The 114,748-nt window shown below is 60.1% G+C and carries 111 protein-coding genes (2 of these 111 running past the window's edge); 47 read left to right on the top strand and 64 right to left on the bottom strand.

Annotated elements, in window-relative coordinates; all coding sequences use genetic code 11:
- The 4 genes from ACPFL9_RS10035 to ACPFL9_RS10020 form a co-directional block, all read left to right on the top strand.
- A protein-coding gene (locus ACPFL9_RS10035) for a helix-turn-helix transcriptional regulator (RefSeq protein WP_426007527.1) crosses the window boundary here: on the top strand, positions 1-699 show its 3' portion. 141 nt of this gene lie to the left of the window's left edge; 699 of the gene's 840 nt are visible here — the last part of the coding sequence; its start codon lies beyond the left edge, outside the window; it ends in the stop codon at positions 697-699.
- A 293-nt stretch (positions 700-992) separates the two neighbouring features.
- On the top strand, positions 993-1,436 hold the full coding sequence (locus tag ACPFL9_RS10030) for a DUF4192 family protein (RefSeq protein ID WP_426007368.1): 444 nt from the start codon (positions 993-995) through the stop codon (positions 1,434-1,436).
- 637 nt (positions 1,437-2,073) lie between these two features.
- Positions 2,074-2,655 carry a hypothetical protein gene (locus tag ACPFL9_RS10025; RefSeq protein WP_426007367.1) on the top strand — a complete coding sequence of 194 codons (582 nt, stop codon included), beginning with the start codon at positions 2,074-2,076 and terminating at the stop codon, positions 2,653-2,655.
- Between the two features lies 1 nt (position 2,656).
- Positions 2,657-2,854 carry a hypothetical protein gene (locus ACPFL9_RS10020; protein WP_426007366.1) on the top strand — a complete coding sequence of 66 codons (198 nt, stop codon included), beginning with the start codon at positions 2,657-2,659 and terminating at the stop codon, positions 2,852-2,854.
- A gap of 590 nt (positions 2,855-3,444) precedes the next feature.
- Here the strand turns inward: ACPFL9_RS10020 and ACPFL9_RS10015 are convergent.
- The 13 genes from ACPFL9_RS10015 to ACPFL9_RS09955 all read right to left on the bottom strand — a co-directional run bounded on the left by ACPFL9_RS10015 (position 3,445) and on the right by ACPFL9_RS09955 (position 16,247).
- A complete protein-coding gene (locus tag ACPFL9_RS10015; protein ID WP_091466920.1) occupies positions 3,445-4,410 on the bottom strand; it encodes a quinone oxidoreductase family protein in 966 nt (321 codons plus the stop codon).
- 19 nt (positions 4,411-4,429) lie between these two features.
- A complete protein-coding gene (gene dmpG / locus ACPFL9_RS10010) occupies positions 4,430-5,464 on the bottom strand; it encodes a 4-hydroxy-2-oxovalerate aldolase (protein ID WP_091466919.1) in 1,035 nt (344 codons plus the stop codon).
- The gene (locus ACPFL9_RS10005; protein ID WP_091466917.1) at positions 5,461-6,417 is read right to left on the bottom strand and encodes an acetaldehyde dehydrogenase (acetylating); all 957 of its coding nucleotides are present in this window, start codon (positions 6,415-6,417) and stop codon (positions 5,461-5,463) included. Before ACPFL9_RS10005 ends, dmpG begins: the two co-directional genes overlap by 4 nt.
- Positions 6,418-6,456: 39 nt before the next feature.
- A complete protein-coding gene (locus ACPFL9_RS10000) occupies positions 6,457-7,266 on the bottom strand; it encodes a 2-keto-4-pentenoate hydratase (RefSeq protein WP_091466915.1) in 810 nt (269 codons plus the stop codon).
- Positions 7,267-7,349: 83 nt separating this feature from the next.
- The gene (locus tag ACPFL9_RS09995) at positions 7,350-8,966 is read right to left on the bottom strand and encodes an ATP-dependent acyl-CoA ligase (protein WP_426007365.1); all 1,617 of its coding nucleotides are present in this window, start codon (positions 8,964-8,966) and stop codon (positions 7,350-7,352) included.
- Positions 8,967-8,973: 7 nt separating this feature from the next.
- Entirely contained in the window at positions 8,974-9,279 is a 306-nt protein-coding gene (locus ACPFL9_RS09990; RefSeq protein ID WP_426004417.1) for a hypothetical protein, read from the bottom strand.
- Complete coding sequence (locus ACPFL9_RS09985) at positions 9,276-10,418, bottom strand: thiolase family protein (RefSeq protein ID WP_426004418.1); 1,143 nt, start codon at positions 10,416-10,418, stop codon at positions 9,276-9,278. The genes ACPFL9_RS09990 and ACPFL9_RS09985 overlap by 4 nt, the downstream gene beginning before the upstream one ends.
- Before the next feature lie 48 nt (positions 10,419-10,466).
- Positions 10,467-11,816, bottom strand: a complete 1,350-nt coding sequence (locus tag ACPFL9_RS09980) for an MFS transporter (RefSeq protein ID WP_426007364.1) — start codon at positions 11,814-11,816, stop codon at positions 10,467-10,469.
- A 72-nt stretch (positions 11,817-11,888) separates the two neighbouring features.
- A complete protein-coding gene (locus ACPFL9_RS09975) occupies positions 11,889-12,944 on the bottom strand; it encodes an amidohydrolase family protein (protein WP_091466908.1) in 1,056 nt (351 codons plus the stop codon).
- A 39-nt stretch (positions 12,945-12,983) separates the two neighbouring features.
- Complete coding sequence (locus ACPFL9_RS09970) at positions 12,984-13,529, bottom strand: 3-hydroxyanthranilate 3,4-dioxygenase (RefSeq protein ID WP_091466906.1); 546 nt, start codon at positions 13,527-13,529, stop codon at positions 12,984-12,986.
- Complete coding sequence (locus ACPFL9_RS09965) at positions 13,526-13,987, bottom strand: RidA family protein (protein ID WP_091466904.1); 462 nt, start codon at positions 13,985-13,987, stop codon at positions 13,526-13,528. The genes ACPFL9_RS09970 and ACPFL9_RS09965 overlap by 4 nt, the downstream gene beginning before the upstream one ends.
- Positions 13,984-14,676, bottom strand: a complete 693-nt coding sequence (locus ACPFL9_RS09960) for a 2-keto-4-pentenoate hydratase (protein WP_337340649.1) — start codon at positions 14,674-14,676, stop codon at positions 13,984-13,986. Before ACPFL9_RS09960 ends, ACPFL9_RS09965 begins: the two co-directional genes overlap by 4 nt.
- A gap of 92 nt (positions 14,677-14,768) precedes the next feature.
- Positions 14,769-16,247: a 2-hydroxymuconic semialdehyde dehydrogenase gene (locus ACPFL9_RS09955; protein WP_426007362.1), complete on the bottom strand. Its 1,479-nt coding sequence runs from the start codon at positions 16,245-16,247 to the stop codon at positions 14,769-14,771.
- A gap of 121 nt (positions 16,248-16,368) precedes the next feature.
- On the opposite strand from ACPFL9_RS09955, the gene ACPFL9_RS09950 reads away from it, so the two are divergent.
- From ACPFL9_RS09950 to ACPFL9_RS09935, 4 genes are all read left to right on the top strand, one after another.
- Positions 16,369-17,310, top strand: coding sequence for a LysR substrate-binding domain-containing protein (locus ACPFL9_RS09950; protein WP_166660246.1), 942 nt, complete (start codon positions 16,369-16,371; stop codon positions 17,308-17,310).
- Positions 17,311-17,441: 131 nt separating this feature from the next.
- Complete coding sequence (locus ACPFL9_RS09945; protein ID WP_139025158.1) at positions 17,442-19,088, top strand: thiamine pyrophosphate-binding protein; 1,647 nt, start codon at positions 17,442-17,444, stop codon at positions 19,086-19,088.
- Positions 19,089-19,144: 56 nt separating this feature from the next.
- The gene (locus ACPFL9_RS09940) at positions 19,145-19,984 is read left to right on the top strand and encodes a cyclase family protein (protein ID WP_091467656.1); all 840 of its coding nucleotides are present in this window, start codon (positions 19,145-19,147) and stop codon (positions 19,982-19,984) included.
- Between the two features lie 395 nt (positions 19,985-20,379).
- Positions 20,380-21,159, top strand: coding sequence for an isocitrate lyase/PEP mutase family protein (locus tag ACPFL9_RS09935; RefSeq protein ID WP_091466898.1), 780 nt, complete (start codon positions 20,380-20,382; stop codon positions 21,157-21,159).
- A gap of 390 nt (positions 21,160-21,549) precedes the next feature.
- Here the strand turns inward: ACPFL9_RS09935 and ACPFL9_RS09930 are convergent, their stop codons facing one another.
- Complete coding sequence (locus ACPFL9_RS09930; RefSeq protein WP_091467654.1) at positions 21,550-21,927, bottom strand: MerR family transcriptional regulator; 378 nt, start codon at positions 21,925-21,927, stop codon at positions 21,550-21,552.
- A gap of 291 nt (positions 21,928-22,218) precedes the next feature.
- Here ACPFL9_RS09930 and ACPFL9_RS09925 point away from each other — a divergent pair, with 291 nt between their 5' ends.
- The gene (locus ACPFL9_RS09925; protein WP_091466897.1) at positions 22,219-23,160 is read left to right on the top strand and encodes an aromatic alcohol reductase; all 942 of its coding nucleotides are present in this window, start codon (positions 22,219-22,221) and stop codon (positions 23,158-23,160) included.
- Between the two features lie 442 nt (positions 23,161-23,602).
- Here the strand turns inward: ACPFL9_RS09925 and ACPFL9_RS09920 are convergent, their stop codons facing one another.
- Complete coding sequence (locus tag ACPFL9_RS09920) at positions 23,603-24,685, bottom strand: Ldh family oxidoreductase (protein WP_306840845.1); 1,083 nt, start codon at positions 24,683-24,685, stop codon at positions 23,603-23,605.
- A gap of 108 nt (positions 24,686-24,793) precedes the next feature.
- Between ACPFL9_RS09920 and ACPFL9_RS09915 the strand changes: the two genes are divergently transcribed.
- The gene (locus tag ACPFL9_RS09915) at positions 24,794-25,111 is read left to right on the top strand and encodes a putative quinol monooxygenase (RefSeq protein WP_091466894.1); all 318 of its coding nucleotides are present in this window, start codon (positions 24,794-24,796) and stop codon (positions 25,109-25,111) included.
- Positions 25,112-25,114: 3 nt separating this feature from the next.
- Here ACPFL9_RS09915 and ACPFL9_RS09910 read toward each other — a convergent pair whose 3' ends face one another.
- Positions 25,115-25,828: a GntR family transcriptional regulator gene (locus ACPFL9_RS09910; RefSeq protein WP_091466893.1), complete on the bottom strand. Its 714-nt coding sequence runs from the start codon at positions 25,826-25,828 to the stop codon at positions 25,115-25,117.
- Positions 25,829-25,957: 129 nt separating this feature from the next.
- On the opposite strand from ACPFL9_RS09910, the gene ACPFL9_RS09905 reads away from it, so the two are divergent.
- The 4 genes from ACPFL9_RS09905 to ACPFL9_RS09890 are packed head-to-tail and all read left to right on the top strand — an operon-like array spanning position 25,958 to position 29,584.
- On the top strand, positions 25,958-27,403 hold the full coding sequence (locus ACPFL9_RS09905) for a CitMHS family transporter (protein WP_091466891.1): 1,446 nt from the start codon (positions 25,958-25,960) through the stop codon (positions 27,401-27,403).
- Between the two features lie 29 nt (positions 27,404-27,432).
- On the top strand, positions 27,433-28,809 hold the full coding sequence (locus ACPFL9_RS09900; RefSeq protein ID WP_091466889.1) for an NAD-dependent succinate-semialdehyde dehydrogenase: 1,377 nt from the start codon (positions 27,433-27,435) through the stop codon (positions 28,807-28,809).
- An 8-nt stretch (positions 28,810-28,817) separates the two neighbouring features.
- Complete coding sequence (locus tag ACPFL9_RS09895; RefSeq protein WP_091466888.1) at positions 28,818-29,288, top strand: cupin domain-containing protein; 471 nt, start codon at positions 28,818-28,820, stop codon at positions 29,286-29,288.
- Positions 29,285-29,584, top strand: a complete 300-nt coding sequence (locus tag ACPFL9_RS09890; RefSeq protein ID WP_091466886.1) for an antibiotic biosynthesis monooxygenase family protein — start codon at positions 29,285-29,287, stop codon at positions 29,582-29,584. Before ACPFL9_RS09895 ends, ACPFL9_RS09890 begins: the two co-directional genes overlap by 4 nt.
- A gap of 1,380 nt (positions 29,585-30,964) precedes the next feature.
- Here the strand turns inward: ACPFL9_RS09890 and ACPFL9_RS09885 are convergent.
- The gene (locus ACPFL9_RS09885) at positions 30,965-31,405 is read right to left on the bottom strand and encodes a hypothetical protein (RefSeq protein WP_426007361.1); all 441 of its coding nucleotides are present in this window, start codon (positions 31,403-31,405) and stop codon (positions 30,965-30,967) included.
- A gap of 95 nt (positions 31,406-31,500) precedes the next feature.
- A complete protein-coding gene (locus tag ACPFL9_RS09880) occupies positions 31,501-31,689 on the bottom strand; it encodes a hypothetical protein (protein WP_426007360.1) in 189 nt (62 codons plus the stop codon).
- Between the two features lie 136 nt (positions 31,690-31,825).
- Here ACPFL9_RS09880 and ACPFL9_RS09875 point away from each other — a divergent pair, with 136 nt between their 5' ends.
- Positions 31,826-32,248: a pyridoxamine 5'-phosphate oxidase family protein gene (locus tag ACPFL9_RS09875; protein WP_426007359.1), complete on the top strand. Its 423-nt coding sequence runs from the start codon at positions 31,826-31,828 to the stop codon at positions 32,246-32,248.
- A 45-nt stretch (positions 32,249-32,293) separates the two neighbouring features.
- Positions 32,294-33,151, top strand: coding sequence for a diacylglycerol/lipid kinase family protein (locus ACPFL9_RS09870; protein ID WP_426007358.1), 858 nt, complete (start codon positions 32,294-32,296; stop codon positions 33,149-33,151).
- A gap of 368 nt (positions 33,152-33,519) precedes the next feature.
- Here the strand turns inward: ACPFL9_RS09870 and ACPFL9_RS09865 are convergent, their stop codons facing one another.
- Positions 33,520-33,744 (bottom strand): LapA family protein, encoded by a 225-nt coding sequence (locus ACPFL9_RS09865; RefSeq protein ID WP_308292716.1) that lies wholly within the window; start codon positions 33,742-33,744, stop codon positions 33,520-33,522.
- A 219-nt stretch (positions 33,745-33,963) separates the two neighbouring features.
- A complete protein-coding gene (locus tag ACPFL9_RS09860) occupies positions 33,964-34,974 on the bottom strand; it encodes a fatty acid desaturase family protein (RefSeq protein WP_426007357.1) in 1,011 nt (336 codons plus the stop codon).
- 1,044 nt (positions 34,975-36,018) lie between these two features.
- Between ACPFL9_RS09860 and ACPFL9_RS09855 the strand changes: the two genes are divergently transcribed.
- From ACPFL9_RS09855 to ACPFL9_RS09845, 3 genes are all read left to right on the top strand, one after another.
- Positions 36,019-36,744, top strand: a complete 726-nt coding sequence (locus tag ACPFL9_RS09855) for a GAF and ANTAR domain-containing protein (protein ID WP_426007526.1) — start codon at positions 36,019-36,021, stop codon at positions 36,742-36,744.
- Between the two features lie 310 nt (positions 36,745-37,054).
- Positions 37,055-38,071, top strand: coding sequence for a magnesium and cobalt transport protein CorA (locus ACPFL9_RS09850; protein ID WP_426007356.1), 1,017 nt, complete (start codon positions 37,055-37,057; stop codon positions 38,069-38,071).
- Positions 38,072-38,846: 775 nt separating this feature from the next.
- Positions 38,847-39,227, top strand: coding sequence for a hypothetical protein (locus tag ACPFL9_RS09845; RefSeq protein ID WP_426007355.1), 381 nt, complete (start codon positions 38,847-38,849; stop codon positions 39,225-39,227).
- Between the two features lie 35 nt (positions 39,228-39,262).
- On the opposite strand, the gene ACPFL9_RS09840 is transcribed toward ACPFL9_RS09845, so the two are convergent.
- A complete protein-coding gene (locus tag ACPFL9_RS09840) occupies positions 39,263-40,000 on the bottom strand; it encodes a GAF and ANTAR domain-containing protein (RefSeq protein WP_254455018.1) in 738 nt (245 codons plus the stop codon).
- Positions 40,001-40,163: 163 nt separating this feature from the next.
- On the opposite strand from ACPFL9_RS09840, the gene ACPFL9_RS09835 reads away from it, so the two are divergent.
- Positions 40,164-40,367 (top strand): hypothetical protein, encoded by a 204-nt coding sequence (locus tag ACPFL9_RS09835; RefSeq protein ID WP_426007354.1) that lies wholly within the window; start codon positions 40,164-40,166, stop codon positions 40,365-40,367.
- A gap of 80 nt (positions 40,368-40,447) precedes the next feature.
- Here ACPFL9_RS09835 and ACPFL9_RS09830 read toward each other — a convergent pair whose 3' ends face one another.
- Entirely contained in the window at positions 40,448-40,909 is a 462-nt protein-coding gene (locus ACPFL9_RS09830; protein WP_426007352.1) for a winged helix-turn-helix domain-containing protein, read from the bottom strand.
- Positions 40,893-41,105: a hypothetical protein gene (locus ACPFL9_RS09825; protein WP_426007351.1), complete on the bottom strand. Its 213-nt coding sequence runs from the start codon at positions 41,103-41,105 to the stop codon at positions 40,893-40,895. Before ACPFL9_RS09825 ends, ACPFL9_RS09830 begins: the two co-directional genes overlap by 17 nt.
- Positions 41,106-41,847: 742 nt before the next feature.
- Here ACPFL9_RS09825 and ACPFL9_RS09820 point away from each other — a divergent pair.
- From ACPFL9_RS09820 to ACPFL9_RS09810, 3 genes are all read left to right on the top strand, one after another.
- Positions 41,848-42,102: a hypothetical protein gene (locus ACPFL9_RS09820; RefSeq protein WP_128397277.1), complete on the top strand. Its 255-nt coding sequence runs from the start codon at positions 41,848-41,850 to the stop codon at positions 42,100-42,102.
- A gap of 311 nt (positions 42,103-42,413) precedes the next feature.
- Positions 42,414-42,674 carry a hypothetical protein gene (locus ACPFL9_RS09815; RefSeq protein ID WP_062096436.1) on the top strand — a complete coding sequence of 87 codons (261 nt, stop codon included), beginning with the start codon at positions 42,414-42,416 and terminating at the stop codon, positions 42,672-42,674.
- A gap of 820 nt (positions 42,675-43,494) precedes the next feature.
- Positions 43,495-43,698 carry a GGDEF domain-containing protein gene (locus ACPFL9_RS09810; RefSeq protein ID WP_426007350.1) on the top strand — a complete coding sequence of 68 codons (204 nt, stop codon included), beginning with the start codon at positions 43,495-43,497 and terminating at the stop codon, positions 43,696-43,698.
- Positions 43,699-45,464: 1,766 nt separating this feature from the next.
- Here ACPFL9_RS09810 and ACPFL9_RS09805 read toward each other — a convergent pair.
- Together ACPFL9_RS09805 and ACPFL9_RS09800 are read right to left on the bottom strand one after the other, a co-directional pair.
- Positions 45,465-45,959 carry a hypothetical protein gene (locus tag ACPFL9_RS09805; RefSeq protein WP_426007349.1) on the bottom strand — a complete coding sequence of 165 codons (495 nt, stop codon included), beginning with the start codon at positions 45,957-45,959 and terminating at the stop codon, positions 45,465-45,467.
- Entirely contained in the window at positions 45,949-46,446 is a 498-nt protein-coding gene (locus ACPFL9_RS09800; RefSeq protein ID WP_426007348.1) for a hypothetical protein, read from the bottom strand. The genes ACPFL9_RS09805 and ACPFL9_RS09800 overlap by 11 nt, the downstream gene beginning before the upstream one ends.
- A 567-nt stretch (positions 46,447-47,013) precedes the next feature.
- Here ACPFL9_RS09800 and ACPFL9_RS09795 point away from each other — a divergent pair.
- Positions 47,014-48,045: a DUF4192 domain-containing protein gene (locus tag ACPFL9_RS09795; protein WP_426007347.1), complete on the top strand. Its 1,032-nt coding sequence runs from the start codon at positions 47,014-47,016 to the stop codon at positions 48,043-48,045.
- Positions 48,046-48,259: 214 nt separating this feature from the next.
- Here ACPFL9_RS09795 and ACPFL9_RS09790 read toward each other — a convergent pair whose 3' ends face one another.
- The 8 genes from ACPFL9_RS09790 to ACPFL9_RS09755 form a co-directional block, all read right to left on the bottom strand.
- Positions 48,260-49,621, bottom strand: a complete 1,362-nt coding sequence (locus tag ACPFL9_RS09790; RefSeq protein WP_426007346.1) for an MFS transporter — start codon at positions 49,619-49,621, stop codon at positions 48,260-48,262.
- A gap of 40 nt (positions 49,622-49,661) precedes the next feature.
- Complete coding sequence (locus ACPFL9_RS09785) at positions 49,662-50,771, bottom strand: zinc-binding dehydrogenase (protein ID WP_426007344.1); 1,110 nt, start codon at positions 50,769-50,771, stop codon at positions 49,662-49,664.
- A 69-nt stretch (positions 50,772-50,840) separates the two neighbouring features.
- Entirely contained in the window at positions 50,841-52,223 is a 1,383-nt protein-coding gene (locus ACPFL9_RS09780; protein ID WP_426007343.1) for an MFS transporter, read from the bottom strand.
- A gap of 161 nt (positions 52,224-52,384) precedes the next feature.
- On the bottom strand, positions 52,385-53,263 hold the full coding sequence (locus ACPFL9_RS09775) for an alpha/beta fold hydrolase (protein ID WP_426007341.1): 879 nt from the start codon (positions 53,261-53,263) through the stop codon (positions 52,385-52,387).
- A 4-nt stretch (positions 53,264-53,267) separates the two neighbouring features.
- A complete protein-coding gene (locus ACPFL9_RS09770) occupies positions 53,268-53,642 on the bottom strand; it encodes a hypothetical protein (RefSeq protein WP_426007339.1) in 375 nt (124 codons plus the stop codon).
- On the bottom strand, positions 53,635-54,540 hold the full coding sequence (locus tag ACPFL9_RS09765) for an NAD(P)-dependent oxidoreductase (protein ID WP_426007338.1): 906 nt from the start codon (positions 54,538-54,540) through the stop codon (positions 53,635-53,637). The genes ACPFL9_RS09770 and ACPFL9_RS09765 overlap by 8 nt, the downstream gene beginning before the upstream one ends.
- A complete protein-coding gene (gene pcaC, locus ACPFL9_RS09760) occupies positions 54,537-54,935 on the bottom strand; it encodes a 4-carboxymuconolactone decarboxylase (protein ID WP_426007337.1) in 399 nt (132 codons plus the stop codon). Before pcaC ends, ACPFL9_RS09765 begins: the two co-directional genes overlap by 4 nt.
- Positions 54,932-56,356: an NAD-dependent succinate-semialdehyde dehydrogenase gene (locus tag ACPFL9_RS09755; RefSeq protein ID WP_426007336.1), complete on the bottom strand. Its 1,425-nt coding sequence runs from the start codon at positions 56,354-56,356 to the stop codon at positions 54,932-54,934. Before ACPFL9_RS09755 ends, pcaC begins: the two co-directional genes overlap by 4 nt.
- A 241-nt stretch (positions 56,357-56,597) precedes the next feature.
- Here ACPFL9_RS09755 and ACPFL9_RS09750 point away from each other — a divergent pair, with 241 nt between their 5' ends.
- A complete protein-coding gene (locus ACPFL9_RS09750) occupies positions 56,598-57,491 on the top strand; it encodes a LysR substrate-binding domain-containing protein (protein ID WP_426007335.1) in 894 nt (297 codons plus the stop codon).
- A gap of 593 nt (positions 57,492-58,084) precedes the next feature.
- Here the strand turns inward: ACPFL9_RS09750 and ACPFL9_RS09745 are convergent.
- From ACPFL9_RS09745 to ACPFL9_RS09730, 4 genes are read right to left on the bottom strand one after another with little or no spacing between them, the layout of a single operon-like run.
- Entirely contained in the window at positions 58,085-58,900 is an 816-nt protein-coding gene (locus tag ACPFL9_RS09745) for an SDR family NAD(P)-dependent oxidoreductase (protein ID WP_426007334.1), read from the bottom strand.
- On the bottom strand, positions 58,897-60,129 hold the full coding sequence (locus ACPFL9_RS09740) for a glycoside hydrolase family 1 protein (RefSeq protein WP_426007332.1): 1,233 nt from the start codon (positions 60,127-60,129) through the stop codon (positions 58,897-58,899). Before ACPFL9_RS09740 ends, ACPFL9_RS09745 begins: the two co-directional genes overlap by 4 nt.
- A gap of 44 nt (positions 60,130-60,173) precedes the next feature.
- Positions 60,174-62,861, bottom strand: a complete 2,688-nt coding sequence (locus ACPFL9_RS09735) for a family 78 glycoside hydrolase catalytic domain (protein WP_426007331.1) — start codon at positions 62,859-62,861, stop codon at positions 60,174-60,176.
- Positions 62,858-64,210 carry an MFS transporter gene (locus tag ACPFL9_RS09730; RefSeq protein ID WP_426007330.1) on the bottom strand — a complete coding sequence of 451 codons (1,353 nt, stop codon included), beginning with the start codon at positions 64,208-64,210 and terminating at the stop codon, positions 62,858-62,860. Before ACPFL9_RS09730 ends, ACPFL9_RS09735 begins: the two co-directional genes overlap by 4 nt.
- A 177-nt stretch (positions 64,211-64,387) precedes the next feature.
- Between ACPFL9_RS09730 and ACPFL9_RS09725 the strand changes: the two genes are divergently transcribed.
- Positions 64,388-65,014 (top strand): TetR/AcrR family transcriptional regulator, encoded by a 627-nt coding sequence (locus ACPFL9_RS09725; protein ID WP_426007329.1) that lies wholly within the window; start codon positions 64,388-64,390, stop codon positions 65,012-65,014.
- 63 nt (positions 65,015-65,077) lie between these two features.
- Here ACPFL9_RS09725 and ACPFL9_RS09720 read toward each other — a convergent pair whose 3' ends face one another.
- Positions 65,078-65,428: a hypothetical protein gene (locus ACPFL9_RS09720; RefSeq protein ID WP_426007328.1), complete on the bottom strand. Its 351-nt coding sequence runs from the start codon at positions 65,426-65,428 to the stop codon at positions 65,078-65,080.
- A gap of 1,032 nt (positions 65,429-66,460) precedes the next feature.
- On the opposite strand from ACPFL9_RS09720, the gene ACPFL9_RS09715 reads away from it, so the two are divergent.
- Positions 66,461-67,330, top strand: coding sequence for an NAD-dependent epimerase/dehydratase family protein (locus ACPFL9_RS09715; RefSeq protein ID WP_426007524.1), 870 nt, complete (start codon positions 66,461-66,463; stop codon positions 67,328-67,330).
- An 809-nt stretch (positions 67,331-68,139) separates the two neighbouring features.
- Here the strand turns inward: ACPFL9_RS09715 and ACPFL9_RS09710 are convergent.
- The 9 genes from ACPFL9_RS09710 to ACPFL9_RS09670 all read right to left on the bottom strand — a co-directional run bounded on the left by ACPFL9_RS09710 (position 68,140) and on the right by ACPFL9_RS09670 (position 78,750).
- Complete coding sequence (locus ACPFL9_RS09710) at positions 68,140-69,006, bottom strand: NAD-dependent epimerase/dehydratase family protein (protein WP_426007327.1); 867 nt, start codon at positions 69,004-69,006, stop codon at positions 68,140-68,142.
- 361 nt (positions 69,007-69,367) lie between these two features.
- Complete coding sequence (locus ACPFL9_RS09705) at positions 69,368-70,462, bottom strand: Gfo/Idh/MocA family protein (RefSeq protein WP_426007326.1); 1,095 nt, start codon at positions 70,460-70,462, stop codon at positions 69,368-69,370.
- Positions 70,463-70,466: 4 nt separating this feature from the next.
- Positions 70,467-71,054 (bottom strand): peroxidase-related enzyme, encoded by a 588-nt coding sequence (locus ACPFL9_RS09700; RefSeq protein ID WP_426007325.1) that lies wholly within the window; start codon positions 71,052-71,054, stop codon positions 70,467-70,469.
- Complete coding sequence (locus tag ACPFL9_RS09695) at positions 71,055-71,531, bottom strand: CMD domain-containing protein (protein WP_426007323.1); 477 nt, start codon at positions 71,529-71,531, stop codon at positions 71,055-71,057.
- 8 nt (positions 71,532-71,539) lie between these two features.
- Positions 71,540-72,376, bottom strand: a complete 837-nt coding sequence (locus ACPFL9_RS09690; RefSeq protein WP_426007322.1) for an ABC transporter ATP-binding protein — start codon at positions 72,374-72,376, stop codon at positions 71,540-71,542.
- Positions 72,373-74,103 (bottom strand): dipeptide/oligopeptide/nickel ABC transporter permease/ATP-binding protein, encoded by a 1,731-nt coding sequence (locus ACPFL9_RS09685; RefSeq protein ID WP_426007321.1) that lies wholly within the window; start codon positions 74,101-74,103, stop codon positions 72,373-72,375. The genes ACPFL9_RS09690 and ACPFL9_RS09685 overlap by 4 nt, the downstream gene beginning before the upstream one ends.
- Positions 74,100-75,041 (bottom strand): ABC transporter permease, encoded by a 942-nt coding sequence (locus ACPFL9_RS09680; protein WP_426007320.1) that lies wholly within the window; start codon positions 75,039-75,041, stop codon positions 74,100-74,102. Before ACPFL9_RS09680 ends, ACPFL9_RS09685 begins: the two co-directional genes overlap by 4 nt.
- Positions 75,042-75,161: 120 nt before the next feature.
- Positions 75,162-76,571 carry an ABC transporter substrate-binding protein gene (locus ACPFL9_RS09675; protein WP_426007319.1) on the bottom strand — a complete coding sequence of 470 codons (1,410 nt, stop codon included), beginning with the start codon at positions 76,569-76,571 and terminating at the stop codon, positions 75,162-75,164.
- 142 nt (positions 76,572-76,713) lie between these two features.
- Positions 76,714-78,750: an FAD/NAD(P)-binding protein gene (locus ACPFL9_RS09670; protein WP_426007318.1), complete on the bottom strand. Its 2,037-nt coding sequence runs from the start codon at positions 78,748-78,750 to the stop codon at positions 76,714-76,716.
- Positions 78,751-78,931: 181 nt separating this feature from the next.
- Here ACPFL9_RS09670 and ACPFL9_RS09665 point away from each other — a divergent pair, with 181 nt between their 5' ends.
- The gene (locus ACPFL9_RS09665) at positions 78,932-79,969 is read left to right on the top strand and encodes a LacI family DNA-binding transcriptional regulator (RefSeq protein ID WP_426007317.1); all 1,038 of its coding nucleotides are present in this window, start codon (positions 78,932-78,934) and stop codon (positions 79,967-79,969) included.
- Here ACPFL9_RS09665 and ACPFL9_RS09660 read toward each other — a convergent pair.
- From ACPFL9_RS09660 to ACPFL9_RS09615, 10 genes are all read right to left on the bottom strand, one after another.
- The gene (locus ACPFL9_RS09660; RefSeq protein ID WP_426007315.1) at positions 79,964-80,542 is read right to left on the bottom strand and encodes a sugar O-acetyltransferase; all 579 of its coding nucleotides are present in this window, start codon (positions 80,540-80,542) and stop codon (positions 79,964-79,966) included. The two genes, ACPFL9_RS09665 and ACPFL9_RS09660, sit on opposite strands and share 6 nt — an antisense overlap.
- 192 nt (positions 80,543-80,734) lie before the next feature.
- The gene (locus ACPFL9_RS09655) at positions 80,735-81,760 is read right to left on the bottom strand and encodes a Gfo/Idh/MocA family protein (RefSeq protein ID WP_426007523.1); all 1,026 of its coding nucleotides are present in this window, start codon (positions 81,758-81,760) and stop codon (positions 80,735-80,737) included.
- Positions 81,761-81,777: 17 nt separating this feature from the next.
- Positions 81,778-83,190: an MATE family efflux transporter gene (locus tag ACPFL9_RS09650; protein ID WP_426007314.1), complete on the bottom strand. Its 1,413-nt coding sequence runs from the start codon at positions 83,188-83,190 to the stop codon at positions 81,778-81,780.
- A gap of 183 nt (positions 83,191-83,373) precedes the next feature.
- The gene (locus tag ACPFL9_RS09645; RefSeq protein WP_426007313.1) at positions 83,374-84,465 is read right to left on the bottom strand and encodes a LacI family DNA-binding transcriptional regulator; all 1,092 of its coding nucleotides are present in this window, start codon (positions 84,463-84,465) and stop codon (positions 83,374-83,376) included.
- Positions 84,466-84,468: 3 nt separating this feature from the next.
- Entirely contained in the window at positions 84,469-85,248 is a 780-nt protein-coding gene (locus ACPFL9_RS09640; RefSeq protein ID WP_426007312.1) for an RraA family protein, read from the bottom strand.
- 76 nt (positions 85,249-85,324) lie between these two features.
- Positions 85,325-85,804, bottom strand: coding sequence for an RpiB/LacA/LacB family sugar-phosphate isomerase (locus tag ACPFL9_RS09635; protein ID WP_426007310.1), 480 nt, complete (start codon positions 85,802-85,804; stop codon positions 85,325-85,327).
- A gap of 1 nt (position 85,805) precedes the next feature.
- A complete protein-coding gene (locus ACPFL9_RS09630) occupies positions 85,806-86,609 on the bottom strand; it encodes a carbohydrate ABC transporter permease (RefSeq protein WP_426007309.1) in 804 nt (267 codons plus the stop codon).
- A gap of 98 nt (positions 86,610-86,707) precedes the next feature.
- Entirely contained in the window at positions 86,708-87,664 is a 957-nt protein-coding gene (locus tag ACPFL9_RS09625; RefSeq protein ID WP_426007308.1) for a carbohydrate ABC transporter permease, read from the bottom strand.
- A 6-nt stretch (positions 87,665-87,670) separates the two neighbouring features.
- Positions 87,671-88,966, bottom strand: a complete 1,296-nt coding sequence (locus ACPFL9_RS09620; protein ID WP_426007307.1) for an ABC transporter substrate-binding protein — start codon at positions 88,964-88,966, stop codon at positions 87,671-87,673.
- A gap of 101 nt (positions 88,967-89,067) precedes the next feature.
- Entirely contained in the window at positions 89,068-89,997 is a 930-nt protein-coding gene (locus ACPFL9_RS09615) for a ribokinase (RefSeq protein WP_426007306.1), read from the bottom strand.
- A gap of 325 nt (positions 89,998-90,322) precedes the next feature.
- On the opposite strand from ACPFL9_RS09615, the gene ACPFL9_RS09610 reads away from it, so the two are divergent.
- From ACPFL9_RS09610 to ACPFL9_RS09600, 3 genes are all read left to right on the top strand, one after another.
- Positions 90,323-91,291, top strand: a complete 969-nt coding sequence (locus ACPFL9_RS09610) for an aldo/keto reductase (protein ID WP_426007305.1) — start codon at positions 90,323-90,325, stop codon at positions 91,289-91,291.
- Between the two features lie 42 nt (positions 91,292-91,333).
- Positions 91,334-92,206, top strand: coding sequence for an NAD-dependent epimerase/dehydratase family protein (locus ACPFL9_RS09605; protein ID WP_426007304.1), 873 nt, complete (start codon positions 91,334-91,336; stop codon positions 92,204-92,206).
- Positions 92,207-92,324: 118 nt separating this feature from the next.
- A complete protein-coding gene (locus ACPFL9_RS09600; RefSeq protein WP_426007303.1) occupies positions 92,325-93,293 on the top strand; it encodes a LacI family DNA-binding transcriptional regulator in 969 nt (322 codons plus the stop codon).
- Between the two features lie 62 nt (positions 93,294-93,355).
- Here the strand turns inward: ACPFL9_RS09600 and ACPFL9_RS09595 are convergent, their stop codons facing one another.
- Together ACPFL9_RS09595 and ACPFL9_RS09590 are read right to left on the bottom strand one after the other, a co-directional pair.
- Complete coding sequence (locus ACPFL9_RS09595) at positions 93,356-94,102, bottom strand: haloacid dehalogenase type II (protein WP_426007302.1); 747 nt, start codon at positions 94,100-94,102, stop codon at positions 93,356-93,358.
- A gap of 201 nt (positions 94,103-94,303) precedes the next feature.
- Entirely contained in the window at positions 94,304-95,041 is a 738-nt protein-coding gene (locus tag ACPFL9_RS09590; protein WP_426007301.1) for a FadR/GntR family transcriptional regulator, read from the bottom strand.
- A gap of 184 nt (positions 95,042-95,225) precedes the next feature.
- Between ACPFL9_RS09590 and ACPFL9_RS09585 the strand changes: the two genes are divergently transcribed.
- From ACPFL9_RS09585 to ACPFL9_RS09560, 6 genes are read left to right on the top strand one after another with little or no spacing between them, the layout of a single operon-like run.
- Positions 95,226-96,983: a dihydroxyacetone kinase family protein gene (locus ACPFL9_RS09585; RefSeq protein WP_426007299.1), complete on the top strand. Its 1,758-nt coding sequence runs from the start codon at positions 95,226-95,228 to the stop codon at positions 96,981-96,983.
- Positions 96,980-97,450: a ribose-5-phosphate isomerase gene (locus tag ACPFL9_RS09580; protein ID WP_426007240.1), complete on the top strand. Its 471-nt coding sequence runs from the start codon at positions 96,980-96,982 to the stop codon at positions 97,448-97,450. Before ACPFL9_RS09585 ends, ACPFL9_RS09580 begins: the two co-directional genes overlap by 4 nt.
- Positions 97,434-98,243, top strand: a complete 810-nt coding sequence (locus ACPFL9_RS09575) for a triose-phosphate isomerase family protein (protein ID WP_426007298.1) — start codon at positions 97,434-97,436, stop codon at positions 98,241-98,243. Before ACPFL9_RS09580 ends, ACPFL9_RS09575 begins: the two co-directional genes overlap by 17 nt.
- Positions 98,240-99,067: a sugar phosphate isomerase/epimerase family protein gene (locus tag ACPFL9_RS09570; RefSeq protein WP_426007297.1), complete on the top strand. Its 828-nt coding sequence runs from the start codon at positions 98,240-98,242 to the stop codon at positions 99,065-99,067. The genes ACPFL9_RS09575 and ACPFL9_RS09570 overlap by 4 nt, the downstream gene beginning before the upstream one ends.
- 1 nt (position 99,068) lies before the next feature.
- A complete protein-coding gene (locus tag ACPFL9_RS09565; RefSeq protein ID WP_426007296.1) occupies positions 99,069-99,929 on the top strand; it encodes a phosphogluconate dehydrogenase C-terminal domain-containing protein in 861 nt (286 codons plus the stop codon).
- A gap of 38 nt (positions 99,930-99,967) precedes the next feature.
- Positions 99,968-100,294, top strand: a complete 327-nt coding sequence (locus tag ACPFL9_RS09560; RefSeq protein ID WP_426007295.1) for a hypothetical protein — start codon at positions 99,968-99,970, stop codon at positions 100,292-100,294.
- A gap of 301 nt (positions 100,295-100,595) precedes the next feature.
- Here the strand turns inward: ACPFL9_RS09560 and ACPFL9_RS09555 are convergent, their stop codons facing one another.
- Both ACPFL9_RS09555 and ACPFL9_RS09550 read right to left on the bottom strand, forming a co-directional pair.
- Positions 100,596-101,042 carry a heme-degrading domain-containing protein gene (locus tag ACPFL9_RS09555; RefSeq protein ID WP_426007294.1) on the bottom strand — a complete coding sequence of 149 codons (447 nt, stop codon included), beginning with the start codon at positions 101,040-101,042 and terminating at the stop codon, positions 100,596-100,598.
- Between the two features lie 34 nt (positions 101,043-101,076).
- A complete protein-coding gene (locus ACPFL9_RS09550; protein ID WP_426007292.1) occupies positions 101,077-102,297 on the bottom strand; it encodes an ROK family transcriptional regulator in 1,221 nt (406 codons plus the stop codon).
- Between the two features lie 442 nt (positions 102,298-102,739).
- Here ACPFL9_RS09550 and ACPFL9_RS09545 point away from each other — a divergent pair, with 442 nt between their 5' ends.
- The 10 genes from ACPFL9_RS09545 (at position 102,740) to ACPFL9_RS09500 (ending at position 112,733) form a co-directional block, all read left to right on the top strand.
- Positions 102,740-103,906 (top strand): ABC transporter substrate-binding protein, encoded by a 1,167-nt coding sequence (locus ACPFL9_RS09545; RefSeq protein WP_426007291.1) that lies wholly within the window; start codon positions 102,740-102,742, stop codon positions 103,904-103,906.
- Positions 103,907-103,916: 10 nt separating this feature from the next.
- On the top strand, positions 103,917-104,879 hold the full coding sequence (locus tag ACPFL9_RS09540) for a carbohydrate ABC transporter permease (RefSeq protein WP_426007290.1): 963 nt from the start codon (positions 103,917-103,919) through the stop codon (positions 104,877-104,879).
- A complete protein-coding gene (locus ACPFL9_RS09535) occupies positions 104,879-105,766 on the top strand; it encodes a carbohydrate ABC transporter permease (RefSeq protein WP_426007288.1) in 888 nt (295 codons plus the stop codon). The genes ACPFL9_RS09540 and ACPFL9_RS09535 overlap by 1 nt, the downstream gene beginning before the upstream one ends.
- Positions 105,767-105,791: 25 nt before the next feature.
- Positions 105,792-106,538 carry a sugar phosphate isomerase/epimerase family protein gene (locus ACPFL9_RS09530; protein WP_426007286.1) on the top strand — a complete coding sequence of 249 codons (747 nt, stop codon included), beginning with the start codon at positions 105,792-105,794 and terminating at the stop codon, positions 106,536-106,538.
- Positions 106,535-107,656, top strand: coding sequence for a Gfo/Idh/MocA family protein (locus ACPFL9_RS09525; protein ID WP_426007285.1), 1,122 nt, complete (start codon positions 106,535-106,537; stop codon positions 107,654-107,656). Before ACPFL9_RS09530 ends, ACPFL9_RS09525 begins: the two co-directional genes overlap by 4 nt.
- A gap of 32 nt (positions 107,657-107,688) precedes the next feature.
- Positions 107,689-108,861, top strand: coding sequence for a Gfo/Idh/MocA family protein (locus tag ACPFL9_RS09520; RefSeq protein ID WP_426007283.1), 1,173 nt, complete (start codon positions 107,689-107,691; stop codon positions 108,859-108,861).
- Positions 108,862-108,930: 69 nt separating this feature from the next.
- Positions 108,931-109,929 carry a sugar phosphate isomerase/epimerase family protein gene (locus tag ACPFL9_RS09515; protein WP_426007281.1) on the top strand — a complete coding sequence of 333 codons (999 nt, stop codon included), beginning with the start codon at positions 108,931-108,933 and terminating at the stop codon, positions 109,927-109,929.
- Positions 109,930-109,932: 3 nt separating this feature from the next.
- Positions 109,933-110,829 (top strand): 3-keto-disaccharide hydrolase, encoded by an 897-nt coding sequence (locus ACPFL9_RS09510; protein ID WP_426007280.1) that lies wholly within the window; start codon positions 109,933-109,935, stop codon positions 110,827-110,829.
- Complete coding sequence (locus ACPFL9_RS09505) at positions 110,814-111,713, top strand: TolB family protein (RefSeq protein ID WP_426007279.1); 900 nt, start codon at positions 110,814-110,816, stop codon at positions 111,711-111,713. Before ACPFL9_RS09510 ends, ACPFL9_RS09505 begins: the two co-directional genes overlap by 16 nt.
- Before the next feature lie 9 nt (positions 111,714-111,722).
- Positions 111,723-112,733 (top strand): Gfo/Idh/MocA family protein, encoded by a 1,011-nt coding sequence (locus ACPFL9_RS09500; protein ID WP_426007277.1) that lies wholly within the window; start codon positions 111,723-111,725, stop codon positions 112,731-112,733.
- 93 nt (positions 112,734-112,826) lie between these two features.
- Here ACPFL9_RS09500 and ACPFL9_RS09495 read toward each other — a convergent pair whose 3' ends face one another.
- The 3 genes from ACPFL9_RS09495 to ACPFL9_RS09485 all read right to left on the bottom strand — a co-directional run.
- The gene (locus ACPFL9_RS09495; protein ID WP_426007275.1) at positions 112,827-113,504 is read right to left on the bottom strand and encodes a GntR family transcriptional regulator; all 678 of its coding nucleotides are present in this window, start codon (positions 113,502-113,504) and stop codon (positions 112,827-112,829) included.
- Between the two features lie 110 nt (positions 113,505-113,614).
- Entirely contained in the window at positions 113,615-114,508 is an 894-nt protein-coding gene (locus ACPFL9_RS09490) for an alpha/beta fold hydrolase (RefSeq protein ID WP_426007274.1), read from the bottom strand.
- Positions 114,509-114,578: 70 nt separating this feature from the next.
- Positions 114,579-114,748: the 3' end of a GntR family transcriptional regulator gene (locus ACPFL9_RS09485; RefSeq protein ID WP_426007272.1), read on the bottom strand. The gene runs 505 nt beyond the window's last position; 170 of the gene's 675 nt are visible here — the last part of the coding sequence; its start codon lies beyond the right edge, outside the window — the gene reads right to left on this strand; the stop codon is at positions 114,579-114,581.

The raw sequence follows: 114,748 nt of genomic DNA, 5'->3' as shown, positions 1-114,748 counted from the left end.
TCGACCGACTACTACGCCAGACTCGAACGCGGCCGCGGCCCGCAACCCTCCGAACAGATGATGGCAGCGATCGCCCTGGGTTTGCATCTCGGGCTCACCGAACGTGACCATTTGTTCCGGCTGGCTGGGCATTTGCCGCCGGTTCGGGGTGCATCGCGGGAGGAATACATTGCCCCGGGGTTGCTGCGAATCCTCGACCGCCTCGACGACACGCCGGCTGAGATCGTCACCGAGCTCGGTGAGACGCTGCGCCAAACACGGATGGGGGTTGCCCTCACCGGCGACCTGACCAGCTTCCGTGGCCCCGCCCGAAGCATGGGCTACCGATGGTTCACCGACCCATCCACCCCAGACCGGTACGCGCCAGACGACCATGACCAGCTCTCACGGGTGTTCGCCTCGGGGCTGCGTGAGATCGTCGCCAAGCGGGGTACCCGATCGCAAGCGGAACGCCTCGCAGGACTGCTGCTCAAGGAAAGCGAGCTGTTCCGCAAATACTGGGATCTGCAGGAAGTGGGGGTCCGGCCTTCGAAGGGGAAGCGCTTCCTTCATCCGGAGGTAGGACTGCTCGAACTGGAGTGCCAGACATTCCTTGACCCCGACGAATCCCACACCTTGCTCGTCTACACCGCAGAGCCCGGCGGCGACAGCTACGAGAAGCTCCAACTCCTCTCCATCATTGCGGGCTCCCTGCCCTGAGCCACACCAATGCGGTGGGGGTTAGCTTCCTTGGGCATCCTGCCGGGCTGTCCCGGCCCTTGAAGTCCAAACTGCTCCCAAGCGGCCCGTTGCTGTCATGCGCAGTCTCTGCGGCGACAGTCACCTGCCCGTCAGGCTGGTGGCGCTCCGGTGGGCGGGGTTCCACCCGATCCGCCGCCTGGTGGCATTCCCCCACTTGGGGGGCCGCCAGCGCTTGGGGTGGTGGCTGTATCTACGGGGGCGGTGAGTGCGACGTGGTAGCCGGAAGAGGTGTCGCCGGTAACCTGCGCGAGTTGCAGCGCACCCCCATCGTCGCCGAAGACGTTGTCCGAGGTCAGGAGATTCTGAAGCTCGTCGCGGACTTTCAATTCCCGCACATCCGCGATCAGCTCATGGCCGACTTCCCCGGCATCGACGAACCACCCGAACACGTGCACTTCGCCCTAACCAATACAGGACCAAGCTGGTCACGCATCGAATGGGCTAAACAACTACTCACCCATGCCTACACCCTGACGCGTCCGGAGCACGCTGCCCCCATTCTCACCGCCATCGGCTACATCAACTGGTGGGAAGGCCGAGGATCCAAAGCCCACCAATACCTCCAACTCACCCTCGTCACCGACCCCGGCTACCGCTTCGCACGCCTCACCGACCACATGCTCGGCGCCGGCATCATCGCAGGCTGGAACACCAACAAAAACACCGCATACAAAACCAACCTCAACATGCCGTGACACCTCGGCAAGGCGGCGTCAGCCGATCTTCCGTGCGTTCCTCTCCTGCGATCAGACGCTGTTCCGGTCCGACGCATCGTCCAGATGAAGCGGCTGTCGGCGGCCATCGGGACACCCCTGTCAAGACGGGCCGTCGAAGACATAGTGGGAACTTCGGCGGCCCACCGCACCGGCTAGAGCCGGACGGTGGACGACGCCTGATCGTAGATGTCCAGGGCCGCTTCGATTTCTTCGGCAGTGACGACGGCGGGTGGGCAGCAAATCACCGGACTCTGCCGGTTCCGCTCATTGTCCGGCGTTTGCGGGGAAGACCAGGACAGGGCGTTCAGGAGGCGGCTACGCCCCGGAAAAACCCCGCCAGCTAAAACGGATTGCGCTCGTCCGACCCGGCGCCGTTCTGCTCCGCTGCCGGGCGTCATGCCTGCTACGTCGGCGGGCTTCGTATTTCATCTCAGCCGTTAGCTCGTCTGCCCTCCTGACGTCTTCGACCGGAACCTTCGAGAACCACGCTCGTGAAGCGTCACGCCACGACACTTGACGGCACTAACAGGTAGCGAACTATCAAAGTTCGCCGCCAACGGCTCCGACGCCACTACGGCGGCGCTCCGGCACCTAAAACACACGGAATGAGGGAAAGATGCGGGGAACGAACTGTTTCAGCAAGAAGACGAATCGCAAGAAGGTGCTGTTGGCCGGCCTAGGGTTCGTGCTGGCTTTGGCGCTTATGACTCCAGTGCCGGCAACGGCTGCCACGCATGAGGCCACATCACCGGGGGAATCCCGAGCCAAGGCTTCCAACGAAGGCACCGCGTATCTCTCCTCCTCTATGGAGACGATCCAAGGCCAAAAAGTCATTCGATTGAGCGCCATCCGCGCGAAGTTCGACATAGCCTCAGACGGGACGCTGCTCGCAAGAGATGCCCGGGGCAATGTTCTGGAAAGGACCAGCGCTAAGGCTAGTGTGGCCGGCGTCGACTACACGTTGTCGTTCAAGCTCTCATCGAACCGGAAACAAGTAGATGTCTACTTTCAACCCGCCAATGGCGCATCCCCCGAAGTCCCAACGCTCAGGATTAATCAGGGATGTGCTTTCAATAACCTCCTCTGGGGGCTGGGTACTGGAGCCCTCACCGGGGCTGGCGCGGGAATCCCTGGGATGTTTATTGGCGGTTTGACCGGAGCAATCTTCTCTGGAATTCAAAGTGCAACAAGCTGTTGAGATGTCCGACCGCGACACGAACATGGCGAAACAGCGTGCGCTCTGGCTTGGTTTCGGGCTCCTCGTGGGATTAATAAGCCTCGGAATCCGATACTTGCTCGGGGACTCGCAGAACACGCTCAGCGCCACAATAACTGTGCTGATTCCCGTAGTCGCTGCGCTCTTCGCGTCGTTCATCGTGAGGAACACCGACCGCTAGAAGCGTTGCAACGGCCTCCAAACAAGAACAGTAAGCGGTGCCGCCCGGCTTGGGCCTCATGAGTTTTGGGGTCTCGCCAGCGGGCCATGAAGGACTGGGATCCGTCCTTTTTGGTTCGTGTGGAGATGCTGGCCATGCATAAACGCTACGCCGCAGAACACGCTTTAGGGGCTTGTCCCCAGTCAGGGGCCATATAGGCCCCTGACCTGCAACAACGTCGTGCCCGAGGTGGGACTCGAACGAGATTCCGGGCCCTGCAAACACTGGGAAGCGGCGGAAACATGCGGAATCCGGGCCGGTTCGGCGGCTGTACGGGCCAGTCCGAGGTGGAAAGTGTGGACAACGTCCACACTTTCTTTTTGGCTCGGTCGACACGCCTCCGAGGCATGACTCATTCCCGCAGGTAGAACAGATTGCACGCCGGCCGATCTCCATCTGCCCGAGCAAAGAACACCTCAACACACTGGGGCTTACAGGTTCCATATTGACGTGCGCTATCGATGGGCCTTGAAGCAAGGGATGCAAGGCCGGTGTATCGTTCAGAGGCTTTTCGGCGCACTGGAACTGCCGGTGTGGTCAAGGACCGATAGCTAGGGTATGAGAATGCCTTTCCCTTGGAGCCTGCCCTCTTCAAGTTCCTGATGCGCGCGGCAGGCGTCCGATAAGGGGTATTGAGTGCTTACAAGGACCTTGAGTGCATTGCTCCCAGCAGCAGTGAAGATCTCCGAGGAGCGCCAGCGCCGCTCGACGGGATTTTGTAAATACGATGCCATGGATGGCTGCATGAGGGTTATTGACTTAGCGGCTATCGTTCCTTGCAGATTGACGGGAGGGACAGGACCCGAGCGTTGGCCGAACGACACCAAGGCGCCGCGAACAGTGAGCGAGGCAATTGATTCAACAAAGGTGTCCCTACCGACGCAGTCGTACACGACATCGACCCCGCGTCCATCGGTAAGGTTGCGGACGTCCGTGTTGAAGTCGGCGCGACGGAAGTTTTGATCTGCTCCGGCTTGCAGAGCGAGGGCTTCCCTTTGGTCCGTCGGCGCAGTAGTTATGACCCGGGCGCCCTTCGCCTTGAGCAGTTGGATAAGGAGCAAGCCCATTTCGTCTCCGCCTGTGTTGACCAGTGCCGTGTGGTGGCCGCCGACAGCAAACGAGGAATTTATCAAGTAGTGGGCAGTCAGCCCTTGGAAAGTTAGTGCGGCCGCGGTGACATCGTCGACGTCATCAGGTATTGGCAGTGCTCTTTCCGCGTCGACCAGGACATATTCTGCGTAGCAGCCGACGCTTTCTGCCGTGGCTATGCGATCGCCTTCGCTAAATCCCTCAGACCCTTCCGCTGCTTGTACGACAGTTCCTGAGGCTTCCGTGCCGGGTATGTAAGGAAAAAGGGCCTTGCGCGTGCCTCTGCGTTCAAGGGTGTCTCTGAAGTTAATCCCAGCAGCGGCCACCCGCACCAGCAACTGCCCCCGCTGAGGAACAGGGCGTGGAACCGTTAGATAGTTCAATACTTCGGGCCCGCCGGCGCGGGTGGCAACGATTGCGTGTGGCATAGCGTCCTTGGTAGGGGTTTCAGTTGGTTTCGGCCGCCTGCAGGTTCAATGCCACGTCGACGATCATATCTTCCTGTCCTCCTACATAGCCGGCTTTGCCCACTTCCTGGAGGATCTGCCAGGCCGGCACCCCGTAGCGTTCTGCTGCCCGCTCTGCATGGATAAGGAATGAGGAATAGACCCCGGCGTAGCCTTGCATGATTGAAGCACGGTCCATGACGGGCATGCGGGTGATGATGGGTTTCACAATGTCTTCCGCTGCGGCCATCAGACCCTGGGTGTCTACGCCCGTCGAGATAGTGAGCCGATCGAATGCTGCAGCAAGTACTTCCGTGGGCGAATTGCCTGCCCCTGCTCCCAAGGCAACAAGAGTGCCGTCGATCTGCCGCGCACCGGCGCGTACAGCGAAGACCGAATTGGCGACGCCGAAGCTCAGGTTTTGGTGGCCATGGAACCCTACCTGCGCATCGGCACCGAGTTCGGTCACCACGGCCGCGACCCGATCGGAGACATCTTCAAGAATTAGGGCGCCGGCTGAGTCGACGACGTAAACGCACTGACATCCGGAATCCGCCATGATGCGGGCCTGCTTGGCGAGTTCCTCGGGACTGGCGCGATGGGAGAGCATGAGGAACCCTACGGTTTCCATGCCTAAATCCCGTGCGTGGGAGAAATGTTGAGTGGAGATGTCTGCTTCGGTGCAGTGGGTCGCGATCCGCGCAACTGTTGCGCCGACGTCGTATGCCTGGTTGAGGTCGTGAATGGTGCCCAGGCCCGGAAGCATGAGCACGGCGATCCTGGCGCGTTTGGCTTCATCGACAGCGGCCTTGATGAGTTGCAGTTCCGGCGTCAGGGAAAACCCGTAGTTGAAGGACGAGCCACCCAGGCCGTCTCCGTGGGTCACTTCGATCACTTCGACGTGGGCATCGTCGAGTGCCCGGACTACGCTTCGTACGTGCGCTTCGGTGAATCGGTGGCTCATGGCGTGGGAACCATCGCGCAGGGTGGTATCTGTCAGGCGGATGCTGGAACCGCTGTTTTCGGTAGGGCTCATGACTGGCTCCCGGTGTTCTCGGTGGAGGCGGTGACGAGCTCAGACTCGTCCATCTTCTCGGCAAGGAGGTCTGCCGTGCGGGTTGCAGCCGCAGTGATAATGTCCAAGTTGCCGGCATATTCGGGTAGGTAGTCCGCGGCACCTTTCACCTGGACCCACACGCCCACCCTGCCGGCACCATTCCAATCGTCGCGGGCGCTATCGAACTGTGGATCGATACGCAGTTCGTAACCAGGGACGAATTCGCGGGTTTTTTCGACAGCCTCGCCGATTGCAGCCCGGATCCGATCCTGGGTCGGGCCCGGTTCGGCCGCTTCTGCCGGTATGGCGCAGTAGATGGTGTTCCTCATGATCATGGGTGGCTCTACCGGGTTGATGATGATAATTGCTTTGCCTTGCTTGGCGCCACCGACAACCTGGAGCGCCTCTGCGGTAGTTTCCGTGAACTCATCGACGTTGGCCCGCGTGCCCGGGCCAGCAGACTTCGACGCTATGGATGCCACGATTTCCGCATAATCCACGGGGACTACCGACGAGATCGCGGCGACGATCGGCGTCGTCGCCTGGCCGGCGCAGGTAATCATGTTGACGTTCATAGTGTCGGTGATTGATTCCAAATTAACTACCGGGGCGACGTAAGGTCCCACCGCGGCAGGGGTAAGGTCGATGGCCCGGATGCCCGCCGCCCGGTACTTCGGGGCATTCGCCGCATGGGCTTTAGCGGACGTACATTCAAACACGAAGTCCGGTTTGTCCTCCTGCGCCAGCAGCCACTCGACTCCTTCTGAAGAGACTGTCACGCCGAGGCGGGCTGCACGGGCAAGGCCGTCAGAGTTGGGGTCGATGCCGATCATGTATTTGACTTCGACGTTTTTCGAGCGTCGCATGATCTTGAACATCAAGTCGGTCCCGATGTTGCCTGAACCGACAATTGCGGCGGTCTTCTTGGCCATGTGGGTTTCCTTTGATTGGTAGCCGTTGTTATGCATGGGCTAGGTGAAGTGGATTGTCAGGGATCCAAGGTCGCCGAAGTCGGCGGTCGCGCTGCTGTCAGCAACCACCGGAAGGGCCTTGGTGAATGATCCCGGGAGAACAAGGTGTCCGGCTTCCAAGGCAACGCCTTGTTCTCCCAAAATGTTGGCCAACCAAACCAGCGCCAGGATGGGGTCACCCATAACAGCCTGGCCAGTACCGGTTTCCACCGGATGGTCGTCAATGCGCAGGGTGCATTCAACCTGTTTGAGTTCGTCGACGCGGATATCCAGCGGCGTCCGGCCAACTGCGATGGCGCCGCAGGAAGCGTTATCCGCCACGGTGTCCACCAATCGGATATTCCAGTCAGCGATGCGTGAATCGATGATTTCGATCGCAGGGTAGACGGCTTCCACGGCATCAACTGCTTGCTGGTAGGTGACACCGGGGCCTTGGAGTGCCTCTTTGAGCAGGAAACCAAACTCTGGCTCAACTTTTGGAGAGATGAAACTGTCGCTGGGGATTTGTGCTCCGTCGTGATGGACCATGTCTTCGAAGAAGAAACCGAAGTCGGGCGAGTCGACGCCAAGTTGTGCTTGCATGGCTTGGGAGGTCAAGCCGACTTTCCTCCCGGCGAGAACCCGACCGGCTGCCCGGTGTTGCTTCAATTGGTCGGCCTGAACCTCGTACGCATCCTGGATGGTCATGGCGGCCAGCCGGTCACGCAAGGGTGGCACCGGGGCTCGGGTAACTGTGGCGGTAAGCAGCTCCTGGGCGAAGCCCTGCAGGACCTCTTCCCGCCGCTGCCCGGTCTTGATGGTTGTATGCATTGTTGTTCCTATCAGAGCGTGAAGACTTGCCGGCTTGTGGTTGTTGGGGCAGCTGGAGGATCCATGGACGGTCCTCGACTGGCTTATCTATGGCCCGTGGGGCTCAATGCCGGCGTGGATAGGTTGTGCTGCTGCGATTCCCTGTCCCATTGGGCTGCTGCAGTGCCCTCTTCTCTCAGCACGGTCTTCCGCACTTTGCCGTTTTCGGTTTTCGGGAGGTCCTGAACAATGCGTATGAAGCGCGGGATCGCGTACTTCGCAAGCCGAGGCTCGCAAAAGGCTTCGATGTCGCTGAACTCCAGGGATTCCTTGGTGACGATTGCAGCCATGACTTCGTCTTCACCGAGTTCGGAGTCAACGGCGTAGACTGCGGCTTCGCTGATCAAAGGGTGTTCGAGAAGGACGTGTTCTACTTCGGCTGAGGATATGTTCTCGCCCCTGCGGCGGATGACGTCCTTGATCCTGTCCACGAACCGCACCCAGCCGTCTGCTTCCACCACGACGCGGTCCCCCGTATGGAACCAGAGGTCCTTCCAGGCCGCGACGGTGGCTTCGGGCATCCGATAGTAGCCAGTGGCGAAGGCATGGGGTTGGTCGCTGCGCAGCAGCAGCTCACCTGGTTGTCCGGCGGGAACTTCCAACCCGTGCTCGTCGACGATGCGGGCACTGAAACCGGGCTGCACTCTTCCCATGTAGCCGGGCCTTTGCTCGCTCCGGCTGGAGGCCACGATTGAGTTGGTTTCGGTTGAACCGTAGCCGTCCATCAGGGTGATCCCGAACCGATCGCGGAAAGATGCCAACAACCCGGCAGGTGTTGCCGGCGCGAGCGCGGCGACCACTCCGTGCGCCCGGTCCAGTGGAGTAGGTGGTTTGCTGGCGAGGATGCTCACCATGGCACCGAGCAGATACGTGAATGTCGCGCCTGCGCTGTGAACATCCGACCAGAACCGCGAGGCCGAGAATCGGGGTCCCAGGACGTATTCGGCACCGCTGACCAATGCCTGGCTGAACGCGTTCAGGGCGTTTGTATGGAAAAGCGGCAAACAGGTGTACAGAACGTCTGCCTCTGTGATTTCAAGCTGACGAGAGACATTTACGCCCCACCAGTAAAACTGCCCATGCGGGCATTGAACACCTTTGGACACTCCGGTGGTACCGGAAGTGTAAAGGATCGCTGCCGTGTCCCCGGGTAGTACGGGCGCAGGCTCAACAGGGGAAGTTGCCTTGGGCAAGCCCGTGAAAGGGTAGCGACTGTCAAGGGCTGAAGCTGCTTCGTCAAACAGCCAGATCTGCCGCAATGCAGGAAGGTCCGAAAGCCTGTCCACATGTTCAAGCAGCGTCGACTCCGTAACAAGGAGTGATGACTCGGAATTGGCAAGGATGTGATGGAGCTGTTCTCCTCGTGCGGCCGTATTGATGGGAACAGCAATTGCTCCCACCCATGCGCACCCCAGGATGAGATCAAGAAGTTCGATGCGGTTGCTGGACATCAGAGCAACCCGGTCACCCGGACGAATGCCATGATTCAGCAGCACTCCTCCCGCGAGGGCGACGGCTTCCAGCATTTGCCGGCCATCCCGTCGGACTGAACCGCAGCGCATAAGCGGCGCGTTCGGGAGCTTCTCTGCCCGGTTCATCAACAGGCCAGGGACCGTCATCGAGGCGGCAACCGAACCTGCGGTGTAGGTATCTTCGGACATGGTTCTCCTAGGCTTTATTTCTCTGAAAAGGTACGTAGCCAACCAGGGCAGTTTCTTCGCTGGCAGTGTTGGTGAGGTCGATACTGTCGCCTGCTTTGACGGTCCCACCCAGAATCCGGGCAATGAATTGAACGTCTTCCGGGCAGACGACGGTAGCTGTCTGCTGCCCGCTCGAGAGCAAGGTGACCGCTTCGACCACTCCGGAGTCGACGTCGTCTTCAACAAAGGAAGTGTTGGAACATCTGGAGCAGATGAGCCGGAACGGGAAGTAGGCCTTGCGGCAATTGACGCATCTTTGAAAAACAGCACTCATTCCGAAGCCTCCAACACTGCCAGGTTTGCGCACGCACCGTAGCGGTACAGCACCATCCCATATCCGCTGACTGCAGCCAGTCTCGCTTGCACCTGCCGATCTCCTCCTTGTCCCAGCAACTGCCGCGTGGCCTCCACCAAGCCATGCATACCGCCGGCAGATCCTGCCTGGCCTGCGGAGAGTTGCCCTCCTGAGGTGTTAAGGGCCAGCTCCCTGGAGAGAATGCGTGCCCGGATGAATTCCGGGATGTCCGCGTTCTCTGCCACCGCTCCCATGTCTACGAGCTGGGCGACCACCATGGCCGGATAGTCGTCGTAGACACTGAGGACGTCCATATCCTCTGGAGAGACCCCCGCCCTCTCCCATGCCAAAGGTGCGCAATACCGCAAACCGGTGACCAGACCATCGCCCGCTTGGTTGTCCTGATTGTAGGAAGCGGTGGTCGAAAGAATCTTCGCCCTTCGCTGTCCGTTTGCCCTCTCATCCGCAACGACCACAACGGCGTCGGCACCTGTGACAGGCGGAACACAGTCAAAGCGGCCCAAGGGTTCGGCAACCAAAGGAGCGGCAAGGTACTCCTCAAGCGTCAAAGGTGTGCGGTACACGGCCCCTGGGTTCAGGCCCGCCCATTCCCGCTGGGCCACTGCAATGCGGCCATAGTCCTCCCGGGCCAAGCCAAGCTTCTCCATCTGGCGGGTTGTCAGCATGGCAAAGAGTGCGTTCGGGCCTGACATGGGCAAGGGGGTCAAGTGGTCAGCCGTTGCCCTGTTGTACTTGGCAACAAGGTTGGCGAAGGCGTCACCGTCCATAAGGTCGCCGGCTGCGAGTACAACTACCGAGGCATCGCCCGCTTCGATGGCGTGGACGGCGTGCTGCAGCATGTTACCGGCGCTGGCGCCACCGTTGGTGTCTTGCATGAGCCAGGTCAGCTTCAAACCCATCCTCCACGCGAGGTCGATGGCGTGGTCCGGATCCAGCGTGAAGCTGGATACTCCAAAGCCGTCTACATCGCTGGGAGAAAGTCCGGCGTCTTTGAGTGCACGGCCCACTGCATCGGCAATGGTGCCCGATGTAGTGGTCCCGGGTTGGGGATGCCGCGTATACGGGGACTCGCCGGTAGCAATGATGGATACTGCCATGGTTGGTTCTTTCCTGTTCAGTGGGGTGGAGTCGGCCGGGGCTGACGGCTATCGGGGTGCGACGTTGACTTCGTGCACGTCCACGTGGGCATCAGGAGCAGGTGTACGGTTTTGGCCCACGTTCTTGGAGAAGGCCAGCGCAATCAGGGTGATGGCCGCCAGGCCGAGGGCGTACAGGGCAACCGGCGTTGAGCTGTTGTAGGTCAGCAGGAGTGCGGTAGCGATGAATGGTGCCAGTCCGCCGGCAAAAACAGCTGCTACTTCGTGGCCCAGTGCCATTCCTGAATAGCGGACTTCGGGGCTGAACAGTTCGTGGAAGAAGGCGGGCTGGGCCCCGATCATCGCGGCGTGGCAAATTCCGTTTCCGATGAAGTAGGCGAGAACAATAAGGCCTGGCGAGTTCGAGTCGATGAGCCAGAAGAAGGGGAAGGCCATGAGTGCCAGTGCGGTGGCCCCAATTGCGTAGACTTTTCGGCGGCCGATCTTGTCGGATAGATGCCCAAAGAAAATGATGGTGCAGAACGCAAACAGCATCGAGAGCATGACGCCCAACAGCAGCGTTCCCCGTTCGACTCCCACATGCACACCGTAAACAAGGGAGAATGACAGCAGCAGATAGGAGCCACCGTTTTCTGCCATCCGGAGCCCCATGGCGACCAGGATTTCCTTGGGGTGTGTCCGCAGTGCCGCCAGTACCGGCAACGCCGCCCGTTCGCCGTCGTTCTTGACCTGTTCGAATTCTTTGGTCTCCGGCAAGCGGAACCGGATGTACATTCCCACGCCGAACAACAGGATGCTCAAGAGGAACGGCAAGCGCCAGCCCCACGCCAGGAATTGTTCCTCTGGAAGTAGCTGGGCGAGATAGAAAGCTGCCGAGGCGAGGACAAATCCGAGGGTAACGCCGCCCTGGCTGAAGGCCGAAAACAAGCCGCGGCGCTTATCCGATGAGTTTTCGCTGATGATCAGAACGCCGCCGCCCCACTCACCGCCGGCAGCGATGCCTTGGAGAACACGCAGAACGACCAGCAATATGGGGGCCCAGATGCCTACCTGCTGGTACGTGGGCAGCAGGCCCATCAGGAAGGTGGCTATACCCATGATGGTCAGGGTCAACACCAGGGCCGTTTTCCGGCTCACCCGGTCACCGATGTGACCGAAGAGAATCCCGCCAAAAGGACGGGCAGCGAACCCAACCGCGAAGCCTACGAAGGCTCCCAAAGTACCAACAAGCGGGTCAGTGCCGGCCGGGAAGAACAGTTTTCCGAATACGATGGCAGCCGCCGTCGCATAGAGGAAGAAGTCGTACCATTCGAGCGAATTCCCGATGAGGGATGCAACGATATAGCGCTTAATTCCATGGCTTTTGGCGTCGCTGGCGCCTGGGGCTTTTTGTGACATGAGCGTCTCCTGGGAAAAAGGGGGGGGTTAGGGGCGAAGATCCACGACAGCGGGGATCCTTCGGGTCAGCCATCAAGCACTGGCCGGTGTTTCGTTGAAGGTCCGGACGTCAGCGTCGACGTCCATCCCGAGAAATTTTTGTGCGTTACTGCTCAGGATTTGACTCTGTTGTTCTTGAGTCAAGAAGGCAGACTTTCTGATGAGGTTTCCCGCGGGCCTTTCGCCCAAGGGGTAGGGGAAATCGGATCCCAGCATGATGTGCTCGCTTCCCATGACGTCGGTAAGTAGCCGCAAGGAGGCGTCATTGAAAACTACTGAGTCCACGCTGAACCGGTTCAGGTAGTGAGATGGTGGGAACTCGGATGTGGCGATGAGGTCCGGACGCTGGTGCCAGGCATTGTCCATGCGCCCTACCCAGTAGGGAAAGGAGCCACCTCCATGTGCAAAGCACAGGCGTAGGTGGGCGGGGAGTCTGTCGAAGCCACCGCCGAGGATGAGCGACAGTATGGACAAGTGTGTTTCCCCGGGCATGCCCACTAACCAACGCGCCATCCATCGATCGAGCCGGGGTGAAGTGGGCATGTCCCAAGGGTGCACAAAAACGGCGGCGTTCCGGTCTGCGCAGTGTTGCAGGAAGGTGATGATGCCTTCATCGTCCAGGTCACGGTCGCCCACGTGGTTGCCGATTTCAACGCCTACGTGGCCGTTCTCCAGTGACCGGTCAAGTTCACGGCACGCAGCATCCGTGTCCTGCAGTGGCACCTGGCAGAAAGGGATGAGGCGTTGGGGTGCTGGATCACAGACCTCCAACGCCAGATCATTGAAGATCCGGCTCACTTTGACCGCTTCTTTTGGATCGCGGGCGTAGGAGAAGAACACTGGGGTGGGTGAGACAACCTGTACGTCCACACCGTCCGCATCCATGGCGGCGAGCCGCTCTTCTGCGGCCCAGGCATTCGAGCGGAGGGGCCGGAATTCAGCGGAGCCCAGCATGAGCATCGCTTCCCGTTCCGAATCGCTGCGAAGCCACGGCCAAGGCCCGTTTGCGCCAGTTTCCTGGGCAAGGTCGGGCCACCCGTTCGGCACGTAGTGGGTGTGGATGTCGATGGTTGGTGAAGGGTTGGTCACAGGGATCTTTTCCTTAGATGCGTTTTCAGGAGAGGTTGCTTAGCCCCGGCCGGGGTGGACAGCCCCGCAGTTCTTGCACGTGCGCGCGGAAACGTCGCTGGCGTAGAACTTCTCGAATACGGGCGGCAGGTCTTCCACGATGTCCCGGACCTGGAGTTCGACCTCGTGAATGAGGTCGGAACACTCAAGGCAGTACCACTGGAACTTCTCCGTGGTTCCTTCCTCCCGGATGCGCTCAATCACGATGCCGATGGACCCGGCTTCGGGTCGCTGGGGTGAGTGGGGGATGTTGCCCGAGAGCAGCCACATCTCGCCCTCCCGGACGTCTACCCGCTTGATGCCTTCGTCTGTGACGACGTTGACATGCATGTTGCCCTTTACTTGGTAGAACCACTCCTCGTAGGGATCGACGTGGAAATCGGTTCGCTGGTTCGGGCCGCCGACCACCTGGACGATGAAGTCATCGACCTGGGTCCACATTGCTTTGTTGTTTACCGGCGGCTTCAGTGAGGCCTCGTTTTCGGCCAGCCACTGCTGGAAGTTGAAAACGGGAAGGATGCTTGTTTTGTTGGTGCTTGTGGTCATTGTCCTGCTCCTTGTTGTTCCAGTTGTTGTGTTGATGTTGTCGGCGGTTGCCTCCTGTGGGCTATCGCCTGGATTTCGATGAGAAGGTGTGGATGTGGAAGTTGGTGGACGGCGACGGTGGTGCGGGCCGGCCCGTCCTCGTCGAAATACTGTCCGTACACTTCGTTGTAGCCGCCAAAGTCATTCATGTTGACGAGGAAAGCAGTGACTTGAACGACGTCGTCGAGAGAGGCGCCGACGCTCTGGAGAATGCGTCCAATGTTCTCGATGACCGCTTGGGTCTGCGCACGAATGTCGAGGTTCGTGGTGCCCAGTTCGTCTGCTTCAACACCAACGAAGGTGTTGTCCGGTCGTCTGCTGCTTGTCCCGGAAACGTAGATCACGTCACCGGCAGTCTTGACGTGGGGAAAGCGGCCACGGGGCTTTGCCATGTCCCCTACAAGTTTCGCCCCGCTCATGCGTCAGCTCCTGCCGTCTCCAGTTCAACGCTGCCAATACCGGCGACGATGGCCGTGATGGTGGACCCTGGTGAGAGTGGAACGGCAGCAGTTGCTGCGCCTGCCAGCAGTACTGCACCGGCCGGGAGCCCGGCTCCGTGGCGGCGGTACATCCGGGCAAACTCCCGCAGTGCGTTCAGGGGGTCACCGAGGATAGCCGAAGTGGTCCCTGTTTCGGTGATGGATCCGTCGACAAGCAGTGTTACCGTCCGGCCGGCAAGATCGTCCGTAAAGGTAACCCACTCGCCCAGGACGTAGCGACTAGCCGAGGTATTGTCAGCAACGACGTCAGCGAGACTGAACGAGAAGTTGAGATAGCGCGAATCGATGATCTCAAGCGCGGGTGCCACTGCGTCCACGCTTGCAATGATCTGCTCCTCCGATGCATCTGGCGGGACGGCCTGGCCGAAGCGGAAGGCGACTTCGGGTTCAACGCGTGGGTGAACGGACCCGTCAAGCCGAAGCCGGTCGCCGTTGTGCACTTCCATGGTCGAGGTGAGGAATCCAACGATTACTTCCTTCACGCCCATCTGCGCCATCTTCGCCTCGCTGGTGAACCCCAGCTTCGCGCCCGTAAGGTGCTCTCCCCGCGCCAAGCGAAGGTCCCGCAATTCGGCCTGTACCTCATAGGCAGCGTCAAGCGACAGCACGTCGCCGAATTGATTTATGGCGATACCTTTACGTTCGGCCTGATCGAGTCTGCGCGCTATCTCGCTGATTGGTGGGGCTGGGTGGGTTGCGGTCATCGTGTTGCCTCGCTCAGGTTTACGCACACGTTGGTGGGTTGGGTATAAAAGTGGAGTGAGTGGGTACCGCCTTCGCGGCCGATACCGGACAGACCGGCCCCGCCGAAGGGTGAGCGCAGGTCGCGAAGGAACCAGGTGTTGACCCATGTAATTCCGGTGTTCATGCGGCCAGCAACCCGGTGTCCTCTCTCCAGATTGGTGGTCCAAACAGAAGCAGCCAGGCCGTACTTGGTGTCATTGGCCAGTCGTACGGCCTCTTCCTCGTTGTCGAAGGGAATCAGGCCCGCGACGGGGCCGAAGACTTCTTCGCGCATCACGGGTGCGTCGTGACTGAGCCCGGTCCAGAGTGTCGGTTCAATCCAAGCGCCACCACTGAGTTCGTGGCCCAGATTGGGGATCCCACCGCCCACAATCGCCTCACCGCCTAGCTGCTTAGCGCGTTCGAGGTATGAGAGAACTTTTTGCCTGTGAGTAAGGGAGATCAGTGGTCCGGTGGTGGTCCGGGGATCCATGGGCTGACCGAGCGTCAGGCCTCTGGCGCGCTCAGAAAGTCCAGCTACGACATCGTCAAAGATGGGACGCTGGATGTAGACACGCTCGGTGCAGAGGCAGACTTGCCCGGTGTTGGTGAAGATGGATTTCGTGAGGCCGTCCACCGCAGCCTCTACATCGGCGTCTGCGAAAACGAGGGCGGCATTCTTTCCACCGAGCTCAAAGGAAACCGGGCGAACGTGGGCCGCTGCAGCGTGCATGATGGCTGAACCGGTGGAGGATTCCCCCGTGAAGGTGATTCCGTCGATGCCTTCATGCGTGGTCAGGAATTCGCCGGCCGAACCGGGGCCGAAACCATGGACCAGGTTGAACACCCCGTCGGGCACGCCCGCCTCGGCCATGATCTCAGCCAGCAACGTCGCAGACGACGGCGTTTCCTCCGAGGGCTTGACGATCACCACGTTGCCGCAGGCGATTGCCGGAGCCACTTTCCAGGTCAGCAGCAACAGGGGGAGGTTCCACGGCACTACTACGGCAACAACTCCCAGGGGCCGGCGCAAAGCGTAATTCAGGGCCCGCCGACCGTCGGGAAGCTCGGTGAGGAAGGAGTCCAGGCCTTCGGCGGCAATGATGTCGGCAAATGCGCGGAAATTTGCTGCTGCGCGGGCTACGTCGAGGTCCCTCGCAAGTTGTTCCGGCTTGCCCGTGTCCGCGATTTCGGCAGCGAGCAGGTCATCGAAACGCGCCTCGATGCGATCGGCGATACGACGCAGCAGCGCTGCCCGTTCGTTGACTGTGGAATTCCCCCAACGTCCTTGGAGTGCGCTGCGTCCGGCCTTCACCGCCATGTCGATAGTGCCCCGATCGGCCTCGGCAACGTAGGCGATCACGCTGCCATCGACAGGGCTGATCTTTTCAAATGTCTTGTCGGCGGCGTCAAGGAAGGCTCCGCCAACGAAGTTACGCAGAGTAGGAATCGCCATGATGGGTGCTTCTCCCGGTTCGTCGGTGTGGGTTGTATCACCAGTCTGCTAGACGCAAACCATGTCCGTCGAATGCCTTTTCGGGTGCAAGCCATGTCCATATGGGCATATCATCATCGGCATGGACATCAGAACCTTACTGAATGGCCCCCTGAAGATCCGTCATCTGGTCTTGGTCTTAGCTATCGCCGATCACGGGACAATCGTGAGTGCGGCCAGGCACCTGTACATCACGCAGCCCGCGGTCAGCAGGGGTTTGCGCGAAGTTGAGGATGCCCTCGGGGCGCCTCTTTTCGAAAGGGGCGCCCGCGGGGTCCGCCCCACACCATTTGCCGAAGTCTTCATCAGTCACGCACGGGCAGTGGTCGGCCACCTCCAGCAAGCGACCCAGCACATAGCAGAGCTGGCGGACGCCAGCGCCGGCTCAGTGACCATCGGCACGTATGTCGCAGGAGGCAACCTGCTGCTGCCCAAAGCGATTGCGCGGCTAAAGCAACAAAGGCCACATGTCAGCGTCCACGTCCACGAAGCAACTCCTGATCGATTGACCAACGGACTGGTCGCGGGAGAAATCGACATAGTCGTTGGGCGCCTTACCCCGCATCCTGACGTTCCTGAATTGCAGCAGGCGGCGCTGTACCATGAGCCCTTCGAGGTCGTGGCACGACATGGTCATCCTGTTTTTGAGCGGGGCGAGACCGCCTTGAACCAATTACGGAACTACCCGTGGGTCATGCCGGTAGCGCAGACGGCACTGCGCGGGGAACTCGAGAGCGCCTTTGCCCGTGAACGCCTGGAACTTCCCGAACAACAGGTAGATTGCTCCTCTACCATGACGCTTCGTGCCATCGTCGCCGAAACGGACTTTCTTGCGCTCCAGCCGCGCACTATCGGCACCGCCGATCCCCTGCTTCGCATTGTCGGAGCGAGAATCAAAGGCATCAGTCAGACGGTTGGCGTGACCACTTTGCAGGACAGGCTGCCGAGCCCGGCAGTGGTGTTGATGCTGCGCTGTTTTGAACAAGTAGCTGTCGAAATCCGGAAGACCCTTTCGGCTTCCTGATGGCGTGACCTCATCCGCAGCTATGCCTTATTCAGGCTCCCTGACTGAAATAGGCATTAGCCAGACGAGCCCGTCGCAGGCAGCATTTTCGTATAGAGCTTCCAGCAACCAGAACCAGAGGTACCAATCAGATGCGTGTTTTTGAAAAAGTGGCCGAAACGCTGATAGGGCTTGGCGTCCGCCAAGTCTTTGGTGTTGTCGGCAGCGGCAACTATGACGTGACCAAGGCCCTCATTGCCGGCGGCGCCACGTACGTGGCGGCGCGTCACGAGGGTGGAGCCGCGTCTATGGCGGACGCCTTTGGACGAGTAGGCAGCTCAGTCCCTGTAATCTCCTTGCACCAGGGATGCGGGCTGACAAATGCCATTACCGGCATCGCGGAAGCCGCGAAATCCGGCACACCAATGCTGATTCTCGCCGCCGAAGTTGCGTCGTCGGCTATTCATTCCAATTTCCGCATCGAGCAGAGCCATCTGGTTGAATCCGTTGGAGCCGCCAGCTTCCGTATCTCCGGGGAGACTGCCGCCCGGGACGTTGCCCTTGCCTACAGGACGGCAGTAACGCGCCGCATTCCTGTGCTGATCAATCTCCCTTTGGACATCCAAAACTCCGAAACCACCGAAGAGTATGCTGCCTCAGTTGCCAGCGGGGCCTCCCTTTCAACGGTGGCCGCACCAGTTGCCGAAGACATCAGCCACCTGGCCGACCTCATCGAGCGGTCGAATCGTCCCGTCATCATCGCCGGCCGCGGAGGGCGCGGTGCCGGACCTCAGCTCCGCGATCTTGCGGAGGTTTCGGGAGCTCTTTTGGCAACCTCGGCGGTCGCACGCGGGCTGTTCAATGACGATCCGTTCTATCTGGACATTTCCGGTGGCTTCAGTACACCGCTGGCGGCTCGCACCATCCAGGACTCCGACCTCATCATCTCCTTTGGTTCTGCATTGAACATGTGGACCATGCGGCACGGCGAACTCATTGGCCCGGCCACCACTGTGGTGCAGGTAGACGTTGATCCACTGGCACCCGGCAAGCACCGGCCCGTGGATTTCGGCGTCTTGGGCGACGCAGGGCTTACGGCAGCAGCAACAGCCAGCGAGCTCCGCAGCCGCGGTTTCTCCCGTGTTGGCTACCGAACCGAAGAGATCGCACAAGCCATCAAATCCGAAGGCCGATGGCAGGACGTCCCTTACGAGGACTTGGGCGATGGAGAGCGCATCGATCCCCGGACCCTCACCATCGCTTTGGACGGGATGCTCGACAAGGAAAGGGTGGTGGCCGTCGATTCGGGCAACTTCCTCGGATATCCCAGCGCCTTCCTTGATATTCCTGACGAGAACGGGCTCGTCTTCAGCCAGGCCTTCCAATGTGTGGGGCTGGGTCTGGCCAGTGCAATCGGGGCAGCATACGCACAGCCGGACAGGCTCCCGGTCCTCGGCACCGGAGACGGCGGCGCCCTGATGGCGGCAGCGGAGATGGAGTCCGTTGTGAGGCTGGGTATCCCGCTGGTGGTCATCGTCTACAACGACTCTGCTTACGGAGCGGAAGTACACCACTTCGGCGAGGACGATGACGCTCTGGGGCTTATTACTTTTCCCGACACCGACTTCGCAGCCATCGCGCGCGGTTACGGCTTTGCAGCTCAGACCGTGCGGAATCCCGAGGATTTGGAGCCGGTGCGTCAGTGGCTCGACGGAAGCCGTGACAAGCCGCTGCTCATCGATGCAAAGACCGTCAGCTTCGCGTCCTGGTGGCTTGAGGAAGCATTCAAGGGCCACTAATGCCGATTAAAGCCACTAAGGAAGGGCACCACATTGAGCACACAGGCATCACACATATGACCAACACAACACCAACGCCGGATGTGCTGGCCAACCTGATTGAAGGCCTTGCCCAGGGAAGCATCCGCGTCATCGACCTGACAACGCCCTTGACCCCTGAAACTCCGGCCCTGCGCTTGCCGGCACCTCTGTCCAACGTCATCGATCTCAGTCTCGAAGAGGTCGCGGCATACGACGAACGCGGACCGATGTGGGCGCACAACAACATTCACGTGGGCGAACATTTTGGCACTCACGTTGACGCGCCCATCCACTGGGTCAGTGGGAGGGAAGGACGGGACATTTCACAACTGCCACCCGAAAGACTCGTCGGCCCCGCCGTTGTGATCGATGCGACCGCTGAAGCCGCTGCAGACCCCGATTTCCTGCTTGAGGTCCGCCACATCAAGGCTTGGGAAGCCCGGTACGGCAAGTTGCCCAAGGGTGCATGGCTGCTTTACCGCACAGGATGGGATGCTTTCGGACACAACGAAGCTCTTTTCCTCAATGCTGACGAATCGGGTCCTCATACACCCGGCGTCTCTGCAGAGTGCGCGCATTGGCTCGCTGAGGAGACCGACATTGCCGGCTTTGGTGTCGAAACCGTTGGGATCGACGCCGGTGCAGGCATCAGCTTGGAGCCGCCTTTCCCCATGCATCATTTCCTTCTCGGAAACGACAAATACGGGGTCACATCCCTGAAAAACCTGCACCAGTTACCGGCCGCAGGCGCTTTCATCGTCGTCACTCCCCTACCCATCGTGGGCGGAACGGCGAGTCCGGCCCGTGTCCTGGCGTTCATTGAAGAGTCCAGGCACGGAGCAACTGCCAAGGACGGCCCAATCGAAGGAGAATGATCTCTTGATTCATGTGGAAGGCGCCGGCGGGCTTCATGCAAGGGCAATTCGATGATGCTATATCCCGCATCTGAGTGGCACCGCTTGGACGGGGTCCCCGTAGAGATAAGGCAGCGGGGAGCGTTGGTCCGCGCTGGAACGGTGGAAGCCGTAATGCCCGATTCAAGCATGATCTGGGTGGCAGCGGACGGGCCTTACGGGCGTGAATTGTTCCTGGCCGCGGACAACTACGAGGTTTGGCTCGAACCAGGCCAGCTCGTCGGCGAGCTTCGATACCGAATGACCGATGACAATCTTTATCCGCCCAGATGGCGAGATCGGCCCCAGCGGCGGGGCGCCATTGCGTCCGTGCTGACTTTGCCGAGTGATCCCAACCAAGACCACGGAGGACAATCATGACCGAACGCAATATCAACGCCCGGGCAGAGAAATTGAAGGCTCTGCATGAGGCACCGGAAATCCTGAGTGTGGTTAACGTGTGGGACGCCATCAGCGCCTCGACCATTGCAGCGGTGCCCGAAACCAAGGCCATTGCCACCGCCGGGCACTCGATTGCCGCCGCGTATGGTTACGCCGATGGAACCATACCGCTGGACGTCGCGCTGGATGGGGTGAAAAGGATCGTCAACGCGGTTGACCTTCCGGTCACCGCAGACCTCGACGACGGCTATGAAGACCCAGCCGAAACCATCCGCCGGGCGATTGGCATCGGCGTCGTGGGCGCCAACGTCGAAGACCGCCTGCGTCCTTTCGATGAAGCTGTCGCCCGGGTGAAGGCGATCGTCGACGCCGCGAACGGCGAAGGCATCCCGTTCCAGCTGAACGCGCGCACCGACGCCATTGCCAAGGGCGGCGACCGCCCGATCAAGGACAGCATTGAGGACGCCATTGCCCGTGGGCGCGCCTTCCTGGATGCAGGAGCAGCGATGGTGTTTGTCCCTCGTGCCCTTACACGCGACGTTATTGAGCCGCTCGTCGCAGGCCTCGGACACGGCAAATTGTCCGTGATCGGCGCACCAGGAGCGCTTACCGCAGCGGAACTCCAGGAACTCGGCGTTGCACGCGTTTCCTACGGCCCCTTTCCCCAGCGGGTCGCCTTGCGCGCCCTTCAAGATCTCGCCGCCGATCTCTACGGTTCCGGCGTCATCCCCCAAGACACCCCGGCCCTGAACTAAACCAAACCAACCGGTCCTGCATCACGGGCGGGACCGGTCAGGGGGTCGGATCGCATCTCGAAAGCTGCCGCCTCCTCATGCCGGGGACGGGCTTCTATTTACACGGAAAGCTAAATGGCCTTCATCTGTCTAAACGCCCCGCGGGCCATATCTCGCAACCCAATCCAGGACGTCCAGGATGCCCATCTTCAGCGTGGCTACTCCATACCAGGCGACATCGATCAGTTCCCGCCTGTGACTGTCAGTTCAGAATGGCGGATTTCCACCAGGCGGCTGGCGGCTTTGACTCCCGATTGAGCAACCCCTCACAAGACATGCTTCAGGACATTGAGCGTTCGAGGCGACGGATGGTTGTGATCTTAGAATTCACGAAGCAAGGGCACGAGGAAGTTAAGTCGATGTCAGTAAGTCTGCGTGATTTGTCCGCTGAAGGTAGTCGATGACAGCATCACGACTCTTTTCCAGGCACACGATTCTGTTCTCCACAACGCGTAGTTCTTGAGCAAGCTCCTCCGCCAGAGCCCGATTGCCCACTGTGGAATGACGTTGGGTTGCTGGAGTTTCGATATTCAGCACGATCTTGATCATCCTCGTCGACAGGCCGGCCGCTATAAGAGCCCGGACGTGACGGGCATGCTCGATCTGCTCTTCAGAGTACTCGCGGTACCCGTTGGTCGAACGGGATGCCTGGATGAGCCCCTGTTGCTCGTAGTAGCGGAGCATTCGAGTTTGGACACCCAGTTCCCTGGCGACATCACCAATCTTCAACGTGAACACCTCTTCGCTTCGACCACAGACTTGACCTTGACACTAATGTCAAAGTTTACGCTAACTTTCATACCGCCCGCTGATCCGCTCTTACGCGGGTCTCATCGGTCACGGGAAGAGAGACAACCAGTCTCTCGCATGAAATGGAGGACAGGTGCACCGTCGCGCACGTCAGATGTGCGCAACGTGAGCGTTCGGGGTTTAGCGCTCGAACGCTGCATACGCGTGACGGCGTCCTCCACATGAGCAATGGCTGTACGAAGCGTGAATACAAGTAAGGACTCTGCGCTAATGACAAACGAAATTCCGTCCGCCCGCTCGCGGGACATCCTCATCATCGGAGCGGGAGAACTCGGCATGCCCGTCCTGCGCAATGTGGCACGCCGGGCACGGGACGTGGACGGCTCATCCGTCAGTGTGCTCCTGCGGGCGAGTGCTATCGAATCCGTTGCGACGGATAAGCAGCGCGATCTCGCCGAGCTCCGAAACCTGGGCGTAAGGATTGTCCAGGGCGACCTGGTCAAGAACACGGTCGATGAACTTGCGACGATCTTCGCAAACTACGACACCGTGATCGGTTGCACGGGCATCACTGCCGGACTTGAAACGCCTATGAAGGTTGCACAGGCCGCTCTTCAAGCGAAACTTCCGCGCTACTTCCCCTGGCAGTTCGGTGTTGATTTCGACGTGATCGGCCGGGGAAGTCCCCAGGACATCTTCGACTCGCAGCTGGACGTGCGGGATCTGCTCAGGTCCCAGAACGAGACCGAGTGGGTGATCATCTCCACCGGAATGTTCATGAACTACCTCTTCGAGCCAGGCTCCGGGATGGTCGACCTCCCTAACAACACTGTCAACGCCTTGGGCAGCGTTGACACAGCTGTCACCGTAACGACCCCCGAAGACATTGGCGTACTCACGGCCGAGATCCTCTTTGCTGAACCACGTATCCGCAACGAGATCGTCTACCTTGCCGGTGACACCATCACCTACGTTGACTTGGCGCGGACCCTTGAATCCGTGCTTGAGCGTCCGTTCCGGGTCGTGGAATGGACAGTGCCTTTCCTGCTGGACGAGCTGGCCAACGACCCGGACAATATGACACGAAAATACCGCGCCGTCTTTGCCCAGGGCCGAGGAGTGGCCTGGCCAAAGGACGACACCTTCAACGCGAGGCACTCAATTCCGGTCACCACCCTGACCGAGTGGATCAAGGACAACATCGCAGCCTGACAGCAAGACGGACTGGCAGATGCTGCCCCCTATTGCCCCGGGTCTGGGCTGCCTATTTGGGGCGGCCCAGACCCGGGGCAAACAGTTCGCACCAATTGGCTCAGTTTGCAGGGCCCGTGAAGTCCGAACTTCGGCTGGTTATCTGCTATCCGACTCGTGGAGCGAGTTGTCGCGGCCATCAACTGCACGACCTGAGCTATGTCGACGTGGTGGGATTTTTCATACCGATTCACCCGAAGCGACGTCGTGACCCTGCTGGGCGGGCCACTGAGCAAGCTCGACTTATCCAGCTTCCAGCGCTCAAGGCCGATGTACTTCAGCAGAGTTGGCTGCAGGGCAGTTCTGGACGTAGGGCCCCGACGGACGTTTTGGCGTCGACAATGTCCACGCCCCCCTTGGCCTTACTAGGCTCGCGATCAGTCAAGGCTCTGAGCTACAGCACTCATGGTCGATTCCCGAGCACCGAGATCGCATCCAGGCCGCATTGCTCGGCCAACATGTGAAGATCCGTAAGAGTCTGTTTCGGAAGGACCAATCCACCCTGCTCGCGGTGCAGGACGTCATTGCGGTCCTCTATTTCCCCGGGGTAGAAGATCTCTGAAGCGCCCTGGGCCAAAGGCGTGGCCTTGACGTCCTCGATCAGTTCGGCCACTTTGGCCTGGAAGTCTTCCGGGGATCCGAGCGTCGCGACATCGATGGCAATGAACATGTGCCCGCACCCGCTGGCCTTGTCCGCCATGTAGGGGCCATTGACCCCTTTGCCGACCTGGCTGCCCGTGAGGGCACCGGAGAGGATGTCCATCATGAAGGAGATGGCGTATCCCTTGTGGCCGGCCATCGGCAGGATGACTCCGTCCACGGCTGCGGCCGCGTCCGTTGTCCGGGCACCTTCCGGGGTGAGCGCCCAGCCGTCAGGGATAGTTTCGCCGCGCTGGCGGGCCAAGTAGATCTTGCCGCGTGCCACGGCGGTGTTGGCGATATCGACGGCGACGGCGGAATCACCGTAGGGTGCGGCAATCGACCAGGGGTTGGTGCCGATCAGCTTTTCCCGCCCACCCCAGGGTGCCATTGCCGGGGAGGCATTGGTGGTCAGGATTGCAACACACCCATCTGCGGCAGCCCGACGCGTGTAGTACATCGCCGTGCCGAAGTGGTTCGAGTTCCGGACTCCGACGGCACCGACGCCGTGGGCCTTGGCGCGGGCCACGGCTTCGGTGCGGGCGCGTTCGGTAAGGACCTGGCCAATGCCGTCTTTGCCGTCCAGAAGCAGCAGGGCTCCGGTGTCTACCAGGGTTTCGGGTGCTGTTACCGCTTTCATCGCGCCTTGGCGGATCCGCTCCACATACCAAGGGAGGCGGAGAACGCCATGGGATTGATGGCCCCAGAGGTCCGACTGCACCAGGCTGTCGGCGACAAGATTGGCGTCCTCCTGGGGAACTCCGTGGGCGCGGAGGATGTCGGCGGCAAGACCGACGATTTGCTGAGGGATCAAGTCCTGGCTGACCTTCGGTTGCGTAACCGGCATTGGTTTGTCCTTTCACGTGGCAGACGACCGCTCCATTGTCGACTCGTCTAGATGTACACATCTATGTATACAATAACACGAACAACCATCATGCAGAAGGAGAAATCCATGTTCAGTCTCTGGGTAACACTGGAAGTCACCCCCGGTGGGCGCGAGGAATTCCTGGCGGCGATCGCCGAGAATGCGCGTGCGTCAGTGCGGGATGAGGAGGGCTGTTGCCGGTTTGATGTCATCGAACTGGGAGACATCGGGTCTAACCGGTTCGCGTTCTACGAGGTGTATCGCGACAAGGATGCGTTTGACAACGAGCACAAGAGGGCGCCACATTATTTCGCCTACCGTGACGTATCAGCAAGGGTTGTTGTTCCGGGCAGCCAGGTCAATATTGGTGGCGGATTGCTGAATACCTTCACCTGGGTGGAATAGGCCCTAGGAGACCAAGTCAATGTCCCGGCCGCGGTTGTCACGCCCGGACAGCAACGCCTTGAAAATTGCCTCGTCCACGTGGACCAGATGAAGCCGCAGCGCGTCGGCAGCGGCGTCAGCGCCTCCGTCGACAATTGCCTGGCACATAGCACGATGCTCCGCGATGGCATCCAGCAGGCGGCCTCGATCCGCATGGGCGATGCGTCGCAGCCGCGCCGTGTGCGGCCTCAGCTCCCGGATGGCGCGGGAGAGATGCGCATTGGGTGTGCATTCAATGAGGGTCGTATCGAAAACCTCGGCCAGTTGCCGATACTCGGCAATGAAGGCATCAGTGGGTTCTTTGGTTGCCAGCTCCGCGAAGCGTGATTCAATCTCGGCAAATCGGGAGCCGATGGAAGGATTCTGCGAAGCTTCCTCGACGACCATGCGGATGGCCGCCGGTTCCAGCACGCGGCGATAGTCGAACAGCTCGCGGACGCTTCCCAACGAGATGCGCGCGACGGTGGCGCCCACGCGAGGGGCAATGTTGACCAAGCCCTCGGCAGCCAGACGGCGCAGCGCCTCACGGACCGGGGTTCGAGACGCTCCGGTGTGTTCCACCAGCATAAATTCCGTCAACGCCTGACCTGGCTCGAAGTCGCCGTTCTCGATCTCGGCTTTGAGTCGAAGGTAAACGGCCTCGGTCTTGCCCAGAGGCTTCGCATCAATTTGCACCATGCATCACAGTATAGATCCCACCCTGCGTACGCACTTGTGTACCGGATTGTATACATGTAATCTCGTGTGTGTGCCCAGTCACTTCCACCGCTCGGTGGGTCCCCCTTTTGAAGTTAGTAAGGAGCGATGATGCTCGTAGCACTCGGCTTTCTGATGATTGCCTTATTCATGTATCTGGTCATGGCAAAGAAGGCCACGCCCATTGCCACGCTGATCCTGGTGCCCCTCGCCTTCGGCCTGTTCGCAGGCGCCGGCCTGGGGATCGGGGACATGGTCATGGAATCCGTGGGAAAGCTCGCCCCCACGGCTGCGCTGTTGTTCTTCGCCATCATTTTCTTCGGAACGATGATCGACGTTGGGCTCTTTGACCCCCTGATCCGCGCGATCTTGAAATTTGCCGGCAACGACCCGATGAAGCTGGTCATCGGCACCGCTCTCCTGACTACCATCGTGTCCCTGGACGGTGACGGGTCAACGACGTTCATCATCGTCACATCCGCTTTCCTGCCGCTCTACCTGCGGCTGGGCATGAGCCCGGTGGTGCTGACCGTTGTCGCAGCAATGTCCAACGGTGTGCTGAATACTGTTCCTTGGGGCGGGTCAACTTCCCGTGCAGCTGCCGCCCTCGGCGTCTCCCCCATCGACATCTTCGTCCCGATGATCCCCTCCATCATCGCCGGCCTCGCAGCCGTACTGGTCCTCGCCTACCTGCTGGGCCGCAGCGAACGTAAGCGCATCGGCGAAGTGTTCCTCGATGACAACCGCGGCGTCCTCGGCACCCGCACCGTTGAACGCGAGAGCGTTCTGATAGCAGCCGACGGCGGAGAGTCACGCGGATCCCGCACGGAAGGTTCCACCCACGGCAGCCACGGAGACGAAGGATCCTCGGTCATCATTGCCAACGACTTCTCCGCGTCCTTTAGCGAGGACGGTAAGTTCATCGAACGGCCCAACGCCAAGCCCAAACTCCTCTGGGTGAACTTCATCCTCACCATCGCGGTCATGGTCACCCTCGTCATGGACATCCTCGCCCCGGCTCTGATCTTCATGGTCGCCGTCGGTATCGCCCTGGTGATCAACTTCCCCCGCGTGACCGAACAGTCCGCGCAGATCAAGGCCCACGCCTCCTCCGTCATCTCCGTGGTCGGCATGGTCTTCGCAGCCTCGGTCCTCACCGGCGTTATGAACGGCACCGGCATGGTCAAGGCCATGGCGGGCTGGCTCGTCCAAATCATCCCGGATTTCATGGGCCCATTCATGGCCGTCATCGCCGGCATCCTCAGCATCCCGCTGACGTTCATCATGACCAACGACGCCTTCTACTTCGGTGTCCTGCCGATCCTCTCCGAAACCGCCGGCCACTTCGGCATCGAACCAGTCGAAATGGCCCGGGCCTCCCTCGTCGGCCAGGCACTGCACCAGTCCAGCCCACTCGTTGCATCCTTCCTGCTCCTCATCGGACTGGCCAACGTCAACCTCGGTGATCACTTCAAGAAGGTCATCTGGCGCGGCCTCATCGTCGCCCTCATCATGCTCCTGGTCGGCGGCCTCCTCGGCGCCTACCCACTGTTCTAGAACACCTAACCAGAAGGAAAACCTAAACCATGATTGCCACCATCAATCCGGTGACCGGTGAAACCACGGCCACTTTCCCAGCCCACACAACCGAACAGGTTGATGCCGTTCTTACCGCGGCCGTGTCGGCGCAGAAGCAGTGGCGCCTCGTGCCCGTCGAGGACCGGGTGCAGGTGCTGCGGAACACCGCGAAGGTGTTGCGCGAACGCAAGGCCGACTACGCCCGGCTCATCACGTTGGAAATGGGGAAGCCCGTCAGCGAGGCTGAAGCGGAAATCGAAAAGTGTGCGCTCACGGCCGAGTACTACGCCGAAACCGCGCCCGCGCACCTGGCTCCCGAGCAGATCGCTTCCTCAGCCGCCTCCAGTGGAGTCGTCTTCGACCCTCTCGGTGTGGTGCTGGCGATCATGCCTTGGAATTACCCGTTCTGGCAATTCTTCCGCTTCGTCCTCCCGGCCGTCGCCGCCGGTAATGGCGCGATCCTCAAACACGCAAACAACGTCCCGCAGGCAGCCCTTGCCGTTCAGGACATCATGGAACAGGCCGGACTCCCCGAAAGGTTGTTCGCCACCGTGCTGATCGAATCCTCCGAAGTTGCGGCCCTGATCGCTGACGACCGCATAGCGGCTGTGACGCTGACTGGCTCCACCCAGGTCGGTTCCATCGTGGCCTCCCAGGCCGGTGCCGCCCTGAAAAAGCAGGTCCTGGAACTCGGCGGCTCGGACCCGTTCATTGTCCTGGCCGACGCCGACGTCAGAGCAGCAGCAAAAACGGCTGTCAAAGCCCGGTTCACGAACAACGGCCAGTCCTGCGTGAACGCCAAGCGGTTCATCGTCGACGAGAAAATCGCTGATGAATTCGTGGCTGAGTTCACCGCCAACACAAAGGCCTTGGTCGTGGGGGATCCCACAGACCCGGCGACAACCATAGGCCCGATGGCAAGAGAAAATCTGCGCACCGAACTCCACGACCAGGTCACCCGCACCTTGGCCGGCGGTGGCCAGCTCGTGCTGGGCGGGAACGTCGTGGACGGACCCGGTTACTACTACGAGCCGACCATCATTGATCATGTCAAGCCCGGCCAGGCAGCGTTTGATGAGGAAACCTTCGGTCCCGTTGCCGCGATTATCCGGGTCTCCTCCACCGAGGAAGCCATCACCCTGGCGAACCAGTCCGAGTACGGCCTCGGCGCCGCGCTGTGGACGCAGGACACCGCCGCCGCCGCGGCGGAACTGCTCCCAAAGATCGACGCCGGTGCCGTGTTCATCAACGGCATGGTCGCCTCAGACCCCCGGCTGCCCTTTGGCGGAATCAAGAAGTCCGGTTACGGCCGCGAACTCGGTTCCTACGGCATCCGCGAATTTACCAACATGAAAACCTTCTGGACCGGCCCCGCCACCAACTAAGGACAGCAATGACCCGCATACCAACAGCCATTTCCTCCGTGGACGCCGTAATCCTCCGCCCCGAGGAACTGCCCCGCAAAGACCGCGGAAATGGCGCCTCCACTGTTCCCCTGGTCGGGGCACACTTGGGCTCCACCACGTTCCTGAACGGCATCACCACGTTCGCTCCCGGCGCCGCAATCGGCCACCACTCCCACAACTGCGTTGAATCCGTTGCCGTCATCGAAGGCACCGCCTACGTCGACATCGACGGCACGGAACACTACCTGGAGACCTACGACACCACCTTCGTGCCAGCGAACATCGTCCACCGGTTCAGGAACGCCTCCGAGACCGAGGAGATGAAAATCCTCTGGACCTACGCCTCCATCGACGCCACACGCACCATGGCCGGAACCACCGACACAACCCGCATCGACGAAGAACAAGCCAATCAACCGTCCCTGCAGGAACCGGCAACGGAAGGAGTCATCGCGTGATCCACGAAATCGCCACCCTCACCATCGAACCGGGGCACGAAGCAGCGTTCGAAGCCGCAGCCTCCCAGGCCGTACCACTGTTCCAAAAAACACCCGGCGCCCTAAGCTTCCGGCTGGACCGAACCATCGAAACCCCCAACGAATACACTCTCACCGTTGGGTGGGCGACACTCGAAGACCACATCGTAGGTTTCCGCGAATCCACCGAATTCCAACAATGGCGCGAACTCGTCGGTCCCCACTTCGCTGCCCCACCGCAGGTCAAGCACATCCAACACGCCTACCTCGGCTTCTAAGCAAGGTACACACAGCTGACCTGACAGGAGGGAAGGGCACTGCTCTCCGAGAACGGTCACCGCGACGGCGGCCTCCCACAGCGGAGGCCGCCATCGTGCTTAAGGAACAGAAGATTCCGCCGTGAGATAGAAAGAAGAATCCGAGAAATGGGTCCGAATCGGCGAACTGGTCGGCGACGATACGCTCAGCCGACCAACGCGTGAACTCCCAGTGCTCCCGCGGCCCCGGCAGGGACCGCAACCTGCGCCGAGATACTCCCCATTCATTCGTAGTCACGCGTCGATGTTGCCGACGAGACATCCCCCAGAGCACTCGATCGACCGAGGAGTCCTGAACACTCCCGTCGCCGTGGCCCTGCATATAGTGCGCCGGCGAATATGCGTCAAGTCGCCCTCGCCACTTACATGCGATGAGTAGATGAAGGCCGAACGAGAGGGCTGAGAATGGCTGTGATCATTCTCAATAAAGGAGATTTAAGTGTGGACAATGCACACCCCCCTTGGCCTGACAAAGCATCATCCTGGCCGGCTTCCTCACTCAAGTAACGAGCCAAAAACAAGAACTTTGACGCAGGATCTCGAAGTCATGTTGTCCTCGTTCCCCCTACCCATGAAGAGGTGTAGGCCACCACGACCTAACGGACACCAGGAGAGGAACGCATAGCCCCAGTTCAGAGCAAGCGGAGGGCCTACCAGCCACGGCCCTAAACCCGCTCCCCCGTAACTTAACAGGCGACCCGCGGCGCCAGGCACATCCCGCGGCCAGTGTCAGAGGGACCTGACCAACCAGAATGTACACCCGTTAAAGCAAAAACCCCCTCTGACGAGGGGGTTTGCTGTGCCCGAGGTGGGACTCGAACGCGATTCCCGGCCTTGCCGTTGCCCGGATCCCGCGGAAACGTGCGGGATCCGGGCCAGTCCGGCGCCTGTTCGGGCCAGTCCGGGGTGGAAACTGTGGACATTCTCCACACTCTCTTTGCCGCTGTCGGCGAACGTCGGGTCGCTGCCCGTGACCGGCAAATCGGGTGCAGAGCGGGGCATGCCACAGGAACTGGTCGGTAGCCGAATAGCGAAATGCAAGAACCCGTCATCAGATAGGGGACACTTCCAAGCGAGAATGCAGCCCTGATATGCCTGCAGCCGGTCACCTGATCCCTTGATAGCCGGAGGCGGGCCGCCCGAAGACTGCGTTGATTATTCGAGGCCGTGTCCCGGTCATGCAGTACCTCGCGCGGAGGGTCGAGGGTGCGGCAACTCTTGGTTCCTTCCAACGGAGAGGGTCTTGCAGTCCCGCGGTTCACTACCTTCGGGTGGAGCTTGGGTGCTGCCTCAGTTCGCTGAGTTCCTTCAGGTCAGTAAAAGCACCCTGGGGTGTGGGCCTCAGTCGAAGCGGACTTCTGCGGCGGATGCGCGTACCGCTTCGAGGCGGTGTTCCTCGATCAGGCCCAGGGCGTCCAGTTCCTCTGCCCGGTTGGTGCGTTCAAGTGAGGCTTGTTCAGAAATTTCGCGCAGGATCGTGCCCACGAGAGTGGCCAGGCCTGCCTTGAGTTCTTCCAGGTTCGTGTTGGTGATCAGGAGCCGCCGGTCCGAGACGCGCAACTCGACTTCGCTGTAGCCCGCATCCGCCAGGCGCCTGGCTACGTCGCTGCTGTGAAGGAGATCGAGTTCCCTGGGCTCAGGTCTGCGGGAGAAGACGGCAGGGACGGTGTAAAGCGCAGGACCTTTCGCCGTGCCGATGTCGTGCGGCAAGGCCGAGGCGAGGACACCGCTGAGGGTGAGGACGCTGCTGGCTTGAACGGGCTGGTTCTGGGTGGTGGTCATGGCGTGGTGCCCACGTTTCTTTGGATGCACCGGCGGATCCGCGAAAACCTGTGGGCGGCGGTGGCTGCATTTAGGCGGTCCCGAAACCGGGCCGCCTAGGGGAGGTCGCTGCCTTTGGGCCGTTCTGCGGATGCAGCACGGTCGTGGCCGCCCTCGTTGTCCCAGCTTTCCGCAGCGTCCTCCTCGATGCTTCTTGGGGTCGCATCGGGGGTTTTCACGGGCGCATTTGCGGGGCTCGGCTCTTTGCTCGGGGTTTCGGAGAGATTGTCATAACGTCCCGACATATATTGAGTCTACTCGCTTTCGGTCGGTTTGGGGAGGATCTTCCATTGCGGGTGTGGTGGGGAGAGAATGAAATGACCGCGCCGTGCCCGGGCGGGCAGGTCATGGGCTTTGAGAGCAGCGTGGAACGGAGACGTGATGAGCGTTGAGCAGGAGGATCCGGTGGTCGTGCTGGACGGGGCCCAGTCCTGGGATTTGCTCAGCGGGTCAGAGCTCGGCCGGTTGGCGGTCAGTGTCGGAGACCAGCCGGAAATCTTCCCCATCAATTATCTGGCCCATGACGGGCGAGTCCTTTTCAGGACAGCCCAGGGCAGCAAACTTGTCAGCCTGACCATCAACCGCCATGTGGCGTTGGAAACGGACGGTTACACGGCCGATGAGGCCTGGAGCGTTATCGTGAAAGGAACCGCGCGTTCACTGGAACGGGAAATCGACATCGAAGCGGCGAAAAAGCTGCCGCTGCACTCCTGGATCCCGACGATCAAGTACGTCTTTGTTGAGATCACCCCGGAGCAGATCACGGGCCGCAGATTCACCCGCGGGCCGGAACCGTGGCGGTGAGGAACACTGTCTGATCCGTCTACTCCGGGGCGGTTCGACCGCATCGTGCTGATCTTCAATCCTAAGGGCAGAAGCGATCCGGGACGCCTGGCCAGGCAGTTGAGTCAAGACCTGCGCGCCCGGCTGCCCGCGATCCCGGTCAGTCTGGAACCTACCGGTTTCGCCGGGCATGCCAGAGCACTGGCGCGCGAAATGGCCTCTACTGGTCGGCCCTTGATCGTTTCGATCAGTGGCGACGGCGGTTACAACGAAGTCATTAATGGTGTGATGGATGCCGGGGGCAACGCGGTCTGCGCGGTCATGGCCGGAGGCAACGCCAACGACCACCGACGCAGCACCAGTACGATGACGCTGATCGAGGCCATCATTGGTGCCGAAGTCCGCCGGCTTGACCTGCTGGAGCTACAGATCGGGGAAGGCCCTGGTGCCTGGTCCCGGTATGCCCACTCATACATCGGCTTCGGGCTCACCCCGGCCATGGCCACGGGCATAGAAGAAGGCACCAAGGGCAGGCTCTCCGAGCTGATCTCCGTCACCCGGACCGTCTCACGCCTCCGGCCCATCGAGATTGCCCGTACCGATGGTGCCCGTGCCACGTTCGACAGCCTCGTGCTGGCCAACATCGCCCATATGGCCAAATACGGCAGGATCAGTGAAGCAGGGGAACCCAACGACGGCATGTTCGAAGTCATCATGCTTCCCCACGCCAGTAAATGGCGCATCGCTTTGATGACTCTTCGGGCAGTAACCATCGGGCTTGGACCCCAACAAAGCGTCAGCCGTTACGAATTCCTCACCCTCGATCCAATTCCACTGCAGATCGACGGTGAAATCATGCAGATCAACGCCCACACCTCCGTCCTGGTCGAAGCCCGCCAACAGGCCCTGGCCACCCTCGGATAGGCCACGGAACGCAGCGTCGCAACAACATCACAAGCTGGTGATGTCGATAGCCATACGGGGATTATCAACAATGAGGCTGATATGACCGTACCTGAGCCTCTGCCCGTCGCCTGTGCGTTGCCGGGTCCTGGATCGAACGGGCCGGGGATCACCCGTGGGGAAACGCTACGCCGTGCTCTTTGGCGGGCCGTACCGAGGCTTCCCGGAAAATGGTCACCACGCTGTCGGGCACAGCATTGGACCCGGTGAGCTGTCCGTCGCCGAGCCTTGGAAGAATGACGGGCCGCGTGTGGAGGTTCGCCGGTTGCATGGAGGCCCTGTGGGCCTGGATGCCGTCAGCACTCCTTCATGGCCTGGTGAAGCACCGGCTAGCTACGTTTGTGGAGCCGCACGTTGCGGGCGTTGGAGCGGAGTTGGATGATTCTTGCTGCTCCGGCGACCGCTACGACGATTCCACCTGCGACGCTGGCGATGAACAGGGCCATTCCCAAGGAGAGCGTGCCTTCGAGGCCGAAGAACCTGACGCTGGCAGGTTCCTGGTTCTGCAGGATGAAAATGATCAACAGCACCAGCAGGACAAGGGCCGTGGTCACGGCCACCCAGACCATCCCGGATCGGGTTGGTTTGGGTTTGGGCTCAGTGTGAAGGGCAGGTGCCGGTCCCGGGGCCCCGGTCGGGGGTGTCTGTTCCGGCGGGGGCCCTCCCGGTGTGAGTGGTTCCGATGCCATCATTGCTTCCTTTCCGTGCACGTCAAGTCTCCGCTTTTGGTTCTGCGCGGACGCCTGCCGGGGCAGCAGGTGCCACGGTCGGGCTCAGCGTGGTCTGTGGTTTCCTGCTACGGGGCATTCGAACGGACCACCGGCGAACAGGCCCACGGCGTTCAGGTAACGAACCACGATCGCGTAGGAGGCGATGAGGCTGGTCTCGGTGTAGGGGATTCCCTGCTCTTGGCAGGTGGAGCGCACCAGCGCTGCGGCGCGGTGCAGGTACGGTCGAGGCATGTCCGGGAACAAGTGGTGCTCGATCTGCCGGTTCAGCCCTCCCATGAGGATGTCCATGAACCAGCCCCCGGCGATGTTGCGTCCAGTGAGAACCTGACGGTGAAGGAAATCCGCTCTGCTGGAGGCCGGCAGGATGGGCATCCCCTTGTGGTTTGGAGCGAACGAAGCGCCCATGTAGAACCCGAATACACCAACCTGCACGCCCAGGAACGCGAATGCCATGCCGAGCGGTAACAGCCAGAACACCAGCACGGGAACAACGAGTAGCCGCATCGCCAGAAGCGGGATCTCAACCCAGCGATGATCGACGCTTCCGCGGCGGACCACGTACTTCAGGGAGTCAACGTGAAGGCTTAGACCCAGGAAGAACAGCAACGGGAACAGCAGCCACCCCTGTCGGCGTGTCACCCGGATCATGAAGCCGCGCCGCGAAGCGGCGGCCTGGGGGTGGAAGGCGATCGCCCCGGTGTGAATATCCGGATCCCTGTCAATCATGTTGGGGTGGTTGTGGTGGCGGGTGTGCTTTTGCGCCCACATGGCGTAACTGATCCCCACCAACCCGGCGCCGATCAGGCGCGCTGCCCATTCGTTCGTGACTTTTGACGTGAAGACCTGACGGTGTGCAGCTTCGTGGGCGAGGAATCCGAACTGGGTCAGCACCACGCCCATGCCGGCGGCAATCAGCAACTGGAACCAGGTGTCCTCAAGCACGAAGAAACCGCCCCAAATGCCTGCCCACGCCACCACGAGAACGGCGAAGAGGGTGATGTAGAAGCCGCGTCTGCGTCGCAGAAAGCCCGCGTCCCGCACCTGTCCAAGCATTGTGAGGTAGCTATTCACCACCTGGTTCGGGGGCTGGCGCCGCCGAGGGTTTTGTGGCTGCGACGGTGCTTTTTCCATGATGCCTCGAACCGTTCGGGGTCAGCGTGATGCTCTGTCATTGGCACGACTTACCCTTGTCCACACAATACGCCTGCGTGGGCTTCAGCGGAACGGCCCCTGTGGCCCACACTCCGCCCGCACACCACTGCCGGCAGCCAGGATCGCAACCGGCACGCTATCAAGGGAAAGGCTTCGCCGTGCCCGACAAGTCGGGCTTCATCTGTTGGCTCAGGGACCCTCCATGGGAACCCGCGAAGCAGCTGCCCATGAAGACGAAAAATGCTGCCCGTTTGGGCACGCCGGGCCTAGGAGGCTGAAGTCGTCACAGCGTGCTCAGGGACGCCAGTGCTGTCCCGGCGAAGTCGTCTGAAAGTCCAAGCGGCAGCAACCCGCCAGCGGCAGCGGGAAGCTGCTCATAGCCCGCACCGCTGCACGGGGCCCTCCGGCTTCGCCTGTCCCGCCCTGTAAGTCGGGACCATAGATACCCGCCCCGGCAGGGGCGTAGTCTGGGCTTACGGCCAGTTACAGCTGCAGCAGAAAATGTTGACTGCGGATGCAGGCGTAACCTGCCCTACACATTAATCGTGCAGACTTTTCGTCGCCTGGCTTTCTTTCCGGCTTGAAGCCTTCACCAGATGAAGCCCCTTGGGGCCTGGAAGGTCTGGATCATGGCTGGATACTTCGAATTATTTACCGATCATCAATCCCACATCCGTTTCCGGCTTCTCGCTCCCGGCGGGGGGGCTCCTGGCCGTCTCAGGACCGTTCGGTGATACAAAGGCCGCAGCCGCTGCCATACGTGATGTGCGCGAGTGTGCCGGGACCGGCCTCATTCAGGACCATAGCCTCGCCGCTCCTGTTGATGACCCGGAGACCCCGGTTGAGCTGGCCCGCTCCCGGAACCACCTCCGGGCGGCAGCCGCCACGAGAAGGGCCGTGGCAGCCCACCAGGCCTGGCAAGACCGCGGAGGGCTGGACGTAGTCATGATGGAAAGAGAACACGTACGGGATATCCTCACCGGCCTGGCAGCCCAGGTTGTGAGTAGCCTCTCAACAACGATCCCGGGGGTGTCCTGCGGTTTCAGTCTGTTCCGCCCGAAGCGGTCACCTGCGTTTGGAGGCAGTGGGGCGCTGGCGTTTGCGTTGAACGATATGCAGGACAATCTGAGGCAGGGACCTGGAATGACGGCCATGGCCGGACAGGCGCCGGTCCTCGTCGGCGACTTGACCAATGACTGCCGCTGGCCGGTACTGACCGTAGCAGCTGCGGGCATGGGCATCACATCCGTTCTCGCCGTGCCCGCTCCTGCCGAGGGCGGAGTCAGCGTCATCTTGACGTTGTGCGGCGACCGGCCGGACGCCTTGAGCCTTGACAAGATTCGGGCCGCTGAACAACTTGCCGGTCAGGCCGCAAGGACCCTCCGGACTGCCCTGCGGGTCGAGGAACTCAAGGACTTGGCCGAGGACCTCCAGACAGCCCTTGCCAACAACACAGTCATCGATACGGCACTGGGCGTCGTGATGGCCCAGAACCACTGCGGCCACGACACTGCCTTCGACGTCCTCGTGCGCGCAGCCGACAGCAGGAACACCAAAGTGCGCGACGTCGCCGCCGCCGTCGTCGCCTCAGTCTCAGCTGCCCGGTTCCGTTCGCGGCAGGAACGCATCAGGCAAATTCAACACCGTTGGGCTCAGTTCCGAGCGAAGTAGGCCACGCGGTCCGCGCCTACAAGACGATGGCAGAGACGGACCTGTCTTGGCATGAAGAAAAAGGGGCCCTGCGGCTACCGTGGCCGGGATCGATCCCGGGCATGAGCCAAGGAATTGGAATCCATATCCGGACCTGCACCCCGGATCCCCAGCAATCTGGCCCCGCCCGGTGCGATGGATTGCTTCAAAACCCTTGCCAGCGAAAACGGCATCGTAGACCGGCATCCTAATGGCGACGATTAGCCTTCGGATACCGTGGGCCAGCCACGCGCGCGACAACTGCCTGAGGCAGCGGAAAGGACGGACTCTGATGACCATAGTCGACAATGCCGTCTATGTTGACGGCCGGCGAACCGACACCCCGAAGAACCTGGATGAGATGTACGAGATGCTGCGGGACCGAAGCGGGATGGCATGGATCGGGCTTTACCGCCCGGGGCTGGAGGAACTGAGATCAGTGGCGGAGGAGTTCTGCCTACACGAGCTCGCCGTGGAAGATGCGCTCAACGGTCATCAGCGGGCCAAGCTCGAACGTTATGGGGACACGCTGTTCACCGTTCTGCGCCCGGCACGGTACCTCGATGACGTGGAGAAGGTCGAGTTCGGCGAGCTGCACGTATTCGTTGGGCCTGACTTTGTTGTTACGGTCAGGCATGCGGAGTCCCCGGACCTGGCAAAAGTCCGCCACCGCCTCGAAGCTGCCTCTGACCTTCTAGCGCTGGGTCCGCAGGCGGTGTTGTACGCAATCCTGGACGAGGTCGTGGACGGGTACGGGCCTGTCGTCGCGGGGTTGGAAAACGACATTGACGAAATCGAGGACGAGCTGTTCAGTGCCGGACCTGACGTGGCCCGGCGCATCTACGAACTCTCCCGGGAAGTCATCGAGTTTCAACGCGCCACCCATCCTCTGAGAGCCATGCTGGAGGCCTTGGAACGCGGTGCGGAGAAATACCATCTGGACCTGGAGCTGCAGACCCGGCTTCGGGACGTCCATGACCACATCATCCGTATCGTGGAGCGGGTCGATGCTTTCCGCGTCCTGCTCCAGAGCGCCCTGACAGTTCACGCAACCCTGGTAGCCCAGCAGCAGAACGCTGAAATGCAGCGTCTCTCGGAGTCAAGCCTGGCCCAGAACGAGGAAGTCAAGAAGATCTCCTCCTGGGCGGCGATCCTCTTCGCCCCGACCTTGGTGGGGACCATATATGGGATGAACTTTGACCACATGCCCGAGCTGGCCTGGCCAATGGGCTACCCGGCCGCGGTCGGCCTCATGCTTGCGATGGGCGTTGCCCTGTATCTGTCATTCAAACACCGTCAATGGCTCTGAACCGCACCGCTCTGGAAACCCCAAGACGCGAACCAGAACCGAACCACTAATAAACGCCAGCGCCTTGCAGCATCCGCGGCCTACGGTAAACCAATCGCAGGACAAGCGGCCAGAGGGCCGGAACGACCAGCTGAGGATGCAGAACCCTACGCTGCCGCGCCATCTGACGCAGTGACCCCGACCACCAGTACGGCAAGGAACAGAAGTTCGAGGAGGAGCCCACCCACCGATCCGCACCTACGCGCCGGTCGTCCCGGCCTGGTCGACAGTGGCGTATCCGGCCGGTGAGCAGGTCTCGTCGCCCGTAACCCTGCCTGATACCGTCCTGAGCTGAACCATTCCCCGGCTCGAGGGAATGGATCTGTCTGGTCCGTCCAGAGGCTTCCGGGCCGCAGTCCCTAGCCGCTGAAATCGACCTGCACCGACCTGCCGTTGAAGACGCCGTCCTGACCCATCACCGATCCAAGCCTGAACGCGACCACGAGAGCCTGTTCGTGGTCCTGCGGGCCGCCCCTCTCGAGTCACGCGAATAAATCGAAGTCAGCCAACTCCACGTCTTTGTCGGCCCCGAACTTCATCATCAACGTCCGGCACCGCGGGTCCCGCACCTGGCCCGGTGGGCCGTAGGCCTGAAACGACGCGAACCTGCTGCGATTGGGACCCGAAGCTGTGCCCTGCGCCATCCTGGAGACCGTTGTCGGCGGGCAGGCGCCCGTGGTCTTCCGGGCTCCCTTCAGCATCAATCCGAACATTACCCTCGGGCTGGAGAACCACAATGACGAAATCGAAAACGAAGTCTTCGGCGGGGATCCCGCAGTCTCCCCGGCGCCCCCACAAGTTCTCCCGCGAAGTCATCGACGTTCCCGTTCCACGCATTCGCTCTCCGGCATCCTTGAAGCCCTGGCAGGCGGCTTCACCAAGGAACACCCGCAACCTCCTGGCCCCGCCGGCCACGGCAGTGGTGCCGTTTCCTTGGCTTGCCCTGGGCCCGACCCTCTACCCGAACGCCGTCGTCGAAGCACGGCTCGGCATCCCTCCTGGCCCCGGCACCACGTTCACCTGTGAAATATGGGTCGCTACGTCACGAGTCATGCCGCTGTGCATCAGGAACCTTTGCGATCCCGCGCCCGGAGTCTTAATGGTGCCGACTGCATGAGGGGCCCCTTGCCGGATGGCAGGTGGTCTCAGTGGTTAATCATCGAATTGGAGGTTGGGAATGCTGGTCCCGCTGAAGCGGGAGACGATGGACTCGGCCACGGCGTGGATTTTCTCGTTACGATGGCTCGAGGCTGCCAGCAGGTACCTGAAAGCTTCTTCGGGGGAACATTGATTCTGCGCCATGATCACGCCGCTGGCCAGGTTGATCACGGTCCGGCTGGCCATGGCAGCTTTCAGGTCCTCGTTGAGTCGTTCAACGGATTCGATCCGGATCGCCAGGCGGAGGGTACTGCCGGCGACGTCAGCGAAAGCAGCGGCCTCATCGATCACCCTTTCGGTGAACAACCCGGGTGCGGGGGCGAAAAAGTTCAACACCGCCTCGGAGGTCTCTCCCAGGTCCATCGGGACCCCCAGGGCGCTGTGGCAGCCCGCTGATGCCAAGGCTTTGCTGTACTGGGGCCATGAAACATCGGTTGCCACGTCCTTTAACACCACGGGGCAGCCACGGTCGAGGGCCTCCAGACACGGGCCCTGCCCGAGGCTTTGTTCAATGCGGTCAAGTTCGACCGCTCTGTCGCTGCTGCCGGCAACGGTGGCGGTCCGTTTCCGCCGCCGTAGCGTCACGGCGCAATCGATTGGTGCCCCCGCAGCCTCGGTCATGGCCTTCGCCGCGAAACGCGTCACGCCCTCCAGGATGGTGCGGATATCCGAGGTGCCCGTGACAAGGTCATGAAGGCTCAAGATATGCTCGGCGTGCATGGTCGGTTCCATGAGAACCATCCTAAGAACACAACCTCCGTACGTCACCCATCAGCGGCCACCAGCACTCGGTGACCTCCGCTCTCTCTTTACCTCTCCGGGAAGCGGAGACTACCCTTTAGTAAGGGGCCTGATAATTTTTCGGTAAGGTGAAACCATAATGGGGTGAGCGGCCATGAACGACCCGATGCGGACCGCGCGGCTCCTTATACAAGAGCATGCCACGACCCTTGAACGCCTGTGGGTCGGGTACTGGGGAAATGGCGGCAACGCCTCCATGATCGATTTCGACGCCTATATTCACGAGGCGCGGACAATGCCGGAGTTCGACCGGACAGTCCTCACCTGGGCGATCGAGGAAACCCGCTACGCAACCTAACCACACTCTCAGCCCTCATCTGACGTTCCGGCCTCCGTCCACGACCCTTGCCGGCCCATGCGGCGAGGCTGCCCGGGGTTTCAGGCGGCCCTGCTGCGATAGCCTGCTCCGCGGATGGTCTCAATCCGTTGTCCATGGCTGCTTGGCGGGCCCAGTTTCCGGCGCAGGTTTGAGATATGGACGTGGATCGCCCGGGCATCGTGCGTACTCCACGACGGCGCTTGCTTGGGCTCTTCATCGTGCAGCGTCTGGATCAGGTCACCGGTGCTGACAGTCCTAGGGGCCGACCGGAGAAGTGCCTGAAGGAGGATAAATTCCGACCGGGTCAGGTGGACCTGCTCGCCGGTCCGGCCCACAGTGCGGTCCTGCTCGCTCACCACCATGCCCTGGTATGTCAGCGACCCGGCCTGGGCCGTGAACCCAGGGTCCGGCTCTGCCGCCCCGGCACCAGCCCGTCCCGCGCCCGTGTCCCCGCCGTCTTTCCGGTGCTGCCACTGCCGGCTGGCCGGCCTGCGCAGCAAAGCCTCAATGCGGTACCTCACTTCCCGGGGCCTGCACGGTGTCAGCCTCGGAATCAAGGGCCGTGAGGATCATCAAGCGGGCATCACTGATCCGCCTCATGCGCCCGATGAGGGCGCAGCCATAAACATCGGGCAATGTCAGATCCAGGATGATGGCCACAGGCCGGAAACGCAGCACGCCGTCGAGACCGGCAGCACCCGACCGGTAAGGGAACACTCAGAAGCCGGCCGCACCCAGTATTCCTCGAAGGAGGACATGAACATCAGGGGCGTTGTCTATCACGACCACGGAAGGGCTTGTGATCTGCGGTGCGGGTTGTTCCATGGCGTCAGCCCCTGAACGGAGCGGTAGCCCCTTAGGGCCACCACGTTACAGCAACGGACCCCTCGGGCCCGGGCAATCGACGTCCCCGGAGCGGAAACAGAAAGCAAGGCGGCCCCCGTAGGATGACTTTGGGTCAGGCTCGCTGGCGCTCTCGGGCGTACAGTCACCCGTGAACTCAACGAGGACACGTACCGGGCCCTTGACCCCCTTTGGGGTGGGGCATCACGGGCCCGGGGTTGAAAAAGCTCTCAGCATATCCGGGCACCGGTGGTGGTTTGTAGAGTTACCGGACCGACGCGCAGCTGCTCAAGAACCTCAAAACCGACGCGTTGCCGGGGCAAGGTGCCAACTTCCATTCCTTTCGTTCCCCTCGCGTTCCTCACGGCAGGGACCGCGAAAAGACTACTACTGATACAGCTCCACTGATGGGCAAAGCACTGGGCACCGGCTCATAGATGCGAGTATCAGCCCGAGCGCCTCATGCCCCCGAGCCGCCGGTACTGCCCGACGCCCCGACCTTCCCGCCGCCAGGAATTCTGCTTTCTTGACCGGCAGGCGCATCCCCCTGCTATGGGTGTACGGTTGGGATCGCGGGAGATATCTGCTCCCCGGTCAGGAAACCGCGAGGTGCCATATGAACGAATACGAAGCCTCACTCGTCATCAAAGCCGGGGCCGAGCACCTCTCAGCGGCCTCATCGGACCCTCGGTCAGAGGAAGGATACACAGCCGTCAAGGCCAACCTTTCGGAAGCGTTGGAACACATGGCTACTGCGCTGGGAAACTTTGAAGCCAACTCAGTTGCCCCCGATCATTCGACCGGCTGGCTCCAAGACCTTCGCCGTGTTGCCGACGACTTGATGGACAACGGACCTGACCACCCTCACTAACGCTGCGCCGGTACAAAATCCTCGCTGAATATCGTTCAGCAGCAGCGTTCACCGACTGATTCGCTCACGGGCGGGTGCTCCCCCAGCTCAGAAGGCCGCAGCGCACGAACACTTTACTCGTCGAAACTCACCCACTGCGCCTTGTCATGGCGGTAACCGCCAGAAGGCGATGGCGACACCGACCTAGGCCCTGCGATAAAACATATAGTGCTCTTTCAGGTGCTTGCTTCCGCAGGGAGGTGTAGAGTTCAACTATCAGGAGGCTGATGATTGTTCTATGAGGCCGCCGCCGGTACCACGGAAGGCACCTCATGGACAGCGCAAGGCAAGCGGCGCACGAGTACCTGAACCAGCATCACCTCGGTACTGACGAACTCTGGCTCCACTATTGGTCCAATGGCGGACAAACCGGGTGCTCGGACTTCAGCGCTTACCTGGATCAGGTTCAGGACCCAGCCGACGGAGAGCAGCAAGTCCTGATCTGGGCGCTGCAGGACCTGGTCGCTAAAGACGCGCAATGGCCGGCCCGACCACCAACTGCAGCAGGTTCCAAGTCCGGACCCCAGCCCTGAAACCAGCCGGAACGTGCAAATAAGAGGCAAGCCCGCGCCATGGAAGAGGACCCCGGCATCGATGACCTCCCCGGCGGCATCCCGCGGCAAAACAATTTTCTCTTGCGCAACGAGAGAATTGGCGAGAGTTTAAATCCTCAAGCGACGTCAGCCCTTGGCCGTGCTTTGCCCCACCGGTCCTCCGACGCAGGTAGCCCTACCGGACCCCGACGTAGATGCACACCTGTATCGGGCAATCGGGGAAAGACTTCCACAACGGGGCCACCGGAAAAGCCTCTCCCCCGCCCCCGGCCACGCCAGAACTCCAGGCCGGGCCGAATCACCCTTGCTGGCCATCAACAGACCTCAATCTTCCGCTGCCTGTACTCCCGGAATAGGGCCTGCAGTGGGATTTCGTCGGCTTGTTACCAGCATATGTAGAGCTTTACACCATTGCTGGAAACGCCAATCCGACTTGACTGATCGGCGGGCGTAACCGTTCAATCGGCTGGCTCCAAGACCTTCGGCACGGTGCCGATGACTTGGTCGACAAACCAGACTGAAACTTCCATGAGCGTGGGCATCGGAATGGCTTCCTACGAACCCTGACGACTTGAGCCCGGCTATCCCCGGCCAGGATCCCCATGGTCCTGGCCTCGGGGTCGCTGGCGGCCTTCCACCTCCTGCGCTGGATCGCGTGCATGGTTAAAAGCCATGATGGACAGACCTTCACCACGGTCTTCGGCTCGGCTGTGACCACACTGGTCACGATGGTCCTGCTCGTGGTGGTCTCCACCAGCATGTCCGCCCTCAGCAGCGTGCAGCAACACGTACACTGCGCGTGGTCGCATCGCACGACAACCTCACGAACCTCCTCAACCGCAAGGCCTTCCTGGATCTGGCCGCCGAGCCCTTCGCCGATCACACCGTCATCGGCACCGGCACACTCACCATGGCCGCCCTCGACCAATTCAAAGCCATCACCGACACCCACGGTCATGACGCCGGGGACAACGCCCGTCGCGGATCGCCGACGTCTGCCTAGCCAGACTCCACCTGACCGACCTTACAGGACGCTACGGCGGGGTAGAGTTCATCCGCTTGCCCCCCGGATCAAGTCCCGCACAAGCCGAAACATTCGCAGCTGAAATCAGCAAGACGACAGAAACCCAAGGTCATAGACCTCAACCGGACATTCCGTTGGACTCGAGGCAAGACAGCCCTGGCGCCTTCGTCGCTGTAATGCGACTGCCTACCAGCCGCGAAACGAAGCACCGGCAGAGCAACACGGATTTGGCCTAGGTCATGTGGCCGCATCCGGCGAGCGGAATGGACACGTGACTGCAAGAAAAGAGCAGACCGCGGTCAGCAACAAAACAGACGTCAGTGTGCAGATGTACACACCCACTTAGGCCCTGCAAAGCGACTCTTAGGTGCCGTGAGGGGAGGAATATCCGATGGCTGAACCGACGAACAGAAATCTTCCGAAGTCATGTCGTACCCAGTCCCCCGGGCTCATGAACATGTGTAGGCCACTCCAGACCTACCGGACAGAACAGAAAGAAGGAACACGAATGACCCCAGCGTAGAGCCAGCGGAGCGCCCACACGCCCGGGCACTGACCCCGCTCCCCCACCCAAACTGAACAGGCCGTTCCCGGCGGCCAGGCACCATCCGGGACTCCCAAATCCGAGGGACTTGTCAACATTTGTCCACACTTAAAAGCAAAAAACCCTCTGACGAGGGGTTATGCCGTGCCCGAGGTGGGACTCGAACGCGATTCCAGGGCTTGTGAATGTTGGGAAGTGGCGGGAACATGCGGAATCCGGCGCAGTCCGGCGGCTGTACGAGCCAGTCCGAGACCAAGGGTGTGCACATTGTGCACTCCCTTGCTTGCGGCCGAAGCGGCTTCGTCGACAGGATGGTCCAGCGGGACAAGGCAGTCTATAGGCCAAGCACAAGCTGACCAGCAGCAGGGCCGACAAGATCTGAGTAGGACCAAGGCAGAGTCCCTCCTTTCAGGCATCCATCACGTCGCAATCAAGTCACGACATGACCTCGTCGGACCCAGGAAATTCTGCAAGTGGGTCCGTCTGCCACAGTCGACGATTGTCCAACAAGCGCTCGTTCAAGAGAACCGCAGACAACACGTCTACTACGACCGATCCAAGAGGTTTCCGGTCAACTCGGCTCTGTGATGCAGGTGAGAATACGCGTTAGGGGATAATCATTTCCTGATCTTCTAGCCTGAAAGTGTGTCAACATGACCGTATGCCGAGTTGAGTCTCCTGAAGCACATCAAAAGTACTAATAGTAGGTGCGCCATTGCACCTACGAGTAAGTAGTCCCCGAGCCCCTTCCACTTGAGTGGTTCGATTAGGCACGCAAGGACGGTCGCGGCCCCACTTAGTATGACTGCGTATAGGCAATTACTGAACAGCTGGTTCACAAGTCTCGGAGCCCGCGTATCTATTTGGGGTGAGATCTCCGCAAGCGCGGACTGCTCGGACGATACCTGCATTACAGCCATTTGCATGCGGAGCTGAAATATGAAGACGGTAACGGCAAAGGCAAACCCAAAGACGATAGCTAGAGCAGCGATCAGATTAGCATAAGAATTTTCAAACTTTAGGTCTATTCGCCAAGCTATAATGCCCACAATAATTGGAAGACCTAGTTGAACGATGAAGTCCCAGATATAAAGTCGCTGCGTTCCCTCGTGCCGTAGAGTCCTGAAATGACCCAGGATGATCGGAAGGATATTTACCTTGGAAAGCAACTCTGCCTCACTTCACGTTCCGAGTTCGAGCTCTAGGGCTTCCGTGTCCATGCGTAGTCCCACCTCAGTTTATTGCGATCGTAGTGCTGCTTGGCCTCTTCGTCGATCCTAGCGACAAGCTCTGACGTTTTTAGGTTGTTCTGGCCATAATCGTTGAGTAGTACTCGGATAGCAGGAGTCTTCTCCTTGCCCACCACCATGGTCTTCTTCTGGTCGCCATCTCCTAGTTCGATGATCAGTTCGTCGTAGTCGATTCCGCCGGGGAAACCCAGGTCCGCTGCGGCAGCAACTTTCTTGTTTGACACAACGCTCTGCACCCAACTCGGCAACCAAGACGTCCGATGGGCCGGGGCGAGCGTACTTGAGTACTTCATGGGCACAGGATTTGTTTGCGAAGCGCTTGCGATGTCAGACGTGTATTCGTTGGCGACCGCCGTGACGGTCCTAAGCTTGGCGGTCGCCAGCCACGCGTCTCCAGCGACGACCGTAACGAAGCTGACGACAGCTTCAAGGGGGTTACCCGGCATTGAGTTTTTTCCCTGCCAGCCCTTTCAAATGGGCGTGGAACGACTCCGCGATACGGCCACCGCAGCCTTCATGGCCCTGCTTCTCCACAAAAAAGAGACCCAGTTTCGAGTTCGGTGGCACAAGCAATGCGCACCTCGTCTCGATCGTTTGGGCATCGTGATCCTGCGTGCTGTACTCCTTTTGGTGGGTGCGTGTGTTGACTACCCAGTCACCCTCGGAGCCGTAATGACCCGTACGCATTGTGAGGATTACTAGCCTGTTACGCCGTTCAACCGTCGGCTTCGTGCCGTAAGACTTCTTAGCCGAGTCCTTGAAGTGGTCAGAAGCCAAGCCATTGGCCCATGACTCGAATTCGTCAAGTACATTGATTCCCTTAACGTCATCTAGTACGAACTCTGAGCCTTTGACCCTAGACTCCTTGATGATCAGGGTCTGATAATTCATCGTGCGCCGCGGCACATTCTCCCCCATTTTCTGCGCCGTCACTGTATTCTATTGGACGGTCGTGCAGACTATTTATACAGCACGGATGGTTCGCTCAAAGTGTATGTGTGTCTGTGACTTGCAGTACTGAGCGCATAGTGCACATTGCCCGCGAGTGGTTCGCGAGACCGGACATCGAAAAGAGCCCAGGCGGCAGTGGACTCTCTTAAATGGACTCCCAGCCATTGCAGTCGGCGCTGTACACCCTGGGCTCGCAGGACCGTGAACTACATTGCGCGGCCGCAGCGACGCCGCTCAAATTTCGCGCCCATGCGACAGATAGTATACCGGTGCATTCGATCTTCGTCACAGACAAGGTCCTGCTCCCCATTACATCCGACAGTCTTCCGCCGAAGGAACACGTCCAGGTCCTTCGACGCGTCGGTCGACTCAATCCAACGAAGCCTGCAGGCACTTGACTGACAACAGGGGTCGGCGTCCTAGACGCCCAAGGACGGTGAAGGATCGTGGGCAAGGTACGGTGGCGCTGGCCAACGGCATGTCATGGTTCCGGAACTCTGGCCATCCATGAACGAGCACAACCATTGAACCCTTCAAAGGAAATCAGCCATGGACGCGCTCACCATCAAGGACCCCGCCGATGTGCTCAGCTTCATCGGCCACACCCTCGGCTTCTGGCCTACGGAAAGCCTTGTCTGCCTCACCCTCGACAAAGACAAAGTCGGCGCAACCCTCCGCATTGACCTCCCTAAGCAACCAGGCTACGAAGTCCACTTCGCACGTACCGTCGCCGCATACCTAACCACTGACGAACGAGCAACCGGCATCGTCTTCGCCCTCTACACGTCAGAAACTCCTGAGCCAGGCGAGGCAAGGCCATACCGGTCCACCATCGCAGCCCTCACCGGAGTCCTAGCAAACGAAGGCATCACCATCCGCGACGGCATCTACGTCACCAACACCACCTACTCCCCCTACGACATTCTTCCGGGCGAGAACATCGCCATCCCCATCAGCAGCACCGAATACTCACAGGTCAACGCCGAATTCATCTACCGCGGCAGCACCATCGCACCCACCAACAAAATCACCCTCCCAACAGCGACCCACAGGCGGGAGGACGAGGCCGCCGTCGAACGCCACAAGGAAGCTATCCTCAACCGCCCACCCGCAGCAGCGATTGAAGAGGCTCGTTGTCTCTGGGCGGGAATGTTGAGCTCGAAGGACTATCCAACCGACAAGGACGTCCTAAAGCTCGTAGCGTACTTCCAGTTCCCGCGCATCCGGGACCAGCTAATGGCCGAAATCCCAGGCATCGACGAACCACCCGAACACATCCTCTTCGCCCAAACCACCACAGCACCGAACTGGTCCAGAATCGAATGGGCAAAAGACCTGCTCCTTCACACTTACATCCGCACCAGCCCCGAGCACGCAGCACCCATCCTCACCACCATCGGCTACATCAACTGGTGGGAAGGCAGAGGATCCAAAGCCCACCAATACCTCCAACTCGCCCTCGACACCGACCCGGGCTACCGCTTCGCACGCCTCACCGACCACATGCTCGGCGCCGGCATCATCGCAGGCTGGAATACCGACAAAAACACCGCCTACCGGAACAAGCTCGACATGCCATGATTTGGCAGCTCTTTTTAGGCTCCCCATAAGCGAATGATGCGTCCACATGCAGCCGATTCCTGGGAGCGCAGGCCTAGCCGTTCCCAAGTGGGTAGGCAGCACAAGGTCATGGCAGCGGCGGTGAGAGCCCGCGTTGAGCGGGCCGCAAGCAAGATGCGCCAACATGAAGCGGGCGCATCTTGCGGCGAGGGATTGCGCGATTGGGTCGCCTGGATCAATAGGTGGTTAGTCGACTGGGCTCGTTGTGGGCCGCGTTTGGTTTGCCGATGGCGTCCAAGTCCAGGTCCTTGGATTCCTTGGCCGCGGAGACAGCGATGACAGATATGGCTGTGGTGAGGACGATGATGGCGACTAGCGGCCAGGTCCCGCCGGACCAGAGCACGAGTGCGCTGGCGATGACCGGGGTGAAGCCTGCCAGGAGGATGGCTGCTGTCTGGTAGCCAACGGAGATGCCTGTGTAGCGGACTTCGGTCGGGAACAGTTCGCAGTAGAAGGCGGGCAGGACGGAGTAGACGGCTGCATGGCCGAGGGTGAGGAAGATGGCGACCCCTCCCATGATCGCGAACGGGTTGCCGGTCTGGATCATGGCGAAGATGGGCCAGGCACTGACAATGATGACTGCTGCTCCGAAGAAGAAGGTGTTCTTCCGCCCGACTTTGTCTGAGATTGCTCCGAAGACGGGGATCATGATGATGTTCAGCGCCGAGCCGATCATGACAGCCACGAGCCCGTAGCTGGCTGGGAGTTTGAGGGTGCTTGCCACGTAGGAGAGCAGGAAAACGGTGAACAGGTAGTAGTTTCCTGCTTCGGCGAAGCGGGAGAACAGCGCAATGATGAGTGGTTTGCGGTGGTGCTTGAAGACGGCCGGGATGGGTGCTTTCTGGTGTTCCTGCTTCTTTTCTGCTTCGGCTTTTGCAGCGAGAAAGGCCGGGCTTTCGGAGGCGTTCAGCCGGATGTAGAGGCCGACGGCCGCCAGCGCGAGGCTGATGAGGAAGGGCAGGCGCCATCCCCAGTCCCCGAATTGGTCACCGGAGATGGCTTGGGCCAGGGTCACGGCCCCGGTTCCGAGCAGCAACCCGCAGGACACGCCTATTTGTGGCCAGGCTCCGAAGAATCCCCGGCGTCCTTTGTGCGCGTTTTCGACGGCGATGATTGCTGCGCCGCCCCATTCGCCGCCGACGGCGAAGCCTTGGGTGAGGCGGAGGATGCACAGCAGGATCGGGGCCCAGAGCCCGACGGCGTCGTAGGTCGGGAGGAGGCCGATGGCGGCGGTGGAGCCGCTCATGATCAGGAAGGTCAGAATCAAAGTGGACTTGCGTCCGATCCGATCCCCGAGGTGGCCTGATACGAAGGCTCCGACCGGCCGGGCGAGGAAGCCCACGCCGAAACTGGCCAGGGCTGCGATCTGGGAGACGCCTGGTTCGGTGGAGGGAAAGAAGAGGGTGCCGAAGACGAGTGCGGCGGCGGTGCCGTAAACGGTGTATTCGTACCATTCGATGATGGCGCCGACGGTTCCGGAGATGAGGCTTTTGCGTCGGACCTGGTCGGGGCTCAGCGCGCTGTGTGCTGTGGGCATGTGGGATTCCATTTCAGGAGGGGTCTCAAGGGTGGCGGGGTTAGAGCGAGGCGTCGTCGATGACGATCGCGGCACGGGTGACTTCCCGGGCGAGTGACTTTTCGAGTGCTTCCTGTACGTCGTCGAGGGCAAAGGTGGCGTCGACCAAGGCATCAAAGGGGTATTTGTCCTGGTGTTGAGCGAGGAACGCCAGGGACCTAAACAAGTAGCGGCCCTCGTAGCGGTCCACGTGCTTGATGGTGAGGGCTTTGCGGGTGACGTAGCCCGGATCGAAGGGGACGGTCCGGCCAGGTGAAAGGTTTCCCATGACCAGGTAGCGACCGCCGCGGCGCAGCTGGCGCAGTCCTTCGGCGAACGCTTCAGGGACGCCGGTCAGTTCGACGGCGACGTCGGCGCCTTGACCGTCGGTGAGTTCCTGAACCGCCGCGATGCGTCCGTCCAGGTCTGGAAGCTCCGTCAGGTTGATGGTGTGGTCGGCCCCGAAGCGGCGGGCTTGTTCGAGCCGGGGCGCGGAGGGGTCGATGACGATGACTGTGGCGCCGCGTTCTTTGGCTACCGCGATGGCGTTCAAGCCCAGTCCGCCGGCGCCTTGGATGAGGAGGGTTTCGCTGTATTGCAGTCCGATCTGGTCGATGCCGTAGGTGACCTGTGACAGGGCGCAGTTGGCGCTGGCAGCGACGGCATCAGGGATTTCGTCCGGGACTTTGTAGACGTGCTGGCGGGGATGGATGTAGTAATGCGTGCCGAAGGCGGCGTGGAAGTGCGGCGCTTCGGCGGGTTGTTTGCCGAAGAATTCGTAGGCGTTGTCGCAGAGGTTGGGCTGTCCGCCAAGGCACCGGGCACACCGGTCGCAGGTTTGGAAGTAGGTCGCGACGATCCGGTCCCCCGGGCTCAGGTGCTGGCCGGCGTTGTCGGTAAGCCGCCCTTCCCCAATGGCTGCGACGATGCCGACCATTTCGTGTCCGAGTCCACCGCTCTTCTTGACTGGATGCTTGCCGTTCCAGATGTGCAGCTCGGAGCCGCAGACGTTGGCCCTGCTGACTTTCATCAGGATGGCCCCTGGTTCGGGGGCAGGGAGGGGAAACTCGGCGTAGTCCAGTTCCCGGGGGCTGGTCATGACAGCAACGCGGCCGTTCAGGGGCTCAGGCATCTGGTTACCTTTCATAGTTGTAGGCGGTTGCCGTGCCCGTGGCACGGCAACCGCCTGGGGTTTTGGTGGTTAGTGGGCAGTCTCGCCGGCAGTGGATTGTCCCGCGGAGGCCGGGACGTGGACGGGGTCCGCGACGTGCTGGTGCTTGCGGGAGAAAAGGACCGCAACACCTGACAGGACGCAGGGGATGGCTCCGAAGAGGAACGCAGCCAAGGCCCAGTTACCACCGTTGGAGAGCAGCGTCGCTGCCAGTGCGCTGGAAATGATGGCACCGATGGGTCCGACGGCGGCGACGAACGTCGCTCCGCGGCCGCGGATGCGGGTGTCGTAGCTTTCTCCGACGAAGAACAGGACGCAGGAGTACGGGCCGATGAGGAAGAACGTTCCCAGGCTGTAGAGCAGGACGACGGTCCAGAAGTCGCTCGGGCCGAAGATCATGGCCGTGAAGACGATGCCGCCAGTGATCCACCCGAAGGCGATGACGTTGCGGCGGCCGAACTTGTCTCCGAGGTAGCCGTGTGTGAGGTACCCGAGGTACGCGATCAGGTTCGAGAGCAGCAGAATGACCAGCGAGTTGGTGAAGGAGACGTTGTGGACGCTGACCAGCACGGTGGTGCCGAGGACGCTGAAGACCTGGACGGGGAAGTAGTTCAGGATGTGGCCCAGCGCGAGGGAGAGCGTGGTGCGCAGGCTCCGGCCGCGGAAGACGTCGGCGAGGGTGCTGCGGGTTTCGTGTTCTTCGATGCCCAGCTCCGAGGACAGGGTCTCTGCGTCGGTGTGGTTGCCGGATTTTTGGAGCTGGCGGATCTTTTGGATGGATTCGAACTGCGGGGATTCGCGGAGTTTCCGGGCGAGTGCGGCGACGATGAGGGAAGGAACGGCGGCGAAGACGAAGCAGCCGGCCCAGCCGATAACGGGCAGCAGGACGGCCGTCAGTGCTGCTGCAAGGATGGCGCCGATGGGCCAGCCTCCCTGGACGAGGGAGTAGATGAAGCCTTGCCGTTTCTTGATCCGGGGGTCCTCGGATGCGCCGTAGAGTTCGCTGAGGTAGGCGCCGTTCACGCCTTGCTCGGACAGCCCAAGGCCGCTCAGGGATCGGATGGCCACCAGTATTCCCACGGGGACAACGCCGCCCAGTGCGGTAAGGAGCGAGGCGATGCCGGCTCCGGCGGTGGTGAACGCGAGGCCGGCTTTCCGGCCGAACTTGTCGACCACCGGTCCTGCCAGCAGGCCCAAGGCCACGGCGCCCACGGACATCCAGGTGACCATGGTGGCCTGTTCGGCTTCGTTCAGGCCGAGATCTTTGCCGAGTTCGGGCAGGAGGGTGCCGAAGAGGATGAAGTCGTAGACCGCGAAGGCCCAGGCGAGGAAGGCAAGGACGGTGGCGAATTTGATCTGCTTGTTGGTGACAGGGGCCGGCCGCCATGTGGTGTTGCTGTTGGTTGGGGACATGATCCACCTCCATTGGTGGGTACAGGGGAATGTGATGGGGGTTACACCTGTTTTTGGGCGTGATTGCCTAAGGACCTGGCCGCGAGCACGCCTTTTTATTTACCGGGGGTTCCGGTCAATGGGGCGGGCCGGGGTGCTCCGGCCCGCCGTTAGTGAGAGTCCTAGGCGGACTTGCTTTCGATTTCTTCCAGGATGGGAAGGAGGAACTTGCGGAATTCGGTGTAGTTCTCGGTGACCGGGAAGTGGCCCAGTTTCGGCATTTCCCAGAACTTGGATCCCTTGACCAGGTTCGCGGCTTCCTTGGTGTCCGCCGGGGAGGTGTTGGGGTCGTATTCACCGGTGAGGAAGTACAGCATGCACTTGGTGGTGTCGATGGCCGCGGCTTCTTCGGGTGAGACGTTGTGGTCGTAGTAGTAGTAATAAAGGTCCCCGGCGAACACTCCTGGTCCGCCACACTGGTATTCCCACTGGATTTCCCGGACGTTTTCTTCCGGGGAGTACGGGGAGATGTTCAGCATCATGGCCGCGCCGGTGGAGGTACGGGAGACGTTGGGGTTGTCGAACTCCCGGCGGATTCCGTCCATGCCGACTTCGACGTATTCGGCCGCGGAACGCAGCGCGCCTTCAACGGAGATCGTGGCGCGGTAGCGGTCATTGAAGTTCGAGGCCAGGTCGATGGCCAGGTGTCCGCCCATGGAGCTACCCAGGTAAACGGGACGGTCCAGTTCGAGAGCTTCGGAGAGGGCATTGGGGAAGGCCATCATCCGGGACTTGGTCATGTTGTACTCGCGGGTCCACCACTTATCGCCGTGCGGGGGCAGGGACTTGCCGTGGAAAGGCAGGTCGAAGGCGATGACCCGGTAGCGGGAGGTGACTTCTTCGTCGTTGAGCAGGTGGCGGTACTGCCGGCCGTCGGAGCCTGCGGTGTGGCCGACGATGAGCGGGATGCCTTGGCCTGCCTCTTCGTAGTAGACCCGGTATTCGATGTCTTCGACGGTGAGGTAGACGTAGCCGCCCTTGATGGGTTCGAACTTTGCCATGGCCTTACGCTCCTTCGCGGTTGAGCTGGCGGAAAATTTGCATGAGCCGGTTCAGCGCCGGCAGGTAGGCGTAGAGCTGGTTAGTGTTGCTCAGCAGCACGCCGTGCTTGGCCGAAGAGCTTTGCAGTGACTGGAAGAACGGCCGGGGGTGTTCGGCGGTCATGTCGTTCCACTGCTCGTCGGTTCCCTTGATCCAGATCGCGGCGTCACCGGGATCGGTGGTTGCCGGGCCGACGGTCACCAGTTTGCCGTCGTCGTATTCGGCCAGCCAGCCCTTCTCGCCCATGGCGACGTGGAGTTTGCCAGTGTAATAGCGGATCTCGCGGCTGAATTCGAAGTCCTCGGTCGCGGTGGTCAGCACTTTGGCGAAGTCATGCATTGATTTGCCTTTCATCGTTGAAAGCCGGGGTGTGGGTGGTGAGGAATTCGTACATCCTCGTATGGTCCTCGGCGCCGTGGCCGGCGTCGAGGGTTGACTGCCAAATGTTTTCGCAGTCGTGGCTGAACGGGACTGGGATTCCGAGGGAATCGGCCAGTGACGTGGCGATCTTGATGTCCTTGGTCATGAGTCCGATGGGGAACCCGGAGCCGAACGTGCCGCTGAGCATGAACTGGCGGACTTTGTTCTCCGAGGTGTTGCTGCGGCCGGACGACGCATTCAATACATCGGTGAGGACTGCCGGGTCGATGCCGAACTGTTCACCGACACGAAGGGCCTCTACCGTGGCGGCAACAGAGGCGGCCGAGACGAGGTTGTTCAGGGCTTTCGCTGCGTGCCCGGCGCCTGCTTCGCCGACGTGGATGACGGATTTGCCCAGGACATCGAAGAGTTCCTTGGCCTGATCCAGGTCCTGCCAACGCCCGCCGACCATGATGGCCAGTTGACCATTCTCAGCTCCACGGACACCACCGGAGACAGGGGCGTCGAGGTAGCGCATGCCCTGGCTTTCGAGCTGCTTGCCAAGTTCACGGGACCGGAGGGGTTCGGAGGAGGACATGTCGATGAAGAGGGTGTTCAGCGAGGCCGCGGCTGATACTCCCCCACCAACCAGGACAGCTTCAACGATGGCCGAGTTGGGCAGCATCGTGATAATGATGTCTGCTTCCTGCCAGGCCGTTGTGCTGGAGGCTGGTGCTGAGCCCGGGTTCTCCTTCAGGAACCGCTCGCTCACTGTCTCGGCTTGGTCGCTGACGATCATCCGGTGCCCGGCATCGGCGAGGCGTGAGGCCATGGGGTAGCCCATGTTTCCCAGCCCGATGAAACCGATAGTGCTCACGATTCGGCCTCCATTTCCCTGAAGACCTCGCGGGCCAGACGGAAGCTTTCCAGTGCTGCAGGGGCGCCGCAATAGATGGCTACCTGGAGGAAGACTTCCTTGATCTGGTCTTTCGTAACACCGTTGCGGATCGCGCCCCGGACGTGGACTTTGAGTTCGTGGGGACGGTTCAGGGCGCTGATCATGGCGAGGTTGATTAGGCTCCGCTGGGCCCTTTCCAGCCCGGGCCGGTTCCAGACATCGCCCCAGCAGTACTGCGTGACGAGTTCCTGCATGTCCATGGAAAAGTCATCGGCGCTATCGAGGCTGCGCTGGACATACTCGTCACCGAGGACTTCCCGCCTTGTTGCCAGGCCCTTGTCGAAGAGCTCCTGGTTGATCGTGGTCGTGCTCATTGGGTTACTCCGTTTGCGGCTTCGTCTGGCGTGTTGAGGGGTGTCTGGTCCCAGACGGCTTGGATGTTGGTGAATTCATGCACCCCCAGGTAGGACAGCTCGCGGCCGAAACCGCTCTTTTTGACCCCTCCAATGGGGATGCGGGGATCAGAGACGGAAAGCCCGTTGATGAAGACACCACCGGCGTCAATCCGTCGGGCCATAGCGCGGGCCTTTGCGCTGTCCGCGGTCCAGATCGCGGCGCTGAGACCGAACTCGGAGTTGTTGGCCTTGGCCAACGCGTCGTCCGCATCCATGGCCGGGATGACCGTCGCGACGGGGCCGAAGATTTCTTCCTTGAAGGCGGTCATGGATTCGGTAACGCCGGCAAGGACCGTGGGTGCGTAGAAGGAACCGGCCCCGGGCAAACGGTGACCCCCGGCACGGAGTTCGGCTCCCTCGGCGATGGACCGCTTGACCTGGTCATCGACGTCGAGGAGGGCATCTTCCTTTGCCATCGGGCCGACGAACGTTTCGGGGTCGGTGGGGTCACCGACATTGAAGCTCTCCACGCGGGCGGTGAGCTTTTCAGTGAATTCGTTGTACACCGCCTGCTCAACGATGATGCGTTTGGCCGAGATGCACACCTGTCCAGCGTTGACCATGCGGCCGGTGGCTGCGGCCTCAACGGCCTTGTCCAGGTCAGCGTCGGCCAGAACGATGAACGGATCCGAGCCGCCAAGTTCGAGGATGACCTTCTTCAGCGCTTTTCCGGCCTCTGCCGCAACGCTCTGCCCTGCGACGGTTCCGCCGGTCACGGCCACGCCCGTGATGGCGGGGTGGTTGATGATGGCGGGAATTTGGTGGCGGTCGCAGTTGACGACGGCAAAGGTTCCCTTCGGCAGGCCGGCCTCTTCCCAGAGGGCTTCCAGGGCCAAGGCGCATCCAACAACATTCGAGGCGGGCTTGAGCAGGTAGCCGTTGCCGCCGAGGATGATCGGTGCCGCGCCGCGGAAGATCTGCCAGACCGGGAAGTTCCAGGGCATGACGGCCAGGACGGTGCCGGTGGGAAGGTAGGAGACGTAGGCTTCCGGGCCGATGGTGGTGGGGGAATCCTTCAGCATCGCGGGGCCATGCTCGGCGTACCAGTCGAGCATGTTCGCGCACTTAGTCACTTCGGCCTGGGCTTGAGTGACCGGCTTTCCCATTTCGGCGGTGATCACCGCGGCCAATTTGACCGTGTCGCGGCGCAACAACTCTGCCAGGCGTGTAAAGATCTCAGCCCGCGCGGCCGGTGTGGTGTCGCGCCAGAGACTGAAACCCTCAACCGCCCGGCGCACAACGTCCAGGACACCCTCCTCATCAAGGTAGGGATACGCCGCGACGTCTTCGCCGGTAGCTGGATTCGTCGATTTCGCGACGGCAACTTCGATGGTGCCCATAGTGTGTGGTTCCTTAAAGCTCGTGTGATGGGACTAAGAACGACTCTAGGACGGCATGGGACATTGATAAATAAGAAGTTTCGAAAGCTTCACTTCTCCGAAAGAGAACGATGGTGAGGGGATGCAACCCCTGCCAGAGGCCGTGCACCCCGACTTTTCATTGCAATTGCGGTCTTCTGCTGTCATTCTTCTGTGAGTGTGACATTTCGAACACATCACTTCACTTGGAGAGAACAACACGATGGAAATCTCGCAGCTTGAAATTTTCCTTGCGGTGGCGGAGACCGGCAGCATCACCAAAGCTGCCACGAAGTTGCTCCGGGCGCCGTCGAACGTCTCTACCAGGATCCAGCAGTTGGAACGGGAACTGGGTGTGAAGCTGCTGGTGCGGGACAAGCGGCAGAGTTCCCTTTCGGCAGACGGCGTCCTCTTCCGTGATCACGCCCAAAAGATCATAGATATGGTCAACGACGCCAAAGCTTTCACGGCCGAAGGTGAACCGCGCGGAAAATTCCGTCTAGGGGCCCTCGAAAGTACAGCCGCGGTCCGAATCCCACCAATACTGGCAAGCTTTCACCTGCGCTTCCCCGCCGTCGATGTTGAACTTGAGGCCGGTTCCTCCGGAGTCCTGTTCGACCATCTCCTCAATGGTCAGCTCACGGCCGCGTTCTCGGACGGTAAACCGGCCGTCCCTGCACTGACAGGCATCAAAGCCTTTATCGAGGACTTGGTCATCCTCACCCCGCAAACCGTCACCGACATCAACGACGACTTCCGCGCTTCGCATCCCACGGCCTTCATGTTCGGGACCATCTGCTCATACCGACACCGTTTCGAAGACTGGCTGGACTTCCAAGGCATCGTCCCGGGCCGCATCGTGGAGATCTCCTCGTACTACAGCATGCTTGCCTGCGTTGCAGCCGGTGGCGGCATTTGCATGATGCCAAAATCTCTACTTGAAACACTGCCCGGAGCGAGCCGGGTTAACGCGCACGAAATCCCAGGCAAACTTGGACGAGCCGAAACTTGGCTGCATTGGCGTAGAGACTGTCGATCGGCGAACCTCAAGGCCTTCATCACCGAGCTCAAGGAAGCCCTGGATCCGGGAACCCCGGCGATGGGAGAAGCTGCCTGAAAGCGTGCCGCATGCCAGAGTCGTCAATGGTCCAGATGACAGTTGAATCTTCCGTCCGGCTACTCGCGGGCTACTTATCCGGTCACCGGAAAGTCCTCTCACTTTGGGTCAGTGGCACGGACTCAAATAGCCCGTCGCAGTAAGCGTTGGCCAAGCGGCGAAACAGTCCATGGATTCGGTCACGAAGTTTCAGGTGGAACGTTGTGGGAGGTGGAGTTCCAGGCATTAACGGCTCTCCCTCGAGCAGCTCATATAGCGGTTAACAGACTCTCTGACCGCTTTTTCAGCGTACGAGCAGGGCACTTCTCCTTTGTAGACGCAGTTACGGAAGTTTGAGTTCTCTCGGACGGAACATGATCACCCATCGCACTGCGCCACCAAGCTACGACGCCTTGGCAACACATGAACCGCTAAACAGCTGTTCGCACAATCCCGATGTAGTCCGCTATTGAACTCCGCTGGCAGCCGTTAGCTCCAATTCCATCCCTGGCTCACATTCCTATGGAGGTGGCGGCACTTTCGAACGGCCATCCGGGCAGCAATGAACGGGCCCGGTCTCGCAGATCCGAGACCGGGCCCACAGCACCACACGGCTAGATCGTCTGTCCCGCGTCCGCCAGGAGTGTGCTGCCTGTCATGATCGTGGCGAGGTCGCTGGCGCAGAAGAGCACTACCCTGGCGATGTCGTCCGGGGTTCCCAGCCGCCCGATCAGGTTTTTGGCCATGACGGGCATGTCCTGGACTGGTCCCCCGGCCAGCCTTGCCGCGGCCATGTTCCCTTCGGTGGGCACGAAGGTTGGTGCCACTCCCAGGATTCGGATCCCCATGGGCGCGAACTCGAGGGCCATTTGTTTGGTCATGCCTTGGACGGCGTGCTTGGACCCTACGTAGGCCGAAAGTCCTGGGGCTGTTCCGGTGAAGCCCGCGGTGGAGGCGATGTTGATGATCACTCCCCCGTGGCCTTGTGCGCTCATGTGCCGGGCGGCTTCGCGGGAGCCGTTGAACACTCCCCTGGTGTTGACGGCGAAGACGTCGTCCCAAGTTTGATCGGGTGTTTCGAGGACGGGGACGCTGGGGAAGATGCCTGCGTTGTTGACCCAAATATCGATGCCACCGAATTCGGCCACCGCAACTACTGCCGCCTGTGCAACGGAAGAGGAGTCGGTGACATCCATATCCACCCCCAACACGTCACCGGAATACCGATCGCCGACATCGCCTGCGGCTTGGCGTGCCCGCTCCCCATCCAAATCTCCGATCAGCACATCGGCCCCCGCTTCAGCCAGCCGCAGCGCAATGGCTTTACCAAGACCCTGCCCACCGCCGGTAACCACCGCCCGTCTACCTTTGAGCGAAAGGAGGTTGGCGACCGCCACACTGGACGCGTCGTCGAACGCCGTGCTGTTCATGCGGGGATCCCGACGGCGATTTGGTTGCGCTTCGCGGTTTCACCGAGCCAAGCGAGGCTGGGCTTGGGGCTGCGTTCGAAGGTGTTCCTGTCGACGGCGATGAGCCCGAAGGTGGGTTCCCAGTGGCCCCATTCGAAGTTGTCCAGGAGTGACCAGTGGAGGTAGCCGCGTACGTCGATTCCGTCGGTGATGGTCTCGCGTAGGCCTTGGAGGGCTTCGGTGGTGTAGCGGATGCGTTGGGTGTCGTCGCTTGTTGCGATGCCGTTTTCGGTGACGAGCACCGGGACCCCGCCGGTGATGTTCCACGCGTGACTGACGGCCATTGCGAGGGCGTCGGGACGGTAGGCGGTTCCTACCAGAGTGTTCTCCGGATGTGGCGGGTGGGGCACGAGCCCATTGGCGTCCACTTCCTGGCTGGAGTAGGCCTGTACACCGACGAAGTCGTCCCCGCGGCTACCCTCCCAGTAGACGTCTTCCTTTCCGTAGCGGATTTCCAGCAGCTTTTCTTCACCACCTGGCGCGGAGGTGAGGGCGCCGGCGGCGATGGTCCAGCCAATCTTGGCGCTGGTGCGGGCGCGGATGATGTCCCGGGCGGCGTGGTGGACAGCGGTGAACATGCGACCGATTTCGGGGTCCGCGTAGGTGAGGAAGTCGCTGTGGGTTTGCTTCTTCTCTTCAGTGCCTTCAACGGTGGGGCTTTGCCACTGCGCTCCATTGTTCTGTTGCATGCGGCGCATGGCCGTCATGATCGCGGCCTGCATGTTGGGTTCGTTCATGGTGACCACCCATTCGACGCCGTCGAGGATCGTGGTGGTCTCTTTGACGTAGCGCTGGAACTTCTCGCTGGCACCTTCAGCCAGCCATCCGCCGTCGTTGGCGAACCATTGGGGTGTGGTGAAGTGCTGGAGCGTGACCACTGGGGTGACGTTCCGTTCGAAGCAGTACTCGATCATCCGCCGGTAGTGTGCAAGTTCAGCCGCGGAGAAGTGGCCTTGGACGGGTTCGATCCTGGACCATTCCAGGCTGAAGCGGTAGGAGGTCAGCCCGGCGTCGGCGAGCAGGTCGATGTCTTCGCGGTAGCGGTGGTAGCTGTCGCACGCGTCGCCGGAGAGTTCCATGCCGGGCATGGTTTGTTCCCGGGCCCACCAGTCGCTGTTGACGTTGTTGCCTTCAATCTGGTGGCCGGCGGTGGCGGCGCCCCACAGGAAGTTCTCGGGGAAAGTGTTCATGATGTCCTCGTGTCTTTGATGCCCGTTAGGCGGTCTCTGTTCGGTCAGTAAGCTGCGGGGACCTGTGTACGGTCTCCGGGAAGCGTGGCGGACTCCCGGAATCTGCCCGGTCCTGCCGTGTATTCGGTCCCGTCGGGGAAGACGACCCTCGCGGTGGTGCGGGCGGGGATGTCGGCGTCGATGCGCAGCTCATCCCCGTCCAGGTGCCAATGGACGGCAATGGTTCCCTGGGGTGTCTCGTGTGATCCGCGGGCCCAGCTGATGCCGGGTCCCGGGAGGGGGGCGATCACTACGGACTGCCAGGCCACGGAGTCCTCGGCTTGGCGGAGACCCAGCGTGTATTCGTGCAGGAAGCGCAGGACCGTGCCCTTGCTGTAATGGTTCAGCGATTCATGGGCGGCCCCGTCCTGGTCGACGCCTTCCCAGGATTCCCAGATGGTGGTGGCGCCTTTGTCCACCATGTACAACCACGACGGTGCGGTGCGCTGCAGCAGCAGCTCGTACGCGACGTCAGCCCGCCCGTTCTCGACCAGGACCGGGAGCAGGTACCCGGTAGAGAGGAAGCCGGTGCCCAGATGTGTTCCCGCTTCCCGGATGAGCTCCACGAGCCGTTCGGTTGCCGGTGCTTTCTCTGACTCGGAGAGCAGGCCGAAAGCCAGGGCGCGGACGTAGCTGGCCTGGGTATCCGCTGCGGTTCTACCATCGATACACAGGTACGCCTTTCGCCAGGCATCCCTGACTAAACCGGCGAGGGCGGCATAGTCGTTCTGTTCTGCGTGGCGTCCCACGACGCCTGCGATCCGGGCGAGAGTGTGGGTGGAGCGGTAGAGGTAGGCTGTGCCGACTTCTCCTTTGTCTTCCATGAACCAGGCCATCGGGTTGTCCTGGACCGGGTCGACTAGCTTGCCCTCGGCGTCGCGTTTCTTCGGCTCGGTCCATTCGCCCCAGTGGAACGTGCCATCCCATAAGTATTGCTCGAACGGCTCCGGCTCCGGAGAGGCTTTGACGCGGTCGTGGTGGCGTGTAGTCCGCGCCTTGTCCACGGCCCATTGGATCCAGCGGACCATGGCGTCCCAGTTCTCCTCCAGGACCTGCTTGTCCCCATAGGCCTCATAAAGTTCCCACGGGACGGTCACGATGGCATCTCCCCATCCTGCCGAACCGGTCATCATGGCGAACTGGTCATCCAGGTGGTGCTTGATCCGGCGTCCGTCCGGGGAGAAGTTCGCGATCCTGCCGTCCTCCAACTGGTCATCACGCACGGACTTAAGCCATTTGCGGCTAAACCCGAGCACGTCGCGCAGGCGGGTAGCCGTTGAGGCGAAGACCTGGTAGTCGCCGGTCCAGGCAAGGCGCTCCCGGGTGGGGCAATCGGTGGGAACATCAACGGCGTTGCCGAGGAAGCTCCACTCACCCATCCTGTGCAGGGCGTTCAGGTCCTCGTTGCTGCAGGCAAACTCGCCCGTGCGTTCCAGGTCGGTATGGACCACCTGCATGCTCAGCCCGGCCGGATCCAGTTCGCCGCCTACACGGGTGATGCGCACGTACCGGAACCCGTGAACGGTGTGGCGGGGCTCGAACACGTCACCATTCCCCGCGGAGATGACCTCATCGCGCTGGGAGAACATCCGTGCCGGTTCCCCCGGCCGGTGGGAATCCAGGTGGGAGGTGTCCAGGTCACCGTCCGGACCGACATGTTCGCCGTACTCCAGAACGGTCAGGGTGCCGGCGGGGCCGAGGTCTTCGAGACGGACCCAGCCCGAGGCGTTCTGCCCGAAATCGGCCAGCCACACACCCGGCCGGACCTGCACCACGGCTTCGACGGGGCGGGTAGCGGTGACGCGCACGGCCGGGGCGGGAGACCAGTCAGCCGGAGCGTTGACGACGTCGAGAAGGACTTTCGACGTCGGCGCTGGTGTGGTGGTGAAGTCCACCGTTTGTCCGTCCATGAGGTCCGCCCGTGTGGTTACCGACGGCGTGCTGGTCCAGTCGCCGTCGGTGATGATGACGCAGCGGGTTCCGTCAGTGAGCTCGAGGTGGAGTTCTGCACGGGCCGCGAGGGCGGTCCCCCAGCCGGCAGGGTGGCGGAAGGCGCCCACTTGGCCGCGGTACCAACCATCCGAGAGCTCGATGGTGATGGTGTTCTCGCCAGGGTTCAGCGAGGACGTGACGTCTGCGGCTTGGGCGTAAAGGGTCTGGTCGTACGACGTCGACCCGGGGGCCAGTTCCGCCGTGCCGGCACGATGTCCGTTGATGTCCGCGGTGTAAAGTCCCAGTGCCGTGGTGTAGAGCCGGGCAGCCTTCACAGTGCCGGCGAGTTCGAACGTCGTTGCGAGGACATGGGCCGGACGTTTGCCGTAGCCGTCGTCGTGGCCCTCGGCCGGCGAGATCCAATGGGCCGTCCAGTCCTGATCAAGCAACCCCGCTTCAAACTCAGCCCATTCGGACCAGTCGGCTGCAGCCTCGTTCGTTCGGACACGCCACCGCACGCGTCGGCCGCTTTGCAGCGGCGGCCAGGGCCAGTGGACATGCAGGTAGTGTTCGGACGCGGCTGGGGTGAGCCGGACGCCGTCGACCTCCGCTTGTATCTCATAACCGTTCGCTTCATCGCCGGCGGGTTTCCACGACAACCGTGGCGCAGGGCCGGAGACCGGGAACTGGTCGCCGCCGGAGTCGATGGTGAGGTGATAAGGGCGTGTTGCCAATGTGGTTCCTGTTTCTGTTCGGGTCATCGTACGGCCTTGACCTTCAGGGCGATCATGAGCCCGCCCAACAGGGCCAGCACGGCTCCGGTCAGGTAGAGGACCGTGTAGTTTTTGCCCGGCCCGGTGACACCGAGGGTGATGATCACCGAGGCCAGCAACGGTGCTACGGCGCTGGGGATCTTCTGGGCGAAGGCCACCACGGCCATATACCTGGCTGTTTCTGTCCGGTTGGGCAGGATGGCGAAAATGATGGCCTGGTCCACCGTGGCGAAGACGGCGATGGCGGTCTGCATCAGCACCGCGCCGATGATCAGCTGCGGCAATGACCACGCGAAGGCCTCCGCGACCGCTCCACCAACAAACAATGCCGAGGCGATCAGGACGAACAAGCGCCTACGCTGGAGTTTGTCGGAGAGGAAACCACCTAAGAGAGCGCCTGCCGCAGCTGCAACGACACCGAGCATCCCGATCGTGGCAACCACGCCTGCGACTTCTTTGACAGGCAGATTCAACCGCTGCGCATAGAAGAACGTACCGAAGGTGGTGTTGAAGTACAGGCCCATGAAGAAGATAAAGCGGCCCAGCCAGTTCCAGGAAAAGTCCGGGTACTTGCGCACGTTGAACCCGTAACTGGCAACGACCGACTTGAAGGTGACGGTTGAGTTCGCCGGCAGCTCACGTGATGACCCTTCAGGCTTCAGCAGCGGGAAAAGGGCAAGGAGGACGGCGCCGATCAAGCCTGGTACGACGAAGACCAGCAGGGTGTTGGAGGAAACGGCGTACGCAACGCCAATGCCAAGGACCGGAGCGATCTGGGTCATCAGGTTGGTCAGGGCAGAAACGCGACCGCGCTGCTGCTCTGGAAGCTTATCCGCCATGAGGTTTTGGATGCCCGCACCCGAGATGGACCAACCCGTCATGCCAAGAACCCACCCGACGCCGACGAGAAGCAGATTCGGGGCCACGCCCATGACCACCAGGCCGGCCAAGCCGACGCCAGTGCCCAGGAAAATGAAGGGTGAGCGCCGCCCAAAGCGTGACCTCGTCCGATCGCTCCAGATCCCGACGATGGGGCTGAGGATCAAATAGATCAGTTGAGCCGTGCCGGTGATGAAACCCAGGACCTGTTCCTGACCCGGAGCCAGCTCCGTGATCCGGACCGCAATGCCGTATGACAGCGGGACCATCATGGCGATTGAGGCACCAAAGCTGGCCAGCATCAACCAGAAGATGTAGGACCTGCTGACCGGGATTTGTGGCTCGTCGATTTGCCGCGCTGGATGGTTGGCCCCTTGCGGCCCTTCGTTGCCTGGTAGCGGCTGGGCGGCGGCGACCTCCGCGGCGACGCCTGCTACCTCGTGCTCGTTAGTAGTCACCAATGACTCCTTCGGAAAGTATTCAATTCTGCGATACCGCAGACCCGGTCGTCACACAATGCACGTGTAAAAGGCGACCGAAATGTAACCACCATGGTTACTATTGAGTGAATAGTAGCCATCATGGTTACTATTGACAAGGCCCTGGGAAATCCAAAGAAGAGGAAGGCTGGCATTGTGACTACCATCAGCGGACGAGAGGCAGTCGCCAAACCAGCCACGCGGCGTCGTGGGCCCTATGCAACCACCCCGGCGAGGAGGGCAGAGATTATCCGAGCGGCCTCCGCCAGCTTCGCCGAACACGGATATGAACGCGCTTCGCTCCGTGACATTGCCGCCCGGGCTGACGTCACCCACGCGGCCCTGCTGCGCCACTTCGCGACCAAAGACGAATTGCTCCTAGCGGCCCTGGCTCAACGGGACACGGACGACGACGAGCTGGCCCGGCGCATCATTCAACTCAAAGTCCCGCGTGAGAAAGTGCTCAGCAGCATCCTGCAGGAAGAGTTCGCACATCCGGACCACCTCCGGAACTGGCTCGCCATCACCATCGCGGCAACCAACCCCGAACACCCGGCGCATGATTTCTTTATAGCCCGGCGCGAACGTATGCGGGACAACTTCACCAGCACCCGCCTCGCCACTACCGAAGACAGCGAAGAACTCACCGCGGACGACAAAGTCACCATGGTCATGGCCTTGATCGACGGCCTCCGCATCCAATTCCTGCTCGACCCCAACAGGCCGTGCCTGCACCTGCTCGAAACCCTGATGCGGTTCATTGCCTCGCCCGACGAAAGCTGAGGAACGCCGGGATGCGAAGCAGGTTGTTGACGCCGGATAGGCGTCTGCCTGAAGGGTGACGATTCAGCCCATGAGGGCCATCTTCACGCCCGTTGGCGCCCGCCGCCCCAACCGCGTTATGGACTGCCTGGCTTTGCTTTCGCTTGCTGTTCCATGGTTGAAACGTGTGGTTTCGCCGACCGTCTCAGTGTGTTCGAGTAGCGGAAGCAAGTGCGCGGAGGTGACGTTACTGAGTTCCCCGACTCGATTCCCGTCGATCCGTACTTCAACGAATGTCCGTTCGTTGCCGTTCTTCAAGGCGCGGATCTCCCTGTGAAGACTGACCAGCAAGAGGCCGGTGCCCCCGGGTGGCACGTAATTGACCAGGACATCGAAGTGATTCTCTTCCTTGAGCACTTGCATAGCCGTCCCCAAGTAACGAGGGTTGTAACACCGGCGGGAGGCGGACTGAGCGGTGCTATCAGCTCAGGTTCAGGTAGCGCAACGGTGACTCTGGCCCGGTAGGCGGCTGCCGTCGTCGTAACCCCAAACGCGGGCCGAAGCCACCGCGACGAGGCCACCTCTCCTTAACTTCCGTGGACAACGGCAACCTGGCAGTCGGCGTCGAGGCTGGCAAGTTCATCCTGCAGCGCCTCACTACTCCAGACATCCCGGGGAGAGTACACCAAGTGCCCTCCCAACTGCAGGTACGGGGATGCACCCGGGTAGAAGCAGTTGCGCGGAGTCAGCGCCAACAAGGCAGTACATCACTCGGCAAGATTCTCGTGAGTTATCACCACACTGCTGCTGCCGTGGGAGCTCACCAAATGCCCCGAATCCATCATTGGCGCACAGTTCGCCCGGGATTTCCGATGTGTGCCTCAGTTTTACCGATGAGCGGCAATGGATGCACCGTAGGAGCTTAGCCTGCCTGCCGCTCCTTGCTCTCTACCTAATCGGCCGCCTGAACAAGCCAACAGCATGATCGTCACCCCCTGCACCACCAGACCACCAGGGCACGGCGTGGCGGAGCCGTACCGTCCCACCAAAGCAGACCTCACGGAGTCCTCGCCCAAAAGGCGAGGCAATCAGCGACGGCATCCATGCCACCAACTGCATCCTCCCTTCCGACGGCACTCGCTTTGGTGCCACTACCGCACCCCCATCAGCAGAAAGGAGCCCGGCCGCTAATCGCCGAATTCTTCTACCGCGTGAACTACACCGTACCCAGCAATCACGAAACCTGCCGTCGGCGAGCAGCAGCAAACGCGTCCGCGCATGCCGCGACGAAGGAACCTGTCGCCTCTTGACTCACTCGTCAACTCGTGCTGATAATTGAGGAATCAACACGAGTTGAATAGAGTAGCTCGAGTAAAGAAAATACTTAAGTCGCTGGGCACTACCAGCAAGATGAAGCAACCAGAATTCGGCCTCAGAAGGGCGAGCCATGACGAGAAAGGCCGAGACTTGAAAGTTGCCGTTACCGGAGCAAATGGTAAGCAAGGGCGGGCCGTAGTTAACCTCCTGAGGAGTCAGGGTCACGAAGTCATGGGTTTCGATATAACTCCCCCCATGGTCAAAAGCAACACGTACTGCGTAGTTGACCTCACCGACTACGGACAGGCGGTGGATGCCATGATGGGAGTCGATTCAAGGCACTCCGGCTTCGACGCGGTAGTCCATCTCGCGGCCATCGTCGGGGTTGGTCGCCACAGTGACGTTGAAACATTTCACAACAATATGACCATCACGTACAACGTGTTCCAGGCGGCTCGTCGGGCCTCAATTAAGAACATTGTTTACGCCTCTAGTGAGACACTCTTGGGAATGCCTTTCAAAATCGATCCGCCCTATCTTCCCGTCGACGAAAACTACACCGCGAGGCCAGAATCGACGTATGCATTGGTCAAGCACCTGGAAGAAGCGATGGCAATTGAGATGACCCGATGGGATCCAGCCCTAAAAATAACCGGACTCCGTTTCTCCAATGTCATGGATGAGTCTGATTACAAACGATTCCCCGCATTTGAAGACGACCCATCGGAACGCGAATGGAATTTGTGGGCTTACATTGACCATCGGGATGGAGCTCACGCTGTGCTGCGGGCCCTTCAGTGGGAGGGCAGGGGATTCGAGGCATTCAATATCGCAGCAAATGATTCCGTCATGTCCCGTCCATCGAGAGAACTTGCTGCGGAACGCTTCCCCGATGTTCAGTTGAAGCGTCCACTCAAGGGCAACGAATCCCTCATGAGCTGCGAGAAAGCAAAGAAGATTCTGGGCTTTTCTCCGCAGTACTCCTGGCGTGACGTCGGCACGTCATCGGCAAACCGCTGACGACATCGGAGCGACTTGCGCGCACCCCTTGCTGGCAACCACCGAGGAAGCTCTGAAGTGGTTACAGCGAGGGGTGCCGTCGTTGCAAAGCCTCCGAGTGCTTCTCGTCGATGGCTCAGAAACATGCAAGGCGCGATATCGCTAAATCCGCCTGCCGGACTGGACCCGGAACCTCCACCGGACTCTCTGGAAGCGCTGATTTCTGCCACGGTGGACGAACTCAGTAGGCAATCGTGTTTTCCTGCCACTCATGTTGGTCGCCTTCCATGGGGCAAGACATATGGACAGAACGGCCGAACGGTGCTGGCATGCGGCGGTTCCACCGCCGTTGGGCGCCATTGGTCTCGCTGGCTCCGGGGCGCTGTACAAGCCAGTGTTCATCATGGCGTCGCTGTGTATTGCCACCGTCGGTTTGTTTGCCCAGAGTGCGCCGTCTTAGCAAATTCCTGGCTACTTCCTTAGCGGAGCCGCGGCAGCTGCGGCGGCGGCCTCATCAACGCCCCGCGCAACTTGGAGGCTTTGTGGGTCCAACAATTATCTGGGGGCCCGAAGGACTCTACATGTGTCTACAAACTTCCCAGCTACCTTTTGGGAGACATCTTAACCTTGTCGCGGTGCTCACAGCTTAGCTCCCCCGCATATTCGGTTCTATGACCCCCGCGAAGCAAGACGGTACTCAGCTCGCGCCGTGACGCTTACCCTCGGGGCTTCGCCCTAAGCGCTACGGACACGCAGGGAGGGCGCGTCAGCGCCCTTCCCGCGTCAGTGGTTAGCTCTGGACGCCGACGGCTAATACAGGCTCTGAACTCCTAATCCTCGTCGCGCCAACTATGCCGAGGTTCCCATCCAAGCACTCGTGATGCCTTCCGAATATCTGTCAGACCGCTTGTCCCCTCGATTGATTCGCGGAACGGCACTTCGGGGAAATATTCCTGCATGAGGTCCCGGGTGGGCTGTTGCATGATCGTGTCGGCTGCTGCAATGTTTATGGCTTCGAATCCGGTCTTGTCCAGTTCAAGAGCCAGGAGCACAGCCCGCGAGGCATCGCGTACGTCGATGTAACCCCACATGTTCCACTTTCGGTCTGCAGGATTCTTCCCTTGTTCAAGGAAGTTCGGGTAATCCTCTGGACCTTGGATATAGGAGAAGCGTAGCCCGATCATCTTCAGCTGGTCATCGCGGCGTGTCAGTTGCCGGGCCAATTCCTCTTCAAGGACTTTTTCGAGGGAGTACGCGACGTTTCCCTGGGCTGCGTACTCCTCGTCCATGGGAACGTAGGGGGGCCTCGTATCGATGAACGGATAGCCCAGAAGGGTCTCACTCGAAGCCCACACGATGTTTCGGACATCGGCTATTTTGGCCGCCGTAAAAACGTTGTAGGACGCGGTGATGTTGTTGACGAATGTAGCGGTGTTGGCAGCCATTGTTGCACCTGGAATGGCAGCGAGGTGAACGATTGCATCCACGCCGTCGTGCAGCTCGTCAATACTGGTGAACGCTTCGACCACCTGACCGAGGTCCCCCAGATCAATCCGGGTAAAAGATGCAGTCCGCTCCTTTGGAGGAACGATGTCGAAGCCGTGCACCTTCCAGCCGGCTTCCAGAAGCTCCGCCACAACGGCCCGACCCAGCTTTCCGCTGCTTCCGGTGACGGCCACCGTTTTTTGCTTGAGCATAGTCTAATTCCTTTTCTGCTTGTATGTGCACTTGCTTGGTTGTGAAGCCGGTACTAGCTACGAGCTTCAAGACTGTAGTGGAGGATGTCAGCATCGGGAGAGCTCGAGTGAAGAGCCTCACAGACTAGGACCATTTTTGTTGACAAATATTTGTAGGACAAATATAGTGTGTATTACCTGAGGTTTCAAGGGTGGGCTGGAGGAGGTCCCGACAATGATGCGCATGCGTTTGAGCGACGAGCGCCAACTGCAGCGGCTCTCGCTGAACAGCACAGAGCCTGGCGAAAGGTCGGTCACCGCCTCGGAGCTGCCCACATACGATGGAGCGGTCTTCCCTGATATGGAAGATTGAAGTAGAGCCTCAGTCGGGTTCGACGACACGTCGTTCAAGGGCCGAGCGTTCCACCGCCTCTATCAAGCGGACGATCTGGGTTGCCGCTTTCGAGCCCATGTATGCAGGGCGAGCCTCATCGAGAGCATTCAGAAGACACTCAACCAACCCAGCGCGGCCGAGGACGGCCAATTCACTTTCACGATGACGATCAGACATTGTTCCAGGATCGATCCACTCACCCGGCCGACCGCTACCACGTTGCAGCAGCTCAATTCGAGGGCCGGCATCCGCTCCATAGCGTGTGTACAGGTTGATGGTACCCGCCTCGCCGAACAACTCTATGGACGGCGCTCTGGAGCCCACTTGGCCGTAAGAACAGTCAATGCTCACAAGACAGCCTCCCTCCGTCTCCATGAGAATGCCGACTATGTCGGGCGATTCGACAGGGATGTCAATACCTTCGAAGGGTCCGTGGCCGTAAGCACGGATCAGCGGCCGGCTCTTGAGCGTCATCGCGCACACCTGTCGGACTGGCCCAAGCAGTCCAAGGACCTGTTCGAAGGCGTAAGGTGCCAGATCACGTAGAGGACCTTCTGAAGATGAGTACGCCGGACGAGGATCCCTCGGCCAGGGCATTCCACCCGGCCCCGCGTGCGCGACACGCACACGGGCCGAGTGGACTGCCCCTATTGCGCCTGCCTCAATGAGAGTCACTGCTCTCTGACGGCTGGGCTCCAACATCCGCGACGGAGCAACGGCCACCTGCACTCCGGCACTCTTTGCCAGGTCCTCGAGTTCCAGAGCTTCGGTCAGGCGCAAGGCAAACGGCTTTTCGGATACAAGGTGCTTACCGGCAGAGAGAATTGCCTTGGACGTTTCGAAGTGCGCCCCTATCGGAGTCGCATTGATGACGATGTCCACTCCTTCGCCCGCAAGCATGGAGTCGAGGTCGTCGTATACGTATGGAATGCCAAAGCGCTCCGCTAACAGGACGGCTCGCTCCCGCGAGCGGGAGCTGATGGCAGTCACATTCGCGCGGTGGGCGAGAGCTTGCATGCCGGCGAGGAAGCCGCTTGGCACCTCCGCAATCATTCCGGCGCCAAGAATTCCGACCTTATACATAAAGCTACGAGTCCATCTCGGCGTAATGGGTCCGCCCCAAGGTCATCAATAAACGGTTCGCCCAAGCGAAGAACGAGGTGGCGTGGATGACATCCAAAATCTCTTCTTCGGCGAAACCGTTGCCGCGGAGACTGTCGACGTCGATCCGACCTAGAACTGGCCGTGCTTCCGCAAGCGCGCTGGCAGCGTTAGTCATTGCATTCCAGCGCGGGTCAACGTTCGCTTCGACGCCCTCACTCAGGAATCGGTTAACGTCCTCGGGTCGTTTGGTGAAGTTAGCGGCAAATTTTATGTGCGTTGACGTGCAGATCAAACATCCGGTAACAATACTGGACACAGCGGCGCACAGCTCCCGCTCCCCGCGTGAGAGTCCCTCCCGTGTGTAGAAAATGGCAGAGTCAACGTTGGTACGCTGCGCAAAGATCGCGGGGTCAAGCGCCAACAGCCGGTAATAGGACGACCGGCGTTGAACCGGACGCAACGACTGCTGCTGTGCCTCGCTTAACTCCTCGAGTGCTGGAACAGGGAGCCATGGTTCCCAGGACACCGCACCGCCTTGATAAGTGCGGCCATAGAATTTCGGGGCTGCCATCTAAACTCCCATCATCTCGAGTCCCGCGACAACGCGGGACTGGAAGGCCGTGAAGCCAATAGTCTGTGCGATCGTGATAATTTCCGGATCCGTGAGGCCAACCATGCGTAGGCGGTCAATTTCACCGTCATCGCTTCGAGCCGGGTCTTCGGCCACGACGGTCGCCCACCTGAGGATTACCTCAAGTCGTTCGTCCCCCTCAACCTCCTGAGATGCGACCCCCCGCACCAGGTCATTGGAAATGAGCGAGGCGTAGTGTTCTGACAACCTCGTCTGCCCGGCTGCTGTGCTCACGCGGCAGGCAATAGCCGCCCTCTCATCCTTGGTAATGAGACCAACGGGCCCTTCGCCATTCAACTGATGAATCGCCTCATAGCTGGCTTGCAAGTGATGGAGGACTTCAGGTCGCTGCCTCCTCACTTGCCATACGGCATCGCTGGGGTCGAGGCCGAGAACCTCGTCAATAACGTCCTTCAAGATTGCTCCTAGGATTGGGTTGTCGTCATGGTTTTTGAGATGTGGGCGAGACGCTGTGCGCGGCGCTGAGCTTGTAAGCCTGGGTCTGGGATCGGGGAAGCACTCAGCAGCTGACGCGTATATTCCTGCCGAGGTCGATCGGTAACCTCATCTGCAGGGCCTTCTTCGATGATGCGTCCCCGGCGCATTACCGCTACGCGGTGGCTGATCCTCCTGATGACCGCGAGGTCGTGGGAGATGAAGAGATAGGCAACGCCCGTTTCTCTCTGCAACTCAATGAGCAGGTCCAAAACGCGGGACTGGGTGGTCAGGTCGAGCGCAGAGACCGGTTCGTCGCAGATGATTAGTCGCGGCGCGAGTGCAAGGGCTCGGGCGATGGCGATTCTTTGACGTTGTCCGCCACTGAACTCGTGGGGATACCTCTTGAAAGTGTCTTTGGGCATGGCCACCCGGTCCAGTAACTCCTGAGTGCGTCGTCGCGCGTCACTCGACGACCATCGCGCCTGGCGCAACGGTTCAATGAGTGAGTCACCTACCGTCATCGAGGGATTCAAAGATGAGTAAGGGTCTTGGAAGATGGCCTGTATGTGGGCCGCCCTTTGAACCCTGGACGGATTGGCGCCCATCCCATGCAGCGTAACCTGTCCGGAATGGGCCGGAAAGAGGCCGAGGATGACCTTGCCTACCGTAGTTTTCCCTGACCCGGATTCGCCGACCAGCCCCAGCGTCTGACCAGGTTCGATGGCCAGGCTGACATCGTGGAGAATACGAAAAGGTTCTCTCCTCCAGCGAGACCCGGGAGCATCTGCCACAAGGCTGGTTATCGTGAGAAGCTGTTTCGTCACCGGACGCTCCTATCGAGCTCGAGCCTGGACGGAGCACCCTCCAATGTCGCGGCCAACAGTGCGCGGGTATAGGAAGCTCGAGGGCTTGCAAAGAGTTTTTCTACGTCGCCGCATTCGACGATGGTGCCGTCCTTCATGACAGCCACGCGATCGCAGATATCGGCAACTACTCCAAGATTGTGGGTAATCATCAGCAGCCCCATTTCTCTCTCACGCTGGAGACGCCGAAGTAGCTCAAGAATGTCGGCTTGAACCGTCACGTCCAGGGCAGTCGTTGGTTCGTCCGCTATTAAGAGCAATGGGTTGCAGCTCACAGCCCCGGCAATAAGAACGCGTTGGGCCATTCCTCCGGAAATCTGATGAGGGTACGCAGCGAAGGTCCGCCGAGGGTCTGCGATACCAACATCTGCCAGCAAATCCAAAGCTCGCTTCCTGGCCGCTGCCTTGCCGAGTCCAAGGTGGTGACGCATCGGTTCCATCAATTGGCTGCCCACGCTGAAACTCGGGTCAAGATTGGACATCGGTTCTTGCGGTACGTATCCGATCCCTGACCCCCTGAGCTTCGTGACAGATTTCGCGGCGCCAGCTCCCCCTGCGATTAGTTCACCCCTAAAACGAACTCCACCACCGCTGACAAAGCCGCTCTCCGGGAGTAGCCCGAGGCACGCAAATGCCGTCTGGGATTTACCCGAGCCTGATTCACCCACCAGACCCACCACTTCGCCGGAACCGACTGAAAATGAGACGTCCCGAACCACGCTTTTCGACTCAGCCCCCTCCTGCAGATACGAAACACATAAGTCCGTGACATCCAGCAGGGCCTCAGTTCGGGGAACCGACGGCTCGGTGAATGGTAAACGCTTGGCTTTTCTTCTTGCATTTGTCCGGGAAGGTTCCAATTCATCCCTGAGAACCGAACCAAGGAGAGCCAGCGATGCAACAGTTAGTCCGATGGCAAGTCCGGGCCAAATCATCATGGTTGGTGCTCTGTAGATGTTAAGGAATGCATCGTTGACCATCTGTCCCCAGCGGGCTTCCCTAGGGTCACCGACGCCCAGAAAATCCAGTCCGGACTGCATGACTATCGCTACACCAGCCGTCATGGACATCTGAATCAGCATCGCCGAACGGATTCTGCGGAACACATGGCGTCCTATGATCCGGACATCGCTGAGGCCGGCCACTTGGGCAGCATCTATGTAGAGCTCACGTCTCACCGCCCGCGCGGTGGCGCGTGTCAGACGAAAGGGACCGGGCGAAAATAGCACCCCAAAAATCAACATCACGGCAGCACTCTGGGGGCCAATCACAGTGATGAAAGCCAAAACTATGACCAAGTTGGGAATGGACATGAGCACGTCGGCGAGCCATGTGAGAGCTTTGCCGACCCGCCCACCCCAGTAACCGGCAGCCAGGCCGGCAGGAACACCGATCACGAATGCCACGCCTACCGTGATCGCGGCGTTCCCAAGCGTACTGCGGGTCCCCCACATTAGTCGTGACAAGATATCGCGCCCCGCGCTGTCAGCCCCAAGCCAGTGCTGGGTGTCTGGGGGCGTAATTATCTTGGAAGCGTTCGCGGCTGTCGGATCGTACGGAGCGAGCCACGGAACCAGAACCGCACAAATTGCTACGGCCAACAGGAAAACCAGAGACAGGGCTGACAAAGGATTGGACATCAAGCGGATTACGAGCCCGCCTCTTCGACTCAAATGGAAACTTGTCACTGTGACCTAACTTTCGGATTGAGCCAACCAGTCAACAGATCAATGATGAAGTTCACAGATACCACCATGAACACCATAAAACTGACGACGCCGAGCACCTGCGGTGCGTCTCCTGCCAGCGCCGCGTCGACCACCAGGCTCCCAACCCCAGGGATTGCAAAAACACGTTCGATGACCACGGATCCGGCTAGGAGCCCGACGAACTGCAGCGACAGGACAGTTAGGGCTGGAGTAGCAGCGTTGCGAAGAACGTGCTTGAAAACGATCGATCCTGAAGGCAGTCCTCTACTGCGCAGCGTCCTGACGTAATCCTGTCGAAGGACATCGATTGTGGCCGCACGCACCTGCTGTGCCGTCGAGGCGATCGTGCCGACAGCCAAAGCGAAAACCGGGAGAACGAGGCTCGAGGCCCACTGCGTGGGGCTGGTGGTAAAGGGCACAAACCCCGTTGCCGGAAAAAGCCTGATGGTGATGGAAAACAGAGACACCAGCACGAGAGCAAACCAAAAGTTCGGCATTGCGAAGCCGAAGACAGCCAGCACCTGTACTGCCTTGTCACTGGCTCCGCCTCGAATTGCAGCCGTCAATCCAAGGACAATGCTGAACACTGCCGTAACTACCGTACTAACCAAGACGAGTGATAGTGACACAGGCATACGCTGCAGGAGTGCAGAGGCGACCGGAGCGTTCGTGATCCATGAATGACCTAAATCTCCGCGGAGAGCATTTCCGATCCACTGCCCGTATTGAACGTACAACGGTTCGTTAAGCCCCAACTCAGCAGCCTTGCGCTGTATTTGTTCAGAGGTTGCGAACTCGCCCAGGACATTGCGGACAGCAGCGTCGGGGTCAAGGCTTATAAGCAAGAACGTCCCTGTGACAACGACCAGTATCAGGGCAAGACCCGAACCTATCCGGCGCAGGACAAAGAAGGTCATGACTCCGACCTGGTGCGTCGCGGAACCTCTGACGTGTTGGGGATCAATTTATCTCCGTTGTGTGCCAGTGGACTGGGGATGGTCCGCGCTTTTCAGTCGGGACCATCCCCAATCGAGTTTCTATTTCGCCAGTGCGAAATCGTAGATGGACGGAACATTGACGTAGGGTGCGCTGACCACGACGCCATTTGTTGAGGCATAGTTCCCCGTCAAGGTGTAGAACGGAGAGAACCATGCCTGGTCCACCACGAACGAGTTCACGTCCTTCAAGGCGGCATCGCGCTGTTCGGTTGTTGTTGCGGCTCGAGCCTTCGAGATCAAAGCAGACAGTTCGGGACTCTCCGTCTTGAAGACATTCCAAGGAGAATTGGGCAGAAGGAAGAAGGTGACGATCTGCCAAGGCGCCTGCGACGCGAGCTGGAACAAGGACATTCCCGACTTGCCCGACTGGATATCGCTGGCGATGTTTGTTGAGGGGATCCAGTTGACCTTGATGCCTACGTCGGAAAGGTACTGGGCAACCAGATCAGTCTCCGGCATTGCCGCGTTTCTATGCATATCGATCGTCAGCCCCGACTTGTAGCCCGCTTCCGCAAGCAACGTGCGCGACTTCTCCGGATCGAATTTGTATTTTCCATCAAGGGCAGAATCCGACGACGGCCAGTCCGGTCGGAACAGCTGACCGGTGGTCTTCCCGTACCCCGCGCGGACACCCTTAAGCAGCGCGTCCTTGTCGATGGCGTAATTGATGGCACGTCGTACCCTCACGTCTGCAAGTGCGGGCACCAGTGCTCCGTCGCGGTCCCACAAATACAAACCCACCAGGCCGGGGGCCGAGTACGGTGAGATCGTCAAACCTGAAGATTTTGCCTGGTCAACAACGCCCGTAGGGACGAAAGATGCATCGAGCTGGCCCGAGCGGAGCGCGCTGAGTACAGCGCTTGAGTCTGGCATCGACTGAAGCTTGATGGTCGAAAACGGGAGGGCGCGCTCCTTATTCCAGTAATCCGCCTTCTTAGTGAAGACGTAGGAATTCCCGGGCACTGATTGCGCACTGTCCAACTTGTAGGGACCTGTTCCATCAGGCGTGGTGCTGAGGGCGGTACTGCCAAGGCTCTTCGGATTGGCGATCATGCCCGCGACCTGGCTCAAGCTCCGCACCAGAGTGGGATCCGGAGCCGACAACTCAACATTGACCGTGGAGTTATCCACAGCAACTACATCCTTCACTGATGCCAAGGATGAAGCACTCGCCCCGGAGCCATCGCGTGTGGCCTCAAGATTGGCTTCCACTGCTTTAGCGTCAAGTGGTGTTCCATCACCGAATGCAACGCCGTCAACCAGGTGAAGAGTGAGAACGGTCTGATTTGAGTTGTATTCGTATGTCTTGGCAAGGAAACCCGTGTAGGTTCCATCATCCTTGGCGAAAAGGAGACTGTCGTAAGCTGCCTGCATCCACTGGAGAGCGTAACCGTCCCCGATGACTTGAGGAGAGAATCCTGCGAGGGCGCTGGGAACTGCGAGGGACAAGGTGTCCTTTGATACAGCGGCGCCATTTTGAGCACTGCTTCCTGAGCAGCCGGACACCGCCAGCGCAGAGGCGGTGGCAAGTCCGACGACTGCCAGCAGTCTTCGTTGTGGCTTTGAGCCATGGTGTTTCATTATTGCCCTTTCAGGAGCGAACGGAGTTGGGAAGCGAGTTGATTACCGGTGGTGAACTTATTGGTTGCCGGGAAGTATCGGTCAGCGCGAGTCTGGCCACCGAGTCGGTTTGCCTGAGGAATGCAGAGTTGGAACGGCCCATTGCTGTGAAGCTTGTTCCGAGATGCGTCCCAAGGGGGATTCCCAATGCGTACACATGTGGGCTTACCCTGCCCTGCGCATCGACCACGCGGAAGGTTTCCGGTTCTACCTCCAGGCCATTCGTTTCCATCTCCGGGGATCCCTTTAATCGGTACGGCCGAATGCGCCCGGCACCCAAGAGTGTTCGAATCAACGGATTGCGTGCCAAAGTGAGTGACGGCGTATGGATCCTGGTCTCAACGAAGGCACCCGCGCTCATTCGCCAACCCTCCAATGCCGGACTGGTCACAACGGCGCCCGCAGCACTAGTCCGCAACGCCAGGGCCGGGGGGAGGAAACGAACAATCCCCGCTTTGGCCAATGCAAGAAGCTGCTGAATCCTGAGCAAAGGCGGTCCTCCTGCGAGCGAGTTCGCATAAGAGGCAAACCAGCGCTCATAAATTTCACGCGATTCCCAGGTGGGAGAGTCAAACTCCATGAGACCGCCAAGCCAAGCACGGCTGTTTCCTATGGCAGCGTCCGCGGCTTTGCGGGGACTTGAGGCCCCTGCCAACGCTTCATCAAGATCCTCTTGAATATAGGCGAGCACGGCCTGCTCAACCTCTTCAAGACTTGAAAAAGTGCGACCTTTGAAGGGGTCGCCTGCTAGTTCAGGAGAATACTGATGTTCGAGGCCGTCGAAAACCACATCGAGGCTTGTGTCAGCTGGACACTGGGTACCCGGCTCCAGGTCGAAGACATCCTCTAGATCGGAAACACGGCTTGCTGGAATCTGAGCCTTGTAGTACTGCCAAAGTGCCTCCTTTCGGACCCAGGGCCATCCATCACGCTGAAAATTGAAAGGCCTTCGGAAGGACGCCAAAACCTCCTGCGATGGATACCGTCGCTGCTGAACGACGCGCGGCCACTCCAGCACTGGTTTGGCTTTGAACGGCACGCCGCGCCGTGAACCGACCCACAAGACAGGTTCCCGGCCCGAGGGCTGATAGATCAGGCTGTTGTCCACCTGCCTCGCGAAAGATCCACCCCTGCCAACGGTCAGCAACGCCATCGCGTCAAAAAAGTTCAGCCCCAGGCCCCTAACGATGACTGGTTCTCCCGGACTGAGGTCGCTCCAGCGTGTTTCACTCGGACTGCTTGGCCCTATGTAGGTCCAATTCCCGTCCCGTGCATCACGTTGTGCTTTCGCTTCTTCCAGATCGGGCACATTGTCGCCGTGCCCCAAGGCAAGAACCACCGAATCGGCTCGGATTGTCTTGCCATCTGCGAGGCGGACTACTTCGCACCCAGTTGATGACGGGACGACGGAGAGAGCCAATGAGCCATGGAAATGGACCGCTACGTTGCGCTCTTTTAGGCGTGCGCACACGTCGTCGAAAACCCACCACAAATATGCGCCATACAGGCGGCGTTTGATTGTCGACGTCGGCCCTAGACTTCTCGCATCCTCCGCCAATTGCGCATCCAGATATCCCAAACGGGCGTGCCTGTCCCAGTCGGCTGCCCACTCAAGCAGGCTCGGGCCATCATGAATTGGGCCGTCGGTCTTCACCGATTCATCGAGATAGAGAGTCGCGTCGGCCGCGATTGTGTTCATCAGAAGCTGATCCTGCTGGGATAGCCGCCACACCCGGCCAGCCGGCGGGTATGGGTCTATTAGGTGAATTTCCAGCCTCTCGGGCACGCTCGGATGTCCCGCAGAGACGTGAGCTGCGATTCTCTCCAGCACGGACAGCCCCCGGGGACCTGCCCCCACAATCGCGATTGTTGGCTCTAACCCAACGGACACACCGCTGGCCCGCTGACCCGCCCTCGGCGGGTTCCCTCTCGGGTTGAAGAGCTGAGGCTGTTGGAAGTTTGGCACGTGACAATTATCAGTTAGCTCGTGCCAAAGTTCAGAGTCCATGACGGCCTGTTTCGACACAAGACCCCATATTTCGAAACAATCGGCAATGGACCCGTAGATTACAGAATCGAAAGCACACTGCACGGCTAAGTGGCGAGTGGGTGACACGGCCTAAGATTGAGACGTGTCCAAACCCCCTTCTCCCAGCAGCCGCCCCTCAGCCCCAGCAGGCTCCCGGAAGATGCCCACCATGAAGGACGTTGCGATCGCAGCGGGCGTTTCGCGCCAACTGGTCTCCCTGGTGATGCGAGGTGCGCCGGGACCGAGCCAAGCTTCCCGCGAACTCATACTTGCCGCGGCGGACGAACTTGGCTTTCTAGCCAACACCTCCGCTCGGCTCCTGCGGCAAGGCAGAACAAACCTCATGGGACTCCTCTATTCGGCCAGCAACACCTTTGAAGCGAGCGTTGTCGAATGCCTGCTGGAGAGCGCACCACGCCACGGTTTTGATGTCATGCTCGCTCCCACAACCAAGCAGAGATCAACAGAAGTTGCGCTGTCACAACTTCTGGGGCACAGGATCGAAGCGTTGGCATGCTTCAACCCGGATCCTGCTTCCACGGCTCTGGATCGAGCACTGGACATGATGCCCGTCGTTTGGCTCGGCGAGCGGTCACGCGAACGACGCGCCGACGTCATACGGCCTGATGACGAAGCGGGACTTTTGTTGTTAGTCGGCCACCTGGCCGGCATGGGCCATGTACGCATCGCCTATGTGGGCGGCCTGGGTGGGAATGCAGGGCCGGATCGCGAAAAGATGTATAGGTCAGCCATGGAAGCCCACGGACTGGCCAGGCACATAGACGTCATCCGTGTTGGCTTCGACGAATACGACGGTGCAAAGGCTGCCAATTCCTTGCTCTTGCGCGACACGCTTCCATCGGCAGTAGTAGCGTGCAGCGATCAGTGCGCTCAAGGTGTTTTGGCGGTCTTCCGCAACGCTGGCGTGGACGTCCCGGGCGAGGTGTCCGTCACCGGGTATGACGACACCCCGGTCGCCTCACTTCCGTACAACGAGCTCACCACGGTCGGGCACGACGTCCGGGCAACCGCCGAGGCTACGTTGGTTGCAATCCAACAGCGGATCGTGGACCCTGGCGCAGCCCCAACCGAGCTGGCCACTGAGGCTCGACTCATCGTCCGACGAACAACCGGACCCGCCCGGCAGGGGAATCCCAGACGATCCGGAAAAGACAGGATCCGCCCCGAAGCCTCATAAGGAAGGGCGAAACTTCCCCGGCAACTCGCGGATTACGGCAGCCGGAACTCCGGCTGCGATGCAGTTGCCCGGGAGATCCTTGGTGACAACGGCTCCAGCCGCAATAACGACATTACTGCCTATGGTTACGCCGGGAAGAATCGTGCAGTTTGCACCAATCCACACGTCGTCGCCGATAGTGACAGCTTCGACGAGCGAAATCTTCTTACGGCGCTCGGAGGGATCCAAGGGATGATTCACCGTAGAGATGACGGTATTGGGTCCAATCATGCAATAGTCACCGATGGTGACACGACCGACATCCAGGATCTTCACGTTGTAGTTGGTCAGGAAGTCTTCACCAACCTCAATGTTTGATCCGACGTCGCAGTTGAATGGAGGCTGCATAAAGACCCTGTCACCACAGGCGCCGAACAACTGCTTGATAACGGCGGCCTGCCCATCCAAGTCAGCCGTGTCAAGGTCGTTGAACTGCTTACACAACCTCAGCGCCTCTTCCTTCATCTTGGCGACCTCCGGATCCAAAAAAGAAAATGGCAGGCCCGCCTCATATTTTTGAATTTCAGATAACACCTAACACAACCCCCAAGTACTCAATTTTACGTCTAGGTTCAGCAAGAAAACTATACTACTAAGATCCAGCAACTTCACCATTCCAACTGCCCGTTAGGGCGAACATGGACCGAATTGTGGTTAGGAGCGCCGTAGAATTATGTGCGCTGAATGACAGAGCTCATTGCCTTCTGCTGATGAGGCAATTTCATTTTAATATTCGCATTCTCTTGCGGAATCCTGGGTTGCGACCTGCCGTCTTGCTTCATCAAGAGTTTCCATGATGGAAATCACCTCTTCGTGTGGATGCAGCGGGGACTCTACCCGCCCCTCAGCAACATACGCCGCAAATGCTGTGGCTTGGTAGCAGAGGGATTCGTGGAGGGTGGGATGCCGATCATCATGCCACTCCAACTTTCGTTCATTGAAGAGTCCTCCACTGATAAAGCTGACGGACGACGGTCCCCAGAATGGACTGCCTACTTCAACGCGGCCCTGGCTCCCAACGATGCTGGCCCCACCGGGCAGAACAGATCTGAGAGACGTGGAGAGAAGGGCGGAGGCTCCACCGACGTGACTTAGCAGCATGTCCGCTCGCTCATCCACTCCCGTTGGCGCGACTGCGCCCAATGCACTGATGGAACATGGTGTACCGAGGATTGACGATGCGAACGATACCGGGTAGATTCCGGCGTCCAAAAGGGCACCCCCGCCCAATTGTGGATTCCACAGGCGGTGATCCGACGCCGTCGGGGCCCGGAATCCAAAAGCTGCTGTGACCCTATGAATCTCCCCCAAGGCCCCGCTGCCCAAAACCTGACGGATGATGTCCGACTGAGGCAGATAGCGCGTCCACATCGCCTCCATGACTAAGACGTTGGACGCACGCCCAACGGCCGTGATCCGCCTCGCCTCCTCTGCAGACATTGCAATTGGCTTCTCAATGAGGACATGCTTGCCGGCAGCGATGGCCTCAAGAGCGAGATCACAATGCAGAGAGTGTGGTGTAGCAACATATACAACATCAACAGCCGGGTCTGAGATGAGGGCTGAGGGTGGATGGTGAACCGTCTCTATGCCGTGCTCTACGGCGAAATTCCTGGTCCTGGGCAGGTCGCGCGCAGCCACAGCAGTAATTCTCTGTGACGTATGAGACCTAACTGCCCGTACAAAACGCTTAGCGATGCCTGTTCCGATGACGCCCCAGCGCAGGCTCGGGACGCCATCCCCGGGAATCATGCGGGGCTTCGGGAGCATCATTGGACATCCCTCTCATAGATCGGGAGTGGCTCAGGACGCGGTTGAGACGAGTTGTCGGTCGCGTCGATCGCGATTGGCGGAACTGAAATCAACCGCTTCCGGGCCACCAAGTAAGTTGGAACCAAAATGACGACGGCAGCAATCCATGCCAGCGGCGTCCCCCAAATGATTCCGCCATAGCCGAAGGCTGGCGCAAGCCACAAGGCCGTAGCAATGCGGGCCCCGAGCTCAACCGCGCCGGTAACGGTCGGAATAAGCGTGTAACCAAGTCCTTGGAGCGCACCTCGGAGGACAAACAGCACTCCCAGCACTGTGTACAAACAGCTATTTAACGTAAGGCCGCTCATGGCGAGTTCAACGACTGCAGCGGATTCGTCGCCGATAAAGATGCGAATAATAAAGGGCCCTGCCACCACCAGAAGTATGCCCAGAATCACAGAAGAAGCTGTAGCTACATAAAGTGCATGAAGAACCCCTGAGCGGATGCGGTCTAAACGATGCGCTCCATGGTTCTGGGCCACAAAAACGGAGACCGCCAACCCCAGTGACATCAGGAGGGCGACAGCGAAGCTGTCAACTCTGTAGGCGCTTGTGTATGAAGCGACGGAAACAGATCCGAGTTCGTTGAGGCGGAACTGCACCGCTAAACTGCCTGCCGAGATGATGGCCATCTGAAAGCCCATCGGCAGCCCCAGGCGAATGTGCTCACGAAGGCTCGCTGCGTCCGGTCGCAGAACGGCCCTGCTCAGATGGAGTGCGGGAATCCGACGTCGAATGAATTCGATGCACATGACAACCGTGATCGCCTGTGCAGCTACTGTAGCCAGCGCCGCCCCTGCCACCCCCATTCGCAAGGGCCCCACAAACAAAACAACAAAACCAGCATTGAGGAGACAAGACAGGATCAAAAACACCAAAGGCGTTTTCGAGTCGCCCGTAGCGCGGATGATGGCGGTGACATAGTTGAAGAACATGGTAGCGGCCGAGCCCAGCAGGGTGACCTCTGCGAACGTCGAAGCCTGTTCGATCAGGTCAGACGGAGTTTGCAGCAAGTCCAGCGCTGGCCTCGCCAATAGTGCTCCTGCCAGAGTCAGGATCAAACTGGCTACGAGGGTGAGCAAGGAACCCGTCGCTACGGACCTCTGCATGGCTCGGGGATCATTTGCCCCGAACGAACGGGCTGTGGGAATCGCAAAGCCAGTTGCCATACCCCAGGAAAAGCCAATCACGACAAAAATGAAACTTGTAGTAGACCCAACTGCCGCTAGAGAACTCACGCCCAGTAACCGTCCAACAACGGCCGCATCAGTAAAGTGGTACAGCTGTTGGACAACGTTCCCAACGAGCAGGGGTAAAGCGAAGATCGTGATGACACGCCAAGGGCGTCCGCTGGTCAGCGATCGTGGCACGAGGGATACTCCAAAAAGATTGATAGGACGGTTGACGATAAGTTGCTAGCTAACAGGCAGATTGACATACCCCAGCCGTTCTATGACTGGTCACCTCGGCAAATTTTGGTCAACCGGTTGATTTGATCATAGTCCACTGGTCAGCGGCGATCAACGGCAGCTACGGCGCATCCGATGCGAGTCTTAAACACTGGACGGAACATGGGTTGGGCGAGGGCCTGGCTGGCATCCACAGCTCTTCCCTATGAGAAGCATCCCCTTCAGTGTGTGATGCGCTTTTGCTTCACGCCCGAGCACGGACTGCACGGCAAGATCGGCCATCCTGGCGATTGGTTGGGCTACGGCAGTCAAGGATGGAGAGCTGTATTCCGCCAGTGCAGTGCCGTCAATAGAACCCAGAGCCACATCTTCGGGAATTCGCATTCCATGATTGCGCAGTGCGGCCGAAGCACCGATAGCTTGGACATCCGAGGAGCAGACGATCGCCGTAGGAGTATCCGTGCCAGACAGCAACGACTCCGCAGCTCTGTATCCGCCGGCCAAGGAAAAAGCGGTATCGTGTACGACTAGCAATGCTTCCGCCCCCGGTCCCATGGCTTGGCGGCATCCCTCAAGGCGTTCACTCGAAACTGGCGCAGTCCGCGGCCCGCTTATCAGGGCCAAGCGCCGGTGACCGTGGCCGAGTAAGTGTCGAGTCACCTCATAACCTGCGTGCTCGTTATCGAAGAGAACTGTTGATACTTGGCTCTCTGCGCGGTATCGATCCATCGTGACCACGGGAACCTTCCTGCTCAGAACATCGCTCAGATCCTCGTCCCAAGAAGCACTGACGAGAATTATCCCGTCGACTCGTTTCTCCACAAGCGTTTCAAGATAAAAGCGCTCCCGCACCGTGTCATCGGCGCTATTGCAAACCAGCACGGATTTTCCCGCCTCGTATGCGCGGTCTTCAATCCCCCGCGCCAGCTCGGCAAAGAACGGGTTCGAGGCGTCAGGAAGGATCAGACCCAGAGTATTTGTCTGGCCTGTCTTAAGCGACCTTGCCAACCCGTTTGGACGATAGCCAAGCAGCGACACAGCATCGAGGACACGCTGACGCGCTGCAACTGACACTGGGCGAGGTCCCCCGTTGAGCACATATGACACAACACTCGGAGACACACCCGCCGCCGCTGCAACGTCGTTTCTCGTAACGGGCAATTGATTGTCACCTTGTTCTCGGTAGGTACGGCGGAGCGACGGAGAGCGGTGGAAGGGTTGCCTTCCACCGCCCATCGCCTAGAACTTTCGCTTAATGCGCAGCTCTATTGCTTCACGGTTGAGCTCATAAGGGTGCGGCGGAACATCGAACTTGGACTCCGTGGTTTCATTGCGCGGAATCCCCAAGGCATCGAAGAGATGACCACGGGCGATTTTGTCGTTCTCGGATTCCTGGATTGCGTATTTGAGAACGTCCTCGATCACGTCCTGAGGCACCACGATGACACCGTCCCCATCAGCGACGATGAGATCGTCAGGATTCACCCGTTGCCCTCCGATCTCCACCGGCATGCTGTGCCCTCCCCACTCCACCCGTCCCTGATACATGGGCTGGCAGATCCAACGCGACCAGATCGGAATGGCTTTCTGCTCGAGTGTTTCGTCCGAGTCCCGGGTTCCACCGTTAGTCACCACGCCCCTGGCTCCGAGTGCGGCAAAAATCATGCTGTCCATGGACCCAACGGCGGGGGTGGGCGTGTTGCAGGTATCGATGGCGAGAAACGCAGTGTCATCAACAAGGTCCCGGTAGTCGTTGGCCATGACCTGCCCGTACCAGTACTCGTACGCCCACTTCGTGTAGTCGTCGGGCGACATGGTCGGAACCTGCCTATTGGTGGGTATGTGCCGGGCAGTCTTAGCAAATCCCGCGGCCTTTGCACGCCATAACGGCCGAATTTCCGGTTCGATGGTTCCGAAGTGGTGAAGCCCCACCCAGTCCATGCCATCACGGATGTCGGTGACGCGTAGATTCTCGACGGTAGCGAGGATTTCCTTCTTTTTGGCAATATCCAGTGTCATGATGTAATACCTTCCTAGTTAGGGTTTTGGTTGGACGCGACTGCGAATCGCGTACGTTCAGGTGATGGCGTTTCCCTCATTCCGCCTTGGTAGCTACTTGTGCAAGGGGGTTATGAGTTCTCTCCATGTCTGCCAACTGCGCCACACGACGGCGGAAGTCCGGGTCGGTGCTGAACCTCGCCTTCGTGAAGGCCTCCAAGGCCGTTCCGGCGACCTTCGGGCCGACAATCCATGCGCCGAGACAAGCGACGTTGACGTCGTCGTGCTCCACTGACTGAGCTGCGGAATACACGTCGTGGATGACCGCCGCACGAATGCCCGGAACTTTGTTCGCTGCGATGCAGGCTCCGACACCGGTGCCGCACACCAGGACACCACGATCGGCTTCCCCACCCAGCAGCACACGGGTCAGACGCTGAGTAACCAAGGGAAAATCCACTGGCGCGTCATCTTGCGTGCCGACATCTAAGACTTCATGGCCGGCCTCGTGGAGGATTCTGATCACGGCAGCTTTTAGTGCGAAACCTGCGTGGTCATTGGCTAGGACGATTTTCATTTCAACCCTTCATTCCTGTTGTGGCGACTCCTTCGACGAGAAGCTTTTGGAAAGCTATGAAAACGCCAAGGACTGGGAGCAAGGACACGACCGACATGGCAAACAGTGCTCCGAAAGCCGATCCTGAGGTGGTGTCTATGAACGCGCGAAGCGCCAATGGGACGGTGTAGAGATTTGGATCGGAAAGGTAGATCAGAGGAGTGAAGAAGTCGTTCCAGCTGTAGATAAAGGTAAAGATGGCGGTGGTAGCTAGAGCTGGCTTTGCCAAGGGCAGCATGATCCTGAAGAAGATCTTGAAGTGTCCGCAGCCATCGATACGAGCCGCTTCGTCGAGTTCCCGAGGTATTGCCCGGAAGAACTGGACCAGAAGGAAAACAAAGAACGCGTCTGTTGCCAGGAGTTTCGGGACGAAGAACGGTAGGTAGGTGTTAATCCAATCCAAATCCCTGAACAGCAAGTACTGCGGGATCAAAATCACGTGGTGAGGCAGAAGCAAGGTTCCGATCATAACCGCAAACCAAAGCTTTTTGAGCCTGAATTCGATCCGGGCAAACGCGTAGGCAGTCAGTGAGCAGGCGATGAGGTTTGCGACGACGCACAGCGCTGCCACCACGAGCGAGTTGAGGATAAAGTGCCAGAATTCCACTCCGGCCACACCTTTGAAACCTGCTTCGTAGCCTTCGAGGGTGAATCCAGATCCGGGCCATATTCCGGGGTCTGCGATCTGCGAATCGGATCTGAAGGATGCTCCGATCATCCAGGCTAATGGATAGAACATCACCACCGCCATGGCGATCAGGAACAAGTGTCGAAGGAACCGCCCGCGGGGGGTGTGCCCGTTGGCGCGGTACTGCCGCGGGCGCCCAGGGGAACGTTGGAACTGCCGTGGGGTCAATGTTGCTGTCATCGTTCGTCTCCGTAGTACACGAATCGGCGGGCTAAGAGGAAGAGCAGTCCTGCTGCAGCCGCGACGATTATCAAGAGGACCCATCCCAAGGCGGAGGCATAGCCCATGTCGAAGTCAACAAAGCCTCGCTGGTAGAGATAGAGGGTGTAAAAGAGGGTGGAGTCGGCTGGGCCACCGGATCCGTTGCTGACGATGTATGCCGTGTTGAAGGCTTGGAACGCTCCGACCATGTTCATCAGAACGTTGAAGAAGATGATGGGGCTGAGCATTGGAAGTGTTATCGCAAAATAGCGCTTGACCGGCGATGCTCCGTCCATGATCGCGGCTTCGTTCAGCTCGGCGGGGATCTGCTTAAGACCTGCGAGGTAGATGATCATCGCGGCGCCGAACTGCCACACGTTGAGAATGATCAGCGTATTCAGCGCTGTTCCTGGTTCGCCGATCCACGAATGATCAGTTTGAATCCCGATGACACCCAGCGCACCGTTGAACAGGCCCTGAGAGTCGAACAAAAAGCGCCAGAGGATAGCGATGGCCACGCTTCCACCAATGAGAGACGGGACGTAGAAGACCGCCCGATAGATGCTCAGGCCGCGCAGACCCTTATTGACCATGGTGGCTAGGAATAGTGCGAATATCTGTACCAATGGCACCGAGACGAAGAGGTACGTCAACGTCACTGCCATTGCGTGCCAGAACCGGACATCTTTGCTGAACATCACTTCGAAGTTCTCGATGCCTACCCATTCCGGCGTGCCAAGGATGGAGTAATCCGTGAATGAGAGCCACAGCGATGAGAGCATTGGCCCAGCAATGAGGACAAAGAATCCAATGAGCCAGGGTGTCAGGAACAGATACCCGGCCAGATTGTGGTGGCCCAGCGATCCCCGTTTGGTGCGCCGTGGCGTTTTGGGAGGCCCGGTCAGCACCCGCGCAGGTGTGGATGTGCTCATTTTTTCCTACTTAAGTGTTGTTGCAGCTTTGTTGAAAAACTGGTCCACGGCATCTGCGACGGAGAGCTGGCCAAATGCCGCGGCCTGGTACTGGCGGCTAAGTTCGGTAGCCAGCGACTGGTACCCGTCCGGGTATGTAGAGGTTGTCAGGTCGTTGGTGCTTGTGAGCTTCTGGAATACGCTGATGTTTTTCTTGACTGCGTCGGGAATGTCCTTGTTGCCGACCAACGATTCCTGGGATTTGGTATTGGTTACGATTCCGTTGTCAGACTGGAAAGCCGTTGCCGCTTCGGGACTGTTGGTGAAGTAATTGATGAAGGAAGCCGCGGTTGCAACGTTGTTGCAATTGGCCGGTATGGAGAGACCATTTGCCCCGAGAACGTTGGCGGATTTGTTGGATTCTTCTGCCGGCAGAGAGATCAGCTCAATGGTGGAGGGCTTATTTGCACCCTGCAACGTCTTTTGGATCACGGCAAAGTTCGGGATGTCACGGGTTCCGGCAACCGCGTTGCCGAGCGCCATGGGGCTGAGTTCCAGCACTGCCGTCTGGTCCGGGATGTTTGCCGGCGGCGTCGTTACGCCCGCCTTTGTAAGGTCGATCCAGTACTGGAACCATTCCTGCATCAGTTCCTTACTGAAGCCGAGTTTGCCCTCCTTGAACATTTCCTGCCCGTGCGCAATCACCCATGATGTGAAGCTGAACATGATCGGGCCCTCGATCTCCGAGGCCTTGACGCCGGCAGGCAAGTGCGGTTGGAGCTCCTTGAGCCAGTCAGCGTACTCTTTCCACGTCATGTCATTAGTGGGGGGCTTGACCCCCGACGCTTTGACCAGATCCGCGTTATAACCCATGAGACGCGAGAATGTGCCCGTAGGAATCATGTACTGCTTGCCGTCGACTTTCCCGGCTTCCAGAATCGTCTGCGGTATATTTGACGTGTCGATTTGGCCGCTCTTGATGAGGTCGTCCAAAGGCATCAGGATGTGCTTACTGGCATACGTCGAGTAGAAAGTACTCTGTGTGCCAAGGACGCACGGCAGCTGACCACCGGCGGCCCTCACAGTGAGCCGCTCAATGTAGGAGTTATAGTCTGCGACCTCGGGCGTCACGGTGGCCGAGGGTTCCTGCGTCTGGAAAAGGCCGATGACCTTATTTACCTTTTCCGCCCGTGCCGGGTTGCCCCAGAACGAATAGGTGATGGCTCCCCCAACTGTCTGGTTGGCGGTGCCGCCCGAGGGTGATGAACTCCCGCAGCCGCTCATCGCCAAGCCGATCGTGACTGCGGCCGCGACGATAAGCAAGGGCTTCCGGCGCTCCGGCCGGCCATGGTAATTGTTCCTTTTCAAGGGGAACCTCCTCGACGTTGAGTATGTTGCACTGGTTGGTTTGGTTTGTTATCTGTTCAGTTGAGAGGCCCTGGGGCCAATTCCGAGAGTTCGCCGGCGATGGGGAAGGACTGCGCGCCGAAGGACGTCACGGTGTATGCAGCAGCCGCTGTCGCGGCTTTGATTGATGGAGCCAATCCTGCTCCTTTCGACAGGCCGGCCGCGAGAGCACCTACAAATGCATCTCCTGCGCCGGTGGTGTCCACTACGCGCTCGACTTGGATCGCGGGGACGACGTTAACCTCCTCCCCTTGGGCGACAACGCATCCTTTCCCGCCCAAGGTGATCACGAATGTGCAGCCGTGACTGTTCGAGAGGCTGGCCGCGACCTCGCCGGCGTCGATCAATGGCAGCTGCCGTTCGGCAAGGGCCGCGGCCTCCGCTTCATTGACCACGATGATGCTTGCGCATCGCAGGACCATCTCATTCAAGTGGCGGTAAGGAGCTAAGTTCAATATCACCGTGGCCATGCGCTCCTTGCCGACGGCCAGTGCTTTCTCGATCGCCTCTTGGGCGAGTTCACACTGGACGACCAGGACATCGTGTGCCCTGAGATCTTTCAATTGTTTGCCTATGAAGTCCGCGGGGAGGTCGCTGTTCGCCCCTTGATCGACGATGATGCTGTTGTCGCCAGCACTGTCGACCAGGACAACCGCCCTCCCGCTGGGCTTACTGCTGTGATGCGCCCTGACCTCGATACTTTCCATCTCGAGGAGAGTCCGAAGATCAGCAGATGCTGTGTCTGCACCGAACGAACCGATGAACTGCGTCCGAGCCCCCGCTCGAGATGCTGCAACAGCTTGATTCGCTCCCTTGCCCCCTCCACCGGTCAAGCTGGATGTTGCCAGCTGGGTCTCTCCAGCCTTCGGCATGGCCGGTACGGTGAGGACGATGTCTTGGTTCACTGAACCAACGACAACGACGCTGGCTTGGGCTATGCGGGACATTTACACTCCATTGGGTGATGTTCAACTCGTGTTGAGTGATCCATTATCAACACGAGTTGACAACGAGCGCAAGAGTTTATTTGAGGAAATTGAGCCTCACTAGAGAGGCTCAACGAACCTCCCTGCAGAACCCGACGGCGAAGTAAAGGAGAACTTTCGGTCAACCGGTTGACGCAAGTTCGTTGCGATGGGCAGAATATTAATGGCGCCCCAACATCTCCGTGGGGCGAACATAGGCCGGCAGGGGGACGAAGCCCTGCGGCGTGAATTTGCTGCGACCACGGTGGAGTGGCCGCTCAGGTTCCTTATCGAGACAAGGAAACGAATGCAATACGTTCGTCTAGGACATACTGGCCTACAAGTATCCAGGCTTGCTCTGGGCTGCATGAGCTTCGGAGAGCCCGGCTTGGGGGCACATAAGTGGACGATGGATGAGGCGGCCAGCAGGCCGATCATCAAGCAGGCGCTGGATGCTGGTATCAATTTCTTCGATACGGCCAACACCTATTCAGACGGAACCAGTGAAGAGATCTTGGGAAAATCCCTGAGGGACTATGGACGCCGGGAAGAGTTGGTGGTCGCAACAAAGGTCCACGGAACGTTTGGCTCGGGACCCAACATGGGTGGACTCTCACGCAAGGCTATCTTCACCGCGGTGGAGGACAGTCTCAGGCGACTGGGCACCGATTACATCGACCTCTACCAAATACACCGCCTCGACCACCACACCCCAGTCGAAGAAATCCTCGAAGCACTTCACGATTTGGTCAAGTCTGGAAAAGTGCGATACCTGGGGGCATCATCCATGTTCGCTTGGGAGTTCTCAAAGATGCTCTACACGGCAAAAGCGCACAATTGGACACCCTTCGTATCAATGCAGGACCACTACAACCTGCTCAACCGTGAAGAAGAACGCGAAATGTACCCCCTTTGCGAGGATCAGGGGATCGGCGTCATTCCTTGGAGTCCCCTCGCCAGGGGAAGACTGACTCGTGAGTGGGGTACGGAGACTGCACGCAGCGGCACCGACCAGTTCGGAGACCAGCTCTATGAAGAAGGGGACAAAGAGGTGGTTGACGCCGTAGGACGCGTTGCTGCTGCCCGTGGCATTCCCCGGGCGCAAGTAGCCCTCGCATGGCTGCTGAGTCGCCCATGGGTGACGGCCCCCCTGATCGGTGCGAGCAAACCACGTCATCTCGAGGATGCGCTGGCCGCCCTCGACGTCAATTTGGATAACGACGAAGTCAAAGTCCTCGAGTCCCCGTATCGGCCGCATCCCGTCGTCGGCTTTTAAACCTACTTCCGCCCGCAGGGGCGGAACCTAGAAAGGCAAGCAATGAAACGCATCGCAGTAACCGGAGCCACCGGCAAACAGGGCCGCGCCGTCGTCGAACTCCTCACGAACGAGGGATATGAAGTATTCGGCCTCGACGTGACGCCACCACCAGTCAAGAGCGACAGCTTCATCAAGGTGGACTTCACGGACTACGGACAAACCGTGGACGCCCTCCTGGGCGTTGATTCCCGGCACGATGGGTTCGACGCACTAGTGCATCTGGCTGCCATTCCGGGGGCCGGACACCTCAGCGACGCAGCAACGTTCCATAACAACATGTCCGCAACTTTCAACGTCTTCCAAGCTGCTCGCCGAGCCGGAATCAAGAATATCGTCTATGCGTCCAGCGAGACCCTCCTGGGCCTTCCGTTCGCAATCGATCCGCCGTACCTTCCGGTGGACGAGGAATACCCATCGCGCCCGGAGTCCGTCTACTCCCTGGTCAAGCACCTGGAAGAGACCATGGCGATTGAACTGACCCGATGGGATCCTTCCCTCAAAATCGTGGGACTTCGTCTCTCCAATGTCATGGACGAGCGGGACTACGACCGCTTCCCCTCCTTCGAGGCCGATATCAAGCTCCGGGATTGGAATCTTTGGGCATACATCGACCACCGGGATGGTGCTCAAGCTGTTTTGCAGGCACTCCGGTGGGACTCGACCGGCTTCGACACTTTCAACATCGCCGCGGATGATTCCGTCATGGGGCGTCCATCAGCAGAACTTGCGGCTGAACGTTTTCCGGATGTGCCCCTCAAACATGCGATTGACGGCCACACGTCCTTGATGTCCAGCGACAAAGCCAAACGAGTGCTGGGATTTAACCCGCAGCACTCATGGCGCGACGTATTCGTTGGGACGCCACAGGATTAGTTCAGCGCCGAACTCCGAGAGCTCACCGCCTGGTTTGACACATCAAACCAGGCGGTGAGCTTTTGTGAGCCCAGCTAATCCCAATCCAAATCGACTACCTGTAGGTTATGGTCTGCTTATGGCAGTAACAAGAAACGATGTCGCCCGCCTGGCCGGCGTCTCCCCAGGTCTGGTCTCGTACGTGCTGAACGACGGCCCGCGCCCTGTATCCGCAGAGGCGAGGACCCGGATCGAGGCCGCCATTGAGGAACTTGGATACCGACGCGACGGGATCGCCAGATATCTAAAGACAGGCAAGACGAACTCCTTGGGGCTGGTTCTACCCGACATTGGACTGCCTTATTACTCCGAGATCACTAAAGAACTTAACGCCCGCACGTTTGAACTCGGCTTCCAGCTGCTCATCGCCACGTCGGAGTTGGACTCAGCAAGGGAAGATGCCCAACTGGCGAGCCTAGCGGAACGTCGTGTTGACGGCATCATTCTGATGAGTGTTGATCCCGAGAGAGATCTATCCTCACTCGAGCGCTTAGGCACTCGCGTCGTGGTCATTGACCGTCCCGAATTCGCCATTGACAGTGCCCGGTCGGCAACCGAGCATTTGATCTCCCATGGACACAGAGACATTGGTTTCATAGGCAGTATCAGGCTCCGTGCATCGCAGAGGCGCCTCCGCGGCTGGTCACTGGCGTTAGAGGACGCCGGCATCCAGCCGAATGCCGCCTGGATAGCGTCTGCCCCCATAACCCGCAAGGGCGGTCACGAAGCCGCGCACCGGCTGCTGACCAGTAGCCGCAGGCCCTCAGCGCTGCTGATCGGATCAGATGCGCAAGCCGCCGGCGCCCTCAGGGCATTCAAGGATCTTGGGCTTGGAGTTCCGGATGACGTTGCAGTAGTCACCTCTGAGGGTACTGACCTGGCCCGATACACGATACCGTCCCTGACATCGATCGTGCAGCCGATCGCAGCCATCGCCAAAGATGCGGTGGACAGCGTCCTTCTTGCAGATGCCGCAGCAGTAGCTCGCATCAACAACTTCAGTTACGATCTCGCACTTCGGGAATCCTGCGGTCACGAAGCACACTGATCCACATCGATAGACATGCCGGAAGGGGACCCGCTGTTACTGTCCCCTTCCACGCGGCAACTTCAAACTTTGAGCTCCTCAGCCAGTTCGATAATCGAGGAAACAGAGATATCCCAGTCAGCAGCAGCTTCCAGATCGGTCGTCTGATCCGGACCATGCTCGGTGGCTCGCAGGATGAAGCCTGTTGCAAAGCCCGCTTCCCTGGCGGCCTTCAAATCGTAGTTGTGGGCGGCAGCAAGCATGATCTCTCCCGGCTCAAGTCGGAGCAGGCGTGCGGCCCCCAGGTAAGCATCAGGGTTGGGCTTATAGGTACGCAGCAGGTCAAGACCAATCACGACGTCCCAGGGCAGGGAGGCGTTTTTCCCCATATTCACGAGCAATGCCGTATTACCGTTTGAAAGCGGTCCGACGACGTACCTGGACTTCAATCGGGTCAACCCTTCGATGCTGTCATCCCAGCCAGGCAGGTGTTCCCAAGCATGGTTGAGTCTGTCAACGTCGCCCGCGGAAATGCTTTTGGGGTCTACGCCATGTGCGCTGAAAGCATTTTCGAGGTTCTCGCGATGAAGAACATCAAGCGGCGTATAGTCGCGCTCTCCCGACTTGATCTTTGCCATGGCCGGGTAGTAGCCACCGCGCCAAGTGTCAGCGAAGGCAAGTCCATTCAACGGAAGGTTGCGTTCCGCGGCGAAGGCATCAACCTGTTGCGCAATACCGGAGCGCCAGTCCACCACCGTCCCAAAAGTGTCGAAGAGAACGGCCCTGACCGGGCGCCCGGTATTCGGGGAAACGAAAGATGAGTGACTCATGGGGTCCTTTGGTGCGACTGTGGATAGTTCACTGGTGCTTCATGAGGGCGCCCGAATCCGTCAGGCCGGCTGAGGAGGTTGTCCATTCACTGCAGCAGTCACAAGCCAGAATACATCAACCGGTTGACCAACACTAGAGTTGGCCGTGTATTGGAACCGCGCTACCGTTATCCCAGTCTCGCCCTAAGGAATCCACGAAGACTACTCGTCAAACGTCTTGATAAGGCGACCGCCAGCAGTCTCCATGTGGGCGGCCATCGCAGCTGCAGCCCCATCCGCATCGCCCTTTTTGATTGCAGCAAAGACCTTGGCGTGCTCCCTGAGCGCTAAGACGCCTCCACTCTTGTCGTGAAGCGCCCTGTCCACCCACACCCTCAAAAGCGATCGAATACTTTGCAGGAGTTCCAGCAGCACTGTATTGCCTGCCGCCGTTGCTATCTCGAGGTGGAAGTGGAGGTCCGCATCGACGAAAGCCTCCAAATCATCAAGGCTCTCCTTCATCACGGCAAGGTGGCCCGCGAGTCGATCAACGCCCTCAGCATCGATCTGCGTTGCACAAAGCCGAGCAGCTTCACACTCCAGCAGACGCCTGATCTCAATCAGCTCCCTGGTCTTGGGCTCACCCAACATGAGGCCCCAGCTTAGGGTCTGTGGCAAAAGTTCGGAATCCATTCCACGCAAGTATGTTCCCGAACCAGGCTTCACTACTACGATGCCCATGATCTCCAGAGCGGCTAAGGCCTCTCGCACCGCGGAGCGGCCGATTCCAAGCGATGCAGCGAGGGCCCGTTCGGGGGGCAGTCGCGTCCCGGGCTCAATCTCTCCGCTGGCAAAATACTCAAGAAAACGACGCGCGACCTGCGTGACGTTACTTTCGCTAGGCAATGCGCTGAGGGCTTCGCTCATCTTGGCAGCGGTGTTACCGGGGTATGCGGGCATGGTGTAAGGATACAACCGGTTGTCCCATCGATAAGTGCGTGTTGAAATATTGGTCAACCGGTTGACATGAAATCACGCCGCACACATACTTGAACCCAAGAGGACCAGCGTGGGCCTCAAGCCTTTGCTCTTATTTGCCGCGGCCATTGTGGGCTGTTGGTGGTCTTTTGGAGGCCTGTTTTTTATGACTCGTTTGTTTAATGAACCTGCTGCTTTTGCTGACGAGATGATCGATGGTTTCGTCGCATCGCACGGCCGTTGGGTCCGCCGCGTCAATGGCGGGGTGGCCCGGAGCACGCGTTCGACGCCGGACACGGTCGCCTTGGTGATCGGCGGCGGGTCGGGGCACTACCCGGCGTTCGCTGGTTTGGTGGGCCAGGGCCTGGCCCACGGCGCGGCGATGGGGAACCTGTTCGCTTCCCCGTCCGCGCAGCAGGTCTATAACGTGGCCAAGGCTGCTTCCAACGGTGCCGGCGTGTTGCTGGGGTATGGCAACTACGCCGGCGACGTCCTGCATTTCACCCAGGCCCAGGACAAGCTCCGGGCCGAGGGCATCGATTGCCGCAGCATCGCCGTCACGGACGATATCTCCTCGGCACCGTTGGCGGAGAAGCACAAGCGCCGCGGGATTGCCGGTGACCTGACCGTGTTCAAGGTCGCCGCCGCGGCTGCCGAGGCCGGCCATTCGATGGACTCGGTGGTGGAAATCGCCCAGCGCGCCAACGACCGGACCCGTTCCTTCGGTGTCGCGTTCAGCGGCTGCACCCTACCCGGGGCCCCCGAACCGCTGTTCTCCGTTCCGGCGGGGCGTATGGCGGTAGGCATGGGCATCCACGGCGAACCCGGGATCGGCGAGACGGACATCCCGACGGCGGATGAGCTCGCCGAGCTGCTGGTGGCGGACCTGCTGGCCGAGGTCCCGGACGGCGTCAGCGTCCAGGGCGCCCGGGTGGTGCCGATCCTCAACGGTCTGGGCAGCGTGAAGTACGAAGAACTTTTTGTGGTTTACCGCCGCGTGGCCCAGCTGTTGGCGGAAGCAGGGATCGAGTCGGTGGACCCGCAGGTCGGCGAGCTGGTGACCAGCTTCGACATGGCCGGCACCTCCCTGACCTTGTTCTGGCTCGACGCCGAACTCGAAGAACTGTGGCTGGCCCCGGCTGATGCCCCGGCTTTCCGCCGGGGTGCAGTGACGGCCCAGGCGCTCGACGCCGAGGAACTCGCCTTCGACGCTGAGCAGCTGGCCGTGATCCCTGAGGCCGCGGAGGAATCCCGCTCCGCCGCCCAGTCCGTGCTGGCCGCCCTGGACGCAGCCAAGGCCGTGATCGACGCGAACGTGGCCGAACTGGGCAGGATCGACGCGATCGCCGGCGACGGTGACCACGGCATCGGCATGGAACGCGGCATCCACGCCGCCACCGCTGCCGCGGCAGACGCCGTCGAACGCGGTGCCGGCGCCGGGACCGTGCTGAACCTGGCCGCCGACGCCTGGGCCGATAAGGCCGGTGGCACCTCGGGTGCCCTGTGGGGCATGGCCCTGCGCGCGGTCGGCGCCGCCGTCGGCGACACCGATGCACCGAACGCCGCCGCCGTTGCCGCCGGTGTGGCCGAAGCGAAGCGCTCCATCATGGACTTCGGCAAAGCCAAAGTCGGGGACAAGACCCTGGTGGACGTGCTGTCCCCCTTCAGCGACGCACTCACCACGGCAGTGAACAACGGCGGCTCCCTCCGGGACGCGTGGGGCACTGCCGCGACCATCGCCGAACAATCCGCCGAAGCCACCGCGAACCTGCTGCCCCTCATGGGCCGCGCACGCCCGCACGCGGAAAAGAGCCTGGGAACCCCCGACGCCGGCGCCATCTCCATGGCACTGATCGTCCGGGCCATCCACAACACACTCATTGGTGAAACCACCACTAAGAACACTGTTAAGGAGAACGCATGAGCACCAAACTGCGCCTGGTCATCGGATCGGACGACGCCGGATTCGAATACAAGGAAGCCCTCAAAGCAGACCTGGAAGCGAACCCGCTGGTCGAGTCCGTGACCGACGTCGGGGTCGACGCAACCTCCCACACCCCCTACCCGTCCGTGGCCATCGCCGCCGCCGAACTCGTCGCCGCCGGCAACGCCGACCGTGCCCTGCTGGTCTGCGGCACCGGACTCGGCGTAGCAATCGCAGCGAACAAAGTCCCCGGCATCCGCGCCGTCACCGCCCACGACTCCTTCTCCGTGGAACGCTCCATCCTCTCCAACAACGCCCAGATCCTCACCATGGGACAACGCGTCATCGGCCTCGAACTCGCCCGCCGCCTGGCCAAGGAATGGCTCACCTACACCTTCGACGAAAGCTCCGCCTCGGCAGAGAAAGTCACACTGATTAAGGACTACGAAGGTGTCACATCCTGCTAACCCTGCTCCCGCCAAGGCGGTGATCGGCGTAAGCCTGAAAATGTACTTCGGCTACCGCCGCACCATCGACTACTGCGAAGCCGTCGCAGACCTGGCATCGAAACACCCGGCAGTACTCAACGGAGACATCGAACTGTTCATCCTGCCCAGCGCACCCACACTGGTCCCAGCACAAGCGATCCTCGAAACCAGTCCCGCAGCCAGCGGGGCCCAAGACATCTTCTGGGAAGACGAAGGCCCCTACACCGGCGAATACAGCGGCAAACTCATCAACGAAATCGGCGGACGTTACGTCGAAGTCGGCCACGCCGAACGACGCCGGATCTTCGGCGAAGACCACCGCATCATCGGCCTGAAAACCGCCGCCGCCTACCGCAACGGCCTCACCCCGGTGCTCTGCGTCGGCGAACTGACTGCAGGTTCCCCCGAGGAAGCCATCGCCCAGTGCACCGCCGAAATCGACGCCGCTCTCAACCGCGCCGGATCCCTCGGCCCCACCACACGCACCATCATCGCCTATGAACCGCAATGGGCCATCGGCGCACCCGAACCAGCCACCCCCGAGTACATCAGCGCCGTGATCCGTGGCCTCGACGCGCACCTGCGTTCGTTGCCCGGCCAGGAAAACAGCCGCGTCATCTACGGCGGCAGCGCCGGACCTGGCCTGATCACGGAACTCGACACCGCCGTCGCCGGTTTGTTCCTGGGCCGCTTCGCACACGACCCCGCAGCGCTGAAAACCATCCTCGACGAAACCGCTACACGCCTGGCCAAACAGAAAGTGGCAGCATGAACAAAACCGCTCAAGGCAGCATCGGCCAGAGTCGAATTGGTTTGAGCAGCTACGCCTTCTTCTGGCAACTCTCCGACCAGGTCAGCAACCCCCTGAGCATCCACGACGCCCTCCGGAAGGCCGCGGACCTGGGTGTGGACCTCTTCCAGATCTGCGACTACGCACCCCTGGAAGACATGAACGACGCCGACCTCGCCGCCGTCCGCACGACGGCAGACGAACTGGGCATCACCCTGGAAGTCGGGACCAAAGGCATCCACCCCGAACACCTCCGCAAGTTCCTGCACATCGCGCAAGTGCTCGGTTCAGACCTCCTCCGGACCATGTTCAACGTCCCCGGCCACACCCCGGACAACGACGAAGCCGTGGCGATCTTCACCGAAGTCCTCCCCGAATTCGAGGCAGCCGGAGTGCGGATCGCCGTCGAAACCTACGAACAAGTACCCACCGAACGGATCCTCGCGGTCGTCAAACGGATCAACAACCCGTACCTCGGAATCTGCAGCGACCCCGCCAACACCGTCGCCGCACTGGAGATGCCCCGGCAGGTAATTGACGCCGTCGCACCCTACGTCCTGAACATGCACATCAAAGACTTCGCGTTCAGCCGCAAACAGGGATGGGTCGGATTCACATACACCGGCGCACCCCTCGGCCAAGGCCTCCTCGACTACAACTACATGATCGAAAAGATCCAACCCAAAACCAGAAACATCAACCAAATCATCGAACACTGGCTCCCCTGGCAAGACACCGAAACAGACACCATCCACCTCGAAAACCAGTGGACCCAACAAGCCCTCACCTACCTAAGGAGCAAATGAAATGACAACAAAAACCTTGACCATCGCCGTCATCGGAGCCGGAGGCAAGATGGGGATGCGCGTTTCCCGGAACCTCCAAAAGTCCAACCACACGGTCTTCTACAGCGAGAACTCCCCCGCCGGCCAGGAACGCGTCCAGGCCGAAGGCCGCGAAATCACCGGCACCGACGACGCCGTCAAAGGCGCCGACGTCGTGATCCTCGCCGTGCCGGACACCGTCCTGGGCATCGTCTCCGAAGGCGTGGTCCCGCAGATGAAGGCAGGCGCCATCCTCCTCACCCTTGACCCGGCCGCCGCCTACGCCGGACTGCTGGCCAAGCGCGAGGACGTAGTCCAGGCCGTCGCCCACCCGTGCCACCCCTCCGTGTTCCTGGAGCGCACCACCAAGGAAGAATGGGCCGACACCTTCGGCGGCGAAGGCGCACCCCAGAACGTGGTGGCAGCCATCGACGACGACGCCCTCACCGCTACCCGCGAAGCAGCCGAAGCTGTCATCCGGACCATCTACGCACCCGTGATCGACGTCCACTGGGTCACCGTCTACCAGCTCGCCGTCCTCGAACCCACCCTCGTGGAAACCGTGGCCTGCATGATCGGCACCCTGCTCAACGAAGCACTCCACGAGACCGTGCACACCGTCGGCGTTCCCGAGGAAGCTGCCAAGGCCATGCTGTTCGGCCACGTCCAGATCGCTCTCACCAACGCCCTGCGCGGTTCCAACCCGTTCTCGGAGGCCTGCGAAATCGCCATCCAGTACGGCAAAGACACCATCATCAAGGACGACTGGAAGAAGATCTTCGACGACTCCGAACTCGACAACGTCATCGCCAAGATGCTCAAGCTCGACGCCGTCAAACGCTAAACGCGAATAGGCAGCTCGTAACGAGCATGAGCGGCGGCATGTCGACCACGGAGGTCAACGACATTGCCGCCGCTCTTGTTCTCAAAGGACACATAAAAATGACTAATCCACCAACCCCTGCAATCCTCGATCACGGACAGGCAAGCGCCTTGGGTAACCAACCGTGTGCCACCAAAGCACACGAGTGGCATCTTCTTGTAGGACAGCGTGTCGAGATCCGTCAAAGCCCTAGCGGGATGCTGGACCGCGGCGTTGTCGAAGCCACCACAAAGGATGGTCAAATACTTTGGCTGGCACTTGAGGGCGCCCTGAGCCGGCGTATGTACGTGAAGGAACCAGGTATCGAAGCCTGGATTACTGGCTAGCTTTCTAAATAGTCGGCTGCAAACAACACACGTGGAGTCACCTCATGAATCTTGTTCTTTGCCTGCAGGACAACAAAGAATGGTCGATCCAGGACTTCAGCTCGCTGGATCAGCAAGAGTCAGACCGTCTTCGACATGACCTGGCATGCATCGCTTGCGGAGGCAAGGCATACTACCGAATGACGGGACGCACCGGCCGACCCAGTTTCGGAGCCCGGCATATTCCTGGATGCAAATTGGTAAGCCCGGGCTGGACCGCATTTCGCTACCTGCAGTAAGGAAGCCGAAGCCGCGCAACCGCTTACGATAGAGCTTCCAGAAGCTCTTCCGTCAGTGCCCACACGGCCAGAGCGTGATCTTCCGATGACTCGAGACCCGAGACACCAATAACTCCCACCATGGATCCCTGCACCATGATAGGAACTGCGCCACCGGCTATGGCGTAATTGGTTCGAGACAGCGCGAATATTGAAAAAAAGTCGTTGCCCAGGTGACCGAAGCGCTCCTGGGCCTCCAGGGATGAGCACCCGAAATGTCGAACCGTGTTTGCCTTGCGTTCCAACCATGCGTCGTTGTCCGCGCTTGTTCCATTAAGAGCACAGTGGAACACCCTCTGCGATCCAAGCCAGATGCCGATTGTGACCGGGGCTCCCTCTTCACGGCAGCGGGAAACGAGCTTGCTCCCCGCACGCCACGCTTCGTCGAAACTGAAACGGATAAGTCCGGGTGCCGACTGTACGTCGTTCATTGCTATTCTCCTTGAGTGTTTAGCAGGTTACTGCTCAGCTTGCCTTGGTGAGGGCGGCCAGCGTCGCCTCAATTGCTTCTGGCGAGAGCACGTGCTGGGTAACCATCTGGCTGGCACCGAGGATCGCCGATTCTTCGCCGGCCAGGGAGTGGCTGATACGGAGATGGGCGGTAGCCAGGGGTAGCGATCTCCTATATACGACTTCGCGGATTCCCGCCACCAGCTGTTCTCCGGCATCCCCCATGCTGCCGCCGACGACGATGACCGAGGGGTTCAGCAGGTTAACGACAGTCGCAAGAACCCCGCCAATGGCCCGCCCGGCGTCGCGTAGGGCCTGGATCGCCAGCAGATTCCCCTCGGAAACCAGCCTGAGGACATCCGAACCGTTCCCTGCTTCAACTCCCAGCCTCTTTAGCTCTCGGCTGATTGCTGGGCCCGAGGCGACTGCCTCGAGGCATCCGACGTTGCCGCAGGCACATTGAACATCTTCCGCCCCGGGAGTCGCTGTGTGTCCGAGATCGCCGGCCGTTCCGTTCGCGCCACGCTGAAGCTCGCCATTGCTGATGATTCCCGAGCCGATGCCAGTGGCAACTTTAACAAAGAAGAAATTTGAGTGATCAGACCAATACGAGGCCCGCTCGCCAAGTGCCATGATATTGACGTCATTGTCGACCAGCACGGGCACGTCGAGGATCGACTGAATAAAACCAACCACATCAAACTGATCCCACCCCGGCATGATGGGTGGCTTAACGGGCCTCCCAGTGAGATGCTCGACCGGCCCCGGCAACCCGATCCCTATCCCAGCAAGTGCGCCGTCGCAACGACCTACTGAAGCCAGGAGCTCGAGTCCGACTGAAACGATGCGACCTAGGACGATGCGTGGACCATCTTCTACAAGTTGCTGTAGCTTCTGACGAACCAAAACATTTCCGGCCAGATCCGTCACTGCGATATTGAGATGGGTTGCACCCACGTCGGCGGCCAGAACAACCCGCGCGGCGGGGTTGAAGGCAAAGCGCGACGGCGGGCGGCCCCCCGTCGACCGGGCCTCACCAGCTGCGCCAATCAGTCCCGCCTGCATAAGAGCGTCAATTCGAGTCGCCACTGTGGATCTGGCCAGACCCGTAGCAAGGGCAAGTTCGGCCCGAGTGTGCGCCTGACCGTCCCTGAGCAGCTGGAAGAGGTCTCCGGCCCGCGCCATATTGGCAGCCGCCGTTCCTGCCTCCGGACTGCCTTCAGAACCTTGCGTCATGCCCTTAGTCCTATCACGGTCGACTTATTTTTGTCGACATTTATCTTTTGATTGACAGTTGTCAAAAGTCGACCTAAGTTGTTGTGAGAGGGGTCACGACTGAACCACAGATAAGGCAGCCTGCACCGACCGTTGGGCCAACTGCCAGAACGAAGACGTATTCATCGACTTAAACCGAGTAGCTGCTGAGCGGACCGAAACACCCTCCAAAGTTCCACCTCTTGTCTCGACGATGAGTCGGACATCTCAAAGGCGCACAGACGCGGGATGTCCCGAAAGGAAAATCATGAATGCACAGCCCGTACCAAACCGCACCTTTAACCGTCGCGGCTTCCTAGGACTGTCCGCAGCCGCTGCGTCAATCCCCTTGCTTGCAGCTTGCGGCAGTGGGTCTGCTGCTCAAGGCGGTGGGGGCGCCGGGGGCACGATCAAGTTTTGGGACATGCCGTGGGGCAACCCGGTATACAACGAGGCTGCGAAGAAGGTTGCAGAGGGCTTCTCCGGCCCCAACAACGGCGAAGCCACATACCAGATCATCCAGTGGAACAACTTCTACCAGACGTTCTCCTCGGCGATTGCTTCCAAGACAGGCCCAGCCGTCTCCACCGGGGCTGGCTTCCAAGCGTTCCAGTTCGAACAGCAGGGCCAGATTGCCTACGCCGACAACGCTATCGAGAAGCTGAAGAAGAACGGTCAGTTCGATGACTTCCTTCCCGGTGTTCTGGACCCGTTCAAATCGGATAAGGGTTACGTTGCTGTGCCGTGGCAGTTGGACATGCGTGTGTTCTGGCACCGCAAATCACTGTTTGAGAAGGCCGGAGTTGCCGTTCCTACCGACTGGGCCTCCCTGCTTGAGGCCGGCAAGAAGCTCAAGAGCATCGGAGCCGTTGGCATGGCTATCGGTTCAGGTGCCGGTAACAACGTCGGAAAGCATCTGACCGTGGCCATGATGATCAACAACGGCGGCGGCATCTTCACCAAGGACGGCCAGCTGGACGTCATGAACGATCGGAATGTCGAAGCTACCGAGTATCTGCTTGAGCTTGTATCCAACGGCATCATTGACCCGGGATCGGTCAGTTACACCCTGGACAACATCAACGCCATGTGGAAAGACAAGAAGGCCGCTTTCGGCATGTACAGCACGGGAGTGCCTGTACGCGTCGGCGATACTTCGGGAGACATCGCTGTGGCGAGTCCAATAACGGGACCTCATGGTGACAAAGCAACGCTCATGTTCTCCAACAACATCATGATGTACAAGAACACCCCATCCCAGGAGACTTCAGAGGACTTCCTCGTTTATTATCTCGGGCAGATCAAAGAACTGTGGCGCCAGAAGGTGATGAACGCCCTCCCGGTCTTCAAGTCCATTACGGAGCTTGCTGAGTTCAAAGAAGATGCCGACAACGTCAAGATCACTAACGAATATGTACCGATCGCCAAATCCTTTGCTGCTCAGGGGAACACGTTGAACGCGAATCTCTCAATCCTTGACGGCGGTCAAGGGCTCGACCAGTTCACGCAAACGGTGTTCACCGGCAAGACGGACGCCAAGTCCGCACTGAAGACTCTGGAAACCGCTTTGCAATCCGCTATGAAGAAGTAGGCGCCATCTGATGTCTTCCACTACAGCGCAGTCCGGCCTGGCCCGGGCCCGGAAGGGGCTTGGCCCCGGAGGGTCCGGGGACGGGTCCCTCAACCGGAAGAGCAAACTTTCCGCCCAAGCATCCCGAACATTCTTCTGGCTGCTTCTGCCTTCAGTCGTGCTGCTCGTTCTAATCCACGGTTATCCGCTCTTCCAAGCGGGCGTACAAGCTACCCATAACGGAAACCTTATTGAAACTGGGGCTTTCGTCGGTGTAGACAACTTCCAGTCTGTGCTTTCGTCTCCCGCGTTCTGGAAGGCCGCGCAGTTCACTCTCTGGTTCACTATTGTGGGCGTCTTCGGCTCCTGGGTAATGGGCCTGGGGCTGGCTCTCCTGCTCCGGACCAAGATCCCCGCCGGCGGCGCATTCAAGGTCCTTCTCCTCCTGCCCTGGGTGGTGCCGATCGTTGTTTCCTCCACCGCCTGGAACTGGCTGGTGGCGACACCGGATAGCCTCGTCCCCTCGATGTTCCGTAATCTCGGCTTGGGCACACCCCTGTTCCTCGCTGACCCTGCATTGGCGGGGTTCACCGTCATGATCTTCAAGGTCTGGTGCAGTTTCCCGTTCATGATGATGATGACCTCCGCAGCCCTGGCCTCGGTTGACGGCACCGTGTACGAGGCAGCCAGCATGGACGGGGCCTCTCGCTTCCAGCAGTTCACCCAGATCACCTTGCCGCTGATCGCCCGCTCCACCTACATCAGCTGGATCCTCATGACGATCTTTTGCGTCAACGACTTCCCCACCATCTACCTGCTCACCGGCGGTGGACCCGTTGACGCCACCACTTCGCTGGTGGTCCTGGCCTACCGCACAGTGTTCCAGGACTTCGCGACCGGTCCCGGTGTGGCCATCGCCTTCCTCATGACCCTGACATTGGTTGTCGTATCGGTCATCCTGTACCGCCAGATCCGAAAGTCGAGCGTCGAATAATGAGCGCAGTCGTCCACGCCCATCCAGAGTCCGGCCCCGCATTGGGCGTCTCGCGCAATACCAAACGCGTCTTGTCAGACGCTGGCATGCGCGGTCGCTGGTGGCGGTTTGCCGCGGTTCTGATCATCACGGCAATCGTCTTGGTCCCCATCATGGTTACGATCGTCCTTGCACTTACGCCGGGCCCGAACAGCACCAGTACCGGGCTCACGTTTGAAAATATCGGCTACGTCTTTTCGGAAACACTTGCCGGCACATGGTTGCAGAACAGCCTGGTGACCACTGTCGCCACGGTGATCATCTCCGTCGCCGTAGCCGCACCCGCGGGCTACGTTTTGTCTCGGGGCCGTTCAAAGGCAGTCTCCGGCTATTCGCTGTTGCTCTTCGTTATGCAGTCGCTACCGATCATCACCTCCGTTGTCCCCCTGTTCATCCTGTTCGCAGCCATGGGACTGGTGGACAACCTCGTAGGTATCACCATCATCTATGTGGGCTCCACCATGACGGTGGCCACCTGGATGATGGCCGCCTACTTCGACTCCATTCCCATCAGCTTGGAAGAAGCTTCGTGGATTGATGGCTGCTCAGTCTTCGGATCGTTCACCAAAGTGGTCCTGCGCAACTCCCTCCCGGGCGTGCTGTCTACTGCGATCTTCGCCTTCCTCCTCGCTTGGAACGACTACCTCGTAGCGATCGTGTTCCTGCGTTCCAACGAGGTCTTCACTCTCCCGATGGGCGTCCAGTCCTTCTTCCAGCAAAACGCTGTTGACTGGACCTCTGTCATGGCCCTGGCCGTGGTGATGATGCTTCCACCTGTGATCGTGTTCGCCACACTAAACAAGTACTTCAGTGTTGGCGGCATCGGCGGATCCCTCGCCGGACGCTGACCCGTTACAACCACAAAGGAATCCCATGTCTTATTCTCTCCAGCTGTATACCCTCCGCAATGCGATCGCCGAGGACCTGCCTGGAACCATCAAGAGGGTCGCGGAGATCGGCTACACCCAGGTTGAGCCGTACAACTTCGTGGCCCTGGCTTCGGAGCTTGGTGCCGCGTTGAAGGAGAACGGCCTCACCGCTCCTTCCGGCCACGCTCCCCTGTTGTCACAGGACCAGAACGAGATCTTCGCCGCGGCCAAGGAACTAGGCATCACCACGGTGATCGACCCGTACCTCCCGGCCGAGCACTGGCAGGACACAGAGACCATCCAGGCCACCGCGGCCAGGCTCAACGCCGCCGCAAAGAAGGGTGCCGAATACGGCATCCGCGTCGGCTACCACAACCACGCCTGGGAGCTCTCCTCCAGCGTCGAAGGCACCACTGCGCTGGAATATTTCGAATCGCTTCTCGATCCCGAACTGGTCCTGGAAGTGGACACCTACTGGGCCGCTGTTGGCGGCCAAGATCCAGTTGAACTGCTGGCACGCCTTGGTGACCGGGTGAAGTTCATCCATATCAAGGACGGTCCGGTGACAGGCGATACCAAGGCCCAGCAGCCAGCGGGGCTGGGGATTGTTCCGGTGCTCGACGTCATTGCTGCGGCCAAGTCCTTGGAAGTCGGAGTCGTTGAGTTCGATGACTACTCCGGCGACATCTTCGAAGGCATCACCGAGTCCCTGAACTACCTCAACAACGCAAAGAAAGATGCACAGGCATGAGCTTCATACCCTCTGCCCGCAAGGGTCCGGTGGGCGTCGCCGTAATCGGCGCAGGCAACATCTCCAAGCAGTACCTGGACAACCTCACCACGTTCCCGGACCTGAAAGTCCATGTCATTGCCGACCTCTTCGTTGAAGCTGCTGAGGCACGGGCCAAGGAATACGGGATCGCGGAGTTCGGGACGCCGGAAGTTGCACTGAACCATCCCGATGTCGAAATCATCGTGAACCTGACCATTCCCGCCGCTCACGTCGAGGTCGCCACGGCCGCGGTGAACGCTGGCAAACACGTCTGGACCGAGAAGCCGTTCTCCCTGGACCGCGAATCCGGGATCGGCCTGCTCAAGGCCGCCGACGCGGCCGGTATCCGCCTCGGGACCGCGCCGGACACCTTCCTGGGTGCTGGCCTTCAGACGGCCCAACGGATCATTGAAAGCGGTGACATCGGGACTCCGCTGACTGGACTCACAACGTTCCAAAGTCCTGGGCCCGAGTCATGGCATCCGAACCCGGCGTTCCTTTTCGCCCACGGTGCAGGCCCGCTGTTCGATATTGGGCCGTATTACCTCACCGCCTTGGTCCAAACCTTCGGCTCGGTCCGCAAAGTGGCCGCCGCAGGTTCCGCCGCCAAGAAAACCCGCGTGATCGGTTCCGGTCCCAAGGCCGGTGAGGAGTTCGCAGTCGAAGTTCCTACGCACGTCTCCGCGATTGCGCAGTTCGAAGGCGGCCAATCCAGCCACAGCGTATTCTCCTTCGAGTCCCCCCGAAAGCGGATGGGCTTCGTGGAAATCACGGGCACCGAGGCGACCCTCTCCCTCCCCGATCCGAACCACTTCGACGGCGAGCTCAAGCTCTGGCGACCCGGCGTGGAAGAACCCGAGATCATTCCCGCTGTCGGCCCGGCCCAGGGACGCGGCATGGGTGTTCTGGACATGGCACGTTCACTGCGGGCAGGCACCCCGCACCGGGCCACCGGTGATCTGGCTTACCACGTGCTGGACACCATGGTCTCGATCGCCGAGTCAGTCGAATCAGGCTCCTTCGTGGACGTCACCAGCAACGCACCGAAACCCGAGTCCGTCCCGGCGGACTGGAATCCTACGGCCGCTACTCTGTAGCCCGCCCAGTTACAACCACAGAGGAACAGCAAATGACCACAACGGCGCGCCCCTTCCCCAACGACTCCGATGGCCCTCGCCCCCTGGGTGTGGCCGCCATCGGTTACGCCTTCATGGGGAAGGCCCACTCGAATGCGTGGCGGAACGTGGCCAGTTTCTTCGACGTCCCGGCCTTCGAGCAGAAAGTGCTCGTGGGCCGGGACGCCACCGGAGTGGCCGAGGCCGCCGCCAAGTACGGTTGGGCCGAGTCAGCCACGGACTGGCGTGATGTCATTGACCGGGACGACATCGACATCATCGACATCTGCGCCCCCGGCTGGATGCACGCAGAAATCGCCATTGCAGCCCTGGAAGCCGGGAAGCACGTGCTCGTCGAAAAGCCGCTCGCGAACACCCTGGCCGAGGCCGAACTCATGACCGCCGCCGCCGCGAAAGCCCGTGCCCGCGGCGTGCAGTCCATGATCGGATTCAACTACCGCCGCGTCCCCGCCCTCGCCCTCGCCAAGGAATTGATTGCGGAGGGACGTCTCGGCACCATCCGCCACATCCGGGCTGCCTACCTTCAGGACTGGCTCTCCGACGCCGACACCGCCATGACCTGGCGCCTCCGCAAGGAAACCGCCGGCTCCGGCGCCTTGGGCGACATCGCCTCACACGCCATCGACCAAATCCAATACCTCACAGGTGAACGAGTTACCGAAGCCTCTGGGACTCTCCGCACATTCGTCGCGAACCGCCCCGGCCCACAAGGGCTGGAGGAGGTGACAGTAGACGATGCCGCCTGGGCAATCCTCGGATTGGCTGGATCAATTACCGCGTCAGTCGAGGCCTCGCGTGTAGCCACGGGTCAGAAGAACAGCCTGCGCATTGAGATATACGGTTCGGCTGGTTCCCTCACCTTCGACCTTGAGAATCTCAATGAACTCGGCTTCTTGGACGCAACCTCACCGGTCCGAGAGCAGGGTTTCCGCCGGATCCTGGTCAACGAGCCGGAACACCCGTACCTTGAAGCATGGTGGCCGCAGGGCCACATCATCGGATGGGAACACACCTTCACCCATCAGATCAGGGACTTCCTCGCCGCAATTCGTGACCAGGTGCCGCCGGTTCCGTCTTTCGCGGATGGCCTTCAAATTCAACGTGTACTGAGTGCCATCGAAGAATCAGCGAACAATAAGAGCACACGGACGGTAGTGGATCACTAACCCCACCGCGAAGGACCCGCTCTGACGCTCACAACAATTTGTCTCATACATCACCATAGGAGTCTGATCATGCCCCGCCCGTACACCCTGTTCACCGGCCAGTGGGCCGACCTCCCCCTCGAGGAAGTCGCCAAGCTCGCCTCGGGCTGGGGCTATGACGGCCTGGAAATCGCCGTATCCGGAGACCACCTCGACGCCTGGCGCTGGGACGAACCCGGCTACGTCGAATCCAAACTCGAACTCCTGGACAAGTACAACCTCAAAGTCTGGGCGATCTCCAACCACCTCAAGGGCCAAGCCGTCTGCGATGACCCCATCGACTTCCGCCACGAAGCCATCGTCGGCTCCAAAGTCTGGGGCGACGGCGACCCCGAAGGCGTCCGCCAGCGTGCCGCCGAGGAAATGAAGCACACTGCCCGCCTTGCCAAGGCGCTCGGCGTGGACACCGTTGTCGGATTCACCGGTTCCTCGATCTGGCAGTACGTCGCCATGTTCCCGCCCGTCCCCGAGAAGGTCATCGACGCCGGCTACCAGGACTTCGCCGACCGCTGGAACCCCATCCTGGACGTCTTCGACGAACAAGGGGTCCGCTTCGCCCACGAAGTCCACCCGTCCGAGATCGCCTACGACTACTGGACCACCGTCCGCACCCTTGAAGCGATCGGCCACCGTGAGGCGTTCGGCCTCAACTGGGACCCATCCCACATGATGTGGCAGGGCATCGATCCCGTCTCCTTCATCTGGGACTTCAAGGACCGGATCTACCACGTGGACTGCAAGGACACCAAGGTCCGCCAGACCGGACGCAACACCGTCCTCGGCTCACACCTTGCCTGGGGCGACCCCCGCCGCGGCTGGGACTTCGTCTCCGCAGGACGCGGCGACGTGCCCTGGGAAGCCTCCTTCCGCGCCCTGACCGCCATCGGCTACGACGGACCCATTTCCGTCGAATGGGAAGACGCCGGCATGGACCGCCTCCACGGCGCCCCCGAAGCCCTTGCCGCCCTCAAGAAGTTCGACTTCCCCGCCTCGCAAACCAGCTTCGACGCCGCCTTCAGCCAGGACTAAGGCGTGACAGAGAAAGCAATGCACCACGATGGCAACGGTTTCGTCCCGCTGTTCGATGGCACATCCTTGGCCGGTTGGTACTCCGTTCCGCGTATCTATGGCACGGAATATCCGGGCGGTCCAAGCATCTTGGAACTTTTTGACCGGCGTGGTCAATCCCGGCCGGTGGTTCCGGAGAAGCATCCTGCGCGTTGGTTCGTGGAGAATGGTGTACTGGTCGGTGAGCAGGATTCTCCAGGCAGCGGCTATGGCGGGTATCTGGTGTCCGAGCAGGCTTTCGGGGACTTTGAGTTGGTGTTGGAAATGCGTCCGGACTGGCCGGCGGACACGGGTGTAATGCTTCGTCGGCGTCCAGATTCCTGGGAGGGTTTCCAGGTCCTGGTGGATCACCGCCCCTCGGGAGGGATCGGCGGCTTTTTCGGTAATGGACTGGCGAGCTTTTCCGCAGTTCCGTTTGCTGTGGACGTCGCCCTGGACGCTGACGGCTGTCCGGTTGGTTTGGTAGCAGATGACCCGGCCACCTCTGTTGAGCCAGTGACGGACGAGAAGCGTGCCCGCCTGGCGTACGCCGCCGACGTCGAGGATTTCCTCAAGGTGTGGCGCTGGGACGACTGGAACGAACTGCGCATCCGTTGCGTGGGCGCCCTCCCTGTCATCACCACGTGGATTAACGGAGTCAAGATCGCCGAACTGGACACCGCCACGCTCGATTCGCCGAACTACAACCCGGCGGACGTCCTCGAAACCCTCGGACACCGCGGGCACATCGCGTTGGAAGTCCATGACAACGATGAACGTTTCGGCGAAGCTCGATGGGGCAAAGGCGCGCAATGCCGTTGGCGAAACATCCGCATCAAGGAACTCACATCCCGAGGAGATAGCTCATGCCCCGCGGACTGAAGCCGCACCAGACCTGCCAGGTCAATATCGCTGGAGTTAGCGGAACCACTGGATTGCTCTTCGAGACAGACGAAGTCTTGCTTGAGGCCCCGAACTGGACCATGGATGGCCGGTCCTTGATCCTGAACGGAGACGGAAAGCTGTGGCGACTGGACGTTTCCACTGCGGAGCTGGTCCAAATCCCCCTCGCGGGAGTCCCGGACCTAAACAACGATCATGTCTTGGCGCCTGACGGCGAGTCGATTTTCCTGTCCGCCTACGACGGACATATATACCGGGCGCCCTTGGTCGGGGGTCAGGCCGAGCGTGTCACCCCCGATGACGGCTTCTTCCATTTCCTCCACGGTGTCAGCCCGGACGGCTCAGAGCTCGCTTTTGTGGGGATCGCGAACGGAGACTTCAGCCAGCCCGGCCGCCTCATGACTATACGGTCCGACGGCGGTGCTGCCGCCCGAGCGGGGGCAAGACAGCTTGATGTTGGCGCAGGCCACTGCGACGGGCCCGAATACTCACCCGACGGCACATGGTTGTACCTGAACACTGAGTCCTTTAGCGCGGACTCCGGTCACGCCCAGCTGGCCCGAGTCCGGGTGGACGGAACCAGCCTCGAACAACTCCTCACGAGCAGCACCGTGGACTGGTTCCCTCACCTTTCTCCGGACGGCCAACACGCAACGTACATCCGGTTCCCAAGCGGAACGCAAGGCCACCCAGCTGACTTGCCAGTCGACGTCGTACTCGTCTCAACAGGTGACTGGGCCACTCCGCTGCACACCTGGCCTCTGTTCGGCGGTCAGGGTTCGCTCAACGTCAACAGCTGGGCGCCGGACTCGGAACGCTTCGCGTTTGTGGCATACCCCCTCGCAACCCAAACAGAGGACTAGAACGTGTCAATGTCTGATGGAACAATCCGCTGGGGAATCTTGGGCACCGGCTTCATCGCCGGACTGCAGACCAAGGACCTCAAGGAGAACGGCTTTACGGTGCAGGCCGTTGGGTCCCGGTCAATGGACTCCTCCAAGGCCTTCGCCGAGCGGCACGGCATCCCCACGGCGCACGGAAGTTACGAAGACCTCGCGGCGGACCCGAACGTGGACGTGATATACATCGCCACCCCGCATCCCATGCACCATTCCAACGCGCTTCTGGCCTTGAACGCCGGCAAACACGTGCTCGTCGAAAAGGCGTTCACCATAAACGCACGCGAGGCCCTGGAGGTGACCGAGTTCGCTGCATCCAAGGGACTCGTAGCGTTGGAAGCCATGTGGACGAGGTTTCTGCCGCACATGATTCGCATACGCGACATCATCGCCGCCGGAACCATCGGTGAAGTCCGCAAAGTCGTGGCGAGCCACAACCAAAGCCTGCCCAAGGACCCCGCGCATCGGCTCAACGACCGCGCCCTTGGCGGCGGAGCGCTCCTGGACCTGGGCATCTATCCTATTTCCTTTGCGTTCGATATCCTGGGCGCTCCGTCGAAGATCCACGCCAGCGCATCGATGACGCCCACTGGCGTCGACCGGCAGACGGCCGCGATTTTTGATTACGACGGCGGCGCGCAGGCTTTGGTGGACTGCGAACTGGACGCTGCCAGTGCCAACCGGGCCATGGTGATCGGAACCAAAGGCTGGATCGACATCGAGCACACCTGGTACAACCCGGTCCCGTTCACCGTCCATGCCGTTGACGGCTCGGTGATAGAGCGTTTTGATGAACCCGTGAACAGTCGCGGGATGCAGTATCAGGCGGCGGAAATCGAGCGTTTGGTCGCTGCGGGCCAAAAAGCAGGGATCATCCTGCCGCCCTCCGAAAGCGTCGCCATCATGGCCGCCATGGACGAAATCCGCAGACAGATCGGACTCAAATACCCGGCCGACGCAGCCGTTCCAACGGCTGCCTGGTAGTGAACGCCTAAAGCGGACAGCCGTGTGGGCCGCATTTTGAGGAATGCGGACCACAACGACAGGTTCCTTGCATCGTGCGACCTGATTAGGCCGTCATCCAGCTTGGCTCAAGTCGGCGCCAGCTACATCGCGGACATAGAGGACGCTGAAGTCTGACATGTGGTTTTGCAAGGCACTTGCTGCCTTCTCAGGGTCACCTGACTCGATTGCCTCAACTAGAAGGATATGCTCCTGGTAGCGCATGCGGTTGCTTGCTTTCTCCGGCCCTGCAGCGATGATCATCATTTCGATCTGACCGATAAGGTTCCGCCACGACGAAAGCAATGTTGGGTTACCCGCCAGCTCGCAGAGACGTTCGTGGAAACCCAGGTCAACTTCAAGCTGCTTGCCAAAATCCATGCCTGAATCGCGAAGCGGCTCAAGTCGTTCTCTCAGTTCCGCAGTCATTTTTTCCCGGTTAGGGTTGGCCACGATTTTCCGGGCCGCCACGGACTCAAGTGCAGAACGAACCTCAAACACATCCAGAATTTCCTGAGAGCTCAGTTGCCGAACCAGCATGTGGCGCTTACCGTCATCGACAATAAGACCCTCAAGCTCCAGCGGACGCAGAGCTTCACGTAAGGTGCCCCTACTGACGCCCATCTCATCACTGAGCTGCATCTCCTTAAGATGCTCGCCTGGCTTGATGGCGCCGGAGATTATCTGGTCCCTTACGTGCTGGGTACAACGTTCCCTGAGGGTCCGCTTGTCGAAAGCCGAAACCGTAGCCATGTCACACCTTCATCTCTGGTTAAGTGTTGACAGTTATCTTAGCTGACGTGACTGTCGACAACCCAAGACATTCTTTGGGATGTCCTAAGTTCAAGGCAGAGCCGACGCCCTTAGCAGTAGGGGGCGTCAAAGTCCGTCATGAGCTGTGCAAGATATTCGGGGTTTTCCTCTGGCACCCAGTGACCCGACTGAGGAACCAGGTGACCAACCACATTGGAGGCCACTTCCTCCATCATGGGCGCATAGTTACGCGCCAGCGTTTGCTCGCCTCCGCCGGTTGCAAGAACCGGAACATCTATCCGGCCGTTCTTGGCGAGGTTTTCACGTATCAGTGCGGCATCGTGCTCGAACGCTGCGTAAACCTCAAACATCGCGCGCATAGCCCCCGGTGCTTCGAAAGCACGCGCGTAGTAGTCGAGGTCAGTACCGGTTATAGCTTCAGGGTTGTAGGAGAGATCTTCAAAGAAGCGATTGATGTACCACCTTTCACGTCCATTTGTGAGATGCACAGCTATGTCTGTCGCAGCATGGAAATCAAAATGCCAGGCACTTTTTGCGTTCTTGCGTTCATCGAAGTAGGTGGTTCCGGGCAGAGGAGCCTCCATCGTCGTCAGCGTTCGAACGTCAGCCCTGAACCGGAGCGCATAGGCTGAAGCGACCATCGACCCCAGATCATGACCCGCTACCGCGATAGGCTCCGTGATCTTCAAGTGGTCCCGGACCAGGGAGTGAAGGTCTTCGGCCATGGTCCACTTATCGTATCCGGAGGCCGGTTTTGAGGATCCTCCGGCTCCTCTGTAGTCCGGAATGATGAGCCGGTAGCCCGCCGCGACCAGAGGCTCAATCATCCGGCGCCAGGCATAGCCGGTTTGGGGAGCACCATGGATAAGCAGCAGGTTTTTGTCCCCGGCGCCAGCCGTTGTGAAGTGGATGCGGACGTTATCGTCCTGGCTGATCCATGCCTTGTGGTGTTCTACGAGGTTCGCTGCAGGGTTGCGATGCAATGGGGCTCCTGGTTCATTCGGACTATGTGGTTGGTCGCTTGCTGGAGGATGGGAATCAAAGATGCTGCGCTCAACTCGCAACGTGCTCGGCGGATGTAGTTGCAAAGTCACTTAAGTACCGGCCGCAGAAGTCGTTCATATGATCCTCGAGGGCTTGTGCTGCTTTTCTGTCGTCGCCGGACTCGATTGCCTCGACGATTTCCACGTGCTCGGCAAACCTCATACGCCCACTGGCCTTAT

Source organism: Paenarthrobacter sp. NyZ202, assembly GCF_049860755.1.
Lineage (GTDB): Bacteria > Actinomycetota > Actinomycetes > Actinomycetales > Micrococcaceae > Arthrobacter.
The sequence above is the reverse complement of the archived record's forward strand: the minus strand, read 5'-3'. Positions and strand labels throughout refer to the sequence as shown.

Coding starts and splice junctions, on each gene's coding strand:
- ACPFL9_RS09950 (WP_166660246.1), top strand. CDS start 16,369: ATGGACATCAGAACCTTACTGAATGGCCCCCTGAAGATCCGTCATCTG.
- ACPFL9_RS09795 (WP_426007347.1), top strand. CDS start 47,014: ATGGACGCGCTCACCATCAAGGACCCCGCCGATGTGCTCAGCTTCATC.
- ACPFL9_RS09805 (WP_426007349.1), bottom strand. CDS start 45,959: ATGCCGGGTAACCCCCTTGAAGCTGTCGTCAGCTTCGTTACGGTCGTC.
- ACPFL9_RS09615 (WP_426007306.1), bottom strand. CDS start 89,997: ATGTCCCGCATAGCCCAAGCCAGCGTCGTTGTCGTTGGTTCAGTGAAC.
- ACPFL9_RS09600 (WP_426007303.1), top strand. CDS start 92,325: ATGGCAGTAACAAGAAACGATGTCGCCCGCCTGGCCGGCGTCTCCCCA.
- ACPFL9_RS09955 (WP_426007362.1), bottom strand. CDS start 16,247: ATGGCGATTCCTACTCTGCGTAACTTCGTTGGCGGAGCCTTCCTTGAC.
- ACPFL9_RS09590 (WP_426007301.1), bottom strand. CDS start 95,041: ATGCCCGCATACCCCGGTAACACCGCTGCCAAGATGAGCGAAGCCCTC.
- ACPFL9_RS09515 (WP_426007281.1), top strand. CDS start 108,931: ATGCCCCGCCCGTACACCCTGTTCACCGGCCAGTGGGCCGACCTCCCC.
- ACPFL9_RS09855 (WP_426007526.1), top strand. CDS start 36,019: ATGATGGAAAGAGAACACGTACGGGATATCCTCACCGGCCTGGCAGCC.
- ACPFL9_RS09970 (WP_091466906.1), bottom strand. CDS start 13,529: ATGACCACAAGCACCAACAAAACAAGCATCCTTCCCGTTTTCAACTTC.
- ACPFL9_RS09665 (WP_426007317.1), top strand. CDS start 78,932: ATGCCCACCATGAAGGACGTTGCGATCGCAGCGGGCGTTTCGCGCCAA.
- ACPFL9_RS09645 (WP_426007313.1), bottom strand. CDS start 84,465: ATGGGCGGTGGAAGGCAACCCTTCCACCGCTCTCCGTCGCTCCGCCGT.
- ACPFL9_RS10025 (WP_426007367.1), top strand. CDS start 2,074: ATGCGGGGAACGAACTGTTTCAGCAAGAAGACGAATCGCAAGAAGGTG.
- ACPFL9_RS09740 (WP_426007332.1), bottom strand. CDS start 60,129: ATGAACACTTTCCCCGAGAACTTCCTGTGGGGCGCCGCCACCGCCGGC.
- ACPFL9_RS09820 (WP_128397277.1), top strand. CDS start 41,848: ATGAACGAATACGAAGCCTCACTCGTCATCAAAGCCGGGGCCGAGCAC.
- ACPFL9_RS09965 (WP_091466904.1), bottom strand. CDS start 13,987: ATGAGCGGGGCGAAACTTGTAGGGGACATGGCAAAGCCCCGTGGCCGC.
- ACPFL9_RS09895 (WP_091466888.1), top strand. CDS start 28,818: ATGACCCGCATACCAACAGCCATTTCCTCCGTGGACGCCGTAATCCTC.
- ACPFL9_RS09635 (WP_426007310.1), bottom strand. CDS start 85,804: ATGAAAATCGTCCTAGCCAATGACCACGCAGGTTTCGCACTAAAAGCT.
- ACPFL9_RS09815 (WP_062096436.1), top strand. CDS start 42,414: ATGGACAGCGCAAGGCAAGCGGCGCACGAGTACCTGAACCAGCATCAC.
- ACPFL9_RS09840 (WP_254455018.1), bottom strand. CDS start 40,000: ATGGAACCGACCATGCACGCCGAGCATATCTTGAGCCTTCATGACCTT.
- ACPFL9_RS09905 (WP_091466891.1), top strand. CDS start 25,958: ATGCTCGTAGCACTCGGCTTTCTGATGATTGCCTTATTCATGTATCTG.
- ACPFL9_RS10000 (WP_091466915.1), bottom strand. CDS start 7,266: ATGCATACAACCATCAAGACCGGGCAGCGGCGGGAAGAGGTCCTGCAG.
- ACPFL9_RS09700 (WP_426007325.1), bottom strand. CDS start 71,054: ATGGCAGCCCCGAAATTCTATGGCCGCACTTATCAAGGCGGTGCGGTG.
- ACPFL9_RS09850 (WP_426007356.1), top strand. CDS start 37,055: ATGACCATAGTCGACAATGCCGTCTATGTTGACGGCCGGCGAACCGAC.
- ACPFL9_RS09545 (WP_426007291.1), top strand. CDS start 102,740: ATGCCGTGGGGCAACCCGGTATACAACGAGGCTGCGAAGAAGGTTGCA.
- ACPFL9_RS09990 (WP_426004417.1), bottom strand. CDS start 9,279: ATGAGTGCTGTTTTTCAAAGATGCGTCAATTGCCGCAAGGCCTACTTC.
- ACPFL9_RS09790 (WP_426007346.1), bottom strand. CDS start 49,621: ATGCCCACAGCACACAGCGCGCTGAGCCCCGACCAGGTCCGACGCAAA.
- ACPFL9_RS09775 (WP_426007341.1), bottom strand. CDS start 53,263: ATGGCAAAGTTCGAACCCATCAAGGGCGGCTACGTCTACCTCACCGTC.
- ACPFL9_RS09505 (WP_426007279.1), top strand. CDS start 110,814: ATGCCCCGCGGACTGAAGCCGCACCAGACCTGCCAGGTCAATATCGCT.
- ACPFL9_RS09780 (WP_426007343.1), bottom strand. CDS start 52,223: ATGTCCCCAACCAACAGCAACACCACATGGCGGCCGGCCCCTGTCACC.
- ACPFL9_RS09945 (WP_139025158.1), top strand. CDS start 17,442: ATGCGTGTTTTTGAAAAAGTGGCCGAAACGCTGATAGGGCTTGGCGTC.
- ACPFL9_RS09985 (WP_426004418.1), bottom strand. CDS start 10,418: ATGGCAGTATCCATCATTGCTACCGGCGAGTCCCCGTATACGCGGCAT.
- ACPFL9_RS09680 (WP_426007320.1), bottom strand. CDS start 75,041: ATGACCTTCTTTGTCCTGCGCCGGATAGGTTCGGGTCTTGCCCTGATA.
- ACPFL9_RS09875 (WP_426007359.1), top strand. CDS start 31,826: ATGAGCGTTGAGCAGGAGGATCCGGTGGTCGTGCTGGACGGGGCCCAG.
- ACPFL9_RS09735 (WP_426007331.1), bottom strand. CDS start 62,861: ATGACCCGAACAGAAACAGGAACCACATTGGCAACACGCCCTTATCAC.
- ACPFL9_RS09610 (WP_426007305.1), top strand. CDS start 90,323: ATGCAATACGTTCGTCTAGGACATACTGGCCTACAAGTATCCAGGCTT.
- ACPFL9_RS09835 (WP_426007354.1), top strand. CDS start 40,164: ATGAACGACCCGATGCGGACCGCGCGGCTCCTTATACAAGAGCATGCC.
- ACPFL9_RS09570 (WP_426007297.1), top strand. CDS start 98,240: ATGAACAAAACCGCTCAAGGCAGCATCGGCCAGAGTCGAATTGGTTTG.
- ACPFL9_RS09750 (WP_426007335.1), top strand. CDS start 56,598: ATGGAAATCTCGCAGCTTGAAATTTTCCTTGCGGTGGCGGAGACCGGC.
- ACPFL9_RS09605 (WP_426007304.1), top strand. CDS start 91,334: ATGAAACGCATCGCAGTAACCGGAGCCACCGGCAAACAGGGCCGCGCC.
- ACPFL9_RS09785 (WP_426007344.1), bottom strand. CDS start 50,771: ATGCCTGAGCCCCTGAACGGCCGCGTTGCTGTCATGACCAGCCCCCGG.
- ACPFL9_RS09540 (WP_426007290.1), top strand. CDS start 103,917: ATGTCTTCCACTACAGCGCAGTCCGGCCTGGCCCGGGCCCGGAAGGGG.
- ACPFL9_RS09655 (WP_426007523.1), bottom strand. CDS start 81,760: ATGATTCCCGGGGATGGCGTCCCGAGCCTGCGCTGGGGCGTCATCGGA.
- ACPFL9_RS09525 (WP_426007285.1), top strand. CDS start 106,535: ATGAGCTTCATACCCTCTGCCCGCAAGGGTCCGGTGGGCGTCGCCGTA.
- ACPFL9_RS09560 (WP_426007295.1), top strand. CDS start 99,968: ATGTCGACCACGGAGGTCAACGACATTGCCGCCGCTCTTGTTCTCAAA.
- ACPFL9_RS09915 (WP_091466894.1), top strand. CDS start 24,794: ATGTTCAGTCTCTGGGTAACACTGGAAGTCACCCCCGGTGGGCGCGAG.
- ACPFL9_RS09550 (WP_426007292.1), bottom strand. CDS start 102,297: ATGACGCAAGGTTCTGAAGGCAGTCCGGAGGCAGGAACGGCGGCTGCC.
- ACPFL9_RS09980 (WP_426007364.1), bottom strand. CDS start 11,816: ATGTCACAAAAAGCCCCAGGCGCCAGCGACGCCAAAAGCCATGGAATT.
- ACPFL9_RS09555 (WP_426007294.1), bottom strand. CDS start 101,042: ATGAACGACGTACAGTCGGCACCCGGACTTATCCGTTTCAGTTTCGAC.
- ACPFL9_RS09885 (WP_426007361.1), bottom strand. CDS start 31,405: ATGACCACCACCCAGAACCAGCCCGTTCAAGCCAGCAGCGTCCTCACC.
- ACPFL9_RS09595 (WP_426007302.1), bottom strand. CDS start 94,102: ATGAGTCACTCATCTTTCGTTTCCCCGAATACCGGGCGCCCGGTCAGG.
- ACPFL9_RS09705 (WP_426007326.1), bottom strand. CDS start 70,462: ATGTATAAGGTCGGAATTCTTGGCGCCGGAATGATTGCGGAGGTGCCA.
- ACPFL9_RS09500 (WP_426007277.1), top strand. CDS start 111,723: ATGTCTGATGGAACAATCCGCTGGGGAATCTTGGGCACCGGCTTCATC.
- ACPFL9_RS10020 (WP_426007366.1), top strand. CDS start 2,657: ATGTCCGACCGCGACACGAACATGGCGAAACAGCGTGCGCTCTGGCTT.
- ACPFL9_RS09920 (WP_306840845.1), bottom strand. CDS start 24,685: ATGCCGGTTACGCAACCGAAGGTCAGCCAGGACTTGATCCCTCAGCAA.
- ACPFL9_RS10015 (WP_091466920.1), bottom strand. CDS start 4,410: ATGCCACACGCAATCGTTGCCACCCGCGCCGGCGGGCCCGAAGTATTG.
- ACPFL9_RS09940 (WP_091467656.1), top strand. CDS start 19,145: ATGACCAACACAACACCAACGCCGGATGTGCTGGCCAACCTGATTGAA.
- ACPFL9_RS09625 (WP_426007308.1), bottom strand. CDS start 87,664: ATGAGCACATCCACACCTGCGCGGGTGCTGACCGGGCCTCCCAAAACG.
- ACPFL9_RS09755 (WP_426007336.1), bottom strand. CDS start 56,356: ATGGGCACCATCGAAGTTGCCGTCGCGAAATCGACGAATCCAGCTACC.
- ACPFL9_RS09845 (WP_426007355.1), top strand. CDS start 38,847: ATGACGAAATCGAAAACGAAGTCTTCGGCGGGGATCCCGCAGTCTCCC.
- dmpG (WP_091466919.1), bottom strand. CDS start 5,464: ATGAGCCCTACCGAAAACAGCGGTTCCAGCATCCGCCTGACAGATACC.
- ACPFL9_RS09745 (WP_426007334.1), bottom strand. CDS start 58,900: ATGAACAGCACGGCGTTCGACGACGCGTCCAGTGTGGCGGTCGCCAAC.
- ACPFL9_RS09585 (WP_426007299.1), top strand. CDS start 95,226: ATGACTCGTTTGTTTAATGAACCTGCTGCTTTTGCTGACGAGATGATC.
- ACPFL9_RS09535 (WP_426007288.1), top strand. CDS start 104,879: ATGAGCGCAGTCGTCCACGCCCATCCAGAGTCCGGCCCCGCATTGGGC.
- ACPFL9_RS09670 (WP_426007318.1), bottom strand. CDS start 78,750: ATGGACTCTGAACTTTGGCACGAGCTAACTGATAATTGTCACGTGCCA.
- ACPFL9_RS10005 (WP_091466917.1), bottom strand. CDS start 6,417: ATGGCCAAGAAGACCGCCGCAATTGTCGGTTCAGGCAACATCGGGACC.
- ACPFL9_RS09580 (WP_426007240.1), top strand. CDS start 96,980: ATGAGCACCAAACTGCGCCTGGTCATCGGATCGGACGACGCCGGATTC.
- pcaC (WP_426007337.1), bottom strand. CDS start 54,935: ATGAGCACGACCACGATCAACCAGGAGCTCTTCGACAAGGGCCTGGCA.
- ACPFL9_RS09880 (WP_426007360.1), bottom strand. CDS start 31,689: ATGTCGGGACGTTATGACAATCTCTCCGAAACCCCGAGCAAAGAGCCG.
- ACPFL9_RS09860 (WP_426007357.1), bottom strand. CDS start 34,974: ATGCTTGGACAGGTGCGGGACGCGGGCTTTCTGCGACGCAGACGCGGC.
- ACPFL9_RS09935 (WP_091466898.1), top strand. CDS start 20,380: ATGACCGAACGCAATATCAACGCCCGGGCAGAGAAATTGAAGGCTCTG.
- ACPFL9_RS09900 (WP_091466889.1), top strand. CDS start 27,433: ATGATTGCCACCATCAATCCGGTGACCGGTGAAACCACGGCCACTTTC.
- ACPFL9_RS09925 (WP_091466897.1), top strand. CDS start 22,219: ATGACAAACGAAATTCCGTCCGCCCGCTCGCGGGACATCCTCATCATC.
- ACPFL9_RS09565 (WP_426007296.1), top strand. CDS start 99,069: ATGACAACAAAAACCTTGACCATCGCCGTCATCGGAGCCGGAGGCAAG.
- ACPFL9_RS09640 (WP_426007312.1), bottom strand. CDS start 85,248: ATGACACTGGATATTGCCAAAAAGAAGGAAATCCTCGCTACCGTCGAG.
- ACPFL9_RS09995 (WP_426007365.1), bottom strand. CDS start 8,966: ATGTCCGAAGATACCTACACCGCAGGTTCGGTTGCCGCCTCGATGACG.
- ACPFL9_RS09770 (WP_426007339.1), bottom strand. CDS start 53,642: ATGCATGACTTCGCCAAAGTGCTGACCACCGCGACCGAGGACTTCGAA.
- ACPFL9_RS09710 (WP_426007327.1), bottom strand. CDS start 69,006: ATGCTCAAGCAAAAAACGGTGGCCGTCACCGGAAGCAGCGGAAAGCTG.
- ACPFL9_RS09910 (WP_091466893.1), bottom strand. CDS start 25,828: ATGGTGCAAATTGATGCGAAGCCTCTGGGCAAGACCGAGGCCGTTTAC.
- ACPFL9_RS09530 (WP_426007286.1), top strand. CDS start 105,792: ATGTCTTATTCTCTCCAGCTGTATACCCTCCGCAATGCGATCGCCGAG.
- ACPFL9_RS09520 (WP_426007283.1), top strand. CDS start 107,689: ATGACCACAACGGCGCGCCCCTTCCCCAACGACTCCGATGGCCCTCGC.
- ACPFL9_RS09495 (WP_426007275.1), bottom strand. CDS start 113,504: ATGGCTACGGTTTCGGCTTTCGACAAGCGGACCCTCAGGGAACGTTGT.